Annotated in this window: 102 protein-coding genes and 1 tRNA gene (2 of these 103 cut by a window edge); 73 read left to right on the top strand and 30 right to left on the bottom strand. The window is 63.8% G+C overall.

Going from position 1 to position 113,961, the window contains the following annotated elements; genetic code table 11:
• From rnr to AC56LU_RS10815, 4 genes are all read left to right on the top strand, one after another.
• A protein-coding gene (rnr, locus tag AC56LU_RS10800) for a ribonuclease R (protein ID WP_497175595.1) crosses the window boundary here: on the top strand, positions 1-544 show its 3' end. 2,060 nt of this gene lie to the left of the window's left edge; 544 of the gene's 2,604 nt are visible here — the last part of the coding sequence; the start codon falls outside the window, past its left edge; its stop codon occupies positions 542-544.
• Positions 545-547: 3 nt separating this feature from the next.
• Positions 548-1,291 carry a 23S rRNA (guanosine(2251)-2'-O)-methyltransferase RlmB gene (rlmB, locus tag AC56LU_RS10805; RefSeq protein ID WP_497175596.1) on the top strand — a complete coding sequence of 248 codons (744 nt, stop codon included), beginning with the start codon at positions 548-550 and terminating at the stop codon, positions 1,289-1,291.
• 140 nt (positions 1,292-1,431) lie between these two features.
• A complete protein-coding gene (cysE, locus tag AC56LU_RS10810) occupies positions 1,432-2,169 on the top strand; it encodes a serine O-acetyltransferase (RefSeq protein WP_497175597.1) in 738 nt (245 codons plus the stop codon).
• Between the two features lie 8 nt (positions 2,170-2,177).
• Positions 2,178-2,855, top strand: a complete 678-nt coding sequence (locus AC56LU_RS10815; RefSeq protein ID WP_497175598.1) for a YceH family protein — start codon at positions 2,178-2,180, stop codon at positions 2,853-2,855.
• Here the strand turns inward: AC56LU_RS10815 and AC56LU_RS10820 are convergent.
• The 4 genes from AC56LU_RS10820 to AC56LU_RS10835 are packed head-to-tail and all read right to left on the bottom strand — an operon-like array spanning position 2,815 to position 5,888.
• On the bottom strand, positions 2,815-3,663 hold the full coding sequence (locus tag AC56LU_RS10820) for a hypothetical protein (protein WP_497175599.1): 849 nt from the start codon (positions 3,661-3,663) through the stop codon (positions 2,815-2,817). The genes AC56LU_RS10815 and AC56LU_RS10820 overlap by 41 nt on opposite strands.
• A 4-nt stretch (positions 3,664-3,667) precedes the next feature.
• Positions 3,668-4,633 (bottom strand): hypothetical protein, encoded by a 966-nt coding sequence (locus AC56LU_RS10825; RefSeq protein ID WP_497175600.1) that lies wholly within the window; start codon positions 4,631-4,633, stop codon positions 3,668-3,670.
• The gene (locus AC56LU_RS10830; RefSeq protein WP_497175601.1) at positions 4,630-5,502 is read right to left on the bottom strand and encodes an ABC transporter ATP-binding protein; all 873 of its coding nucleotides are present in this window, start codon (positions 5,500-5,502) and stop codon (positions 4,630-4,632) included. The genes AC56LU_RS10825 and AC56LU_RS10830 overlap by 4 nt, the downstream gene beginning before the upstream one ends.
• A complete protein-coding gene (locus AC56LU_RS10835; protein WP_497175602.1) occupies positions 5,499-5,888 on the bottom strand; it encodes a GntR family transcriptional regulator in 390 nt (129 codons plus the stop codon). The genes AC56LU_RS10830 and AC56LU_RS10835 overlap by 4 nt, the downstream gene beginning before the upstream one ends.
• A 202-nt stretch (positions 5,889-6,090) precedes the next feature.
• On the opposite strand from AC56LU_RS10835, the gene AC56LU_RS10840 reads away from it, so the two are divergent.
• Entirely contained in the window at positions 6,091-6,483 is a 393-nt protein-coding gene (locus tag AC56LU_RS10840; RefSeq protein WP_497175603.1) for a type II TA system antitoxin MqsA family protein, read from the top strand.
• Positions 6,484-6,608: 125 nt separating this feature from the next.
• Here AC56LU_RS10840 and AC56LU_RS10845 read toward each other — a convergent pair whose 3' ends face one another.
• From AC56LU_RS10845 to AC56LU_RS10855, 3 genes are all read right to left on the bottom strand, one after another.
• On the bottom strand, positions 6,609-7,355 hold the full coding sequence (locus AC56LU_RS10845) for a UDP-2,3-diacylglucosamine diphosphatase (RefSeq protein ID WP_497175604.1): 747 nt from the start codon (positions 7,353-7,355) through the stop codon (positions 6,609-6,611).
• A 40-nt stretch (positions 7,356-7,395) separates the two neighbouring features.
• Complete coding sequence (locus AC56LU_RS10850; protein WP_497175605.1) at positions 7,396-7,887, bottom strand: peptidylprolyl isomerase; 492 nt, start codon at positions 7,885-7,887, stop codon at positions 7,396-7,398.
• Positions 7,888-7,949: 62 nt separating this feature from the next.
• Entirely contained in the window at positions 7,950-8,606 is a 657-nt protein-coding gene (locus AC56LU_RS10855; RefSeq protein WP_497175606.1) for a peptidylprolyl isomerase, read from the bottom strand.
• A gap of 206 nt (positions 8,607-8,812) precedes the next feature.
• Between AC56LU_RS10855 and cysS the strand changes: the two genes are divergently transcribed.
• The 8 genes from cysS (at position 8,813) to AC56LU_RS10895 (ending at position 19,149) form a co-directional block, all read left to right on the top strand.
• Positions 8,813-10,243 carry a cysteine--tRNA ligase gene (cysS, locus tag AC56LU_RS10860; protein ID WP_497175607.1) on the top strand — a complete coding sequence of 477 codons (1,431 nt, stop codon included), beginning with the start codon at positions 8,813-8,815 and terminating at the stop codon, positions 10,241-10,243.
• Complete coding sequence (locus AC56LU_RS10865; protein WP_497175608.1) at positions 10,243-10,917, top strand: DNA-3-methyladenine glycosylase family protein; 675 nt, start codon at positions 10,243-10,245, stop codon at positions 10,915-10,917. Before cysS ends, AC56LU_RS10865 begins: the two co-directional genes overlap by 1 nt.
• A 76-nt stretch (positions 10,918-10,993) precedes the next feature.
• Positions 10,994-11,971, top strand: a complete 978-nt coding sequence (locus AC56LU_RS10870; RefSeq protein WP_497175609.1) for an acetyl-CoA carboxylase carboxyltransferase subunit alpha — start codon at positions 10,994-10,996, stop codon at positions 11,969-11,971.
• Entirely contained in the window at positions 11,968-13,395 is a 1,428-nt protein-coding gene (gene tilS, locus AC56LU_RS10875; protein ID WP_497175610.1) for a tRNA lysidine(34) synthetase TilS, read from the top strand. The genes AC56LU_RS10870 and tilS overlap by 4 nt, the downstream gene beginning before the upstream one ends.
• Positions 13,396-13,535: 140 nt before the next feature.
• The gene (locus tag AC56LU_RS10880; protein WP_497175611.1) at positions 13,536-14,783 is read left to right on the top strand and encodes an aspartate kinase; all 1,248 of its coding nucleotides are present in this window, start codon (positions 13,536-13,538) and stop codon (positions 14,781-14,783) included.
• 99 nt (positions 14,784-14,882) lie between these two features.
• Positions 14,883-14,975: transfer RNA gene (locus AC56LU_RS10885), tRNA-Ser, on the top strand.
• A 150-nt stretch (positions 14,976-15,125) separates the two neighbouring features.
• Positions 15,126-16,316 (top strand): tyrosine-type recombinase/integrase, encoded by a 1,191-nt coding sequence (locus AC56LU_RS10890; RefSeq protein ID WP_497175612.1) that lies wholly within the window; start codon positions 15,126-15,128, stop codon positions 16,314-16,316.
• A 1,066-nt stretch (positions 16,317-17,382) separates the two neighbouring features.
• Positions 17,383-19,149 carry a GmrSD restriction endonuclease domain-containing protein gene (locus AC56LU_RS10895; protein ID WP_497175613.1) on the top strand — a complete coding sequence of 589 codons (1,767 nt, stop codon included), beginning with the start codon at positions 17,383-17,385 and terminating at the stop codon, positions 19,147-19,149.
• A 284-nt stretch (positions 19,150-19,433) separates the two neighbouring features.
• On the opposite strand, the gene AC56LU_RS10900 is transcribed toward AC56LU_RS10895, so the two are convergent.
• Positions 19,434-19,697 (bottom strand): helix-turn-helix transcriptional regulator, encoded by a 264-nt coding sequence (locus AC56LU_RS10900; protein WP_497175614.1) that lies wholly within the window; start codon positions 19,695-19,697, stop codon positions 19,434-19,436.
• Between the two features lie 387 nt (positions 19,698-20,084).
• Here AC56LU_RS10900 and AC56LU_RS10905 point away from each other — a divergent pair, with 387 nt between their 5' ends.
• The 12 genes from AC56LU_RS10905 to AC56LU_RS10960 all read left to right on the top strand — a co-directional run bounded on the left by AC56LU_RS10905 (position 20,085) and on the right by AC56LU_RS10960 (position 32,207).
• Complete coding sequence (locus AC56LU_RS10905; RefSeq protein ID WP_497175615.1) at positions 20,085-20,492, top strand: transcriptional regulator; 408 nt, start codon at positions 20,085-20,087, stop codon at positions 20,490-20,492.
• Positions 20,493-20,692: 200 nt separating this feature from the next.
• A complete protein-coding gene (trbB, locus tag AC56LU_RS10910; protein WP_497175744.1) occupies positions 20,693-21,655 on the top strand; it encodes a P-type conjugative transfer ATPase TrbB in 963 nt (320 codons plus the stop codon).
• Positions 21,656-21,664: 9 nt separating this feature from the next.
• Positions 21,665-22,093, top strand: coding sequence for a conjugal transfer system pilin TrbC (gene trbC / locus AC56LU_RS10915; RefSeq protein WP_497175616.1), 429 nt, complete (start codon positions 21,665-21,667; stop codon positions 22,091-22,093).
• 2 nt (positions 22,094-22,095) lie between these two features.
• A complete protein-coding gene (locus AC56LU_RS10920; protein WP_497175617.1) occupies positions 22,096-22,407 on the top strand; it encodes a conjugal transfer protein TrbD in 312 nt (103 codons plus the stop codon).
• Positions 22,404-24,992, top strand: coding sequence for a VirB4 family type IV secretion/conjugal transfer ATPase (locus tag AC56LU_RS10925; protein WP_497175618.1), 2,589 nt, complete (start codon positions 22,404-22,406; stop codon positions 24,990-24,992). The genes AC56LU_RS10920 and AC56LU_RS10925 overlap by 4 nt, the downstream gene beginning before the upstream one ends.
• Positions 24,989-25,762 (top strand): VirB8/TrbF family protein, encoded by a 774-nt coding sequence (locus tag AC56LU_RS10930; RefSeq protein ID WP_497175619.1) that lies wholly within the window; start codon positions 24,989-24,991, stop codon positions 25,760-25,762. Before AC56LU_RS10925 ends, AC56LU_RS10930 begins: the two co-directional genes overlap by 4 nt.
• 11 nt (positions 25,763-25,773) lie before the next feature.
• Entirely contained in the window at positions 25,774-26,676 is a 903-nt protein-coding gene (trbG, locus tag AC56LU_RS10935; RefSeq protein WP_497175620.1) for a P-type conjugative transfer protein TrbG, read from the top strand.
• Position 26,677: 1 nt separating this feature from the next.
• The gene (locus AC56LU_RS10940; protein ID WP_497175621.1) at positions 26,678-27,124 is read left to right on the top strand and encodes a conjugal transfer lipoprotein TrbH; all 447 of its coding nucleotides are present in this window, start codon (positions 26,678-26,680) and stop codon (positions 27,122-27,124) included.
• Positions 27,125-27,128: 4 nt separating this feature from the next.
• The gene (locus AC56LU_RS10945) at positions 27,129-28,550 is read left to right on the top strand and encodes a TrbI/VirB10 family protein (RefSeq protein ID WP_497175622.1); all 1,422 of its coding nucleotides are present in this window, start codon (positions 27,129-27,131) and stop codon (positions 28,548-28,550) included.
• Between the two features lie 17 nt (positions 28,551-28,567).
• Positions 28,568-29,353: a P-type conjugative transfer protein TrbJ gene (trbJ, locus tag AC56LU_RS10950; protein WP_497175623.1), complete on the top strand. Its 786-nt coding sequence runs from the start codon at positions 28,568-28,570 to the stop codon at positions 29,351-29,353.
• Between the two features lie 190 nt (positions 29,354-29,543).
• The gene (gene trbL, locus AC56LU_RS10955; RefSeq protein ID WP_497175624.1) at positions 29,544-31,133 is read left to right on the top strand and encodes a P-type conjugative transfer protein TrbL; all 1,590 of its coding nucleotides are present in this window, start codon (positions 29,544-29,546) and stop codon (positions 31,131-31,133) included.
• 447 nt (positions 31,134-31,580) lie between these two features.
• Positions 31,581-32,207 (top strand): hypothetical protein, encoded by a 627-nt coding sequence (locus tag AC56LU_RS10960; protein ID WP_497175625.1) that lies wholly within the window; start codon positions 31,581-31,583, stop codon positions 32,205-32,207.
• A 54-nt stretch (positions 32,208-32,261) separates the two neighbouring features.
• Here AC56LU_RS10960 and AC56LU_RS10965 read toward each other — a convergent pair whose 3' ends face one another.
• From AC56LU_RS10965 to traJ, 7 genes are all read right to left on the bottom strand, one after another.
• Entirely contained in the window at positions 32,262-33,401 is a 1,140-nt protein-coding gene (locus AC56LU_RS10965; protein WP_497175626.1) for a Fic family protein, read from the bottom strand.
• Positions 33,402-33,650: 249 nt separating this feature from the next.
• Positions 33,651-37,583 (bottom strand): zincin-like metallopeptidase domain-containing protein, encoded by a 3,933-nt coding sequence (locus AC56LU_RS10970; protein ID WP_497175627.1) that lies wholly within the window; start codon positions 37,581-37,583, stop codon positions 33,651-33,653.
• 29 nt (positions 37,584-37,612) lie between these two features.
• A complete protein-coding gene (locus AC56LU_RS10975) occupies positions 37,613-37,993 on the bottom strand; it encodes a hypothetical protein (RefSeq protein ID WP_497175628.1) in 381 nt (126 codons plus the stop codon).
• 62 nt (positions 37,994-38,055) lie between these two features.
• The gene (gene traF, locus AC56LU_RS10980; protein ID WP_497175629.1) at positions 38,056-38,619 is read right to left on the bottom strand and encodes a conjugative transfer signal peptidase TraF; all 564 of its coding nucleotides are present in this window, start codon (positions 38,617-38,619) and stop codon (positions 38,056-38,058) included.
• A complete protein-coding gene (locus AC56LU_RS10985) occupies positions 38,616-40,601 on the bottom strand; it encodes a type IV secretory system conjugative DNA transfer family protein (RefSeq protein WP_497175630.1) in 1,986 nt (661 codons plus the stop codon). Before AC56LU_RS10985 ends, traF begins: the two co-directional genes overlap by 4 nt.
• Complete coding sequence (traI, locus tag AC56LU_RS10990) at positions 40,598-42,559, bottom strand: TraI/MobA(P) family conjugative relaxase (RefSeq protein ID WP_497175631.1); 1,962 nt, start codon at positions 42,557-42,559, stop codon at positions 40,598-40,600. The genes AC56LU_RS10985 and traI overlap by 4 nt, the downstream gene beginning before the upstream one ends.
• A 30-nt stretch (positions 42,560-42,589) precedes the next feature.
• Positions 42,590-42,958, bottom strand: a complete 369-nt coding sequence (gene traJ, locus AC56LU_RS10995) for a conjugal transfer transcriptional regulator TraJ (protein ID WP_497175632.1) — start codon at positions 42,956-42,958, stop codon at positions 42,590-42,592.
• Between the two features lie 324 nt (positions 42,959-43,282).
• Here traJ and AC56LU_RS11000 point away from each other — a divergent pair, with 324 nt between their 5' ends.
• From AC56LU_RS11000 to traM, 3 genes are read left to right on the top strand one after another with little or no spacing between them, the layout of a single operon-like run.
• On the top strand, positions 43,283-43,699 hold the full coding sequence (locus AC56LU_RS11000; RefSeq protein WP_497175633.1) for a TraK family protein: 417 nt from the start codon (positions 43,283-43,285) through the stop codon (positions 43,697-43,699).
• A complete protein-coding gene (locus AC56LU_RS11005) occupies positions 43,699-44,424 on the top strand; it encodes a nucleotide-binding protein (RefSeq protein WP_497175634.1) in 726 nt (241 codons plus the stop codon). Before AC56LU_RS11000 ends, AC56LU_RS11005 begins: the two co-directional genes overlap by 1 nt.
• Before the next feature lie 11 nt (positions 44,425-44,435).
• Entirely contained in the window at positions 44,436-44,885 is a 450-nt protein-coding gene (traM, locus tag AC56LU_RS11010; protein WP_497175635.1) for a conjugal transfer transcriptional regulator TraM, read from the top strand.
• Between the two features lie 75 nt (positions 44,886-44,960).
• Here the strand turns inward: traM and AC56LU_RS11015 are convergent, their stop codons facing one another.
• Entirely contained in the window at positions 44,961-45,308 is a 348-nt protein-coding gene (locus AC56LU_RS11015) for a KfrB domain-containing protein (RefSeq protein ID WP_497175636.1), read from the bottom strand.
• A 423-nt stretch (positions 45,309-45,731) separates the two neighbouring features.
• Positions 45,732-46,655, bottom strand: coding sequence for a ParB/RepB/Spo0J family partition protein (locus tag AC56LU_RS11020; RefSeq protein WP_497175637.1), 924 nt, complete (start codon positions 46,653-46,655; stop codon positions 45,732-45,734).
• Between the two features lie 734 nt (positions 46,656-47,389).
• Here AC56LU_RS11020 and AC56LU_RS11025 point away from each other — a divergent pair.
• Both AC56LU_RS11025 and AC56LU_RS11030 read left to right on the top strand, forming a co-directional pair.
• A protein-coding gene (locus AC56LU_RS11025; RefSeq protein ID WP_497175638.1) for an IS3 family transposase occupies positions 47,390-48,648 on the top strand; the annotation gives its coding sequence in 2 pieces (ribosomal slippage) (positions 47,390-47,729 and positions 47,729-48,648; 1,260 coding nt in all).
• Between the two features lie 373 nt (positions 48,649-49,021).
• On the top strand, positions 49,022-51,220 hold the full coding sequence (locus tag AC56LU_RS11030; protein WP_497175639.1) for a hybrid sensor histidine kinase/response regulator: 2,199 nt from the start codon (positions 49,022-49,024) through the stop codon (positions 51,218-51,220).
• Between the two features lie 27 nt (positions 51,221-51,247).
• Here AC56LU_RS11030 and AC56LU_RS11035 read toward each other — a convergent pair whose 3' ends face one another.
• Complete coding sequence (locus AC56LU_RS11035) at positions 51,248-51,631, bottom strand: VOC family protein (RefSeq protein ID WP_497175640.1); 384 nt, start codon at positions 51,629-51,631, stop codon at positions 51,248-51,250.
• Between the two features lie 38 nt (positions 51,632-51,669).
• Positions 51,670-53,301 (bottom strand): ATP-dependent acyl-CoA ligase, encoded by a 1,632-nt coding sequence (locus tag AC56LU_RS11040; RefSeq protein WP_497175641.1) that lies wholly within the window; start codon positions 53,299-53,301, stop codon positions 51,670-51,672.
• A 189-nt stretch (positions 53,302-53,490) separates the two neighbouring features.
• Here AC56LU_RS11040 and AC56LU_RS11045 point away from each other — a divergent pair, with 189 nt between their 5' ends.
• The gene (locus AC56LU_RS11045; protein WP_497175642.1) at positions 53,491-54,339 is read left to right on the top strand and encodes a TetR/AcrR family transcriptional regulator; all 849 of its coding nucleotides are present in this window, start codon (positions 53,491-53,493) and stop codon (positions 54,337-54,339) included.
• Positions 54,340-54,438: 99 nt separating this feature from the next.
• Positions 54,439-56,019: a phytoene desaturase family protein gene (locus AC56LU_RS11050; protein WP_497175643.1), complete on the top strand. Its 1,581-nt coding sequence runs from the start codon at positions 54,439-54,441 to the stop codon at positions 56,017-56,019.
• Here the strand turns inward: AC56LU_RS11050 and AC56LU_RS11055 are convergent.
• Complete coding sequence (locus AC56LU_RS11055; protein WP_497175644.1) at positions 55,997-56,707, bottom strand: TetR/AcrR family transcriptional regulator; 711 nt, start codon at positions 56,705-56,707, stop codon at positions 55,997-55,999. The genes AC56LU_RS11050 and AC56LU_RS11055 overlap by 23 nt on opposite strands.
• 184 nt (positions 56,708-56,891) lie before the next feature.
• Between AC56LU_RS11055 and AC56LU_RS11060 the strand changes: the two genes are divergently transcribed.
• From AC56LU_RS11060 to AC56LU_RS11135, 16 genes are all read left to right on the top strand, one after another.
• Entirely contained in the window at positions 56,892-58,166 is a 1,275-nt protein-coding gene (locus tag AC56LU_RS11060) for a cytochrome P450 (protein WP_497175645.1), read from the top strand.
• Between the two features lie 4 nt (positions 58,167-58,170).
• Positions 58,171-59,241, top strand: a complete 1,071-nt coding sequence (locus AC56LU_RS11065) for a hypothetical protein (RefSeq protein WP_497175646.1) — start codon at positions 58,171-58,173, stop codon at positions 59,239-59,241.
• Positions 59,238-59,594, top strand: a complete 357-nt coding sequence (locus AC56LU_RS11070; protein ID WP_497175647.1) for a nuclear transport factor 2 family protein — start codon at positions 59,238-59,240, stop codon at positions 59,592-59,594. The genes AC56LU_RS11065 and AC56LU_RS11070 overlap by 4 nt, the downstream gene beginning before the upstream one ends.
• A gap of 165 nt (positions 59,595-59,759) precedes the next feature.
• Positions 59,760-60,275 (top strand): carboxymuconolactone decarboxylase family protein, encoded by a 516-nt coding sequence (locus AC56LU_RS11075; RefSeq protein ID WP_497175648.1) that lies wholly within the window; start codon positions 59,760-59,762, stop codon positions 60,273-60,275.
• Positions 60,275-62,539 (top strand): CoA transferase, encoded by a 2,265-nt coding sequence (locus AC56LU_RS11080; protein ID WP_497175649.1) that lies wholly within the window; start codon positions 60,275-60,277, stop codon positions 62,537-62,539. Before AC56LU_RS11075 ends, AC56LU_RS11080 begins: the two co-directional genes overlap by 1 nt.
• The gene (locus tag AC56LU_RS11085) at positions 62,536-63,273 is read left to right on the top strand and encodes an SDR family NAD(P)-dependent oxidoreductase (RefSeq protein WP_497175650.1); all 738 of its coding nucleotides are present in this window, start codon (positions 62,536-62,538) and stop codon (positions 63,271-63,273) included. The genes AC56LU_RS11080 and AC56LU_RS11085 overlap by 4 nt, the downstream gene beginning before the upstream one ends.
• 21 nt (positions 63,274-63,294) lie before the next feature.
• The gene (locus tag AC56LU_RS11090) at positions 63,295-64,569 is read left to right on the top strand and encodes an acyl-CoA dehydrogenase family protein (protein WP_497175651.1); all 1,275 of its coding nucleotides are present in this window, start codon (positions 63,295-63,297) and stop codon (positions 64,567-64,569) included.
• Positions 64,566-65,627 carry a phosphotransferase family protein gene (locus AC56LU_RS11095; protein WP_497175652.1) on the top strand — a complete coding sequence of 354 codons (1,062 nt, stop codon included), beginning with the start codon at positions 64,566-64,568 and terminating at the stop codon, positions 65,625-65,627. The genes AC56LU_RS11090 and AC56LU_RS11095 overlap by 4 nt, the downstream gene beginning before the upstream one ends.
• Positions 65,620-66,798 carry an MFS transporter gene (locus AC56LU_RS11100; protein WP_497175653.1) on the top strand — a complete coding sequence of 393 codons (1,179 nt, stop codon included), beginning with the start codon at positions 65,620-65,622 and terminating at the stop codon, positions 66,796-66,798. Before AC56LU_RS11095 ends, AC56LU_RS11100 begins: the two co-directional genes overlap by 8 nt.
• Before the next feature lie 36 nt (positions 66,799-66,834).
• The gene (locus tag AC56LU_RS11105) at positions 66,835-67,605 is read left to right on the top strand and encodes an SDR family NAD(P)-dependent oxidoreductase (protein WP_497175654.1); all 771 of its coding nucleotides are present in this window, start codon (positions 66,835-66,837) and stop codon (positions 67,603-67,605) included.
• A gap of 112 nt (positions 67,606-67,717) precedes the next feature.
• Positions 67,718-68,992: a cytochrome P450 gene (locus tag AC56LU_RS11110; protein WP_497175655.1), complete on the top strand. Its 1,275-nt coding sequence runs from the start codon at positions 67,718-67,720 to the stop codon at positions 68,990-68,992.
• A 122-nt stretch (positions 68,993-69,114) separates the two neighbouring features.
• Positions 69,115-70,422: an amidohydrolase family protein gene (locus AC56LU_RS11115; RefSeq protein ID WP_497175656.1), complete on the top strand. Its 1,308-nt coding sequence runs from the start codon at positions 69,115-69,117 to the stop codon at positions 70,420-70,422.
• Positions 70,423-70,558: 136 nt separating this feature from the next.
• Complete coding sequence (locus tag AC56LU_RS11120; RefSeq protein WP_497175657.1) at positions 70,559-71,704, top strand: acyl-CoA dehydrogenase family protein; 1,146 nt, start codon at positions 70,559-70,561, stop codon at positions 71,702-71,704.
• A gap of 2 nt (positions 71,705-71,706) precedes the next feature.
• The gene (locus AC56LU_RS11125) at positions 71,707-72,762 is read left to right on the top strand and encodes an acyl-CoA dehydrogenase family protein (RefSeq protein ID WP_497175658.1); all 1,056 of its coding nucleotides are present in this window, start codon (positions 71,707-71,709) and stop codon (positions 72,760-72,762) included.
• Entirely contained in the window at positions 72,759-73,559 is an 801-nt protein-coding gene (locus AC56LU_RS11130; protein ID WP_497175659.1) for a crotonase/enoyl-CoA hydratase family protein, read from the top strand. Before AC56LU_RS11125 ends, AC56LU_RS11130 begins: the two co-directional genes overlap by 4 nt.
• A 31-nt stretch (positions 73,560-73,590) precedes the next feature.
• On the top strand, positions 73,591-74,715 hold the full coding sequence (locus tag AC56LU_RS11135; protein ID WP_497175660.1) for an acyl-CoA dehydrogenase family protein: 1,125 nt from the start codon (positions 73,591-73,593) through the stop codon (positions 74,713-74,715).
• 10 nt (positions 74,716-74,725) lie between these two features.
• Here AC56LU_RS11135 and AC56LU_RS11140 read toward each other — a convergent pair whose 3' ends face one another.
• On the bottom strand, positions 74,726-75,637 hold the full coding sequence (locus AC56LU_RS11140; protein WP_497175661.1) for a LysR family transcriptional regulator: 912 nt from the start codon (positions 75,635-75,637) through the stop codon (positions 74,726-74,728).
• Between the two features lie 96 nt (positions 75,638-75,733).
• On the opposite strand from AC56LU_RS11140, the gene AC56LU_RS11145 reads away from it, so the two are divergent.
• The 4 genes from AC56LU_RS11145 to AC56LU_RS11160 are packed head-to-tail and all read left to right on the top strand — an operon-like array spanning position 75,734 to position 81,815.
• A complete protein-coding gene (locus AC56LU_RS11145; protein WP_497175662.1) occupies positions 75,734-79,285 on the top strand; it encodes an indolepyruvate ferredoxin oxidoreductase family protein in 3,552 nt (1,183 codons plus the stop codon).
• 11 nt (positions 79,286-79,296) lie between these two features.
• Positions 79,297-80,046 (top strand): electron transfer flavoprotein subunit beta/FixA family protein, encoded by a 750-nt coding sequence (locus tag AC56LU_RS11150; RefSeq protein WP_497175663.1) that lies wholly within the window; start codon positions 79,297-79,299, stop codon positions 80,044-80,046.
• Positions 80,047-80,065: 19 nt separating this feature from the next.
• A complete protein-coding gene (locus tag AC56LU_RS11155) occupies positions 80,066-81,007 on the top strand; it encodes an electron transfer flavoprotein subunit alpha/FixB family protein (protein ID WP_497175664.1) in 942 nt (313 codons plus the stop codon).
• A gap of 4 nt (positions 81,008-81,011) precedes the next feature.
• Positions 81,012-81,815, top strand: a complete 804-nt coding sequence (locus AC56LU_RS11160) for a Crp/Fnr family transcriptional regulator (RefSeq protein ID WP_497175665.1) — start codon at positions 81,012-81,014, stop codon at positions 81,813-81,815.
• Between the two features lie 9 nt (positions 81,816-81,824).
• Here AC56LU_RS11160 and AC56LU_RS11165 read toward each other — a convergent pair whose 3' ends face one another.
• From AC56LU_RS11165 to AC56LU_RS11180, 4 genes are all read right to left on the bottom strand, one after another.
• Positions 81,825-82,745, bottom strand: a complete 921-nt coding sequence (locus AC56LU_RS11165) for a VOC family protein (RefSeq protein ID WP_497175666.1) — start codon at positions 82,743-82,745, stop codon at positions 81,825-81,827.
• 38 nt (positions 82,746-82,783) lie between these two features.
• Positions 82,784-83,542, bottom strand: a complete 759-nt coding sequence (locus tag AC56LU_RS11170; protein WP_497175667.1) for an SDR family NAD(P)-dependent oxidoreductase — start codon at positions 83,540-83,542, stop codon at positions 82,784-82,786.
• A gap of 83 nt (positions 83,543-83,625) precedes the next feature.
• Positions 83,626-83,841 (bottom strand): ferredoxin, encoded by a 216-nt coding sequence (locus tag AC56LU_RS11175; RefSeq protein WP_497175668.1) that lies wholly within the window; start codon positions 83,839-83,841, stop codon positions 83,626-83,628.
• A gap of 92 nt (positions 83,842-83,933) precedes the next feature.
• Positions 83,934-84,722 carry an IclR family transcriptional regulator gene (locus AC56LU_RS11180; RefSeq protein WP_497175669.1) on the bottom strand — a complete coding sequence of 263 codons (789 nt, stop codon included), beginning with the start codon at positions 84,720-84,722 and terminating at the stop codon, positions 83,934-83,936.
• A gap of 211 nt (positions 84,723-84,933) precedes the next feature.
• Between AC56LU_RS11180 and katG the strand changes: the two genes are divergently transcribed.
• Positions 84,934-87,159, top strand: a complete 2,226-nt coding sequence (katG, locus tag AC56LU_RS11185; protein ID WP_497175670.1) for a catalase/peroxidase HPI — start codon at positions 84,934-84,936, stop codon at positions 87,157-87,159.
• A 12-nt stretch (positions 87,160-87,171) separates the two neighbouring features.
• Here katG and AC56LU_RS11190 read toward each other — a convergent pair whose 3' ends face one another.
• The gene (locus AC56LU_RS11190) at positions 87,172-88,362 is read right to left on the bottom strand and encodes a thiolase family protein (RefSeq protein WP_497175671.1); all 1,191 of its coding nucleotides are present in this window, start codon (positions 88,360-88,362) and stop codon (positions 87,172-87,174) included.
• The gene (locus AC56LU_RS11195) at positions 88,362-88,760 is read right to left on the bottom strand and encodes a Zn-ribbon domain-containing OB-fold protein (RefSeq protein WP_497175672.1); all 399 of its coding nucleotides are present in this window, start codon (positions 88,758-88,760) and stop codon (positions 88,362-88,364) included. Before AC56LU_RS11195 ends, AC56LU_RS11190 begins: the two co-directional genes overlap by 1 nt.
• 147 nt (positions 88,761-88,907) lie before the next feature.
• On the opposite strand from AC56LU_RS11195, the gene AC56LU_RS11200 reads away from it, so the two are divergent.
• The 4 genes from AC56LU_RS11200 (at position 88,908) to AC56LU_RS11215 (ending at position 93,309) form a co-directional block, all read left to right on the top strand.
• The gene (locus tag AC56LU_RS11200) at positions 88,908-89,606 is read left to right on the top strand and encodes an SDR family NAD(P)-dependent oxidoreductase (protein WP_497175673.1); all 699 of its coding nucleotides are present in this window, start codon (positions 88,908-88,910) and stop codon (positions 89,604-89,606) included.
• 102 nt (positions 89,607-89,708) lie between these two features.
• Entirely contained in the window at positions 89,709-90,695 is a 987-nt protein-coding gene (locus tag AC56LU_RS11205) for a fumarylacetoacetate hydrolase family protein (protein WP_497175674.1), read from the top strand.
• Positions 90,696-90,766: 71 nt separating this feature from the next.
• On the top strand, positions 90,767-92,032 hold the full coding sequence (locus AC56LU_RS11210; RefSeq protein WP_497175675.1) for an MFS transporter: 1,266 nt from the start codon (positions 90,767-90,769) through the stop codon (positions 92,030-92,032).
• 44 nt (positions 92,033-92,076) lie between these two features.
• Positions 92,077-93,309: an NAD(P)/FAD-dependent oxidoreductase gene (locus AC56LU_RS11215; RefSeq protein WP_497175676.1), complete on the top strand. Its 1,233-nt coding sequence runs from the start codon at positions 92,077-92,079 to the stop codon at positions 93,307-93,309.
• A gap of 30 nt (positions 93,310-93,339) precedes the next feature.
• On the opposite strand, the gene AC56LU_RS11220 is transcribed toward AC56LU_RS11215, so the two are convergent.
• Positions 93,340-94,083: a DUF2889 domain-containing protein gene (locus AC56LU_RS11220; protein ID WP_497175677.1), complete on the bottom strand. Its 744-nt coding sequence runs from the start codon at positions 94,081-94,083 to the stop codon at positions 93,340-93,342.
• A 100-nt stretch (positions 94,084-94,183) separates the two neighbouring features.
• On the opposite strand from AC56LU_RS11220, the gene AC56LU_RS11225 reads away from it, so the two are divergent.
• The 16 genes from AC56LU_RS11225 (at position 94,184) to AC56LU_RS11300 (ending at position 112,591) form a co-directional block, all read left to right on the top strand.
• Positions 94,184-94,984: an SDR family NAD(P)-dependent oxidoreductase gene (locus tag AC56LU_RS11225; RefSeq protein ID WP_497175678.1), complete on the top strand. Its 801-nt coding sequence runs from the start codon at positions 94,184-94,186 to the stop codon at positions 94,982-94,984.
• Between the two features lie 44 nt (positions 94,985-95,028).
• Entirely contained in the window at positions 95,029-95,673 is a 645-nt protein-coding gene (locus tag AC56LU_RS11230) for a TetR/AcrR family transcriptional regulator (RefSeq protein ID WP_497175679.1), read from the top strand.
• Between the two features lie 173 nt (positions 95,674-95,846).
• Positions 95,847-96,941 (top strand): amidohydrolase family protein, encoded by a 1,095-nt coding sequence (locus AC56LU_RS11235; protein WP_497175680.1) that lies wholly within the window; start codon positions 95,847-95,849, stop codon positions 96,939-96,941.
• Entirely contained in the window at positions 96,938-97,810 is an 873-nt protein-coding gene (locus tag AC56LU_RS11240) for a fumarylacetoacetate hydrolase family protein (RefSeq protein ID WP_497175681.1), read from the top strand. Before AC56LU_RS11235 ends, AC56LU_RS11240 begins: the two co-directional genes overlap by 4 nt.
• 10 nt (positions 97,811-97,820) lie before the next feature.
• On the top strand, positions 97,821-98,726 hold the full coding sequence (locus AC56LU_RS11245) for a 3-hydroxyacyl-CoA dehydrogenase (RefSeq protein ID WP_497175682.1): 906 nt from the start codon (positions 97,821-97,823) through the stop codon (positions 98,724-98,726).
• Entirely contained in the window at positions 98,723-99,895 is a 1,173-nt protein-coding gene (locus AC56LU_RS11250; RefSeq protein WP_497175683.1) for a thiolase family protein, read from the top strand. The genes AC56LU_RS11245 and AC56LU_RS11250 overlap by 4 nt, the downstream gene beginning before the upstream one ends.
• Positions 99,896-99,909: 14 nt before the next feature.
• Positions 99,910-100,806: an SDR family oxidoreductase gene (locus AC56LU_RS11255; RefSeq protein WP_497175684.1), complete on the top strand. Its 897-nt coding sequence runs from the start codon at positions 99,910-99,912 to the stop codon at positions 100,804-100,806.
• 175 nt (positions 100,807-100,981) lie between these two features.
• Positions 100,982-102,643 carry a DUF1302 domain-containing protein gene (locus tag AC56LU_RS11260; protein WP_497175685.1) on the top strand — a complete coding sequence of 554 codons (1,662 nt, stop codon included), beginning with the start codon at positions 100,982-100,984 and terminating at the stop codon, positions 102,641-102,643.
• A gap of 23 nt (positions 102,644-102,666) precedes the next feature.
• Positions 102,667-104,031: a DUF1329 domain-containing protein gene (locus tag AC56LU_RS11265; protein WP_497175686.1), complete on the top strand. Its 1,365-nt coding sequence runs from the start codon at positions 102,667-102,669 to the stop codon at positions 104,029-104,031.
• A 96-nt stretch (positions 104,032-104,127) separates the two neighbouring features.
• Complete coding sequence (locus tag AC56LU_RS11270) at positions 104,128-105,285, top strand: WD40/YVTN/BNR-like repeat-containing protein (RefSeq protein ID WP_497175687.1); 1,158 nt, start codon at positions 104,128-104,130, stop codon at positions 105,283-105,285.
• Between the two features lies 1 nt (position 105,286).
• Positions 105,287-107,743 (top strand): efflux RND transporter permease subunit, encoded by a 2,457-nt coding sequence (locus AC56LU_RS11275; RefSeq protein ID WP_497175688.1) that lies wholly within the window; start codon positions 105,287-105,289, stop codon positions 107,741-107,743.
• On the top strand, positions 107,736-108,701 hold the full coding sequence (locus tag AC56LU_RS11280; RefSeq protein WP_497175689.1) for a VOC family protein: 966 nt from the start codon (positions 107,736-107,738) through the stop codon (positions 108,699-108,701). Before AC56LU_RS11275 ends, AC56LU_RS11280 begins: the two co-directional genes overlap by 8 nt.
• Position 108,702: 1 nt before the next feature.
• Positions 108,703-109,524 carry an enoyl-CoA hydratase/isomerase family protein gene (locus AC56LU_RS11285; protein ID WP_497175690.1) on the top strand — a complete coding sequence of 274 codons (822 nt, stop codon included), beginning with the start codon at positions 108,703-108,705 and terminating at the stop codon, positions 109,522-109,524.
• A gap of 29 nt (positions 109,525-109,553) precedes the next feature.
• Positions 109,554-110,384, top strand: coding sequence for an SDR family NAD(P)-dependent oxidoreductase (locus AC56LU_RS11290; RefSeq protein WP_497175691.1), 831 nt, complete (start codon positions 109,554-109,556; stop codon positions 110,382-110,384).
• The gene (locus AC56LU_RS11295) at positions 110,384-111,310 is read left to right on the top strand and encodes a quinone oxidoreductase family protein (protein ID WP_497175692.1); all 927 of its coding nucleotides are present in this window, start codon (positions 110,384-110,386) and stop codon (positions 111,308-111,310) included. The genes AC56LU_RS11290 and AC56LU_RS11295 overlap by 1 nt, the downstream gene beginning before the upstream one ends.
• A 60-nt stretch (positions 111,311-111,370) precedes the next feature.
• Entirely contained in the window at positions 111,371-112,591 is a 1,221-nt protein-coding gene (locus AC56LU_RS11300) for a multidrug effflux MFS transporter (protein WP_497175693.1), read from the top strand.
• Between the two features lie 31 nt (positions 112,592-112,622).
• Here the strand turns inward: AC56LU_RS11300 and AC56LU_RS11305 are convergent, their stop codons facing one another.
• On the bottom strand, positions 112,623-113,192 hold the full coding sequence (locus tag AC56LU_RS11305; protein ID WP_071362783.1) for a 3-phenylpropionate/cinnamic acid dioxygenase subunit beta: 570 nt from the start codon (positions 113,190-113,192) through the stop codon (positions 112,623-112,625).
• Positions 113,193-113,233: 41 nt separating this feature from the next.
• Positions 113,234-113,961: the 3' portion of an aromatic ring-hydroxylating dioxygenase subunit alpha gene (locus AC56LU_RS11310; protein ID WP_497175694.1), read on the bottom strand. The gene runs 670 nt beyond the window's last position; only the last 728 of its 1,398 coding nucleotides appear in the window; its start codon lies off the right edge, out of view — the gene reads right to left on this strand; its stop codon occupies positions 113,234-113,236.

Raw genomic sequence — 113,961 nt, forward strand, 5'->3', positions numbered from 1 at the left:
CATCAGCGGCCTGGGCACCGACTACTTCCAGTACGACGAGGCGCGCCACGAACTGCGCGGCGAGCGCAGCGGCCAGGTCTACAAGCTGACCAGCAAGGTCACCGTCAAGGTGGCAAAGGTCGACCTCGAGGCGCGCAAGATCGACCTGGTGCTGGGCGAGGCCGCGCCTAGCATTCCGGCGCCGATGGAACGCGCCCGCCAGGCGGCGATCGAGGCCATGGAAGGCAAGGCGCCGAAAGGCCGCAAGGGCAAGGGCAAAGGCGCTCCTGCGCCGGTGGAAGCGTCGCGCTACGTTAGCGCCGAAGTGGAAGCCGGCGAGGTGGAAGAAGACGTGGTCTTCGTGCCGCCGCCGCGCAGCGCCCGCAAGGCCGCGGCCAAGGCTGTCGCCATGCCGGAGCCGAAAGCATCGGCCAAAACCGCGGCCAAGACCGCCAGCAAGACACCAACCAAGCGTGCGACGCAGAGCGCACCAGCAACCAAAGCGGTGGCCAAGACGTTCGACTCCAAGCCCGCCGCATCCAAAACCAGCAGGAAGAAACAGTAATACATGAAAAATAAAATGCTATTCGGGTTCCACGCGGTGACCTCGCGTCTGCGCCACGAAGCCCAATCGGTGGAAGAGATCTTTGTCGACGCCGAGCGCAATGACGCCCGCATGAAGGCCCTGATCGCCAATGCGAAAGAGGCGGGCGTGCGCGTAATGCCGGTCGAGGCCGCGCGTCTCGACAAGATCGTCGGCACCCGCCGTCACCAGGGCGTGATCGCCTTCGCCAGCCAGCTGGCGCTGGCGCGCAACCTCGACGAGCTGCTCGATGCGATTGAAGGTCCGCCGCTGCTGCTGATCCTGGACGGCATCACCGACCCGCACAACCTGGGCGCCTGCCTGCGCGTGGCCGACGGCGTCGGCGCACATGCCGTGATCGTCCCGAAAGACCGCGCGGTCGGCCTGAACGCCACCGCAGCGAAAGTCGCGAGCGGTGCGGCCGAGACCGTGCCCTACATCACGGTGACCAACCTGGCGCGCACCATGCGCGAACTGAAAGACCGGGGCATCTGGCTGATCGGCACCTCGGACGACGCCGACAAGGGCCTGTACGAAGCCGACTTCACCGGCCCGACAGCACTGGTGATGGGCTCGGAAGGCGAGGGCATGCGCCGCCTGACGCGCGAAACCTGCGACCTCCTGGTCAATATCCCGATGTTCGGTTCGGTCGAGAGCCTGAACGTATCGGTGGCCTCGGGCGTGTGCCTGTACGAGGCGCGCCGCCAGCGCATCGCGCGCGAAGGCTAACTCTGCGCTAGTAAATTGGGTTCCCGCGTAGGTGGGAACCCAATTCCGTTGCGCACCTCTAGCGCAACCATTCCCCCCCGCTCCAAGCAAACCCGGTAAACATACGCTACCATCCAAGTTGGTTTGCGATCATCCTTATCATGTTTTCGAATTTACGCGACGATATCCAGAGCATCATCCAGCGCGACCCCGCCGCCCGCAACGGCTGGGAAGTCCTGACCTGCTATCCCGGCCTGCACGCCGTGATCATGCACCGCTGGGCGCACGCCTGCTGGACGCTGGGCCTGAAATGGGTCGGCCGCTTCATCTCCTACCTCGCCCGCGTCATCACCGGCATCGAGATCCACCCAGGCGCCACCATCGGTCGCCGGGTCTTCATCGACCACGGCTTCGGCGTGGTCATCGGTGAAACCGCCGTGGTCGGCGACGACTGCACCATCTACCAGGGCGTCACCCTGGGCGGCACCACCCTGGTGGCCGGCACCAAGCGCCACCCGACCCTGGAGCGCGGCGTGATCGTCGGCGCCGGGGCCCAGGTGCTGGGCGCCTTCACGGTCGGCGAGTACGCCAAGGTCGGCTCCAACGCCGTGGTCGTCAAGCCGGTGCCCAGCGGCGCCACGGCGGTCGGCAACCCGGCCCACATCATCCGCAAGGAAGACCAGTCGCGCAGCGCCCACCTGTTCGCCGCCTATGGCGTGACCCCCAACGGCGACGACCCGCTATCGAAAGCCCTGCGCGGACTGATCGATCACGTGGCACGCCAGGACGAGCAGATCGAACGGCTCACCAACACCATGCGGGAAGCCGGCCTGTGCTGTCCGAAGGTGCTTGACGGTGATAAACTCGATTCCGAACAACTGAACCGACTGGTCGACTGAGGAAGCGCATGACGAATGAAGTGACGGATGCTGGTGCAAACCCTGCCGTGCTGGACCCGATGGAAATCCGCGTGCTCGCGGTGCTGGCCGAGAAAGAGGCGCTGACGCCCGATAACTACCCGCTGTCGGTGAACGCGATCGTCAACGGCTGCAACCAGCTGTCGAGCCGCGACCCGATCATGCAGCTGACCGACGACATGGTCCAGGAGACGCTGCAGCGCCTGATCGAGAAAAAGCTGGTGAACGCGATCTCGCAGGCCGGCGCGCGCGTGGTCAAGTACGAGCATCGCATGCGCATCAAGTGGACCCTGGAGCAGGACAAGGTGGCGGTCCTCAGCATCCTGATGCTGCGTGGCCTGCAGACCGCCGGCGAGATCCGCACCCGGACCGGGCGCCTGTTCGAATTCAAGAGCGTGCAGGACGTCGAGACCGTGCTGCAATTCCTGCTCGATAAATACCCGCCGCTGGTCGCGCGCCTGGAGCGCGCGCCGGGCACCAAGGAGGCGCGCTACGGCCACCTGCTGGGTGGCGAGCTGGCTGCCTACGAGCCGCCCGCGGCCGGCGCCGGCCTGGGTGGCGGCGGCGCCAGCCGCGTCGGCCAGCTGGAGCAGGAAGTCGCCGCCCTGCGCGGCGAACTCGAGGACCTCAAGGCGCAGTTCGAGGCGTTTCGGCAGCAGTTCCAGTAGCCGATTCGGAAGCCGGCCTTGCCGGGTCTGCCGGGTCTGCCGGGTTTGCATACATCAGTTCAATCAGGGCGTCGTCGCTCCAGGTCGAGTTCCCGATTGGTACGTGGAACGTCGTCCCTTTGACTTCCAGTTTCGCCGAGCGGTTTCCGTCGACCAGCACCGCCCCTAGAAGCGGCTGGTCGCTGCGGTAGGGGAAGTGCGCTTTCTTGCTTACCCCCTCCCAGCGGAAATCCTCCGGGTCGCCGAAGAAACCGCACCAGTCGGTCCGCAGCATGATGGTGTTGATGGTCATGACCCAGAATGTGGGGATCTCGGCCTTGGCCATCGCCACCGTCACCTTGCATTCCAGCCGCAGGTCGCCCAGGCGCCGCTGGTTGGCGGGGAGGCCGGGGGTACGGATTTCAGGATCCGTGCGGTAGACGCGGCGCTTCCGGTTCAGCTCCAGCTCGCTCTCCGCGTCCTCGGCAGCCTCGTTGCGCGGCACCACGAAACGCATGTCGGCATCGATGGCGATCGGCATGTTGAAGCCGCCGTCGCCCGCCAGGCGGACTGCGAGCGGCTGCGCCGACTCGTCCTTCCCTTGTTTCCGCAGCCGGAACTGCAGCCGTTCGACTGCCGGCGCCATCCGCCGGTGCCGGTCGAAGGCGTCCAGGCCGGCCAGGATCACCTTGTACTTGCGGACTTCCGGATTGCGCATGGCGTTGACATGCACGGGCTCGAGTTCGCGGACCGGCTTTTTTTCTTCCGCGGCAGCGGCGCTGCCGCAGAGGAGCAGGGTCCCCAGCGTGATTGCGCAGAAGGCGCGCATCGGCTCAACCCTCATCGCGCCAGCGGCGCAGACGCATCGCCGCATAGATCATCGCGGCGCCCACGGCGGCGGCGATCCAGGTGCTCGGGTGGGCCAGCGTGGAGTACGAGAGGCCGAGCAGCGTGCCCGGATCGACACCGTACTGCTGGTTAAGCACCTCGATGTCCCCATGCGACAGCCAGATCCCCGGCACCAGGCCGCCCAGGCCGCGCAGCACGACTTCGCTGACGAACCAGTCGACGTCGAACACCGTGTCCGACACATGGCCGACGATGACGTTGAACCACTTCAGCACCAGGAGCACGATCAGCGGCGTGCCGACCGCCCACAGGAAGACCTTCGAACGCGCCCAGCTCGATACCATCAGCAGCCAGCCGACGGTCGGCAGCGCCCAGACGATGTAGAGCGGCAGGAAGGCCAGCAGGTACAGCGGGCCGAGGTAGAGGTTCGGCTCGGTCAGGACCGGGGCGAACAGGTTGATGCCCTTGCCGGCGGCGCTGATCAATCCCAGCACTAGCAGCGCCAGCCCGGTCGCCACGCCGATCGCGATCGTGATCAGGGGCGCCACCACCAGCGCGGTGACGACTTTGGACAGCACGGTGTCGCGGTCCGACAGCGGCAGCGACTTCCAGAACAGGATGCTGCGGTCGCGGCGGTCGTCGTGCAGCGCGCCCAGGCAGTAGAAGAACACCACCACCGCCAGCACGATGAACAGCGGCGCCGCCAGTCCCAGGTAGCCGGAGGCCGCGGCGTAGGCCAGCTTGCCGCGCAAGGCCGGCGGGATGCCCTGGATATGCACCACACTCTGGCCATTGAACTGGATGGTGTCGTGGCCGCCGCCGGCCATGGCGAACATGAAGCCGCCGCCAACCAGCAGCAGCATCGCCGCGGCGATGGCGACCGGGGTCCAGAAGAAGGCGCCCTTGTGCTCCCAGAACTCGCGCCGGAGCAGCCATTTCATCGTTTTCATGCGTAAGTTCCTTTCATGGTTGCCACGAACAGGTCGGCAACGCTGGGATTGCGGGTCTCGCCGAGCTGGGCGAGCTGGGTGCGCGACACCGCGCCCGGGGCGGCCGCATCGAACAGCATCACCGACTTGCCGAACACGGTGCGCTTGTCGATCGGGGCTAGGGCATTGGCGGCGCTCAGCTTGTCGGCAGGGACCATGACCTCGGTATAACGCTCGCCGATCTCTTCCATCGAGGCGGCCAGCACGATCTTGCCTTCGCGGATGAACATCAGGTCGGTCAGGATGTGCTCGACTTCTTCGACCTGGTGGGTGGTGATGATGATGGTCTTTTGCTCGTCGAAGTAATCTTCCAGCAGGTTCTGGTAGAACTGCTTGCGGTACATGATGTCCAGCCCGAGCGTCGGCTCGTCCAGGACCAACAGCTTGGCGTCGATGGCCATCACCAGTGCCAGGTGCAGCTGCACGATCATGCCCTTCGACATCTCCTTGACCTTCATGGTCGGCTTGAGCTTGGTATTGGCGATGTAGCGCTCGGCCTTGGCACGGTTGAAGCGCGGATGCACGCCCGCCACGAAGTCGATCGCGTCCTGCACCCGCAGCCAGCGCGGCAGGATGGCGACGTCGGCGATGAAGCAGACGTCCTTCATCAGGTCGTCACGCTGGGTGCGCGGATCGTAGCCCAGCACCGACAGCTGGCCGTCGAAAGGAATCAGGCCGAGGGCGGCCTTGAGCGTGGTGGTCTTGCCCGAACCGTTGGGGCCGATCAGGCCGACGATGCGGCCGGCGGGGATGTCGAAATCGATGCCGTCGACGGCGGTGCGCTTGCCGTAACGCTTGGTCAGGCCGCGTGCTTCGATCACGGCCTTCATGCCGAACCTCCCGGCGCCAATCCGGCGTCGCCCGGGGCGGCGGCGCGCAGCAGCTGCTCCACGTTCAGGCCGAGGCGGCGAATGCGTTCGACCATGGCGGGCCATTCCTCGCGGATGAAGCGGTCACGCTCGCTGCTCAACAGTTTCTCGCTTGCACCTTCGGTAACGTACATGCCAATTCCCCTTCGTTTTTCCACCAGGTTCTCATCGACCAGTTCCTGGTAAGCCTTGGATACCGTGATCGGATTCAGTTGATATTCGGCCGCGATCTGGCGGACCGAGGGCAGGGCGTCGCCGGCTTTCAGAATACCGTCGAGCATCATACCCACCACCCGCTCCTTGAGCTGGCGGTAAATGGGGGTGTTGTCATTCCAGCCGACTGTCATGTCCAGTCCTCCTCGGTCGTGATAGTGCATTGTTCATGGGTCTCTCCCTCGATTATGCTAATTGGGTGATTCGTTGAAGTGGTGTTGTAGTGAAGTATAACAGCAGTTTTGTAAATGTAAACATGCATACTGAACAAAAGTGCGGGCGCGCCGTGCCGGTGCAGTTTGGTAGGATGAGGCACGAACAAGGAAGGAGGGAAGGATGCTGACATGCCCGAACTGCGGCGTCTCGCCGCTGACGCATGCGATCAGGGACATGCACTACAGCTACAAGGGGCAAAGTACGACCATCCCCGAGCTCGTTGTCGAGCACTGTGCCGGGTGCAAGGAGGTGGTGTTCGCCCAGGGCGAGCGTGATCATTATGGCGAACTGGTTGCCGCCTTCCGCAGGAAGGTGGATGCGGAGGAGCTCAAGACGATCCGGGCGATGCGCAAGGGACTGGGCCTGACTCGGCACAGGGCGGATCAACTGCTCGGGGAGGGGGATGGGGACTTCGCGCGCTACGAGGCGGGGGAGGTGCAGGCGCCAGTGGCGCTGGTGAAGTTACTTCGCTTACTCGGGAAGCATCCGGAACTGCTGGATGAGGTTCGGTAGGGGGGGGCGGGGTAATTTCGGGCAATGCCCGGAATTACAAGCGCCCACACGTTCAACCAGCTCAAGATTCGCCGCCGCGTCTGCTCACAACGGATTTGAACGCGTGTGCGGCGAAGCCGCACACCCTACGGAACTGCGTGCTGCGTCAGCGTTCCATCCGGGGCCAGCTCGATCCACCCACCTCGGCGCGGCTCGGCATCCAGCTCCCAGTCCGGCAGCACATAGCGCAACTTGCCATTCGTCTCGTGCACCGCGGGCCGGTGCGTATGCCCATGAATGATGACCGTCGCATCCGTCGCCTCGAACAGCGCTTCCACGCTGGAGGGCGCCACATCCATGATCTCGTAGGACTTGCCCGCCTGCGCCTCGCGGCTGCCTTCGCGCAGCCCGGCGATGATCGCCTTGCGCTGCGCCAGGGGCATGCCGAGGAATTGCTGCTGCCATTCGCGGTCGCGCACCTGGGCGCGGAAGGCCATGTACTTGAGGTCGGCGGTGCACTGGGCGTCGCCATGGACCAGCACGATGCGCCTGCCGGCAACCGTCAGCACATGTGGTTCTTCCAGCAGGCTCAAGCCCGCCGCTTCCGCGAAGCCCGGCCCGACCAGGAAATCGCGGTTGCCGGCCAGCCAGTACACAGCCGTACCCGCAGCGCGCACGGCACGAATGGCGGCAATCACCTGCTGGTGGAAAGGCTGGTCCAGGTCGTCGTCGCCGGCCCAGTATTCGAAGATGTCGCCGAGCAGGTAAAGCCGCTCGGCTTCCACCGCACGCTCGGCCAGGAAGCGGAAGAAGGCGTCGGCCGTGCGCGGATGCGCGGCCTGCAGGTGCAGGTCGGAGATGAACAGCGCGAACGTGCGCTGGGGGGTAGTCATTGGATCACTGGGACTTGCCGCCCCCGGCGCACTGCGGTCATCAGATGACTTCGGCCTTCTCGATCACGACCGCGTCGACCGGCACGTCCGAGTGCATGCCGCTGCGGGTGGTCTTCACGCCGTTGATCTGGTCGACGATGTCCTGGCCTTCGGTGACCTTGCCGAACACGGCGTAGCCCCAGCCGTCCTGGCCCGGATAGTTCAGGAAGGCGTTGTCCTTGGTGTTGATGAAGAACTGTGCCGATGCCGAATGCGGCGCCGAGGTACGGGCCATGGCGACGGTGTACTTGTCGTTCTTGAGGCCATTCTTGGCTTCGTTCTCGACGGTCGTCTCGGTGGCTTTCTGCTTCATGCCTGGTTCGAAACCGCCGCCCTGGATCATGAAGTCCTTGATCACGCGGTGGAAGATGGTGTTGCTGAAGTGACCCTTGTTGACGTAGTCGATAAAGTTGGCAACGGTCTTCGGCGCTTTTTCGGCGTCCAGTTCGATGGTGATGTTGCCCATGTTGGTGGTCATGCGTACGCTGGTCATGTGCTGTCCTGTTCCTTGGTTATTGTTAATGAGTTTGTGTCAAAGCGAAAATTGCACAGTCGCTATTTTACAAGCTTGTCGCCCTTGAGCACGGTCGCGGACTTCACGAAGATCGGCGTCACCGGCACGTTCTGCATGTTGCGCACGTCGTCCACCACCACGCCCTTGATCTTGTCCACGACTTCCTGGCCCTTCACGACCTTGCCGAAGACCGTGTAACCGGAGCCTTTGTAGTTCGGATAGTCGATGCCCGAGTTGTCGGCCACGTTGATGAAGAACTGGGAGGTGGCCGAATCCGGGTGGTCTTCGCGCGCCATCGATACGGTGTACGGCTGGTTCGACAGGCCGTTGTTCGATTCGTTCTTGACCGGCTTGTTGGTCTTGCGGCCCTCGAACTTCTCGTTCATGCCGCCGGTCTGGATCATGAAGCCGTCGATCACGCGGTGGAAGATCACGCCTTTGTACGTGCCCTGTTTGACATACTGCATGAAGTTGGCGACCGTCTTCGGCGCTTTCTCTTCGTCGAGCTGCAGCACGATCTCGCCCATCGAGGTTTTCAGCGACACCTGCGGCCCTTTCACCACCGGGGCGGCAGGCGTCTCGGCAGGGGCGTCGGTCTGTGCCTCTTGCGGGGCGGCCAATGCGGCGCCGGACAGGAGCAGGGCGCCGGCGCCCAGGGCGATGCCCTTGAGCAGCGAGCGGCGGAAGGCGGTGGTCATTGTCTTGGCTCTCCTCTGATGGACACCGCGCAAAACGGTGTCAAGTGTTTTCCCGAAAAATAAAGCTGAACCGTATGCGGCCAGCCGGGATTTAACCAATGCTATACTTTGCGCAGAACGTCCCATTCTATCAAAGAAGAATAACACTCGAGGGACCAGACGATCTCGCCCTGCGCCGATCCTCTTCCCCTCACCAGACCACACCCATGAGCCAACTGAAGATTTACAACACGCTCGCGCGTGACAAGCAGGTATTTGTCCCGATGGAAGCCGGCAAGGTCGGCATGTATGTGTGCGGCATGACCGTGTACGATTACTGCCACATCGGGCATGCGCGGATGATGATGGCCTTCGACGTGATCTACCGCTGGCTCATGACCTCGGGCTACGAGGTCAAGTACGTCCGCAACATCACCGATATCGACGACAAGATCATCAAGCGCGCGGTCGAGAATGGCGAAACCATCGGCCAGCTGGTCGAACGCAACGTGAAGTACATGGACGAAGACATCGGCGCCCTCAACATGCTTCCGCCGACCGTCGTTCCGCGCGCCACCGGGTACGTGCCGCAGATGCTGTCGATCATCGAGCAGCTCGAAGCCAAGGGACTGGCCTACAAGAGCGATGACGGCGACGTCAACTACGCGGTGCGCGGCTTCGACGGCTACGGCAAGCTGTCCGGCAAGTCGCTCGACGACCTGCGCGCCGGCGAGCGCGTCGACGTCAACAGCGGCAAGCGCGACCCGCTCGATTTCGTGTTGTGGAAGGCCGCCAAGGAATCCGAACCTGCCGAGGCCAAATGGGACTCGAAGTGGGGCAAGGGCCGGCCGGGCTGGCACATCGAGTGCTCCGCCATGTCCTGCGCCACCCTGGGCGAGCATTTCGACATCCATGGCGGCGGCGCCGACCTGCAGTTCCCGCACCACGAGAACGAGATCGCCCAGTCCGAAGGCGCTTTTGGGGGCGACATGGTCAATTACTGGATCCACAACGGCTTCGTGCGCGTCGACAATGAGAAGATGTCCAAGTCGCTGGGCAACTTCTTCACCATCCGCGACGTCCTCAAACAGTACGACGCCGAAGTCATCCGCTTCTTCATCCTGCGCGCCCACTACCGCAGCCCGCTCAACTATTCCGATGCGCACATCGACGACGCCAAGGGCGCGCTGACCCGCCTGTACACGGCGCTGTCGACGGTCGACATCGGTGCCGACACCCCAAGCGTGAACTGGGACGAGGAACACGCGCTGCGCTTCCGCGAAGCGATGGACGACGACTTCAACACGCCGCTCGCCGTGGCCGAGCTGTTCGACCTGGCAGGTGAGGTCAACCGCAGCAAGTCGCTGGAAAGCGCGCGCCAGCTCAAGGCCCTGGCCGGCGTGCTGGGCCTGCTCGAGCGCGCGCCACGCGATTTCCTCCAAGGGCGTACCGTTGAGGGCGCCGCGCATTTTGCCGGCAGCTCCAGTGCATCGGCTGATGCCAGTGTCTTGAACGTCGACGAACAGATCGCCAAACGCGCCGCCGCCAAGAAGGCCCGCAATTTTGCCGATGCGGACGCGATCCGCGCCGAACTGACTGCCGCCGGGATTATCCTGGAAGACAAGCCGGACGGAACGACGACCTGGCGCCGCGCATAATGGCGGCCGACAAGGACAAGCCCGGCGTTGACGCCGGGCCGCAGGCCGAATTGACGGGCGAGCCAAAGCTTCCCGCCTACTGGGCGGAAGCGAAGGCCGCGCTGATGGCGCGCGACCGCATCATGGCCAAGCTCATCCCGCAGTTCGGCGACCTGCACCTGCGCGGCCATCCCGACCCCTTCACCACGCTGGCGCGCTCGATCGTGGGCCAGCAGGTCACGCCGAAGGCGGCCGACGCCGCCTGGGGCAAGCTGCTGGCGATCTGCCCCAAGCTCTTGCCCTCCCAGGTGATCAAGGCCGGCGCCGTCGAGCTGGCCGGCTGTGGTTTGTCCAAGCGCAAGACCGAATACATCCTCGACCTGGCCGACAGTTTCAAGGCCAAGCGCGTCCATGCCGACCTGTGGTCGCAGATGGACGACGAGGCCGTCATCGCCGAACTGGTCCAGATCCGCGGCATCAGCCGCTGGACAGCGGAGATGTTTTTGATATTTAATCTGCTCCGGCCGAATGTGCTGCCCCTCGACGACCCCGGCCTGATCCAGGGAATCAGTCAGAATTATTTCTCTGGCGAACCTGTTTCGCGCAGCGATGCGCGCGAGGTCGCCGCCAACTGGGAGCCGTGGCGCACGGTGGCAACCTGGTATTTGTGGCGCAGCCTCGACCCCCAGCCCTGACTTTATCCGGCCCGGGTACGGTAAAATAGCGCCCAAACGGGGCCTGAGCAGGGCCATGAAAAAATCCGGAGGTACAATGACTAAAACAACTTTCCTCAATTTCGAGCAGCCGATCGCCGAGCTCGACTCCAAGATTGAAGAGCTGCGCTTCGTGCAGGACGACTCCGCCGTCGACATCTCCGAAGAGATCGACCGCCTCGCCAAGAAGAGCCAGCAGCTCACCAAGGACATCTACGCCAAGCTGACCCCATGGCAGGTGTCGCAGATCGCCCGTCATCCGCAACGTCCATACACGATGGACTACGTGAACGCGATCTTCACCGATTTCCACGAACTGCACGGCGACCGTACCTTCGCCGACGACCAGTCGATCATGGGCGGGCTGGCCCGCTTCAACGGCCAGGCCTGCATGGTCATCGGCCACCAGAAGGGCCGCGACACCAAGGAACGCGCGATGCGCAACTTCGGTATGCCGCGTCCCGAAGGCTACCGCAAGGCCATGCGCCTGATGAAGCTGGCCGAGAAGTTCGGCCTGCCGATCTTCACCTTCGTCGACACCCCGGGCGCTTTCCCGGGCATCGACGCCGAAGAGCGCGGCCAGTCGGAAGCGATCGGCCACAACCTGTACGTCATGGCCGAGCTCAAGGTGCCGCTGATCGCCACCATTATCGGTGAAGGCGGTTCCGGCGGCGCGCTGGCGATCGCCGTGGGCGATGCAGTGCTGATGCTGCAATACTCCACGTATTCCGTCATCTCGCCGGAAGGCTGCGCCTCGATCCTGTGGAAGACTTCGGAGCGCGCGGCCGATGCCGCCGACGCACTGGGCCTGACCGCGCACCGCCTGAAGGCCATCGGCCTGATCGACAAGATCGTCAACGAGCCGCTGGGCGGCGCGCACCGCGATCCAAAACAGATGGCGCAGCTGCTCAAGCGCGCGCTGGCCGACACCCTGCGCCAATTCCAGGGCATGAAGACCAAGGACCTGCTCGACGCCCGTCACGCGAAGCTGATGGCATACGGCAAGTTCAAGGAAACGTTGCCGCGCGAAGAGTGAGTTCCAATCAAGCCGGATCCATTCCGGTCATTTTCGCGCAGGCCATGAACGGCCTGCGCGACACGGTTTCCCCCACCTCCATAGCAATTGCCTGCAGCGGCGGCCTCGATTCGATGGCGCTGCTGCGGCTTGCGCACGCCTGGGCAAGCGGGCAGGGCGCGCAGGGAGTCAAACTGCATGCATTTCACGTCCATCACGGCCTGAGCCCGCATGCAGACGCCTGGCTGGCGCACTGCGAACGCAGCTGCGCGGCGCTCGGCATCGCTTTCGACTACCGCCGTGTCGAGGTCGTGAAAGGCAAGGACGGCCTCGAGTCGGCGGCGCGCAAGCTGCGCTACCGCGCGCTGGGCGAAATGTGCGTGCAGCACGGCGTGCCGCTGCTGCTCACCGCCCACCATCTCGACGACCAGGCCGAAACGGTCCTCTTGCAACTGCTGCGCGGTTCCGGCCCGGCCGGGCTGTCGGGCATGGACGCCGCCAACCGCGCGCCCGGCCTGCTGGGCGATCCGCAATTGCTGATGGCGCGTCCGCTGCTGCCGCTGTCGCGCGCCCAGCTGGAAAGCTATGCGCGCGCCGAGGGCCTGGACTGGGTCGAGGACGAATCAAACAGCGATCCGCGTTATGCGCGCAATGCACTGCGCCATGCCGTGATGCCGGCGCTGGCAGCGAATTTTCCCGGTTACCAGGCGCGGCTCGCGCGCGGCGCCGCCCACGTACAGGCGGCCCAGCGCATCCTCGACGAGGTGGCGGAGCAGGACCTGGCTGCCTGTCTCGACGGCGACGTGATCGACCTGGCGCGCCTGCAGGGGTTCAGCCGCGACCGCATCGATAACCTGCTGCGCCACCTGTTCGCGACGCGCGGCCTGGCGATGCCATCGACCGCCTGGCTGGGCGAGATGGTGTCGCAGCTGCTCTCGGCACGCGAGGACGCGCAATTGAAGGTGACGCATCCGGCCTGTCACATCCGCCGCCACCGCGGCAAGCTGCACATCACCCCCAAGCTACCGGACCTCGCCGGCATGCGCGATCCCGACGACGAAGGCGTGCTGGTCAAGGAAGGCCAACGCTTCGCCTGGCGTGGCGAAGCCGCGCTGGCCTTCCCGGCGTATGGCGGCGTGCTCCATTTCGATGTGGCGGCCCAGGGTTTTGACGCGGCCTGGCTGCGCAGCCAGCCCCTCGCCATCGACTTCCGCAAGGGTGGCGAGCGCCTCAAACTTGCCGCCAATCGCCCGACCCGCGGCCTGAAAGCCCATTACCAGGCGCTCGGCGTGCCGGCCTGGGAGCGCGAACGCGCCCCGGTCGTCTGGGCCGGCGCCGATCTGCTGTTCGCGGCCGGCATCGGCATGGATTGCCGTCACCTGAGCGATGGGGAGGGCGAGCGCATCGCCTTGCGCTGGGCGGCCGATCGTATCCCGCCCGGGTAAAGAGTTTCTATACGAAAAAGGTATTACTTTATTTTCTTTTCGTATAGCTTTTTGCCCCGCCAGTCTTGTGATAGTGCGCTGCAGCATGCTAGAGTAAAGATCTCCTTTTGATCTTTTCAACAAGCTGGAACCCTCCTGATATGGCTTTAATTGTCCACAAATATGGCGGGACGTCGATGGGCTCGACGGACCGTATCAAGAATGTCGCGGCCCGTGTGGCCAAGTGGCATGATGCCGGCCACCAGATCGTGGTGGTCCCTTCGGCAATGTCCGGCGAGACCAACCGCCTGATCGGACTGGCCAAGGAAATCATGTCGCAGCCGGACCCGCGCGAACTGGACATGATTGCCTCGACCGGCGAGCAGGTCTCGGTCGGTTTGCTGGCGATGGCGCTGCTGGCCATCGGCAAGGATGCGGTCTCGTACACCGGCTGGCAGGCGGGCATCCGCACCGACTCCTCGTTCACCAAGGCGCGCATCCAGTCGATCGACGACACCCGCGTGCGCGGCGACCTGGAAGCCGGCAAGATCGTGATCATCACGGGCTTCCAGGGCATGGACGAAGATGGCAACATCTCGACCCTGGGCCGCGGCGGTTCGGACACCTCGGCGGTGGCGATCGCCGCCGCGCTGAAGGCGGACGAATGCCTGATCTACACCGACGTGGACGGCGTGTACACGACCGACCCGCGCGTGGTCGACGAGGCGCGCCGCCTGAACAAGATCACCTTCGAGGAAATGCTCGAACTGGCGTCGCTGGGCTCGAAAGTGCTGCAGACGCGTTCGGTCGAATTCGCAGGAAACTACCAGGTCCCGACGCGCGTATTGTCGTCGCTGACCGATCCCCTGATGCCGCTGGAGCAGGAAGCGAACTCCGGCACCCTGATTTCGTTTGAGGAAGAAAGCAATATGGAACAAGCCGTCATCTCCGGTATCGCCTTCAATCGCGATGAAGCCAAGATCACCGTCCTGGGCGTGCCGGACAAGCCGGGCGTCGCCTTCCACATCCTCGGCCCGATCGCCGAGGCGAACATCGAAGTGGACATGATCATCCAGAACCAGTCGGTGGACGGCAAGACCGACTTCACCTTCACCGTCTCGCGCAACGAGTACGCCAAGGCGATGGCCGTGCTGGAAACCCAGCGCGAGTCCCTGGGCGCCGCCAAGATCCTGGGCGACGCCAAGGTGTCGAAGGTCTCGGCGGTGGGCGTGGGCATGCGCAGCCACGTCGGCGTGGCCTCGGAAATGTTCCGCACCCTGTCGGAAGAGGGCATCAATATCCTGATGATCTCGACCTCGGAGATCAAGATTTCGGTGCTGATCGACGAGAAATACATGGAGCTGGCCGTGCGCGCCTTGCACAAGGCTTTTAACCTCGAGCAAGCTTAACAATTTTCATTTTTTTGGGCGTGCGTTCTTGACGCAACGAGCACCAGCCCTTAAGATGCCTGCACTCAGCGCTGACTAGCAACACAGTCAGCCCTGATTGGAGACGTGGCCGAGTGGCCGAAGGCACATCCCTGCTAAGGATGCATATGGCTTATACCCGTATCGTGGGTTCGAATCCCACCGTCTCCGCCAAGATGTAGAAAAGAAGCCCTCGGAAGAGGGCTTTTTTTCGTCCGTTCTCATAGGAGAAATCGGGAAAAACATCGTCCAGTGAGCTCCGCCGCAATCCGGCTGAATCCAGATCAAGCGCGGGGGTAAGCGCGGGGGTAAGATTGAGCCATCATGGCGCTCAACCTGAACAAGCTGACCGCTCTAGCGGTGTCCAAAACAGGCAAGCCGGGCTACTACGGTGATGGCGGCGGCTTGTGGTTGCAGGTTGCCAAGTCCGGGTCCAAGAGTTGGATTTTCCGCTTTAAAGTGGCCGGCAAGCAGCGGGAGATGGGTCTTGGAGGCGTGCAGACGGTAGACCTGGCCAAGGCACGTGTACTGGCCAGGGAATGCCGGACGCTGCTTCTAGATGGCAAGGATCCGATCGAGGTCCGCAAGACCGTACGGCTCGCGGATGCGTTGCAGCGGGCCCGGGCGATGAGCTTCGATCAATGTGCCGCGGCCTATATCGATGCCCACAGCAGCAGTTGGAAGAACGCCAAGCACGCCGATCAATGGCGGAACACCCTCGCGACCTATGCTTCACCCATCATCGGCGCGCTACCAGTGGCGGACGTTGATACAGATCTGATCGTCAAGGTGCTTAATCCCATCTGGGGAACCAGGACGGAAACCGCGACGCGCGTGCGCGGACGGATTGAGAGCATTCTCGATTGGGCGACCGTCAGCAAATTCCGACAGGGCGATAACCCGGCCCGCTGGCGTGGCCACCTGGAGAACCTGCTTGCCAATCCCAACAAGATTGCACCTGTCAGGAACCATCCGGCATTGCCGTGGCGTGAGGTGCCTGCATTCATGGCGCTGCTGGCGCAAAGCAAGGGAGTTGCCGCGCGTGCCGCAGAATTTGCGATCCTGACCGCAGCGCGTTCAGGGGAGGTGCGTGGCGCTTCATGGGACGAGATGGACTTAGCTTCAAAACTGTGGACTATTCCCGCAGCGCGCATGAAAGCAGGGAAGGAGCATAGGGTTCCTCTGTCTACCGCGGCCGTGTCCCTCCTAGCCACAATACAGCCCCGAGAAGGCTTGATCTTCCCCGGTCGATCTGACAGTTTGGCGCTGTCAGACATGAGCCTGACAGCGGTGCTGCGCCGCATGGGCCGCAGTGATATCACGATCCATGGATTCCGGTCCTCTTTTCGCGACTGGTGCGCGGAGGCGGTTGGGAATTCGTTTCCCCGCGAAGTCTGCGAGCACGCGCTGGCGCACAGCTTGCCAGACAGGGTGGAGGCAGCCTACCGGCGCGGTGACCTGTTGGAAAAGCGTATTATGCTTATGGAGGCTTGGGCAGGTTACTGCCGCCCCTAGCTCCATTTCACGGTTCCGCGGACTTGACCAAGTCTTCTACTTGCGTTCCAGCTACAAGATCATGCGCTGCGCTGTTCGGAGCATTCTATATCGGCCCAAGTTGCATAAACGCGCAAAGTAGCTGGCACGTCGGGGATACTTTGACTTCTTAAAACGCGCGCCACGGAGTTTTCGCGATGCGGGGAGTAAAAGGAAGCCCATAAAACTCACGTATCCCTCGTTTTTACACAGCCTGAGCCCGAAGCGGACTTGGGCATTGGCGATGGCATAGCAAAGACTGTCGGGAGAATGATTAAAATTTACGGTGAAATGGCTGAGGGCAGCAGCTCTAAGTCTTGGTGAATTGTCAAGAATGGCAATTTTGCTGTCACCGATAGCGATGAAAAAGTTTGCGTTATTCGTAATGCAGATGGCGTCGGAAATGACGCGCATGGGCGCAGGCTACGATCACCTTCACGTATGTACTTCTGCGACAGCTAAGATTCAAGATAGTCCCCACCAAAATTTAGTGGGGGCTACTTTGCGACCGGCGCCGTTCAGTGTCTAGGCGGTGCTGATTTGACGCTTATTTCGCTCAAGCCACCTATAGAGAACAAGACAAGGCGATCAATCTTCTTAGTTCTAGCGGCTCGATCGCTTTTAGCGGCATCCTGTCAAGCTAAACTCCTGAATTGTCGAGTGTGAACGCGTGGACACGCAGTTAGTGTTTCTCTTCTCCATCGTTACTGCCACTCGGCTTCTTGAACGGTAAAGGTTTTCGGCGTGGTGTAACGTTTGGCAGTGAAAGGAAAAGAGATACAGCCGCGCCGGGTCGGTTCCGGCACTTCGTGCCACTCCGCTACTGTTAGGCCTGATATTCTGCTATGCTGAGCTTAAGAGCCCTCGTGGCCCAGAGCGATAGGATGCCTTCCTAAGTGAACCCTATGCCTCATGCGACTACTTGCCGTCGCCAACTGGGCTGTGTCGCCATGACGAATTTTCGCCTGCGCTGTCCAGATGAGCTGAAACGGCGTGCAAGTGAAGGCAGTAAGTCGCCGAACTAAAAATCTTAAATATTGAGAAAAAAATGAGCATTGCTCCTCGAGGTATGAGTATTCAAGAGGCATATCGTCTGTATCGCGAAGATAAGCTAGTAGTTAACAGAAAATATCAGCGAAAACTGGTGTGGACTCTCGAAGAAAAGCAAAAGCTCGTGGATAGCATATTGAATGACTATCCAATTCCGTTGGTTTTACTCGCAGAGGTGCAATCGTCTCACGGGGTGTTTTACGAAATCATTGACGGAATGCAGCGTTTAAACGCCATCGTTGCTTTTATTGAAAACGAGTTTAGCGTTGAAGATAAATTCTTTGACGTTGATCAATTTGCGCGTGCAAGGCAAACAGCAGAGGCCGGGAAATTCAGCCGAATCGACTCCGACAGTTACCTGAACGCGGAATTATGTGCTAATTATTTAGATTATCAGTTGGCTGTAACTACATTCCCTACAGTTAGCGAGGCACAAGTTACTGAAGTTTTTGGGCGTATTAACTCGGGTGGGCAGCAGCTGAGTTGGCAAGATAGACGTCAAGCAGGGAAAATTAACGAATTCTCGTCGCTGATTAGGCGGCTCGCGTCCGAAATTCGCGGCGATGCGTCTAGGGAGCTTCTTCCCCTTAGTGAGATGCCGGATATTAGTATTGACACGGCACGCCGTGGCCTCGGATATACGTTGAAAGCTGAAGAGATTTTTTGGTGCAAACAAGGGATACTCTGGACTAAGCAATTGCGGGAAAGCGAAGATGAGGAGATCCTTGCTGATATTTGTGCGTCGTTACTGCAGGGTAGCCCTATAGCGAGAAGTAGGGAATTTCTTGACGCCATCTATGACGAGAGCTCACCCGAGCATTTGGATATCGAGCTTAAACTTACAGCGTATGGTTCCGAAAGATTGTACGAAGAGGTTAAAGTTACGTTATCAGTTCTCAGGGAAACCGTGGAAACGTACAGTAACGCAGTGAATGCCCTACGTACAGCCATTAATCCTGGGTCAAGCAATCCAATAAAGGCTTCCTTTTTTGCTCTGTTTATGGCCTTCCATGACCTGATCATTGTAGAAGAAAAGACCCCTTGCGAGGCTGACAAGATATTGCAGTCTATAGGCGGTCTGCAGAAGGCCATGATCAGCACTGCCAAGTATTCCAAGACGGAAGACCGGTTAAAAAATATTGATAAGACCAAAGGGCTAATACAGCGGTATTTTGTTAAAAAGGATCCTCCGATGCTGAGGCATGGCGCCGGTTTGGCACTTGACTTCGAAAACGCCATGCGTCGTTCAAAAATAGAGACAGGGCGCTACGAGTGTAAGCAGGGTTTAGTTAATTTAAGTATGGATCGAAAAGCAGACAAAGAGTTCGAATTCGCTTTACTTCAAACAATTTGTGCAATTGCGAATGTTGGTCCGGATAGCAATGGGTTTCTCTTCCTGGGTGTTGCTGATAAGGAGTCAGATGCCAAACGGGTTAAAATGCTCGATGGAGTTGACGCGATAAAAGTCGGAAATCGATTCGTTGTAGGCATAGATCGTGAGTTGTCGATCCTTTCAATTTCATTAGAAACCTATGTGAAGCGTTTGAGTGCAATGATTGCTCAATCGGACCTTTCAGAAGTCCTTAGGCACCAAGTCTCGTCGCAAATCGACACTGTAACGTACAAGGGGCTATCTGTTATACGACTACGAATTCCGCCTCAAAAGGAAGTTTCATTTTTGGGGGAGAAAGCCTATATTCGAGACGATTCTTCAACTGTTGAGGCTAGCGGAAAGAAATTGCTGGCCGTTAGCGCATTATTCTAGTACTGCTAGCTTTTTTGCATAAGAAGCTAATTTCCGCTGCGGGTCTGATTCAGACCATATGTGATCTGAAGCGGCTGCCTCTGCGGTCTTGTTTTTCTATGGCGAGCGCGCGCACATGGCGTAAAAGGTGCTCTTGGCTGTAGTGATTGAGCCGTGAGGATGAGACACGCCTTGATTCCATTAAGCGCACTTGCCAATGCCCCTCGTATAGTGGCTTGTCGACAGCGAGCGTATGTGAAATGCACCATTACCGCTTGTTCGTGCCCGAGAGAGTGACCGGGCCCTCAGCGCACCCAGCGTGACACCCGCGCTCGTTCCGGTGTCCTGGTGGCCCTGACACAGCCCTCTGCCCATTGCAAAATTTCGCTTTTGATCCAAGCTGATGACCGGCCGTGCAGCTTGATGGGCGCAGGAAAATCTCCCTTCTTAATTGCCTCGTAGACACTGCTCCGGGACTTTCCACAAATTGCTAGTACTTCCTTCAGCCGGATCAAGCGTAGCTCGACATGCTCGTTCGAATTTCCCAACGGTGATTTGTCTTTGTTCATGATTACTCCCACTGAATGTTCAAAATCGATTGCACCTGCCCCCCGCAGATGCTACTCCCTGGCGCTGTACTGAGAGGAGCGATAAGAGGGAACCGCCTCGCCCGCTTTCGATATTTCGAATTCAACTAGAGTATCGTCGCCGCGGCTTCGGCTTAGAAGCACAACTCGTCCGTTATTTCGAATGGATCAAACGACAAGCTGCCAGGGAGAATGCAGGGAGAAAAGTTTATTCGTTAGGTCAGAAAGGGATAAGACCGCAATAGCAATTTCGCAGTACACTGGGACGAACAAACCACACGTGTGTAGGTTCGGACGCAATTGAATCTCCGTTTGGCGAGAAAGTGCAGCAGACTTTAGCCGCTAAATTCTCACTTGCAGGAAGGCCAAATGTACAACCTCATCCTCCTGACAAACATACTGCGGATCCTCGACGACATCGGGATGACGAAGAGCGAGCTGGCTAAGAAAGCAGGTATGTCAGTATCCTTCCTCTCTGATCTAACCCACGACCAGGCCAATCCTTCGCTGCGCATCATGGAAGCGATCGCGCAAGCCCTCGACACGCCGTTGCCAGCGCTGCTTGAGACAACCGACCTCGACAGGCAAACGCTGGAGGAGCTCGCCGGTGGCAAGGCGAAGCTGAGTCTGCCGGAAGGGTACGCCCGCGTCGCCGCAATCCTCACTGAGTATCAAGCATTCACGGTCAAACAATGGGATCAGGAGAATCGCAAACGTCTTGATGCTGCCAAGGCGAGACGGAAGACCGCCCTAGGTAAGAAGGCATCGATTGCCTAAGCGCTTCCGGTTTTCAAAGCGAAGTAATTTAACCAATGCACAGCAATTAGTTTCCGTACGTCATTAACGCTTGGAAATCCGCTTGAGGTCGCTTAAAGAAACACTCCAATCTGTAGCAGTCAGCCCATCGTTTGTTCCAAATCGTTTCGATATATCCTCGGCCACGTAATATCGCTCGGCATCTACCAGAGCGAGTAATGATGACCGAGCTTAATGACACCGTTGCAACCCTAAGGACACGGGCCAAGGAAAGGCTCATGCGCGACATGGGCGCGGACCTGCTGTCCGCTCTCGCTGACCCTCGCACTGTCGAAATCATGCTCAACGCCGACGGTTGCCTGTGGCTAGAGCGGCTAGGGGAGGGGATGCGCCGGATCGGGAACATGCGCTCGGCGAACGCCGAAGCCGTCATCAAGACCGTCGCCGCGGCGCTAAACCAAGTCATCAACAAGGCACACCCGCTGATCGAAGGCGAGCTGCCGCTCGACGGATCGCGCTTCGCTGGCCAGCTTCCACCGATCGTGTCAGCGCCTACCTTCGCGATTCGCAAACGTGCCATCGCTGTCTTCACGCTCGACCAATATGTCGACGCTGGGATCATGACGGCCGACCACTGCGAAGCCCTTAAAGGCGCTGTTCGTGAGCACCGCAACATCCTGGTTACTGGAGGCACCGGCTCCGGCAAGACCACGCTCGTCAACGCGATCATCAACGAGATGGTTCGCGCCAATCCCGATGAGCGGGTGTGCATCATTGAGGACACCGGCGAGATCCAGTGCAGCGCTTCGAACTGCATTCAATACCACACGGCGCTCGACGTGCCGATGACGATCCTTCTCAAGGTCATCCTGCGTATGCGCCCAGACCGGATCCTGGTCGGTGAGGTGCGTGGGGCGGAGGCGCTTGATCTTCTCGACGCCTGGAACACAGGGCACGAAGGCGGCGCCGCCACGCTTCATGCCAACAGTGCTCTCGCCGGTCTTACACGCCTGAAGTCGCTTATTTCCCGCAATGAAGCAGCACCGTCCGATATCGAACCCCTGATCGGCGAGGCCGTCCACCTCGTCGTGCATATCACCCGTACTCCGGATGGCCGCCGCGTGCAAGAGATCTACAAGATCTCCGGATACGCGGACGGCCGATATCTCTCAACCATCCTCTAGGAGAGTCAAATGGAACCGAACCGTCTTAACCCGCAAAGCCCGGAAGCCCGCGCAGTCCTACCTTATCTGCCTCTGGCGGCATTGCTCATCTACCTGTTGCTGCTACCCGGGCTCGCTTTCGCGTCAGAGGGAACGGGCGGCTCTCTTCCCTATGAGTCGTGGCTTACGAATCTCCGCAACAGCGTTACCGGACCGGTGGCATTTGCCCTGGCGCTGGTTGGTATTGTCGTGTCTGGAGGCACCCTAATCCTGGGCGGTGACCTGAACGGCTTTTTCCGCACGCTGTTCTTTGTTGTCCTGGTGATGGCCCTGCTGGTCGGCGCACAGAACATGATGAGCAGCTTCTTCGGCCGTGGCGCCGAGATCGCAGCCCTTAGCGATGCCGCACTCACCTACGGGAATGTGATGGCAGCCGCAACAACTCACAGCGTGGGCTAGCCGTGGCCTTGCGCACGATTCCAATACGGCGCGCCGGCAATCGACAGAACCTGTTCATGGGAGGCGATCGTGAGCTGGTGATGATGGCCGGCCTGCTGGCCTTCGCGCTGATCTTCCAGGCGCAGGAACTTCGGGCGACGGTATTCGGCCTGCTGCTGTGGTTCGGTGCGCTGTTTGCATGCCGGCGCATGGCCAAGGCCGACCCACGGCTGCGCTTCGTCTACATGCGGCATCGCCGGTACGCGCCGTACTATCCGGCGCGCAGCACGCCCTTTCGGATAAACACCAGAGGCCAGGGGAGGCAATACAAATGAACGGTTTGTTCGCAATTGCGTTGGCTATTGCCGGCGTCGCGATGCTGCTGCTGCTGTACCAGCGAATCCGCGCCGCGAATGACGCGTTGCACTTGAAACGGCAGCGCGCAACCGGCGCTGGCTTCGCTGACCTGCTCAATTACGCTGCCATGGTCGACGATGGTGTGGTCGTCTGCAAGAACGGGGCCTTCATGGCCGCCTGGCTGTACCAAGGCGACGACAACGCAACCAATACCGACGAGCAGCGCAACATGACGTCGGTGCGACTCAACCAAGCGCTATCAAGCCTGGGCAATGGCTGGATGATGCACGTCGACGCGGTGCGCCGGCCGGCGCCCGAGTATCCGGACCCAAAGCTGTCACACTTCCCTGATCCGGTATCAGCTGCCATTGACGAGGAAAGGCGGCGCCTGTTCCAGGGAATCGGCACGATGTATGAGGGTTACTTTATCCTGAGCCTCACCTATTTCCCGCCTTTGCTCGCCGAGCGCAAGTTCGTCGAGCTGATGTTCGACGACGAGCTTGTTGCGCCCAACCATCACGCGCGCTCCCAAGGCCTGATCGACCACTTCAAGCGCGAGTGCATCAACATCGAGTCGCGCCTGTCTGCCGCGCTCCGGCTGACGCGCCTGCGTGGCCAGAAGATCGTGCAGGAGGATGGTTCGAAGGTCACGCACGATGACCTGCTTCGCTGGCTTCAGTTCTGTGCGACCGGCCGCAACCACCCGGTAATCCTTCCCAGTAATCCGATGTACCTGGATTGCCTGATCGGCGGGCAGGAGCTGTGGAGCGGCGTGGTGCCCCGCGTTGGCCGCAAGTTCATTCAGGTGGTGGCGATTGACGGCTTCCCACTCGAGTCCTCTCCTGGGATCCTGACTGCCCTTGCCGAGCAGTCGTGCGAGTACCGCTGGTCGGCTCGCTTCATCTTCCTGGAGTCGCACGAGGCGGTAGCGCACCTCGAGAAGTATCGCAAGAAATGGAGACAGAAGGTCCGCGGCTTCTTCGACCAGGTCTTTAACACCAACAGCGGCACGATCGACCAGGATGCGCTCTCCATGGTTGCTGACGCCGAGGCGGCGATCGCTGAAGTCAACTCAGGCCTTGTGGCGCAGGGTTACTACACAAGTGTCGTCGTGCTGCTCGCTGAGGACCGCGATGCGCTTGAGCGGTCCGCGCGCATGATCGAGAAGGCGATCAACCGGCTCGGTTTCGGCGCCCGCATCGAAACCATCAATACGCTCGACGCATTCCTCGGCAGCCTTCCTGGGCACGGCGTCGAAAACGTGCGCCGGCCGCTGATCAATACCCTCAACCTGGCCGATCTGCTTCCCACCAGCACAATCTGGACTGGCCTGGCTTATGCGCCGTGCCCAATGTATCCGCCGCACGCGCCCGCGCTGATGCAGTGCGTGACGCAGGGTTCAACGCCGTTCCGGCTCAACCTGCATGTGCGCGACCTTGGTCACACCTTGATGATCGGGCCGACGCGCTCCGGCAAATCCACCCACCTGGCGCTGATCGCGCAGCAGTTGCTGCGCTATGCCGGAATGTCGATCTACGCTTTTGACAAGGGTATGTCGCTGTATCCGACCACAAAGGCTGTGCGCGGCCAACATTTCGAGGTCGCAGCTGACGACCGCCTCAGCTTCTGCCCGCTGCGGTTCCTCGACACGAGAGGCGACCGCGCCTGGGCAATGAACTGGATCGACACCATTCTCGCGCTCAACTGCGTCCACACCACGCCGGCGCAGCGCAACGAGATCGGCAACGCCATCATGAACATGCACGACAGCGAGGCGCGCACGCTGTCCGAACTCTCGCTGACGATCCAGGACGAGGCCATCCGCGAGGCGCTGAAACAGTACACGGTCGACGGCATGATGGGCCACCTGCTCGATGCCGAGGAGGACGGTCTCGAGCTGTCGCGCTTCACGACCTTTGAAATCGAAGAACTGATGAACCTTGGCGAGAAGTACGCGCTGCCGGTGCTGCTGTACCTGTTCCGCCGGGTCGAGCGTAGCCTGCACGGCCAGCCCGCTGCGATCCTGATCGATGAAGCATGGCTGATGCTTGGCCACCCCGTCTTCAGGGACAAGATCCGGGAATGGCTCAAGGCCTTCGCCAAGAAGAACTGCCTGGTGCTGCTGTCGACGCAGAGCCTGACCGATGCCGCCGGCAGCGGCATCCTCGACGTGATCGTGGAATCCACCGCCACCAAGATCTTCCTTCCCAACCTGAACGCACGAGACGAGGACAGCGCCGCGCTATACCACCGCATGGGCCTGAACGACCGCCAGATTGACATCCTGGCCGGCGCAATCCCCAAGCGACAGTACTACTGCGTCACCGAGTCGGGCCGGCGCCTATACGACACCGCCCTCGGTCCACTGGCGCTGGCCTTCGTCGGGGCGATCGACAAGGAATCGATCGCTTCAATCAAGCGGCTGGAAGCCAGGCATGGCGATGACTGGGTCCACATGTGGCTCGCCACGAGGGGTCTACGTCTGGCTGATTATCTGCCCGCAGCGGACGCAATGAGCCCGGCCGCGACCGAGGTGCGCGACATTATCGAGGTGACGAAATGAACATCAACATCGCTGCCATGCTACAGGGCCTGATCCGGCAAAAGCCAGCGGCAGGGCCACGCAATGCGGACTGTTTGCTCGATGGCGGGCGCCGTCGGGGGGAAAGTGAGAGCCCTTACCTGGCTGCGCGCCGCACCTGGAATGACCACGTCGGCGCCGTGGTTGCCAGTCGCCAGATGGCCATACTGGGCGGTGTACTCTGCCTGCTGATCGCGCTGGCGGCGGTCGGTGGCATGACTTATATCGGAAGCCAATCCCGCTTCGTCCCGATGGTGGTCCAGGTCGACAAGCTAGGACAGCACGCGGCCGCCATGACCGCCGATCGCGCCCAGCCTGCCGACCCGCGTGTGGTGCGATCGAGCGTGGCAGCCTGGATCGCCGATGCGCGCATGGTCACGCCCGACGTCGCACTGCAGCGCAAGGCCGTGTTGGAGGTGTACGCCATGCTGGCGCCCAATGATGCGGCCACGGCGAAGATGAACGAGTGGCTGAACGGCACCGAGACCAGTTCGCCGTTCAGGCGCGCCGCCAACGAGACTGTGAGCATCGAGGTCGAGACGGTGCTTCAGCAGACCGGCGAAACCTGGCAGGTTGACTGGATCGAGACCACGCGCGACCGTCAGGGCGCACTCAAGGCGGCGCCACAGCGCTGGCGCGCGCTGGTGTCGGTGTACACAGTCGAGGCCACATCCGAAACCACGGAAGAGCAGATGCGCGATAACCCACTTGGCATCCACGTGCGCGACTTCACCTGGTCAAAACAATTTTGAGAGGACATGCGATGAAAACGCAATTCATAGCGGCTCTATGCGCTCTGCCTCTTGCCGCCCTGGCTGACGAAACAGGTTCGGCAAACCCGAAGAAGAGGGTGGCCAATGCATATTTCTCGAAGGAGAACGCGAAGCTGACGAGCAAGGAGAAAGCCGTGCTTGACGTGGCGCAGCAGTCGCAAACGAATGGCGCCGGGATCAAGCCGGTGGTCCGTCCCGACGGCATGGTGCGTTTTATCTACGGTGCCCAGCCGATTACTGTCGTGTGCGCGGTCCTGCAGGTATGCGACATCGAGCTGCAGGCTGGCGAGCAGGTCAATAACCTGAACGTCGGCGACTCCCGCTTCATGGTGGAACCGGCGATCAGCGGCAGCGGCCCGTCGGAAGTCCTGCACCTAGTGATCAAGCCGCTCGACGTCGGATTGAATACATCGCTGATCGTCACCACCAACCGGCGCACCTACCACATCCGGCTGCGCTCGCATCGCACCGACTTTATGCCGCGTGTAGGTTTCAGCTACCCAGGAGACGTGATGGCCAAATGGGACGCGACCCGGGTGAGTGAGGCGAAGCTGAAGGAAGAGCGGACAATCCCGGGCACGCTCGAAGACATGCGCGACCTGCAATTCGACTACGAGGTCAAGGGCTCGGCCGCGTGGAAACCGGTCCGCGTCTACAACGACGGCGTCAAGACCGTGATCCAGATGCCGGCCAAGATGAACCAAACGGAAGCGCCGGCCCTGCTAGTGGTGCGAAAGGAAGGTGGCTGGCTTACTGGCGACGACGAGACCGTCATCGTTAACTATCGCGTGCACGGAGATCGCTACATCGTGGACAGCGTCTTCCAGAAGGCGATCCTGATTGCCGGCGCCGGCAAAACACAGGAGCGCATTACGATTACGAAGGATAGATGACATGCGCAAGCTCACTCTCGCGATATTGCTGGCGTCCCTGGCCGGCTGCGCGGCCGGCCCCGCACCCGCCAGCTATGGCAACTTCGCCGCAGCTAAGCCAGCCATTGACAAGAAAGTGGCGGATGACGCGGTCAAGCAGTTGGCAATCCTGTACCCACCTGCCGTCACCCGCTTCGACCTGCAGCATACAGTCGCCGATCCCTTTGGGACCTCGCTCGTCGCCACGTTACGCTCGCAGGGCTACGCATTGCTGGAACAGAAGCCTGCGTCCAAGTCCAGCGCGGACCCCAAGAGCAATGGTCGCACGCTGTCCTATGTGTTCGACCAGCCGGCTGGCACCGACCTGTACCGCATTACCTTGACCATCGACACCCAGAGCTTGTCGCGGGTGTACCTGGCCAAAGACGGCGGTTTGGCGCCGGCCGGTCACTGGGTACGAAAGGAGTAGGAGCATGAGCAGCGAGCCGGAGCACGACATGTCGCCTAACGCCTCGCCCGGGCAGTTGTCGAAGGGAGCCGGGGTACGGCGCGTGAACAACGTGCCGCTGTACCTCTTGGGCAGCGCCATGGCCATTTTCCTCGTCATCATGGCCTCGGTCGCTGCCAGCCGCGGCCAGCCGCCAGGCAAGTCACACGCGCCAACACCCCAGAAGGTAGGCAATTCCACCTCGCTCGCCAACGCGATTGTAGGCGACCAGAAGGATGGCATCATCGTGGCGGCAGCTGCGCCCCCCGCAACCCCTGCGCCGCCCGAATCGGCAGGAGGGCAAGTGGAAGTGCCAAGGACTGCTAGTTCGAGGATTCCAGACCTGACGCCTGAACCACCCACCTCAACCCAACATCAGCAGGCCCATGAGCAGCAGATGGCGCACGGTGGAATGCGCAGCCCTGTCGACGATGAGGCCGCACGTATCCGGAATATGAAGTTGCAGCAGCTCGACGAGGCAGTGAGGGCACGTTCAGGTCTGCAGTTTGCCGTTTCACGTGGTCGCACCTCGAGCCCAGCATCGAACGTATTTGCAGACACCGCAGCAGCCAGCCGCGATGAGATCGCGGCCAAGTTGGCAGCTGTGCGCCAGCAGATCGAGGCGGCGACGGCCGACGACCAAGGAGAGGCTTACAAGAGCAAGCTGCAACTGCTGCGCGTAAGCCAGGCCGCCGGGGATGCTGGTGGTGCGGGCGCACCGCAACTAGAACAGCCGGGCGCCGTGCGTAATGACGTGACCAGGTTTGGGGCAGGGCAGGGTGACCGCTGGCGACTCGATGCGCAGCCGGAGGGCCCTCGTACACCCTACGAACTGCGAGCAGGCTTCGTGATGCCAGCGATCCTGATCTCTGGCATCAACTCCGAGCTGCCCGGCCAGATCATGGCGCAGATCAGCCAGGACGTGTACGACACGCCGCGCGGCAAATGGAAACTCATTCCGCAAGGCTCGCGCTTGGTCGGCGCCTACTCCAGCGACGTCGCCTATGGTCAGGCACGCGTGCTGGTCGCATGGCAGCGCATCGTGTTCCCGGACGGGAAGGCGTTGGACATCGGGGCCATGCCGGGCGCCGATAGCGCCGGGTATGCCGGTTTCAACGACCGCGTGAACAACCACTACTGGAAAACCTTTTCGGCGGCCTTCCTGATGTCTGCGGTGACAGCGGGGATTGCGACCAGCCAGCCAGAGAATAGCGGATATGGCCGCCCGAGCTTCGGCAGTGCGATGAGCGAGGCGGTCGGGCAGCAGCTGGGCCAGGTAACGGCGCAACTGGTCGCCAAGAACCTGAACATCGCCCCGACGCTAGAGATCCGCCCTGGTTACCGTTTCAATGTCATCGTCACTAAGGACATGACCTTCAATAAGCCGTATCAACCCTTCGATTACTGACACCACGGAGGAAGTCGATGAACACCCAGCGCAGACCAGTTTCAGCAGCCAAAGTTGTTTCTACCCTGGCGTTCGCTACCGGAATCGGGTGGATCACACCGGCCTCCGCACAGTGGGCGGTGATCGACGCTGCGAACGTGACTCAGACCACGGTCACGGCAAAGGAAAGCGTCGCCCAGACCTTGAAGCAGATCCAGCAGTATCAGACACAGCTGCAGCAATACGAGAACATGCTGCGCAACACAGCTGCGCCGGTTACGAACATATGGGATCAGGCGCAGGCCACGATGAGCGAGCTGCGCAACTCGATCGACACGCTGCGCTATTACAAAAACACTCTAGGCAGCGTCGATACCTACCTGGGCAAGTTCAAGGACATGAACACCTACCAGGCATCGCGCTGCTTCTCCTACAACGGCTGCAGCCAGGCCGAGTGGGACGCAATGCAGGCTTCCCAGCGCCTGGGCTCCGAGGCCCAGAAGAAAGCAAATGACGCCCTGTTCCGAGGGCTTGACCGCCAGCAGGACGCCATGGTTGCGGATGCGCGCCAGCTCGAACGGCTACAGACATCGGCCCAAGGCGCGCAAGGGCAGGTACAGGCGATTGGCTATGCAAACCAGCTGGCTAGCCATCAGGCAAATCAGCTGCTGCAGATTCGTGCACTTCTTATCGCGCAGCAAAATGCGATTGCGACACGCGACCAAGTTTTAGCTGACCGAGAAGCGAAACAAATGGCGGCTCACAAGGCGTCAACAGACAACGGCGCGTTCAACGGAATTTCGCGCACGCTCAAGAAATGGTGAGCGCGATGACGAAAATTTATCTTGTCGGGACGATCGTGATGTCTCTCCTTGCTGGGTGCTCCAAGTCAGGCGCCAGCTCGACAGATTGTTCGAAATTTTCCGCTGCACGGCAACGGACACAATGTCCGGCTCACCAGGATGCGACGAAGGATACGCCGCTAACGGGGGCGCAGCGTACCCCACCGAAGAAATGGTGAAGTTCATGAAGTCGCTCAGTCTACAGGGCGCCGTTCTGGCGCTCTTGTTACTGCTTTATGGGTCACATGCTGCTGCAGCGGTAGACCCGAACGAGGGCGTCCTAGACGTCGTTATCACGGCTTTCAGTTCTCGAGCATTGGCTTGGCAATCCGTTGTCATGAATGCGGCCTCATGGTTATTCTGGACGCTGGGTACGATCAGCTTTGCATGGACAATCGGGATGCTTGCATTGCGCAAAGCCGATGTGCAGGAGTTCTTCGCGGAGTTTGTAAAGTTCAGCCTGTTCTTTGGATTCTTCTATTGGCTGCTCAAGAACGGACCGTCTTTCGCGGACTCGATCATTCGGTCGCTGAGGCAAATTGGCGATGAGGCCGCAGGCACATCAGGGTTGTCGCCATCCAGCATAGTTGACGTTGGTTTTCGTATTTGGACGCAGGCTGTGGACAACCTGTCCATCTGGGACCCGGTTGATAGTTTCATTGGTATCGTGCTGAGCCTTGGGGTTCTGGTGTTACTTGCTCTTACCGGGATCAACATGCTTCTGCTGCTGATTTCAGCGTGGATTCTGATGTATGCGGGGATCTTTTTTCTCGGTTTCGGGGGCTCACGCTGGACCTCGGACATCGCCGTCAACTATTTCAAAGCGGTGTCGGGTGTGGCTATTCAGCTTTTCGGGATGATCCTGGTAATAGGGATCGGTCTCGACATGCTGAACAGCTTCTTCGCGCAGATGGCTAAGGGGACTCTGAACTTCAAAGAGCTTGGCGTGATGCTGACGTTCTGTTTGACCCTGCTGGCTTTGTCTTCGAAGATTCCTTCCATGCTGGCTGGCGTACTCACTGGGTCCGGGATCGGTAGTACTGGCAACATGACGGCTGGGGGCGTACTGGGGGCGGCGTTGGGAGCTGGAGCCATCGCGAGCGCAGCAGTCGCGACAGCTGGGGCTGCAATGGTTGCAGGCGCAGCGAACGTCGCAGGCGGAGCGCAGGCACTGATGACGGCCATTTCAAATTCGAGAGCAGCCGAAGGCGCTGGTGCAAGTTCACTAGGCGCCGCACTCAGCGGACAAGGTGAGAACATTGATGCAGGAAGCGGAAGTCGACTCGCCTCCGCAATGGGCAATAGTACTGGTCAAGCTGCCTCGTCTTATGCCGGGAGTACACTGGCGAGCAACCGCGGTAACGCAGCCGGTGCCGGGCTAAACGGTGCTGTGGGGACGAGTTCTGACGTTCTGTCCAAGACGCAAGCGGGGCAAGGTGACGGAGGTTCCCCGGGCGAGGTCAAACGTGGTTCTACCCTAAAGGCCGCTGGTGCGGCTGCAGCCAAGACTGGCCGCGTTTTGGCCGGAACTGCGGGCAATCTTGCGTTAGGCTCGATTGATGTAGCCAAGTTTAAACTCGGTGAGATGAAGGAAGGTGCGCTGGACCGCATAGGTGACACAGCCGGCGGCAAAATCGCTGCAGCTATCAAGGCCCGTGGGGACACAATAAAGGGCCGCAGTTTTGGCGATGATAGTTTGTCGGGGGAACCTACACCTGCCGATCGAGACTCGGAAGTAGCGGCATTCCGGGAACGTTCGTAGGTGGCAAATCATTCTCACTTCCGATTTTCGTCTGGCCGATATTTCCCAAGCCGTCTGGACCGGCGTGTTTCGGAAACGAGACATGAAACGTCGAACTACTGCAACTCCCACTGTTGCTCAGGATGGAGTCGAGTAAGAGCAGCGATTACTTTGCTAGCGTGTTCAAACCCCTGTTGATTTCTCTATCTTTTAAACTGGGCCCATTTCCTGATTCTTGGACGTTGGCGAAAGCTCGCATTTCAGGCGGCGGGAGATGCAGGTCCTCAATCAACTTCAAGCGCTTCATCTCTAACGCCTGCGACATTGTCAATATTAATTTGACCGCAGAAATAGGCAACTACCTAATGTATTAAATGGCTTCCATCGTCCATCGGAATCGTGTAGCTTAGTAAATATTCTCTGACGTATTATATTTCTTGGTTGCATCATTTCTTGCAAAGGATAAAAATGAAAGCCTTCATCTGCCTTGCCGTTTTTCTCATTTTAACAGGGTGCAAGTCTGGTCCCGTCGGTACTCCTGGCGGCGCAACGGTAACCAACGTAAGCGACGTCGTGAAAAATGACTTAGCCGCCTGTGGTATGGGGATAAGTTCAAGTACAGACGTCGTCGCTAAGGCTGCAATCGAAATTGAAAAAAAGGGGGGCTTGGTAGAATTTGGATTGAAGGATGAGCTAAAGACTGAATTCTCTAAGAAGTTTGGACAGGCAGACGCAGTGAAAGCTATGGACCAATTCACGACTTGCATGGATAAGCGAAGCATGGAGCGGCGCGACGACAAGAAGCAAGCATCGTTGATTGCGTGTAAGGCAGCTTGGACGTGCGACTTCAACCAGGCATCAGCGTTTTGCACGTGTAATAAAGTTATGCGCGCGGAACAGGTGAAAAAAGGACTGAGTGAATTCCAGACTGGGAAGCTCATCGCCGAGAACTGTTCGTCCAACTTCAAGCAATGCTGGCCCTCAGGCAATATGGCCAAGGAACGGGCGGATTGCGAGACTGTTTTGTCGGATTCAAAAATATCACTCCCTGTAAAGAAAGGTGACACTTGCACTTTCGAATGGGCCTCTCTTTAAGAATAGTTTGCTGGGTTGGAGGCTGCGATTGGCCGACGCCTGCGTTAAAGTCGGTTATGGCAGAGGATTCGTTCTTTCCCTCACCAGGTCATAACTGGTACTGCGCCCACCAGAGCTGGACCGCTGCAGGATCCCCCGCACAACTAATTCGTTGATGTCCCGCAGCGCAGTATCGGCCGAGCATTTCGTCAGCGCTGCCCACTTGCTACTGGTGAGCTTACCTTCGAAACCATTTAGCAGGCGGTTGAGCACCTTAACCTGTCGCTCATTCAGCGCGACCCCCGACATGCGCTGCCAGAATCGGGCCTTGTCCAGCACCACGTCCAGTGCTTCATTGGCCAAACGCACAGCTTCACCAAGCATTTGCAAGAACCACTGAAGCCACTCTGTCACATCCAGGCCGCCCTTTTCCGTACGCTCCAGGATGTCGTAATAGGCTTTGCGCTCACGCTGTATCTGCGCTGACAGGCTGTAGAAACGCTGTGGACTGCCGTCAGCCCGTGCCAGCAAGAGGTCACCGATCGCACGCGCGATACGGCCGTTTCCATCGTCAAATGGGTGCAGGGTGACAAACCACAAATGCCCCAGGCCGGCGCGGATTAGCGCTGGCTCTGCCTGAATGGTGCCATTGATCCACTCAAGGAAGCGTGCTATCTCTGCCGGCAAACGATCAGCTGGAGGTGCCTCGTAATGTACCTGCTGTCGGCCAATCGGGCCTAAAACCACTAGCATCGGACACTGTGCATCATCACGCCAAGTGCCGATGGCGATTCTGGTCAGACCGGAATAGCCAGTCGGGAAAAGAGCGGCGTGCCAGCCGAACAGGCGTTCCTGCGTTAATGGCAACGCGTTGTTGACTGTCGCATCGAGCACCATCTCGACGACGCCCTCCACATGCCGGTCGATTGGCGCCAATGAACCAATCTCAACCCCGAGTCGGCGCGCAATGGATGAGCGTACCGAGGCGACATTCAGATGTTCGCCTTCTATTTGACTGGTCTTGATGACGTCATCGGTCAAGGCTGCAAGATTGGCTTCGTCCCGCAGACGAAGGCCAATATCGGCGAGCCGGCCCAGTAGAAGCCCCTGTGCCTGGCTGACTTGTGCAAGGAGGGACGCCAGTGACGCGAGGTCGTAGTGCCAAGTTAGCCCGTCCGGGTCCTGCCAGATATAGTCGTAATCTCCGTATTTCATGCGGTGATTGTATCGAGCAATCACCGCACGGGCAATTAAAAACTATCCAGCAATTGCGGAGATTAGCCCTGACTTTCTCCGCGGTCCCGACTGTATAGCTTGCCTTTGAAACGTATGGCAGCCTATGTAGACACAGAATCGCTGCCGCTGTTAGCGATCCCAGCAAAAGAGCAAGAGGGCAATCGGTGCCATTGGACCAGACCATTCTGGCTGGCCCGACCGCCGATACAGGCGGTCGGGAACGGTAAATCAAGCGATCGACGTTGCCTTGCGCCGGCGCTGCGGCTTCTGTTCCGGGGATGCCTCCAGAACGAGCGTGCGTTCCTTCTGCTGCACCACGTCCTGCTGGGCGATCTTTTTTTGAACGGCGGCCGCGTCATGGACCGCTGGTCGTACCTGACGGTCGATGCCGTCCTGCCCGAGCACGCTGCGCCTTGCCAGATCATTGAAGTCGGTGAACAGCTTCATTCGTTCTAGCGCGGCTAGCTGGTCCTCACTCAACGCGGCATCGGTGCGCTGGTGTTCACGAAACAGTTTGGGCGTGACCGCATCGAGTCCTGCGGGATATGCGTTCTCGCCTGGCGCGAAGATCGGCAGCAGCGCCACCCCGCCAACCAGCTTCGCCGCCGCCTCGCCCTTGGCACGACCCACATTGACGCCATGGGTCAATTCGAGGTGGCGGTCATCGTCGCAGGCAATGACGACAGGCTTGTCCGGGTATTTCCGGTGCAATGCCTGTGCCACCGGCGCGAGATTGCCGGAGTCGAACGTCGATACGGTCGCGTGCCCCAGCGTCTGGCGCAGCGTAGCGGCGGTTGCGTAACCCTCGGCGATTACGAGTACAGGGGCTTTCGCAAGATCATCCAGTCCCTGCCCGACGACGTGGAAACATCCGTCCTTCCTGCTATCCTTGGCGAAGCGCTTGGTGCCATCCTCCCGGACGTATTGCATCGTCCATTGCTTGCCGTCCGTGTCGATCGCCGGCAGATAGGTCTTCTTGCCGCCTTTGTCTGTGTACGTTCCTGGTTGCGGCTCAAGCCCCTTCACCGTCATGTACGGTGTTGGATGCAAGACCGGCACCAGCTTGACTATCTGTGCCGCCACCCGCTGCGCGGCCTGCTCCTGGCGGCGCACCAGTTCCCCTTCGCGCTGTTGCAGCTTCGCAGCCGCCTCGGTTGCCAGCCGCGCCTTATCCTTCTCGTCCAGCACGTAGCCTTTTGCCTTCCAGTTCTCTTCGCGGCCAGTCTTGTTGTTCTTGGCATAGCCGGCCGGATGCCCGTCCAGATGCCCTACATAAAACCCTGATCCAGAATTCACACTGTATTTTTCGCCCTCGACACTGATCCGGTGCGACTTTCCGTCCATGATCGGATGCTCGCCGCTGATCACGCAGCCGAGCGACGTCAGGAATGCGGAAAACTCCTCGCGCGGCGTCATTGCCGGATCCTGCTGCGCACCCAGGCCCTCCGATCGCCACCTCTGAAGCGCGTTCATGTCTGCCTGCGGCCCGGCATACCATGTCCCTGCTGCCTTGTCCCATAGCGCGCCCGCGGCCTGCGCCTCGGCGCGCTCGCTGTACGGCACGGCTAAGTAGACGCGGGTGTCTTCCGTTGTCGCGTTGGTGGCTGAGTGTGACTCAGCCTTGGCGTCGATCTGCCTGCTCGACTCCAGCCACTTGGTGAACGGGGCCGGGTCTACGCCGCTGGGTACGTACCACGATTGCTGCTGCCGGTCCCATTTGGCGCCGAGTGCTTTAGCCTCACCCTTTTCCTTGAACGGCACCGCAATGAATGTGCGCTCCGCGTTTGTCGTGTTCTGGCCGGCCAGACCCTGGTCCCGGCGTTCGGCCTGCTCGATTCGCCGCTGCAGATCGGCATCGCGTAAGGTCATGTTGGTCTCGGCGATCTTGCGAGTTTCCCTTGCTGCCGCGATGTCTTCGTCGGTGCTGTGCGGGTCGTGGCGCACACGCGCTTCATGGATGCGTGCAAACTTGGCCGCCTTCTCATCCGCGCTCAGTGTCGAATGGGCATCGATCCGCGCGAGGCGTTCCGCCAGGCGCTCGGCCTCTTGCTCCGTGGGACGGTTTGCCACGCATAGGTAGCTGCCATCGGTGCGCCCTACATACACGCCCCATGTTTCGGGTGCGCGACCGCAGGCCTCCGCCAGGACGACTAACGGTTGGCCATTGTGTTCCTCGGTGATGGTTCCTTCTACGCGTGCTGTGCCTGTCCAGCCTCCCGGTAGCGTGAATCCCAGCGCCGCTTCAGCCTCGCGGTCGAAGGCGGTCGCCTCCGGGGCGATCTCACGCCCGAAGGCCTGCCTGGTAACCAGGGCAAGTCGGGTTTCCGACACGTGTGCGTCGAGCTGACGCACTGTCACCGCCCGGTGCGCGTCGCTGATTTTCTCGTGCAGAGCCTCGACATCCTGAGGCAACATGTGCCTGTCCCAAAAGGTGTTGGTAGGCGCGAGTGGTTCCATCGCGGTCAGCGCCTGCTGGACCCGATTGAGCTGCGCAAGCGTTGCCTTGTCGAGCGCGCGTTCCAGCGTTCCTTGTACGAGGTGGCTCAGCGCCCATGACTCCGCACGGTGCTGGCGGTCAGCGTCGTGACTGTCCTCAGCGTTCTTCGATGCGTCGCGCTCGATCGCGGCGCCACGCTCCATTGCATTGTCGAAGCCGCCCATTGCAAGACGAGTGTCTACCGTTTCCTGTTCGGACCGCACCTCCCGATCGTCTTCTGCCATTTTCGTCTCCTGATTCCTAAAGCCGAGCAAGCGTTGGGCTTCCGCTGTGAACACTTGTGCGAGTCGCGCACGCTTCAAGTACGCGATGTCGGCCCCAGTGTGTCCGGGTTCGAGGCCAAACAGGACCGATAGCCGGTCCTCGGCCGTCTCACGCAGCTTGTTCGGGTCGCTGCCGGTGACGCTGCCGATTGACGTGAGCCCGTGTCCGCGCATCGCTGCGTCAAGGCTCTCACCTTGATGGCCTCTGAAATAGGCTGCGGAAGTGCTGGACTCGTCCACGGTCTTGCGGACGTCGACAGCGAGCGCCTGCACGCGCGCGGCCTCGTCCTGTGCGTCGGAATACGTGTCGGCAGCCAGTGCGGTGAATGAGCGTTCGCCGCCATCGTTACCGATGTACCAGAATGTTCCCTGGTTCTTGACGACGCCCTGCCAATCCGCAGGTACTGACGCTCCGGAGTGCCAGTCGCGAAGGCTCCCGTCCGGATCGACAAACGCCTGCGGGTGTGCAGCCTCGGCCGGCAGCGATACCTGTTCGGGGAACAGCTCCCGCACCTGCTTTTGTTCGAGCCCGAGCACGTACTCGCACATCTTCTCGGCATCGGCAGCGGCGCGGAAGATTTCAAGCGGATCGTCGCGCAACGCCTTGATCCAGCTGCCAACATACGCCGCATGGCGCTGCGGATCGTGGCCGATTCCGATCTCGTTCCCTAGGATCAGGCTGGTGATCTCAGCACGCAGCTCTTCGCGGGCGTAGCCTTCGCTACCGAACGGATGCGCCAGGTCGCGGTCGAGACGCGTGCCATGACCGGTCCAGTGCCCCAGTTCGTGCAGCGAAACAGCGTAGTAAGCGGAGGGATCCGGGAACTGGTGCTTGTCAGGCAGGTGAATGCTGTCAGTCAGTGGCCGGTAATAGGCCGCATCCCGCTCACCGTGGTGGATCGCTGCGCCAGACGCCTGCAGGATCCGCTCGGCCCGGTCCATGGGGTCCCAAGCATGCTCCTTGCGCGCTGCGAGCAAAGGCATGCCGTCGATCTGCTCCGCATTGAACACAGTAGAAAGGAACAAGCGGGGCCGTTCGAGCTTGATCGTCTGCTTTACTGACTCGCCACGTCCGTCCAGGACCGGCTTACCGTCGACTTCAAGTGGGCGCTCCTCGCTGAATTTCCAATACTGGATCGTGGTGCCTTTCTCGCCGCCGCGCACCTGGGCGTCCATACCCTGTGCCTGCTTGTATGTCAGCCAGCGCGGATCACTGCGTCCCTCACTCATCAGTTGCAGCGCATTGATTCCCCGGTAGCGCTTGCCGCTGACGGGGTTCAGCGGCAGGTCGGCGCCGGGCTCCCATGGTTTCTGCCAAGGTGCAGTGCTTTGCTCCAGCTGGTCGATCAGCTTCTCGGCAACAATCACGTGGAAAAGCTTTTTTTGTTCGGTCGTATCCATGTCTGTTCGCTCCTCATGGTCCATTGCGTTCAGCGGAGTTGCGCTTTTGGCTCCGACATGGCTGCCAAGGACCGCGGCAATGCCGGGCTGGTTTCGCGTGCCTCGTCCTCACCCAGCGCGTCCTCGAGGAAGGCGCCAGCAGCTTCGGCCTCGTGAGGGCTGAACTCGGGCTCGAAACCGGCCACCTCCGCGTCGCGCAGTTTTGTGGCAGCGAGCGCTGAGCGCTCCGGCTCATCGTCGAACAGCAGGTGTTCACTGGTATGGCCGTTCGCGCAGGCCTCTGCGGTGGCAATGAGTGCCTCAATCGTCGGGTCAATCATGATGTCGCTCCTTATGATCGTGATTCTGAAAACGTCGGGCAGCGCGCGGCCAGCACCGGGCATGATCAGCCAGGCGGTGTCATTCAACAAGGGGAGCGCTGCAGCTAGGTGGTTAGCTCAGGAGTGATAATGTGCAGGTCTGATGGGTCCTCCTACCAGGTAAGGACCGGAACGATGGCGGTCTTGATTTGCGCGCGGCCGACGGGGCCGAAGTAGCGACCATCGAACGAAGTGCTGCTCACATCCGACATCAGCAGAAGTTCGGAAGCGCCAAGTACGTAGCGGTCGGCCTGGAAACGCGGCATGGGACGGCCGGCACCGTCGGCCGGCAATGGTGCACTGTGCGGCAGCAGCAGGCCGTTCACGCGCACCCCATCGGTGTCTACCGTCACCGAATCACCCCCGGCCGCGAGGATGCGCTTCATCAGGTAGCCGTAGCCGCCAGGGCAGAAGCCCCCAGCCAGATAACCACGCCGGCGTGCCTCTTCGATCACGCCAACTGTGGGAGGACAGAGCAGCACATACTCGCCTTTCTGCACCGGCCGGTCGCTGGTCCAGTACAGACCTAGAGCGATGCTCTTGCTGGTGTTGACCCGCGCACCCGCCAGGCCAAGCACCCCGACAAGGACCAGTATGGAAGCGAAGGCGGCAAGGGTTCGCACTAGGTACCGGCGGGCGGCCGCGGGCAGGGTCGGTCGTTCCGCGGTGACGTTCATACTAAAATCCGCGGGACATCCACAGCGACTGCCGCAGGCCGCAATTGGTCGCTGCATTTTGGTTCTGGAATGGCGGCGCGCGCGCTGAATATCGCGTCCTGGAAGAACAGCGGCTGCCTGCCATAAATCGCGGGGAAGCCACTGACAGACACGATCATGTCACCCGCTTCCACGATCAGATCGCCTTCCTTGCGTGGACCAGGCATGCGCAGGCATTCGTCAGGCGTCAGCAGGGGCCGCTGCGTCTCCTGGTAGGTTCGCGATACCTGACCGAGCAGGGCGCTGGTGCGCCGTCCGCTGGTGGTGATCTGTTCCTTGACGACGGTGGTGATGCCAGTAAGCTTCGACAGGTGCTCTGCGGTTTCCAGCCGGTTCGGCGGGTAGGCGTTCTGCACGTGGCAATTGGACGTAATGGTCTCGTCCGGACCATACCCGGTTTCACGGCTGCGCAGTTGCGTCAGGTCCTGGCAGATGAGATAAAACTTGATCCCATAGGTGGCGACGAACGCGAGCGATTCCTGCAGGATCTCGAGCTTGCCGAGACTGGGAAACTCGTCGATCATGCCCAGCAGCCGATGCTTGTACTTGCGCTTCGCGCGCACTTGCGAGTGCAAGGCTCGGGCCAGTCCGATCCTGACCAGCACGCGGCGCCAGGAAGGCACATCCAGTACGGACCGTTCGTATTCCATCTTGTTGGCGAGCAGCCGCACGATCAGGTTTAGCACAATTCTGACCAGAGGGCGCAGGCGTGTCTTGTCGTCTGGCTGAGTGACGATGTACAGGCTGACCGGGCTATCGTGATTCGTCAGGTCCCTCGCAATCGAAAACGTCGACCGGCTGGTGTTGCCCGCGATGACCGGATCGCGCCACAGGGCGAGATAGGATTTCGCGGTCGACAGTACAGAGCCAGCTTCTTCCTCAGGGCGATCCATCATGTCGCGCGCCGCGGCGCCGACAACGGGATGGGTTTTTTCATCGGTATGCTGGTAGGTCGCCATCTCCATCCACAGCTCCGCGACACCACGGTCAGGGTCGGCGAGCAGGAAGTCCACGTAAGCGAGGTTGGCGGGTGTGCCTTCGTTTCTGTTCTTGTACAGCGCGTGCAGGATCACCCCGACCAGCAAAGCCTGGCTGGTGTTCTGCCAGTGCGTCTCCAGTCCTCGCCCGTCAGGATCGACGATCAAGGTTGCAAGGTTCTGGACGTCGCCGACTTCATACGCGGTCCCGAAGCGGATCTCGTCCATCGGGTTGATATGGACGTCGCAATCCGGATTGGCCGGTTCGAAGCGCAATACCTTGTTCCCGGCATGCGCTTGGCGCCATCCCGCTGTCATGGCCCAAAGCTCACCTTTTAGATCGGTGATGACGGCGCTACCGGGCCAGGACAACAGGGTGGGCACCACCAGCCCGACGCCCTTACCCGAGCGGGTGGGGGCGCAGGTCAGCACGTGTTCGGGGCCGTCATGCCGCAGGTAGTGCAGTTTGCCTCCCTTATCCTGCCATACCCCTACATAGACGCCATTGGCGTGGGCAGGCTGGCGGCCGCGCAGTACCTCATACCACCTGCGTGCCGGTGGCAGCAATCCCGCCGCTTGGATATCTTTCTTCTCGGCCCAGCGCGCCGAACCGTGCAGGTAGTCGTTCGGCCTGGCGGTATTCGCCGCAATCATTTTGCAGACGAGTACGCCGATCAGCCCGACACTGGCAACGGTGACGCCAAGTCCGCCGGCGCGCATGAAGGCGTCCGGATAGGTCGGGTACCACTTGAAGGCCCAGTGCACAATTGCCCACGGCGCGTAGAGGTCGTGGCCAAGCTGAGCCCCGAGCACTGCCTGATAGCGCATGTCGCTGGCGAAGAACTGGGTTGCCGCCTGCAGGCCGGCGCCCAGGGATAGCACGGCCAGCGCTGGAAGAATCTTGCCGCTGCGCGCCCCGCGCTCGCGTACCTGAGGGCCGACTGCATTATTGAACCCGGCTTTCATCTGCTGCGTCCTTTCACCTTGATGACACCCCGGGCGCTTATCGTTACCCGCACACCGAGCGGCAGGCGCTTCAAGCGCTGCGCTGCTCCGTCGTCGACTTCGAGCACCATGACCCGCTCGCCCCGCTTGAGTAATGCCAGTGCCTGATCGTCGATCCAGCGAATGCCGGCATACGAGGCTGTGCCGGCGTCGAAAGAAGTATATCGAGCGTGCTTCGGTATATCGAAGCCATTGACTCTCTTTTGTTCTCGCTCAGCGATGTACCTGTCGCCCGCTGTGTTGGTCCCTTGGTCGCCAATGCGTATCCGGTTGTCGTGCCGATTCACTCCGGTGGGGGAGGCGCCATTCGCCTTACGCTGGTCTTCGCGACCACAGTCTTGTGCCGTGGGCGTAGCGCTGGCTTTTTGCCCTGTCTCGGGCGCATGGAGCAGCTGTAACCGGCGCTGTTCCAACGCTGTGTCGACAAACGTAACGCACATGCATGTGGTGACCGCGGCCACGAGAATCTGCTCCTTGAACGCGTCCGAACCATTGATGGCGATGCGATCTCCATAGCGCGCGACAGCCATCCGCAGCGCGGACTGCATCGCGATTTGGTTAGCACCAAGCGAAACGTTGAGCCTGTCGCCATCATCCCGAATCGCGGCTCCAGCAACGTGGTAAATGATCGTTCCTTTCCTCGTCACGCTGTCGTGGCCACTGGGCCGGGTCGGCTTAGATGGCAGGGCGTCTCCAGTGACGGTATCGCTCAACAGGCTGTTTCCCTTGCGCCGACTTCGCAATGCTGCCAGCGCGTCGAGGTCACCCAATCCTGCCTCGCGCCGCAACCAGTCCGCCCACTGGCAGCGCTGATGCTGTTGATCGATAGCCTGGCGCTCACGCCGGTACAGCACCTTGATCGCGGCGACCTCCTCGCTGCGCGTCCGGGCGAGGGCGCTATACATCAGTTTCTTCGCGGGGCTTGGCATTGAGGTCAGCCCGAGCGCCGCACGCTTAAGGTCGATGCTGCGCCTGATCGCGTCGAGTCGCCGCTTCTTTCGTGCGCGTGCCTGCTCCCGTTCGCGCACGCGGCGTTCCGCCGCATTTGCCTGCACCGCCCGATAGCGCGCATACAGTTCAGTGGTGTCCACGCTCGATGCAAGCGGCTTCTTCTCGTACCCGCGTGCCCGCCCGGCCCTCTCCTGCTGCACTGGCGCGGCCTGGAACGGCCCGAGACGGCCCTCCAGCTGCGGCTTTGAAAATTCGCGGCCCACCGAACTGGCCTTGACTGTGGTTCCGTCGCCGGCGGTGATGACCAGGCCGTTGGCATGCCGGTGCATGCGCAGCCCGCTTTCAAGCAGCAGGGCATGCATCTCGTCCCACGATTGCGCGCCCCGCATCCGCTCCTTGCACTCGCGCTTGACCCAGCCAAGCAGGCTTTCGATACCCGTATGGCGTTCCATGTCTGCAGCGCGGCTTTCCGACGCGTGTTGACCCGGCGTGTGGTTGTCCTTCTGCAGACCGTACTCGTCCTCGAGCTTGTCGCACAGTCGCGCCAGGGTCCGGTAGGCCTGGAATGGTTCGTGGATCGTGTAGCGCGTGGGGTGAATCTTGTTAATGGCGAGGTGGAGATGCAGGTTGTCGGTGTCATCGTGCACGACGCTGACCCGCTGATGCCCGGCGAACCCGAGCGCGTCGCACAGGCGCGCTTCGATTGCGGCAAGGGCAGCCGGGTCAATGTGCTCGCCAGGTCGGAAACTGATGATCAGGTGGTAGGTCTTGTCGGTCGTCGACCTGGTGTTCATCGCCTGGGTGTTAAGGATCTCCAGTGCGGCGACATCGGCCGAGTCGTTCATGCAGTTGGCGATGCGGACCGCGCCGGTGCGCACGGCTTTACCTTGCGAATCCGTCAGATACCTTACCAGCCTGACGAAGCTGCTCTTGGTCGCCGCGTTCATCGCGATGTGCTTGGCAATCATGACAGCGCGCATCCACTTTAGCCGCTAAAGCTAGTCGCGACCGGCGCGCGGGACCAGCACCTCGCGCACGACCGCCAGCACTTCGCCCTGCGTTGCCTCGATTTTCGACAGCAGCGCGCGTATCGTTGTGTCTCCGAAGGTGGCGGTCCGTTCGTCATTGGTCAGCCACAGCTTAAGCAAGCCGCCGAGACGCCCCAGGTCCGCGTTGATGCGCAGGAGTTCCTCTACGCGTCGGCCATCCAGGACGCCACGCACCTGGTACCCCAGGCCGACGTTCAGCAAGTAAGTCGAGAGAGTCTTGCAGGCCGCCCGCGCGTTGGCCTGCAGCTGCGCGCGTTCGTCCGGCAGGCAGTACACCTTGACCACCGGCGAATTCTTGCGCGTGCATTTCCCACTCATTGTCCACCTCCGATTTACCGGCGGCAGCCGGCTGGCCTCGCAGAGCGGGATTCCCGTTGAGCACGAAGTGCGAATAAGGGGGAGTGAAGAAGGAACACCCGCTACGCGGGTGGGCCTACTTCACCTATCCTGCCCGACTCTGCGAGTCGATTACGCCAAGGCAGGATACTGATCGGGTTTTCGGTCAAGCCTCGACTGGATCAATGAAACACACCGTTTATATCGAAACGTAGAGCGGCTCTCCTATACTGGTTTCGAGCCGGCCAGCAGGCGGCACGACCATGATTTCTGCCAAGAGCTACCACGTCGAGACGGACCAGCGCGATGTCCAAGTCCTATACCAGGCAACTGACCGAGTGGGTTGGACAGAGGGGCCACTCGGCCAGGCGTGACAGGAATTACGTTGCCTTCATGGCCGTGAAGAACGACGTGAGTGAGGCTCTGGAGGAGGGGTGGCCGGTGAGAACCATCTGGGCGCACATGGTCGAGCAAAAGCGTATCGGGTGTGGCTACGACACGTTTCGGGCATATGTGAAGCGTCACCTGCGAATCAGTGGCGAAGCAACCGTCGCGAGCAAGGCCAGTCCGATTTCCTCCAGATCGCGGACTCTCGAAGCTCAAGCACCGGGCCAGCCGAAACAAGCGACCAGTCCAGCCAGGCCAGACGAGGCATCGCACGCACCAGAGCCGATCTCTGGATTTACGTTCAACGCAGCACCTAACCGCGAGGACTTAATATAATGGCCAAAGCACATTTCATCCTGCAGGGAAGGGGTGGTGTTGGTAAGACATTGGTTGCTGTGATGCTTGCGCAAGCCCTTGCCAGCGTGGGCCGCGAGCCCACCAGTATCGACACCGACCCGGTCAACGCCACGTTCGCCGGTTACGGCGCGCTGAACGTGCAACGCCTCGAGATCATGGAGGATGATGAGATCAATCCGCGCAGTTTCGACCGCCTGGTCGAGATGATCGACGCGGCCAGGGGTGACGTCGTCATCGACAATGGAGCCAGTTCGTTCGTCCCGCTTTCGCACTTCCTGATCAGTAACAGGGTGCCGTCGCTTCTAACGGAAATGGGCCACCAGCTGGTCGTGCATATCGTGATCGCAGGGGCGCAGTCGTTACTTGATACGATCCATGGCTTCGCCCAGCTGGCGAAGCAGTTTCCTCATGATGCGGCCTTTGTCGTCTGGCTCAACCCCTACTACGGCCCGATCGAACACGAAGGCAAGGGCTTCGAGCAGATGAAAGCATACGTCGCCAATAAGGATCGAGTGTCGGCCATCGTTAGGTTGCCCGTCCTGAAGAAGGAAACCTACGGCCGCGACCTTGCTGAGATGCTGCAGGCCCGCCTCACGTTCGACGAGGCGCTGGCGCTCGGTACCCTGACGATCATGACCCGGCAGCGCCTGAAAATTATCCGTGATCAGGTGTTTGGACAAATTGCCAGCGCGGCCGTGATCTAGAGGAGAAGCACATGAGCGACCGGCAGGACGAGCAGATCGAGGCGCTGATCCGAGAGATCGCCCAGAAGCATGGCGTCGTCGTCGGACGGGACGATCCGATCCTCGTCCTGCAGACGATCAACAACCGGCTGATGCGGGACAGCGCGAACTCTCAGCAGGCCCAGCTCGAGAAGTTGAAGCAAGAGCTGGAAGCGCTCTCCCAGCGTTGGAGTCTGGACGCCAAGGAAAAGTCGGAGCGCATACTCAATGCGTCGCTCACAGCGGCGAAGCAGACGATGGGCCAGCTAATGGAGGAGGGGGCCAAGACTACAGCGCGGCTGCTTGCCGACGATACTGAGGCATTGCTCGCCAGGCTGAGACAACCGGTCCGTGATGCGCACCGGCTCGCCATTTCCAACATCATCGCCTCGTGCATTACGTTGCTTGCCGCAGCTATCGCGTTGTGGGTCTCGTTGCGCTAACCGTGTGGTCTATATATGAGAGACTGGATGAGAAGAAGCGATTTTGTCGTTCTCCAATACGTCCTCCTCAGACCGTCAGGAAATCCTATGCTTGAGGCGGCGGCTCGATGTCGGCTGCGTCGCCTTTGCCACGTTTTCCACGTAACTGATGCTGGCATTGCTTCCAGCGCCGGGCGCTTCGTCGAAATCAGTAAGGGGGTACCTGACGTATGACTTTCCGACCTGTTGATAGATGCCGTTCCGGTCCGCGTACAGGATGATGCCTTCGTACGCCTTGGTTTTGTCAGCATCGACAGCCAGGTAGATGTTATAGATGCCTGGCTTGATGTCGGCCGCCTTCTCTACCTTTTCCGTTGCCCAATGGCCGTCCCGCTCGGTTTGAACAAGTCGCTGCCCATTCATTACTAGAAGCCGCTGCTTCACTGGACACTCTCCGTTGAGTTGGGCTCGAGCACACTACACCATGAATCACCTGCCAGGAGGCGGCTCTATATTCTAACTGATCCGTTTCGAGCACGCGCCTGGGCCGGGATTTCACCGAGCGCGTTCTGCTGATGAGTCAGTGCAATAGCCACGGTGACAGTCAGTCAAGCACGAGCCGTGTACGCCCATTGAAGCGCCGTTCGCATGAAGGCGGGTTGCGCAAGTACTTGCGAGCGAGTTCCAATAGGTCGTTGAATTGAAAGTGTCGTCCAACGCTGCCGGGCCGCCCGCACTTCGACCCCTCAAAGCTTCTGAGTTGGGCTGGCCACCGGGGGGATTGCTTTGTGCAGGCGGCCGTCTACCGAAGAGTCCGCCGCTAAGCTAGAATACTTCGATGACGAAGCAATCCGTCGATCCGTCGTCTTATGCGCCGAGGATCGCCACGAGCCGTACACCGGCCAAATCGATATCGGCTTCCTGTCCATCGTCTTCGTATTTCAACCAGGCCCGACCGGTGGATCGTGGGCGTCTGGTTAGCAGCAAATGTGCAAGCCGTCCCTCATGTTCGACCTGGAGCGTAGCCTTGTTTGCACGCCGCGAATCTTGCGGCTGCTCCGTTGCCGCTTCTAGCGTGTCGCCCTGTCTGCTTGCCGAGGCGCTGTCATTGAACTGTCCGACCCCATCAGCGTTCGCGGCTCCGGCGCGCCGCTTTTCGGTCAGAAATTCTCGCAGACGCCTGATCTCGCCGCGCGTCATCTCCTGGTTGGGGTTGTTTAACCACTGGGCCACCTCGGCCGCGTTGGCCTTGAACGCGGACACAAGCTCGTTCAGGACCGTCACATCTGTCACGCGGCCGCTGCGGAAAACGGTGGCGACGGGTTCAGGAAGGTCGAGCAAGGTCACGTGCTGCGAAACGAAGGATGGCGATTTACCGATTCGCGTGGCGATCTCTTTCTTTTTTCTGCCCTTGGCAAGTTCACGCCCGATGTAGTCCGCGATCTCACGCGGCGTCATGTTCTCGCGCTGTAAGTTCTCGATGACCTGATCGGCGTCGTCGTAATCGTTGTCGATGAAGGCCGGCAGGGCGCTCAGTCCCTTGACCTTTCCTGCGCGATATCGTCGGTGACCATGATTGATGATGTAGCGACCGGGAAAATCCGGGTTGATGCGTAGGGAGAGGGGAGTCTTCGGGCCTTTCGGTCCGTAGCTGGCGGCGAGTTCGGCAATGCTATCCGGTCGGAAGCCGGGATTGTTCCTGCTACGTGGTTGTGCCGGGTCCTCGTCAATGAGCTCTATGCCGATCATCAAGGGGCCGCCGCTACTCTCGGTTAGTACTGGCTTGTCCAAGTCGGATCTAGCCAGGCCGAGTGGACGTGCGGAACCCCTTGTCAATCCTTCGTTGGCCTTCATCGCTTAATCACCCTATAGATGGCACTGCGTTCGAAATGCAGCACGCGTCTTGTTAGATCAGCTTTGCTAGAAGCTGGCGAGCGTTAGAATCGGGTTAGCATGATGCCATAACTCAAAGACTCGACGACAAAGTCGAGTTGCATGTCACCTCATACTCACATGACGCGCAAGACCATATGGCTGTAGCCTGACTGCGGAGGCGACAAGGCGTGACCGCCTACTCGGGTACACAGAGTAGGCGAAAGCAACACAACGGCGTTGCATATATTGACTCTATTTGAGTTACGTTTAGCCGCTAAGGATCTACTGTTGAGTGCGCATTAATTGACGAGAAGTGCGGTTGACACGCACTGGGCCAGCATGACGGGGGACGACCAGCCCGGTCAAATTTCTTGGATGATAATTCGTGTTATCACTTTAGCTCCGTGCAAGGGTTCGATTTGCGTCGCATCAGTCTCGATAAAAATTGATCAACAGGCCAACATTCCGGAGGCATCTGACATTATGGGAATCATGTCTGATCGCACAAATTGACGTACGCAGAGTGGTCACGTAACGCCTGCGAAGCCGTCTGGACGGGTCCGAGTCCCGTCCTCGCCTATGAGATAGCCCCTTGATTCACCAGACACAGTCTATGTTGTATCCTTACCGATAGGAATAAGACTGTGAATATGACTAGTAATAAGCAAACCATCGAAGTCGTGACGGTGTCCGAAGAGCGACGCCGGCGCTGGTCAGTGCAGGAAAAGGCTGCGCTGGTTAAGGAAACGTACGAGCCGGGGATGAGCGTATCGCTGGTGGCCCGCAAGCATGGCATCAGTGCCAGCCAGCTGTTTAACTGGCGCAAGCTCGAGCGAGAAGGCGCCCTCGTCGCAGTGCATTCAGGTGAATCTGTGGTGCCGGCGAGTGAGCTGGCAGCGGCACGCGCCCAGATCGCGCAACTGCAGCGCATGCTGGGCAAGAAAACGATGGAGGCGGAGATCCTGCGCGAAGCGGTCGAGCTAGCTCGCGAAAAAAAGTGGATTGCGCGCTCACCCTTATTGGACAAGGACGGGCAGTAAAGCCTGTCTGCGTTGTCCTCGGTGTAGCGCGCTCGCACGTGATTGACCTTCTTGCCCGACCTGCGGACTGGGTCGACAAGCGCACCGTCGTCAAGCTTGATCCGGTCGCTGACGCAATGATCGCCGACGCGGTACGCGCCGAGATTACGGCGCTGCCGACTTACGGCTATCGCCGCGCCGGCGCCCTGGTAAACCGCACGCGCAGCCTGATGGGCCTGCGCCCCGTGAACCACAAGCGCATGTACCGTGTGATGAAGGAGCAGGGTTTGCTGCTGCCCAAATCGCCTAGGCGTAGTGATAGCGGCCGCGCTCACGATGGCAAAGTGATGGTGGAGGAATCGAACCAGCGCTGGTGCTCGGATGGCTTCGAGATTGCCTGCGACAACGGCGAGGTCGTGACTGGCGTTTTCATGAAGGACTGCTGCGACCGCGAGATCATCGCTTGGCGTGCCTGGATCGGCCGAGGGCTGCCTGGCGAACCGGTGCGCGACATGATGATTGAGGCGGTGGAGACGCGTTTCGGCAGCACGGACGAGCGGGCAATTACCGTCGAATTCTTGAGTGATAACGGCGGCGCTTTCCGGGCCATCGAAACGCACGCCCTGGCGCATGAACTGGGCATCAAGCCGGTGCACACGCCGGTGAACAGCCCGCAGTCGAACGGCATGGCAGAGAGCTTTGTGAACACCTTTAAGCGCGATTACGTCGGCTGCATGGACCGCAGCAGCGGCACTTCTGTGCTGGCCCAACTGCCCGACGCCTTCAGGCACTTCAACGAGGTGCATCCGCATTCTGCGCTCGGCTACAAATCGCCGCGCATGTTTAGGAAAGAGCGACGCCGTCAGGCTCTGGAAACTGACGCTACATAGGCATCAGGCTGTGTCCGGGAAAAGCGGGGCAAGATCAGCCTAGTTCGTCAAGCACGTGTCCTTTCAGGGGCCATTTGCTTGGCATGGTGACCGGCAACTCATCGCGACCAGCCGTTCTCACTACTGCGAGGAATCGAAGTGGGCGATAACTTAGGTACAATGTGCAGTCGTCCACAGCGTTCGCTCTTTTCCAAGGCCCAGCCCCCCAATGCCTACACAAGCATCGACAAGCCCGCCACGAGCAAGTGGTGCGAAGCTCGCTCCACGGGTTCATGGAAAGGGCATGCGTAGACTGGTAGCGGAGCATGATTGGGCATCGACGCCACTCGGCCCACCTAGACAGTGGCCTGCCAGTTTACGAGCGCTTCTCACGATGATGCTGGATTCCACCGAGCCCATGGTCATATGGTGGGGTGAGGATTGCCTACAGATTTACAACGATGCTTACGCGCCGCGTGTCGATGGCGGCGAAGGCCCAATAGCACTCGGTCAGCCTGCTTCGAATAACTGGAAGTACGGCTGGGCGTCGATCAGTCCATTGATGAAGCTTGTCTTGGACGGCGGTCCTTCGACTGTATATTCGAATTTTTTATACAGTATCGAACGCGATGGCTGGATCGAAGATACATACTGGACATATTCGTTTACGCCTGTTCGGGACGACGCAGCTATGGTTCGCGGCGTCCTGCTCCTGTCCGAGGAAACTACTGAGCGTAATCTCAGCACGCGGCGCCAGCAGACATTGGACTTCTTGCGCCAGCAATTGGCGGACGCACATACAGTGGATGAGCTGAACGCCGCAGTCGAACAGGTGGCGGCGTTCAACCCGCACGACATCCACAATGCGAGACTGATGCCGCTCGACGCAGCGGCTGAAGAAGCCATGGCGGCACCGCTTACAGCGCGCATCACGGCGCATGATGTCGGGGTCTCGGTCGATCTCGCCGTGTGGTTCGCCTTGTCACCAAGGGTTGCGCGCAATGAGGCGTACCGCCTTTTTCTCGAACAGTTCACGGTTCTGGTAGCAAGTGCGCGCCATCGCGTAGATAGCGAAGCATTGCGCCGGCTCGTGGAAGCCGAGCGCGACCGCCTGCTGCTGGATGCGCCGGTTGGTGCGGCCGTCATGATCGGAGAAGAACTCGTCTATCACCTGGTCAATTCGATGTACGCGATGGTGAGCGGCCGGCGGGCTGATCAGATGGTTGGCAAGCCGTTTCTGGAAGTGTTTCCGGAATTGGAGGGCTCGCCCGTCCATGTTAAGTTCAACGAGGTTTACCGGGCAGGGCAGCCCTTCGTATCGCAGCCGACCCTGGTACAGATCCACCGCAACGGTGGCGCGCTCGACGACCGATTCTTCACCTACAACCTCTCGCCCTTGCGAACACTTTCAGGCGAGGTGTACGGTCTTATGGTGATCGCAGTGGACATCACCGTCCAGGTCGAGTCGCGTACCCAAGTCGAAAAACTGAACGTCGAATTGCAGGCGGCCGCCCGCGCAAAGGACGAGTTCCTCGCGCTGCTCGGCCACGAATTGCGCAATCCGCTCGCGCCGATTGTCACCGCCCTAGACCTGATGCAGATTCGTAAAGGCGACACCGAGCGTGAACAGGTCGTCATTCGCCGTCAGGTGACCCATCTGACACGTCTGGTCGACGATCTGCTCGATGTCTCGCGCATCACACGGGGCAAGGTCGAATTGCGGAAAGAAATCGTCGATGTCCGCGACGTGTTGACGGGCGCTGTCGATATGGTGATGCCGCTCATCGCGCAGAAGCAGCAGCGCCTACATGTCGATATCGTCTCGCTGCAATGGTACGGTGATCCGGCACGCCTTGCACAAATTGTCTCCAATCTACTCACGAATGCAGCTCGCTACAGCCCTTCGGCAGCGGAAATATTCCTGCGAGCCGGCATCGAGAACGGAGAGCTCAAGATCGAGGTCGCCGACAACGGCTCGGGGCTCTCCGCAGACCTGTTGCCGCACATATTCGAGCCTTTTGTCCAGGGAGAGAGAAAGCTGCATGGTTCTGTCGGTGGGCTTGGGATCGGTCTGGCACTGGTCAAAAACTTGTCGGAGCTACATGAAGGACATGTGGTGGCGCAGAGCGAAGGGTTAGGGAAAGGGAGTACGTTCACGGTACGCTTACCGATTGCGTCGGCTCCAGGAACGGCTCAGGATGCGCTGCCCCTTCTAGGCATGCGTCATTCTGGAAGATCCCGGCGGATTCTGGTCGTGGACGACAATATCGACGCCGCCGACACCTTGAGCGAAGGGCTCGGCGCCTGCGGCCACGAGGTTAAAACCGCCCATACCGCAGAGGCTGCACTGCAAATCTTCATCCAGGAGCCGCTGGACCTTGCCGTTCTTGACATCGGACTGCCCGGGATCAGCGGGCATGAACTCGCTCGTTTAATGCGGGAGACCGGACACAATCCTGACGCACGCTTTGTCGCGTTGAGCGGCTTCGGGCAGGAGGGTGACAAGGAGCGCAGCGCCGCGGCGGGCTTTGTAGCCCATCTCGTGAAACCCATCGGTTTCGAAGCAATCGACAAATTGTTGGCCGGCTCATAACCGCCCGCCTCAGTGCTTGCTGAGCGCCTAGCCGGGCTGGCGGCACGAAGCGGCGATCTTATTTCCGTCGAGGTCGCGGATATAGGCCGCATAGGCGTTTGGCGCAAAGGGGCGTGGGCCCGGAGCGCCTTCGTCGCTGGCGCCGAGCGCGAGCGCGCGACGGTGGAACTCGTCGATAGCGGCACGGCTGGGTGCGGCAAGGCCGATGGTCAGGCCGTTGCTTGCCGTCGCCGGCTCCCCGTTGCGCGGATAACCCACCATGAACTGGGGCGCAGCAAGCCCCCAGCCGACGATCCGGCCATCTACCTTCAGCAGGCGCGTGAATCCCAGCGGCGCCAGCACCTGGTCATAGAAGTTCGTGGCACGCTCCAGGTCCTGCGTCCCGAGCGTGAAGTGAGTGAGTATGCTCATTTTCGTTCCTGTTAAGCGGTGTGATCGATGCTGCCTGACTAGCGCTTACTGACCTTGATGTCGGTCCGCTCGAGATCCCAGGTGGCTTCGGTGCAGCCTTCGTCGCGCAACTGATATTTCAGAACCCGGCCTTGTGGGTTCTTCGGCATGAATGCCCGGAATTCGATATAGCGGGGCAGGGCGTAATACGGCACCGCATCGACCGCCCAGTGGAACAGTGCTTCCGGACTGAGGCTGCAGCCCGGCTTCAGGATCGCTGTTACCTTGACGTCGTCTTCTCCTTTGTCCGATGGGACCGCATGCACGGCGACTTCCTCGATCTCGGGATGGGCGGCGAATGCCGACTCCATCTCGAAGCTCGAAATGTTTTCGCCGCGCCGGCGCAGGTAATCCTTCTTGCGGTCGACGAAGTAGAAGAAGCCGTCTTCGTCGAACTTGCCGATGTCTCCAGAGTGGAACCACATGTTGCGCATCACCTTCATGGTGTCGGCAGGACGTCCCCAATAGCCCATGAACATGATGTCGGGCCGCAGCGGCCGCACCACGATCTCGCCGGGCGTATTCGCCGGCAGCTCACGGTCGAGGTCGTCCACGATGCGCACGTCGAAGTCGGGGATTCGCTTGCCGGATGAGCCAGGTGCGGCGTATTCGCCACCTGCGAGCGAGGTGATGACACTCGCCTCGGTCAGGCCATAACCGTTGCCGCCGACCTGGCGCGCGCCGAAGCGTTCGCGCCAGATACGCTTGGTTTCCTCGGTAAACGGATTCCCGCGCACGGTATGGATCTGGCCCACGCAGCGCCGCATCGCCTCGCTGTCCGGCGCCTGCGCCAGCAAACCACCCATGCCGCCGAGGATGGACGCGATGGTCGCGCCGCTTCGCTCCACTTCCGGCCAGAAGTTCGACACTGAGAAGCGCGGGACGATCGCCACGCGGGCGCCGACCATGATATTCGCCAGCACGCCCACGCACATCGCATTCATGTGGAACAGCGGCAGGGGTGTGATCGTCACGTCCTTGTCGGTCGCGGGCCCTGCGCGCAACTGGAGCCGTGCCAGGTTGCACATGTAGTTATAGCTGAGCATACATCCCTTGGACGGACCAGTTGTCCCCGAGGTATAGACGATGCATGCCAGGTCGGATGGGGCGGGCTTGACGGCGATTGGGTCGTCGCAGGTGCCGCGGTATTCGTCGAGCGAATCGATGCGCACTGGGCAGGTCGGGCGGGCGGCGAGCGCTCCGCGATACAGGACCAGGGTGACGTCCGGCAGGCCGTCCGCCACCTGGGCGATGCGTTCCACGTAATCGGCCTCGCAGATGACGATGTGGGCGCGCGCATCGGCGATCTGATGGCGCAGGAACTCGCCGCGCAGTGCCGTGTTGACCGGCACGCTGACCGCGCACAGCTTGTTGGCGGCAATCCATCCGGTGACGGCGTCGATATTATTGTCGAGCATGGTCAGGATGGTGTCGCCCGCCTTCAGGCCGAGTCCCGCCAGCGAATGGGCCAGGCGTGTCGACAATTGATCAAACTCGCCGTAGGTGGTCAGGTCCCCACCGAAGTCGAAGAGTACGCGCTCCGGATGGGCTGCTACAGCCCGGTCGAGTGCGGCGATGACGGTGTCCTGCTGCCCGAGCGACCAGGTCTCGGGATTGCCCATTCCAGCCATGTTGTCTCCTTTATTGGAACCCCGGCGGATGGCCGGCGGGGATCCCTTGCGTTCGTTTGTTTGATGAATATAAACAGAATCGCGAAAAGTGTCAAAGAAATGCAATGGAGCTGCGCACGCCGCTACTAATGAAGTTGACCTTACGTTACAATCCGGGTTCGAAAAAAATGCATGTTGCGGAGTGAATCGATGACGACTGCCGTCAAACCCAAAAAGACGACTGCTCCCAAGGCAGGCCGCCAGCGCGCTGCGAGCGCCAGCGCCGTGGCCACGGCAATCGTCCGCTCGAAGGCGGCACCTGCGAAACCTGGACCGGGCAAGGTTAAGGCAGTAAAGAGCGCTGTGCCGGTGACGGCATCCGATGCAAAATCCGTTCGCGTACGCGCCAAGCCACTATCTGCGCCGGCCGAGAAGGCGAAGAAGCCGCCGGCAGTACGTACCGGCGCCGTGCCGGTCAAACTGAACAAGCGCTCCGGCGACACGATCGCCAAGATCCTCGCCACGACCGAAGAAATCATCCTGCAATCCGGCGCCGAACGCATCTCCATCCTCGACGTCTGCCAGGAAAGCGGCATCTCGCGCGGCACCTTCTACCGTTACTTCTCGTCGCAGGACGACCTGCTCGATGCATTCTCGCGCCACAAGCGCGACCAGTTCCATGCCCATCTGATCGAAGCCGTGTGCCCCTACGAGGATCCGGACGAGCGTTTCCAGGCCGTGCTGAACTTCGTCGACGACTACCTGGAGCGAAGCCGCGCCCGGCGCCTGCTGCTGGTCGCGCCGGAATATGCGACCCGCTGGTTCCAACGCATCTTCCACGATTCGGTGCACCGCTTCCAGGACGTCCTGTCGGTGACATTCGACGCCTGGGAAGCGCGGCGCGGTATCACGCTCGACCGCGAACTGATCTGCGAGCTGATCGTGCGCTTCATCCTGAGCGACGTGCTGGTGCCTTCCGGCGCGGACCGCCGCAACCTGATGCGGCGGATCGAGCGCTTCGTCATCATGCTGCTGTCTGGGCGCGTCGCGCGCCGTTGAACAAGCCCGGCTTTTACCCGAGGTAAAACCGTTCTTCGGACCTTGCGTCCGGCCATGTGCTTCAATCCTGCGACATCAAAACGATATCCGGGAGACAGCATGGTAGCGACAAACGAATACGACGTGGTAATCGTCGGAGGGGGACATAACGGGCTGGCAGCCGCGTGCTATCTCGCTGAGGCAGGGAACAAAGTGGTCGTCGTCGAAGCCCGCGAGAAGGTAGGGGGCATGGCATCCAGCGGCTACCTGATTCCCGAGGCCCCCCAGCATCTCATCCACCCATGCGCGCTCGACCTGATGTCGCTGCGCGTGCACCCGATGATGCCGCAGGAGCTGCAGCTCGAGCGACATGGCTTTCGCCAGGTGGAGATGAGTCCAGGCTACGTTTATCTCCACCCCGATGGCAGCTCCCTGGTGTTCGGCCGCAGCGCGGAGGAGACCGCGGCCGAGATCCGGCGCTTCTCCGCACGCGACGCCGACGAGTTCCTTGGCTTGATGAAGCTGGTAAACGCTTTCATCGACGTGGCGATCCCGATGATGCGGGTCGACCCGGCCCAGCGCAACGTCGGCGCCAAATGGCAGGCGTTTCGGGCGATGTTCAAGAACCGCGCGCTGAAGCCGGAATTGATGGCGCTGATCGGCAGCCCTGCCTATACCTCGATCATGGAGCGCTTCGAGCACCCGGTGACGCAATCCGCGCTGTGCTGCCTGCTGGGCGCGGCCGGTCCAATCGCTAGCGAGGCTACCGGCATCTATTTCGCCCTGCTTGGTTTCATCCACCGCTTCGGCCTGGGACGGGCGGCGGGCGGGATGCAGACGCTGTCGAACGCCCTTGCAGCCCGCCTGCGCGAGCTCGGTGGAGAAATCATGCTCGACGCCCCGGTTGCCGAAATCCTGGCACAGGATGGCGTGGCGAAGGGCGTACGACTGCAAAGCGGTGCAGTCATCGGGGCGCGCGCCGTGATCGCCTCGATCCACCCAAAGATGGCGCTGGAAATGGTGACGCCCGGGGCGCTCGACCGCCGCACCCTGACCCGTGTCGCGCTGGCACCGGCAAATGGCCATGGCGCATCGCCATTGAAAGTCGATGTCGCGCTCTCGGGGCAGGTCGGCTACAGCCGCCATGAAGCGATGCGCCCGGACGGGCTCAGCCTGCGCAAGAGCGTGCTCCTGATCGGCACCGCTGACGCCGTGCTGGACAACTTCCGCGCCGCCGCACGCGGCGAGGTGTCGCCGCTGCCCTACATGTGGATCACTGCGCCGAGCGCCGTCGATCCGGGCCAGGCGCCGCCGGGGCAGGACGTGGCCTACCTCTACCCCGTGGCGATGCCGGTAGAGCCGCGGGAGGGATGGGACGCGATTCGTGCAGCGGTCGGGCAGCAAGTGATCGACCATGCGAGCCAATATATGGACGGCCTCAAGGTGTACGAGATCGGGCGCCGGATCGAAGCTGCCCCGGACCTGGCCGAACGTCTCAGGGTGCACCGGGGCTGCGTGGTCCACATTGACACCAGCCCGGCGCGCAGCGCCCTGATGCGCCCGGCCGCAGGGCTGGGGGGGGGTACCCTGCCGGTGGCCGGCCTGTTCCTGGGCGGCGCCGGCGTCCATCCAGGAGGCGGCATCAACGGGCTTCCGGGGCGGATCGCCGCGCGCCGCGTTAGCCGCTTCCTGGGGCGCTGAGCGGGGCCGCGGCGCGCCCCAGCGAATGCTGGCTGCTGCGTTCGTACTCGAGCGCCGACAGGACGAACTCCACCGAGAAACTGCGCCATGCATCGGCATCCGGCGCCCTGGCCACGTCGACGTCGCATAGTGTCGACACCGTATAGCGGTTGACCCACGCACCGGTCGTTGCCAGCGCAGCCAGTGCCAACGCCATGCCGGGATCCACGTCGGCGCGAAAGTCGCCGCTGGCGATACCGCGCTCGATCGTATCCTTCATCTTGTCCCGCAGGCGCGGGGCAAGCTCCATGAAACTGTTGCGCGGCGTGGCACGGCTCTCATGAAAGCGAACGCCTTCCTGTGCCAGGCTGCCGAGTATCCCGTCATGGTAAGGCTGGATCATCTGCCGGAGCAGCGCCCTGAGCGCTTCTCGCGGAGGCAGGTCGGCCAGCTCGAGGCTCACCAGTTCGCTCATCGCCTCCGCGGAAGACTCGTCCAGGACACAAGCGAACAGCTCTTCCTTGCTGCGGAAATAGTGGTAGACCAGTTGCTTGGTCACGCCAGCCGCATGGGCGATGTCGTCGACCCGGGCATCGGCCAGCCCTTTGCTGACGAATTCGCGGCGGGCTGCCTCCGCGATGCGCCTGAGCGTCTCACGCTTGTTCGGTAAGGCCTTCGGCGGCGTACAACTTGTTGGCTGCTCGCTCATGGTGTGGGAAAGGTGATGGGAATGCCGCGATCTTAACTCAGGGTGCTTTACTCGTAGTCAAACAAATTTGCTCATGCCAATGCCTATAGCAGCGCACATCGCGGCTACTATATGAACACGATTATAAAATATGTTCAGGTCTTCCGGCAATTCGCCCGAAGGCCGCTGAACCAGGGAGACCACCATGACTACAGCTGTTGACGACCAAGCACTGGAACGCGCCTATTCCTCCGTCTCCGAGACGTACAAGGGAACTGGCGACCTGCATGCCGCCTGCCGCGAGGCCCGGGCGAAATCGCCGATCTTCGTGGGAGACTTCATCCGGCAGTTCGGCATACCGACCAACGCGGGCCTGCAGCAAGGAACGCGTCCTACCTTTGCCCTGTTCCGCCACCAGGATGTCATGACGGTACTGCGCGACGGGAACAACTATACCAGCGGCTTTATTGCCGAGGGTCTCGGTGCTTTCTTCGACGGTCTCATCGTGCTGGCGATGGATGGCGAACAGCATCGTAACGTGCGCGCGCTCCTGCAGCCCGCCTTCATGCCGCAAACAGTCAACAAATGGCGGGACCCGATCGATGCGGTGATTCGCAATGACTTCCTCAAGGAGATGATCCCCTTGAAGAAGGCCGATCTAATGGAATTCGGCCTGGGCGTGCCGATCCGCGTGATGTATGCGCTCCTGGGCTTCCCGACCGATAACAAGGAGCAGTACCGCCAATATGCGGCCTGGGCCCTGGCGATGGTCGGCGGGAACCAGGTCGATCCGGAGCGCTTCGAGGAAGCTCGGCGCAGCGCCGGCGTCGCCGTAGCGCGCTTGTATGAGGTGATCCACGAGGTGGTGGTGCAGCGGCGTGCACAGGGAAGCCAGGGCGACGACGTCATCGGCAACCTGCTGCGCGCCGAGCACGACGGGCGCATGCTCGACGATCATGAAGTGACGACTTTTGTTCGCTCCCTGCTGCCGGCGTCCGGCGAGACCACGACCCGCACGTTCAGCTCGGTGATGACGCTTCTGCTGACTACGCCCGGCCTGATCGACCGCGTGCGCGCCGACCGCTCGCTGGTGCCCAAGCTGATCGATGAAACGGTGCGCTATGAGCCGGTCGCGACCTTCAAGATGCGCGAGACGGCAAACGAGGTTCAGTTCCACGGGGTGACCATCCCGAAAGGCTCGTTCATCCAGTGCATGGTGGTGTCGGCCAATCGTGACGAGGAAGTGTTCGAGCATCCCGACGTGTTCGATATCGACCGCCGCGTCAAACCCTCGTTCGGATTCGGCTTCGGGCCGCACATGTGCATCGGACAGTTTGTCGCCAAGCTCGAGCTCAACTGTGCGGTCAATGCCTTACTCGACCTGCTCCCCAACCTCCGCCTCGATCCGGCGTATCCGGTACCGGTGATCGAGGGCGCCCAGCTGCGTGGGGCGTCACACATCCACGTGCTATGGGACTGAGCCCATGAAGACCTTCAAAACGATTCCACAGCGGGCCGACTTCGACTACCAGTGCCTGGTCGCTCCCCAGCAGGTCACGGGCGAGGGCCTGGCCGACCTGCGCGACCATTTCGGCCTGAAGCTGACCAAGCACATGCCTTTCGGCTGCGTCCGCGACCGCGACGGCGAGATCTATTCATTCGTGCGGGCCCTGAATGCGCCCGGCAGCAGTCCGAACCCGACCAAGTTCATCTACCAGTCGACCAGGATCGGCGACGGCAAGCATATCCGCATCGACAAGGAAAAGAGCGGCGGCCAGGCACTTACTATGTTCCCGCAGCGCTGGCTGGACAATGGGGTAGCCGGCTGGTCGAGCCTGGAGGGCGAACCAGGCAATCCGTGGCGCCTGACCGCTTCCGGAGCGCAATTCAGCTGGAAGGAGGAGGGCCTGTTCGATCTTGCCGGAAAGCTGCTTGGGAATGGCATGCAGTGGTATCTGCCTGGCCGCGACTGGGGCACCTTCTACGTGTCGCAGCTGTACGATGTTGCAGGCACCTGCGAGGGCCGGCCGGTGAAGGGCATCATCACCCTCGACCAGGCCTGGATGGCCGAAGGTGGGTCGATCCACTTCCAGAAAGACCTGGTGGTCAACAACAGGATGCACGTGATCTGGTGGACGTTTGCTACCGTCTATACCGACGGCAGCTGGGACAGCGGTTCGTTCATGGTCGGGCACGGGAACCTGGGCTATGCCATCTTCCAGAACCACAAAGGGGAGATCCGCTGTACCACCGACATCGAAGGGCAGGTCGTCCATAAACCGGATTCGTATTTCGTGGACAGCGCGCATATCGTTTTGGACGGCACCGAGCGCTGGGAGTTCGTGCCTGATCCGAAGGGCGAAATGGTCGATTTCGTGGGCGGCTTCCCGATCACGGCCCAGCAGGAGGGACGCTGGCGCAGCGTCGGCGACACGCGCGAACCCGACCGCTCCCTGGGCTGGGGCGAAACCGACCGGCGCAACGGCAGTGCCCGCGACGTACCCGGCGCCGACCTGCCGGCCGGCGCCCCATCAAGCACAGGAGAATCCGCATGATCCTCGAAGCAGACGCCATCCGCCATTTCATCCATACCCAGATCGCCTGCTGGAACGCCGGCGACAAGGTGGGCTTTCTGTCGGCCTATCGCGAAGCCGCACCAGGTGGACTGACGATCGAATACGTAGGAGCGACCGCTTCCGACGGCTGGCCGGTTCTGGAAGCAATGTGGGACAAGCAGAACGCCGCGATCACGGTCGAAGAAGTCCTCGTGATCGTCAACGGCAAAGAGGCGGCCTGCCACAACAGGAACCTGGTAAAGGGAACGGAACGCGCCATCGAGACCATCGAGCTGTACCGCTTCGACGAGACGGGGCGCCTGAGCGTGCGCTATTTCATCGCCAAGCCCTGAGCGGCCACGCGGAAGTCGACAATTTCGGAAAACACGTATATATTTGAACAGAAAACAAAATTCTGTTCATAAAAATCTACCGCAACAGATCGCTCGAGCGACGGTGGGCCAGGAGACGTGGATGACCGGATTTCTGCATTGTGGCGGCGGCCGCTGGGGGCGGCGATGACACGGCTGCCCACCATTCCCCTTGCCGACTTTCCACCCGCGCTCGCCGCAGCAGTCGAGCGCGGGCGCGCTTCCCGGATGGTCAGCTCGACTGTCCCGGTGCAGGTCTGGGCCCACCGCCCGGAGCTCGCCGAAGCCTGGCTCGCCACGCTCGAGGCAATCCATTCGCGCGGCCTGTTGCCGGGACGTTTGCGCGAACTGGTGCGGCTGAAAATCGCTTCCATCACGACGTGCAAGGCCTGCCAGTTGGCCCGCAAGGATGATGCGGTAAGCGAGGAGGACATCGCCTGCCTGGCATCCGGCGACGCGCGCTTCAGCCCGGCGGAACAGGCAGCCTTGCGCTATGCGGAGCTGTTCGCCGCCGATTACATGGCCATCGACGATGCCGTGTTCGATACGCTCAAGCGCCATTTCAGCATCCCCGACATCGTCGAACTGAACATGTTCTGCGCGCTGATGCTGGCGGGCGGGCGCATGACCTACGTGCAGCAGGCCTACGAGAAGGACGCGTGATGGACAAGCCGATCCTCCACCAGATCCGCGTGATCGAAATCGCCAGCGGCATCGCGGGGCCGGCTGCAGGCCTGCAACTGTCCGAGGCCGGCGCGGAGGTGATCCGTATCGAAACGCCGGCGATGACGGACGATGCCGAGTCGGTCCTGTTCGCGGTACTTAACCGGGGCAAGCAACGGCTCGCGCTCGACCTGGGTACGCCTCCCGGCAAGGAGGCGCTGGCGCGACTGCTCATCGGCGCTGACGTGCTGCTGCACGACTTCACCCCCGAACAGGCGGCGGCGCATGGACTGGACGATGCGTCGCTGGCAGCCGTGAATCCGCGGCTGGTGGTGTCAGCGATTGGTGGCTGGCCACGCAAGCACCCGATGGCCGAGGCGCCGGCGCGCGAAACCCTGGTGCTGGCACGGCTTGGACTACTGGACGAGCAGCCCGGCCACCGCGCCGGCCCCGTGTTCGTGCGCATGCCTTTCGCCGGCTGGCTCGCGGCCTGGTTCAGCGCCATTGGCGTGATGGCCCGCCTGGTCGCGCGCCGGCGCGATGGCCGCGGCGGCGCCGCGCATACCAGCCTGGCGCAGGCGGCGCTCGCGCCGATGAGCATGCACTGGTCGCGGGCGGAACGCCCGACGCCGGTGTTTGCCAAGGGACTGTCCAAGGACACCCCGATCCCGCTGCACCGCTGCGCCGACGGCGCATGGGTGCACGTGCATTACTCGCCTGACAAGGCGCCCTGGATGGCGGAAGCGCTTGCCGCCATGGGGCCGGAGGCCGTGGCGGCGGAGAACGCCAAGTACCCGCCCAGCCACGTGGCGCCCAACTTCGGCGCCAACAAGGCCATCATGGCCACCCGGCCTGCTGGCGTCTGGGTGCGCCACTTCTGGGAGCACGATGTCGCGGCCCAGGTAGCAGCACCCTTCGGCGCGATCTACGCCAGTGCCCAGGCGCGCGCAAACGGCTACGTGGTCGAGATCGAAGACCGTGCGCGGGGCCGGGTGCGGCAGCCGGGGCCTTCCTATCTGACCCAGCCGCCACCCAGGGTGCGCGGGCCGCTGGCCGGCCTCGAAGCGGCGACGCCTTCCTGGGCCTCGACTGTGCCCGCGCCGGCGAGGGCCCAGCCGGTCGACAAGCCACTGCCGCCGCTGGCCGGCATGAAGGTGCTCGACCTCGGCGCCTACCTGGCCGGTCCCTTTGCGACGATGCTGCTGGCCGACCTCGGTGCGGAAGTCATCAAGGTCGAACCGCCGGCGGGAGACGCCATGCGCCGGCTGGAGCGGATCTTCGCCGGCACCCAGCGCGGCAAGCTGGGGGTCGCGCTCAAGCTCGGCGAAGCGGGGGCACAGGAAGCGCTCGAAAAACTGGTGCGCTGGGCGGACGTCGTGCACCACAACATCCGCCTGCCCGCGGCGCGCAAGCTCGGCATCGACCATGCGGCGCTCAGCCGGATCAATCCGGCGCTGGTGTACTGCCACATCAGTTCGTATGGACCGGAGGGCGAGCAAAAGGACTGGCCCGGCTTCGACCAGCTGATGCAGGCCGCCTGCGGCTGGGAGCGCGAATGCGGCGGCGAGGGCAACCCGCCCATGTGGCTGCGCTTCGGCGTGGGCGATTATCTGGCCGCGCTGTCTTCCGTGTTTGCCGTGCTGCTGGCGCATTACCGCCGGCTCGAGACCGGGGAGGGGCAGATGGTGGCGTCGTCCCTGCTCGGCGCCGCCCTGCTGACGGTGGCCGAGGCCGTCATGCTGCCCGAAGGCACGATCACCCCGGTCGCGCAGCTCGACGCGGCCCAGACCGGGCTGTCGCCGGACCACCGACTGTACCGCTGCAGCGACGGCTGGCTCGCGCTGGCAGCATTCGATGCGCACGAACAGGATGCCCTGGCACGGCTGGCCGGCAAGACGGTCGGGGAGCGCGAAGCATGGTTCGCCGCACAGCCGCGCGAGCACGCGTTGGCGGCACTGCGCGGCGCCGCGGTACCGGCCGAGCCGGTGCTGGAGTCGCAGGGCGCGGACTTCCTCGACGACCCGGCCTGCGCCGCGGCCGGCCTGCATGCGCGCTACCGCCACGCGGTCTATGGAGAACTCGAACAGGTCGGCGCCTTTTGGGACTTCGGCGACCTGCCGTTGAAACTGGACCGTGCGCCGCCGGCGCTGGGCGAACACAGCGCCCAGGTCTGGGAGGGGCTCGGGCTCGGCACGGCGCAGGTCGCTGCGCTGGAGCGCCAGGGGCTGACCGTGCTGATGGACCCATCTACAGGAATTCCATGAACGAACTCGATTTTACCGGGAAGACCGTGCTCGTCGTCGGTGGCTCCAGCGGCATCGGCAACGGCATTGCCCAGGCCTTCCGCACGCGCGGGGCCGAGGTGCACGTATGGGGTACGCGGCCGCACGCCGCGGATTACGCCGGCGAGCCCGGCTCGGACCTCGAAGGCCTGCATTACGCCCGGGTCGACGTTGGCGACGCGGACACCATCGCCACGGTGGCGCTGCCCTTCGACCGTCTCGACGTGCTGGTATGCGCCCAGGGCATCGTGCGCTACCGGCGCGAGGAATTCAAGCTGCCCGCGTTCCGCGAGGTCGTCAACGTGAACCTGGTCAGCCTGATGGCCTGCGGCGACCGCTTTCACGAAATGCTCGCAGGCGCGGGCGGCTCGATGATCATCGTCAGCTCGGCGGCCGCCTTCCATTCCACGGTCGGAACGCCAGCCTACAACGCCTCGAAGACCGGCGCCTTCGGCCTGACCCGCACGCTCGGCGAAGCCTGGGCCCGCGACGGCATCCGGGTCAACGGCATCGCACCGGGACTGGTCGCGACCAAGCTGACCCGGGTGACCACCGACCACCCGGATCGGCTCGAAGCCTCGATCAGGAAGATACCGCTGGGCCGCCTCGGCACGCCGGCCGACATGGCCGGTGCGGCGCTGTTCCTTGCGTCGCCGCTGGCGGCCTACGTGCTGGGCCAGACGTTGCTGGTCGACGGCGGCCTGTTGCTTGCATGAGACTGAACACGGGAGACTGAGATGGCATGGGATTTCGAAACCGACGCGGCATTCCAGGTGGAGCTGGACTGGATGGCGCAATTCGTGCGCGAGGAGGTGGCGCCGCTCGAGCACGTGCTGGGCAGCCCGTGGAATATCCACGATCCGCGCTTCGACCTGCTGGTGCGCCCGCTGCAGCGGCGGGTGCGCGAGCGCAGCCTGTGGGCATGCCATCTCGGGCCGGAACTTGGCGGCGCTGGTTACGGGCAGGTCAAGCTGGGCCTGATGAACGAGATCCTGGGGCGCGCGCTGTTCGCGCCGATCGTCTTCGGTGCTCACGCGCCCGATTCGGGCAATTGCGAAATCCTGGCGGCCTACGGCACGGCGGAGCAAAAGGCGCGCTTCCTGGCGCCGCTGCTGGCCAACGAGGTCGTCTCCTGCTTCGCCATGACCGAGCCGCAGGGCGGCGCCGATCCCAAGGTATTCACCTCGCGCGCGGTGAAGGAGGGTGACGGCTGGGTCATCACCGGACAAAAATGGTTCGCATCGAACGCACGCTACGCGGCCTTCTTCATCGTCATGGCCGTCACCGATCCGGATGCGCCTGTCTACCAAGGCATGAGCATGTTCGTCGTGCCGGCCGATACGCCGGGAATCGAGATCATCCGCAATGTCGGGGTCGCGGACGACCCGGAAGCCACCCACGCCTACCTGAATTTCGCCGGGGTGCGGGTCGGGCCTGAGTGCATGCTGGGCGAACCGGGGGCCGCGTTCGCCATCGCGCAGGTGCGCCTGGGCGGCGGGCGCGTGCACCACGCGATGCGGGTGATCGGCCAGGCCCAGGGCGCGCTCGACGCCCTGTGCGAGCGCGCCCTGTCGCGCAGCACGCAGGGCTCGCTGCTGTCGGACAAGCAGATGGTGCAGGAGAAGATCGCGGACGCCTGGATCCAGCTGGAGCAGTTCCGGCTGTTGGTGATGCGCACCGCCTGGCGCATCGACAAGTATCACGACTACCAGAAAGTACGCAAGGACATCGCCGCCGTGAAGGCGACCATGCCCCGGGTCCTGCACGACATCGCCTCGAGTGCGCTGCAGGTGCATGGCTCGATCGGCGTCTCGACCGAGATGCCCTTCGTCGGCCTGATCGTGCGTGCCTACCAGATGGGCCTGGCCGATGGGCCGACCGAGGTGCACAAGGTGACCGTCGCGCGCCAGCTGTTGCGTGACTACGAAGCCTGCGACGACCTGTTCCCCGATTACCATCGCCCGACCGCCGCCGCCGCTGCCGCGGAAAAATTCCGGCCGGTGCTGGGATGAGCGGCGCGTCCCACGAGAGCAGGCCCGACCTGGATGCGCTGGCGCGCTGGATGGATGCGCAGGGCATCGGGGCAGGGCAGCTGCGGCGCGTTACCGCGCTGACCGGCGGGACGCAGAACGTGCTGCTGCGCTTCGAGCGCGGCACCGGACAGGCTTACGTGCTGCGCTGCCCGCGCCAGGGCGCGCCGGTCGAGGTCCAGCGCGGCTTCCTGCGCGAGGCGCGCCTGCTGCAGGCGCTGGCCGGCAGCGCGGTCCCGCATCCGTCCCTGGTGGCGTCCTGCGCCGACGCCGCCGTGCTGGGTGTGCCGTTCTACCTGATGGCCCCCGTGGACGGTTTCACGGCCACCCCGAATCCGCTGCGCGGGCGCTACGCCGAACGTGCCGCGTGGCGCCGGGAGATGGGTCTGTCGATGGTGGACGGCTTGCTGCGACTCGGCGAGATCGACCCCTGCCGGGTCGGCCTGGATGATTTCGGCAAGCCCGACGGCTTCCTCGAGCGCCAGGTTCCGCGCTGGTTGCGTCACCTGGATGCGGGCCGGCAGTACGCCGGATGGCCGGGGCCGGAATCGCTACCCGGCGTGGCGGAGGTGGCGCAGTGGCTGGGCGAACGGGTGCCCACGCACTTCAGCCCCGGCCTGCTGCACGGGGACTTTCACCTCGGTAACGTGATGTTCAGGAACGACCGCCCGGTGCTCGCCGCGATCATCGACTGGGAGCTGGCGACGGTGGGCGACCCGCTGCTCGACCTCGGGTGGCTGGTGGCGACTTGGCCCGATGCCGCGGGACGCGGCGCCGGGACGATCCGCATCACGCCGGCGCAGGGACTGGCATCGAGCGCCGAACTGGTGGAGCGCTACCGGGCGGGCAGCCGGCGCGACCTGTCGGCGATCGACTGGTACGTCGCGCTGGCGCGCTTCAAGCTGGGGATCATGCTCGAAGCCAGCCATGCGCGCTCCTGCGCCGGCCTGGCGGACCGTGGCACCGGGGCGCGGCATCACGCTTCGGCGGTACGGCTGCTTGGGCAAGCGCTGTCGTCGATCGAGGGGACCCATGCCTAGCGGTCCGGTTCCCGCAGCGTCCACGAAAGCTGCGCTGGCGGCCATGATCGCGTGCCAGGTCGGCCTGCACGCCTGCGTCCAAGGGATACGGCTGGCCGCGCCGCTGGGCGTGCTGGCGCTGGGCCGGTCGGCCTGGTCGGTAGGGCTGGTGATGACGATGTTCGCCGTCTTCCCCGCCTTGCTGGCCTTGCCCGCCGGGCGTTTGGCCGACCGGCGCGGCTACCACCTTCCGGTACGCATCGCGGCCTGCTGCGCCCTGGCAGGGACGCTGCTGGCTGCCGCATCGCAAAGCCTGTTCACGCTGTGCGCGGCCGCGGCCCTCAGCGGCGCGGGCTCGGGGTTCGGGATGATCGCGATCCAGCGCAGCGCCAGCCGGCTTGCGGGCAGCGATGCCGGACGCCTGCGCGTCTTCAGCTGGATCGCGCTGGCGCCCGCGATCGCTGGCCTGGTCGGACCCGTGCTGGCCGGCGTGCTGATCGACAAGGCGGGATTTCCAGCAGCCTTCCTAGCGCTGGCGCTGTTTCCGGCGGCGACCTTGCTGGCAGCGCAGGCGGTGCCGGCCGAAGCGCCGGCCGCGCTTGCCGCGCCGAAGAAGCACCAGGCTTCCGCCTGGGACCTGCTGCGCCATGCACCGTTTCGCCGCCTGCTGCTGGTCAGCTGGCTGGTCTCGCTCTGCTGGGACGTCCACGGTTTCGCCTTGCCGCTGCTCGGCGTCGAGCGTGGCCTGAGCGCTTCGGCGCTGGGCGCCGTGCTCGCCGCCTACGCGGCGGCCTCGATGCTGGTTCGGCTGCTGATGCCGCTGCTTGCCGGGCGCCTGGCGAGCGGCACCCTGCTGGCCGGCGCGATGCTGCTCGCCTGCGCGGTATTCGGCGCGTATCCGCTGCTGCACAGCGCCTGGGCCATGGCCGCCTGCGCGGCCGTGCTCGGTGTCGCTCTGGGGGTGGTGCAGCCGGCGATCCTCGCGTCGCTGCACGACGTCGCACCGCCCGGACGCCATGGCGAAGCGCTGGCGCTGCGCTCCATGGCGATCCACACCTCGATGGCGGCGATGCCGCTGCTGTTCGGCGCCGTCGGTACGGCCGCCGGCGCCACCGTCCTGTTCTGGCTGATGTCCGCGGCGCTCGGGATGGGCGGCTTCCAGGCGCGGCGCATCCGGCCATCCGCAAGCTGAATCGATCGATGGACGCACCTACCTGAAGGAGAAAGCATGGAACTGAATGGCAGAAGGCTGATCGTTACCGGCGAGGCCGGCGGGATCGGCGCCAGCGTGTTGCGCGGCCTGGTAGCGGCGGGCGCGCGGGTGGCCGCGATGGACGTCAACGACGCGGCCGGCAGCGAGGAGGCGGCGCGCGCGGACGCGATGGGCCCCGGCGCGGCACGCTACTTCCGCTGCGACGTGCGGCGGCGCGCCGAGGTCGACGCCGCCTTCGACGCCGCAGCCGCATGGCTCGGCGGGCTCGATGGACTCATCAATATCGCCGGGATCGAGCGCGCGGCGCCGGCCGAGTCGATCGGCGACGCCGACTGGGACCTGATGTTCGACGTGAATGCGCGCGGCACGCTCAACACCAACCAGGCGGCATTCCCTTACCTGAGCGCGCAAGGTGGGCGGATCCTGAATTTCGGTTCGGCGGCCGGCGTGATGGGCTTGCCCGGCTGTGCGCATTACTCCGCCGCCAAGGCGGCTGTGCTGGGCTGGACCCGTACCGTGGCCAAGGAATGGGGCAAGTACGGCATCAGCGTGAACGCGGCCGCGCCGGGCATGTGGACGCCGATGTACGAAGCGCACCGGGCGCGCATGGACGCGCAGGCGCTGGCCGCCCACGACAGCATGATGGCCGGCCTGATTCCACTGGGCGGCAAACTGGGCGACCCGGACCGTGACATGACGCCCTTCGTCGTCTTCATGATGAGCGAAGGCGCGCGCTTCATCACTGGCCAGACGCTCGCCGTGGACGGCGGGCTGATGATTCCTTGAGGTGAGCGCACATGGCGTGAATCGCTTGGCAATTCTCCAGAAATAGAGCACTATCTTCAAAAGTGTTCAATAAACGCCGGTCCAAGGCCGGCGACAACTGGAGGATGACAACATGAGCAGTGTGAAGGAAGTGAGTCTCGAGAGCGCCTACACGGGCGTGGCCGACAATTACCGCGGCGAGAACGTCGACCTGCATGCGATCTACCGCGACATGCGCAGGAACTCGCCGATCATCGCCGAGAACTTCATGGGCAGGCTCGGCGTGCCGAACATCGCCGGGCTTGACCCGAACCGGCCGACCTTTACGGTGTTCAAGTACAAGGAAACCATGGCGGTGCTGCGCGATGCCGCCAACTACACCAGCGGCTTCATCGCCGAAGGCCTGGGCGCCTTCTTCGACGGCCTGATCCTCACTGGCATGGATGGCGAGGCGCACAAGAAGGCACGGGCACTGCTGCAGCCGATCTTCATGCCCGAGGTGGTCAACAGCTGGCGCGATTCGAAGATGGACCCGATCGTGCGCAATGAATTCCTGCTTGGACTGGTCCCGCAAAAGAAGGCCGACCTGATGGAGTTCGGCCTGTATTTCCCTATCCGCCTGATCTACGCCCTGATCGGCTTCCCCGGCAACGACCCGGATAAGATCAAGCAGTATGCGGCATGGGCGCTGGCGATCCTGGCCGGCCCGCAGGTCGACGCCGAGAAGGCCGCGCTGGCACGCCAGGCGGCCATGAATGCGGCCAAATCGCTCTATGACGCGACCCACGAGGCGGTGGTCGAAGTGCGCCGCAACGGCGCCCGGGGCGATGACCTGATCAGCCGCCTGATCCGCGCCGAAAGCGATGGCCGCAAATTCGACGACCACGAAGTGACCACCTTCGTGCGTTCGCTGCTGCCGGCCGCTGCCGAGACCACGACCCGGACCTTCGGCACCCTCATGACCCTGCTGCTCCAGCGCCCTGAACTGCTCGAGCGCGTGCGCAGCGACCGCAGCCTAGTGCCCAAGGCGATCGACGAGGCGATCCGTTTCGAGCCGGTGGCGACCTTCAAGGTGCGCCAGGCCGCGCAAGACCTGGAACTGGCCGGCATGGCCATCCCCAAGGGGGCCATGGTGCAGTGCATCGTCAGTTCCGCCAACCGCGACGAGGACGCCTTCGAGAACAGCGAGGAGTTCGATATCGACCGCAAGCCCAAGCCATCCTTCGGCTTCGGATTCGGCCCCCACATGTGCATCGGCCAGTTCATCGCCAAGACCGAGCTGCAGGTGGCGGTGAACGCCATCCTCGACCTGATGCCGAATTTGCGCCTGGATCCGGACATGCGGCCGCCGCAGATCACCGGCGCCCAGCTGCGTGGACCGAAGCACGTGCACGTGGTATGGGATTGAGGTTTTGGATCATTTAATGAACAGATTTGAAAAAAGTGTTTAATAAATCTGGGTTTCTGTTCTAGAATGAAGTCAGAGAAAACCAAACGCTGGTTAAGCGAACACCTTCCTCGGAGACAACGATGAAATATGAAGACCTGATCCTCGTTAGCGTGGATGACCACGTGATCGAACCCCGCGGCGCTTTCGACCGCCACATGCCTGCCAAATTCAAGGGCCGCCAGCCGAAAGTCGAAACCGTCAAAGGGCGCGACGTCTGGGTGTTCGAAGACAAGGCGACCGGCTACATGGGGCTGAACTCGGTAGTCGGCCGCCCGAAGGAGGAATATGGCATGGAGCCGCTTTCCTACGAGCAAATGCGCCGCGGTACCTGGGACATCAAGGCGCGCGTCGATGACATGAACGCCAACGGCGTGCTCGGCTCGCTGTGCTTCCCGACCTTCCCAGGTTTTGCCGGCCAGCGCTTCCAGGTAATGAACGACCGCGAGGTCAGCCTCGCCGCCATCCAGGCCTACAACGACTGGCACCTGCACGACTGGTGCAACGCGGCGCCGGGCCGCTTCATTCCGCTGATGATGGTGCCCTGGTGGGACATGCAGGCCGCCGCCGCCGAGGTCAAGCGCCTCGCGGACCAGGGAGTGCATGCGCTGACCCTGTCCGACAACCCGACCGTGCACGGCTATCCGTCGATCCACAACGCCCACTGGGATCCGCTGTGGAAAGCCTGTGCCGACAACGACGTCGTCATCTGCTGCCACATCGGCACCGGCGTCAAGGCGGCGCACGCCTCGGACGAGTCGCCGATCGACGCCTGGATCACCTCGATGCCGATCTCGATTTCCAACTCCGCGGCCGACTGGATCTGGGCCCCGATGTGGAAGAAGTATCCGAAGCTGCGCATGGCCCTGTCCGAAGGCGGCATCGGCTGGATTCCCTACCTGCTCGAGCGCGCCGACTTCACCCACAGCCATCACCACGAGTGGACCAATTCGAACTTCGGCAGCAAGAAGCCGAGCGACATCTTCAACGAACACATCATCACCTGCTTCATCGAAGATGCGTTCGGCCTGAAGAACCTCGACTCGATCAATGTCGACAAGGTCACCTGGGAATGCGACTACCCGCACTCCGACTGCACCTGGCCGAATTCGGCGAACGTGTTCTGGAGCCAGGCGCAGCACCTGTCGGACGAGGTCATCAACAAGATCACCCACCTGAACGCGATGCGCGAGTTCTCCTATGATCCTTTCGCCATCCTCGGACGCGAGAACTGTACCGTCGGCGCACTGAAGGCGCAGGCCACCCACGTCAGCATCGAGCCGGCCCTGGGGCTGGGCGGCGCGGCGCCGGAGCGCGATCCCCAGCGTCCGGTGACTTCGGGCGACATCAACAAGATGTTCGCCGCCGCCGACGCGCAGACCGCGCTCTGAGCGTCTGCCGGGGAGGGAAGCGCCTCCCCTGAGTCCTGTCCACGTCGCAAGCAGGCGTCTCCGCGCGGCCCCGAGGCCGTGCCGGATGCGTGCGGCCGCGCGGTTCAGGCGGATCGACTCCTTCGCATGACCGACCATGTCCATCGACCAGTTCAAGTTCAGTCCCATCCCGCCGGAGGCCGAAGCCATTCGCGCCGAGGTACGCCGCTTCCTTGCGGAGGCCCTGGCAGATTATCCGCCCACCCGGCGTGCCGAGTCCTGGATGGGCTTCGACGCCGGCTTCAGCCGCCGCCTCGGTGAGCGCGGCTGGATCGGCATGGCGCTGCCGAAGCGTTATGGCGGCGCCGACGCCAGTCCCTTTGCCCGCTATGTCGTGATCGAGGAACTGCTGGCGGCCGGCGCCCCGGTCTCCGCCCACTGGTTCGCCGACCGCCAGAGCGGTCCGCAGATCCTGCATTACGGCACCGATGCGCAGAAGGATTTCCACCTGCCTGCGATCTGCCGCGGCGAGCGTTTTTTTTGCATCGGCATGAGCGAGCCGAATTCCGGTTCCGACCTGGCCTCGATCCGCACCAGTGCGCGCCGGGAAGGCGACAAGTGGGTGGTCAACGGCCAGAAGGTCTGGACCACGAATGCCCACCGCTCGCACTACATGATCGCACTGGTCAGGACCGATCCGGAGAGCAAACGCAACGAGGGGCTGTCGCAGTTCATCATCGACCTGACCCTGCCGGGCATAACGATCCGTCCGATCAAGGACCTGACCGGCGCGACCCATTTCAACGAAGTGTTCTTCGACGGGCTGATGCTGGACGCGGATGCCCTGATCGGGACCGAGGGGCAGGGCTGGTCGCAGGTAACGGCCGAGCTGGCGTTCGAGCGCAGCGGTCCGGAGCGTTTCCTCAGTTCGATCACCCTGCTCGAGACCCTGGTCGCCGAGGTCGGCAGGCAGCCGGACGCGCTGCAGGCGAAGGAGATCGGCCGCCTGGCGGCGCGCCTTTTCACCCTGCGCCAGATGTCGCTGGCGGTGACGGCGCAGCTGGCCGCCGGTCATAACCCCGCCTGGGAAGCCTCGGTGGTCAAGGACCTGGGCACCAGCTTTGAGCAGGAAATACCGGAACTCGCCCAGCTGTTGCTGGACGTGGCGCCGGCCACGCGCGGCTCGACCGAGCACGCGCGGGTGCTGGCCTACCTGACCCAGGAGGCCCCTTCATTTTCACTGCGCGGCGGTACGCGCGAAATTCTCCGTGGGATCATCGCGCGCGGAATGGGAATGCGTTAATCATGAGACAACTGTTCGATTCTACGGTCGAGCGCCTGTTCGCCGACCTCGCCAGCCCCGCAGCGGTGCTGGCATGCGAAGACGGGGCCTGGCCGCACACGATGTGGGCGGCCGTGGAGGAGTCCGGCTTTCCGCTGGCCCTGGCGCCAGAATCCCTGGGCGGCGCCGGAGCCGGCTGGGCCGACGTGTGCGGTGTGGTCCGGCTGGCCGGGCGCCATAACCTGCCGCTGCCGCTGCCAGAGGCCATGTTGGCCAACTGGCTGCTCGGCGCGGCCGGGCTGGCGCCGGCACCGGGCGCGGTCAGCGTCGCCGCTTCCGGCTCGCTGCGCCTGCAGGGCGGGGTCGTGAGCGGCGAGGCAGCCGAGGTTCCCTGGGGCGGGGCGGTGCCCTTCGTGGTTGCCGTGACGGGCGGGGGCGAGCCTTCGGTCGTTCTGCTGCCGACCGAAGCGGCGCAGCGCCGCGACAGCGCGAATACGGCTTCGGAGCCCCGTGCCACGCTGCTGTTCCAGGACGTGGCGCCGGTCGCGCAGGCGCCATTGCCCTCGGGGTGGCCTTCCGACGTGCTGCTGCTGGGCGGGGCGATGATGCGCGCGGCCCAGATTGCGGGTGCGCTGGAAGCCGTGCTGGAGATGGCGACCGGCTACGCCGCCGAGCGGGTCCAGTTCGGCAAGCCGATCGGCAGCTTCCAGGCCATCCAGCACCAGGCCGCGCTGCTCGCCGAGCACGCGGCGGCGACCGTCATGGCGGCTGAAGCGGCCTTCGCGGCGGCCGAGTCGCGCATCGTGCGCCTGCCGGCGATCGCCGCCAAGATCTGCGCTTCCGAGGCAGCCGGCATCGGCGCCAGCGTGGCGCACGCGGTACACGGCGCGATCGGCTTCACCCACGAACATGCGCTGCACCTGAGCACCCGGCGCCTGTGGTCCTGGCGCAGCGAGTTCGGATCCGCGACCGCGTGGTCCCAGCGGTTGGGCAGGGCGGTATGCGCCGCCGGCCCGGCAGGATTCTGGCCCGGCATTACCGACGGCCATTACGACACCTTGATGGAGCAGCGCGCATGAAAGCTTTTCTGGCACTGGAGCGCGATGACGCCATCCTGACCATCCGCATGGACAGTCCCGAGACCCGCAATGCCTTGAGCGCGCCGTCGCAGATGCAGGAATTCGTCGACATGTGCGCGATGGTGCGGGCCGACCGGGGCATCAAGGTGGTGGTCCTGACCGGCAACGGCCCGGCTTTCTGCGCCGGCGGCAACGTCAAGGATATGGCCGAGCGCGGCGGCATCTTCGCCGGCTCGCCCTACGAGGTGAGCGAAAGCTACCGCAACGGCATCCAGCGTATTCCGCTGTGCCTGTACACGCTGGACGTGCCGGTGATCGCCGCGATGAATGGGCCTGCCATCGGCGCCGGCCTGGACCTGGCCTGCATGTGCGATGTGCGCATTGCCGCCGACACCGCGAAATTCGCGGAAAGCTTCGTCAAGCTGGGCATCGTACCGGGAGACGGCGGGGCCTGGCTGCTGCCGCGCATCGTCGGCATGCCCAAGGCGAGCCTGATGGCGCTGACCGGCGACACCATCGATGCCGCGACCGCGCTGGCCTGGGGGCTGGTGACGGAAGTCGTGCCCGCCGCCGAGCTGGAAGCCAGCGCGCTTGCCATCGCCCGGCGCATGGCGGCCAACCCCTCGCACGGGTTGCGCCTGACCAAGCGGCTGCTGCGCGAAGGACAGCACATGCGCCTCGACTCCCTGCTGGAGATGTCTGCCGCCTACCAGGCGCTGGCCCACCACACCGAGGACCATGCGGAGGCGGTATCCGCCTTCCTCGGCAAACGCGAACCGCATTACCAGGGCCGCTAGGCCCGCGTTCTACAGAATCAGGAGAAGCAGCATGCGCAGTGTTTTTCGGGAAGACCATCACATGTTCCGCGAGATGGCCCGGCGGTTCATCGAGAACGAGATCGTGCCCCACCTGGCGGAGTGGGAACATGCCGGCATCGTCCCCAAGTCGGTGTGGCGCAAGGCGGGGGAAGTGGGCCTGCTGTGCTCCACCGTGCCCGAGGAGTATGGCGGCGCCGGCGGCGATTTCGGCCACTCGGCCGTGATGATCGAGGAGCTGGCGCGGGTGAACGCCACCGCAATCGGCTTCACCACGCATTCCGAGATCGTCGCGCCCTACATCGTCGCCTACGGCAGCGAGGAACAGAAGCGCCGCTGGCTGCCCAAGATGGTCAGCGGGGAAACCATCGGCGTCATCGCGATGAGCGAGCCGGGCATCGGTTCCGACCTGCGATCGATGCGTACCAGCGCGCGGCGCGACGGCGACGACTACGTCATCAACGGCCAGAAGACCTTCATCACCAACGGCGGCAATGCCGACCTGATGGTCACCGCCACCAAGCTCGATCCGGGCGCCAAGGAACTCACCCTGATCTGCGTCGAGGCCGAGCGTCCGGGATTCTCGAAAGGCAAGCTGCTCGAGAAGATCGGCCTGAAGGGGCAGGACACCTCCGAACTGTTCTTCGACGAGGTGCGGGTGCCGGCCGCGAACCGCCTGGGCGAGGAAAACAAGGGTTTCGGCTACCTGACCCACCAGCTGGCCTGGGAGCGCACCATCATCGGCCTGCGCGCCGCCGCATCGATCGATGCGCTGCTCGAGGACACGCTGGCCTACGTCCGTGAACGCAAGGTGTTCGGCAAGACCGTGTTCGATTTCCAGAACACCAAATTCAAGCTGGCCGAGTGCAAGGCACAGGCGACGATGCTGCGCGTATTCGTCGACGATTGCCTGGCCAAGGCCATGCGCGGCGAACTGTCGGCGGAAGTGGGCGCGATGTGCAAGCTGATGGGTTCGGAAATGCAGGGCAGGGTGCTGGACGAGCTGCTCCAGCTGCATGGCGGCTATGGATTCATGAGCGAATACAAGATCAGCCGCGCCTGGGTCGATGCGCGCGTCGCCCGGATCTATGGCGGCACCTCGGAGATCATGAAAGAGATCATCGCACGCTCGCTCTAGGGGCGGCGGTTCAGGCCGTACCGGCCTGTATCAGGAACTGGCGGAATGCCTCCGCGGGTGCGTCTAGCGGCCGCTCGCGGTGCCAGATCAAGCCCACTTCCATATCCGGCACCAGGTCAAGGATCGGCCGCGCTTCGATCCGCTTTCCCTCCAGCGACCAGTGGCGATAGACCATGTCCGACAGGATGCTCACCCCGAAACCGTGTGCAATCAGGCCGCGCAAGGCTTCCATCGAGCCGGTGCGGAAGGCGATGTCCGGCGCCAGCCCGCGCGCTCCCCAGTAGCGCCGGGTCGACTCTTCGCTCTCGTCCACCGTTACCTGGATATAGGGAAAGGCCGCGATGTCCTCCAGGGACGCGCTGTCCTTGCCGAGCAGCGGATGGTCCGCCGCCGTCCACAGCTGGCGGCGCGAGCGCATCAGCACGTGGTGGCCGAAGCGCTGGCGCTCTGGGACATTCGAGAGGATGACGACGCCCAGGTCGAGCTGGCCCCCGTCGATATCGGCCTCGATCTCCTCGCGGTGCATGTCGTGCAGGTCGAAGCGAACCTCGGGATGCTGCTTGCGAAAGCGCGCCATCAGCGGCGGCAGGAAGTAGCCGAGCAGGGTGTACGAGGCCCCGACGCGCAGCCTGCCTTCCAGCTCGGCGTTCGGAAGGCGCGGCTCGCGCAGGCAGTCGTCGAGCGAATCGAGGATCTCGCGGGTACGGTGGTAGAAGCGCTGTCCGTCCGACGTCAGCGCGACCCCGTGCGGCTTGCGCTCGAACAGGCGCATGCCGAGCGCTTCCTCGAGCAGCAGCACGGCATTGGTGATGGCCGATTGCGACACGTGGGTGCGCGCGGCCGCCATCGAGAAGCGGCCGGTCTCGGCGGCCGCCGCGAAGTAGCGCAGCTGGCGCAGGCTGACGTTGTCTTTAGCTGACATTAATTTTTTTGATAGCAGGACTCACGATTCCTGATTTTACGATAGTTGAACACTTTTGTATTATCTGTTCATTGAAATTCCTGACCAAGGCCTGCCATGAATTCGCCCCTTAGCCCTGCCGCCAGCGACGCCCTGCGCGCCGTGACCCTTGACGACAAGTACACCGTCGACAAGGGTCAGATTTTCCTGAGCGGGGTCCAGATGCTGGCGCGCCTGCCGATGCTGCAGAAGGCGCGCGATTTGCGTGCCGGGCTGAACACAGCCGGCTACGTGTCGGGCTACCGCGGCTCGCCCCTCGGCGGCCTCGACCTGGCGCTATGGAAGGCGAAGAAACACCTGGAACAACACGACGTGATCTTCCAGCCCGGCCTGAACGAAGACCTCGCGGCGACGGCGGTGTGGGGCACCCAGCAGGTCAACCTGTACGAAAGCGCCACCCGCGACGGCGTGTTCGGCATGTGGTACGGGAAGGGGCCGGGCGTCGACCGCTCGGCCGACGTCCTCAAGCACGCAAACTCGGCAGGTACCTCGCCAAAGGGCGGGGTGCTGATGCTGGTCGGCGACGACCATGCGGCCAAGTCCTCAACCGTGGCGCACCAGTCCGAACACCTGCTGGTCGCCTGCGGCATTCCGGTGCTGTACCCGTCCAGCGTGCAGGAGTTCCACGACTATGGCCTGCATGGCTGGGCGATGAGCCGCCATGCGGGCTTATGGGTGGCGATGAAGTGCGTCACCGATGTGGTCGAGTCGTCCGCCTCGGTGGAGATCGACACCGAAGGACTGCAGATCGTGCTGCCGCCGGCGCCCGCGCTGGAAGGCGGCCTGGGCATCCGCTGGCCGGACGCGCCGCTCGAGCAGGAAGCGCGGCTGGTCGACCACAAGTGGTATGCGGCGCTCGACTACATCCGCGCCAACCGCTTGAACCGCGTGGTGGTCGATGCACCGGGAGCGCGCTTCGGCATCGTCGCGGCCGGCAAGGCCTATCTCGACCTGCGCCAGGCGCTGGTCGACCTCGGCATCGACGACGAAGCCTGCGCGCGGATCGGCATCCGTATCCTGAAGGTGGGCTGCGTTTGGCCCCTGCACGCGGACGACGTGCAGGAATTCGCGTCCGGACTGCGCGAGATCCTGGTGGTGGAAGAAAAGCGCCAGGTGCTGGAGTATGCGATCAAGGAGCAGCTGTACAACTGGCCGCACACCGAACGTCCGAATATCTACGGCAAGTTCGACGAGCGCGCCGGCGCCGGCGGGGAATGGTCGGCGCCGCGCGGCCAGTGGCTGCTGCCTGCCCGCTACGAACTGTCGCCGGCCCTGATCGCCAAGGCGATCGCGCGCCGCCTCGCCCAGGCCGAGCTGCCCGCCGACCTGCGCGCCGCCATCGATGCGCGCATCGCCATCATCGAGGCCAAGGAGCGCGAGGCGGCCCGCCCGCGGGTGACGGCCGAGCGCAAGCCATGGTTCTGTTCCGGCTGCCCGCACAATACCTCGACCCGGGTACCGGAAGGCTCGCGCGCCCTGGCAGGCATCGGCTGCCATTACATGGCGTTATGGATGGACCGCCGCACCGAGACCGTCAGCCAGATGGGGGGCGAGGGCGTCAGCTGGCTCGGGCAGATGCATTTCACCAGCGACCGCCACGTGTTCGTGAACCTGGGCGACGGCACCTACTTCCATTCCGGCCTGTTGGCGGTGCGCGCGGCGATCGCAGCCAAGGCCACGGTCACCTACAAGATCCTGTACAACGATGCCGTCGCGATGACCGGCGGCCAGCCGGTGGACGGGACCCTGACGGTGGCCCAGATCGCCCAGCAGCTTACCGGCGAGGGTGCGGTGCGGGTGCTGGTGGTGAGCGACGAGCCGGATAAATATGCGGACCGCAGCGGAATGCCGGCCGGCGTGACGGTCCACCACCGCGACGAACTCGATGCGCTGCAGCTGGAACTGCGTGACACAGCCGGCGTGTCGGTGCTCATCTACGAACAGACCTGCGCCACCGAGAAGCGGCGGCGCCGCAAGCGCGGCGAGGCCAGCGATCCGCCGCGCCGCGCCTTCATCAATGCGGCCGTGTGCGAGGGCTGCGGCGACTGCTCGGTAGCGTCGAACTGCCTGTCGGTCGAGCCGCTGGAGACCCCGCTGGGCACCAAGCGCAAGATCAACCAGAGTTCCTGCAATAAGGATTTCTCCTGCGTGAACGGGTTCTGCCCGAGCTTCGTGACGGCGGAAGGGGCGCAGCTGCGCCGTCCCGCCGCCGCTGCCGACGCCTTCCAGGCCGCCGAGCTTCCCGAGCCGGCTCTGCCGGCCCTGGACGGGGTCTGCGGCATCGTGGTCCCCGGCGTCGGCGGCACCGGCGTGGTCACGATCGGTTCCCTGCTCGGCATGGCGGCGCACCTGGAAGGCAAGGGCGTCAAGGTCCTCGACATCACAGGGCTGGCCCAGAAGGGCGGTGCCGTGCTCAGCCATATCCAGATCGCCGCGCATACTGGACTGATCCATGCCACGCGCGTGCCGACCGGCGACGCGGCGGTGCTGATCGGCTGCGACGGCATCGTCGCCGCCTCGCTCGACGCGCTGTCACGGGTCCGGCGCGGCCGCACCCGTGCCGTAGTGAACAGCGCGGCAGTGCCATCCGCGGCCTTCCTGTCGAACCCCGACTGGACCTTCCCCGGCGCCAGCGCCGAAGCGGACCTGCGTGCCAGCATCGGCGATGCCTGCGAGTTCGTCGATGCCAATGCACTCGCTACCCGCCTGTTTGGCGACACGATCTTCGCCAACCCGCTGCTGCTCGGCTACGCGTGGCAGAAGGGCTGGATTCCGCTCGGGCGGCAGGCGCTGCTGCGCGCCATCGAACTCAACGGGGTTGCGGTCGAGAAGAACCAGCGCGCATTCGAAATGGGACGTCTCGCGGCCCACGATGCTTCCGCATTAGCGGATCAGTACGCCGCGAAGGATGCCGGCGCGGTCGTGCTGGCCATGCCCCTGACGCTGGAGCGCCTGGTCGCGGAGCGTGCCCAGCTCTTGCGCAGCTATGGGGGCGAGGCCTATGCGCAGCGCTACCGGGCGGCAGTGGCGCGCCTGCGCGCCGTCGAGGCGGCGCATCCGGGGCAACGCCGCCAGCCGCTGACCGAAGCGGTAGCGCGCAATCTTGCCAAGCTGATGGCCTACAAGGACGAGTACGAAGTGGCACGCTTGCACAGTGCGCCGGAATTCCTGACTTCCCTGCGGGCGCAGTTCGAAGGCGAGCCGGGCAAGGATTACACGCTGAACTTCCATCTGGCGCCGCCGTTGCTGGCGCCGCGCGGCCCGGACGGCAGGCCGGCCAAGCGCCGCTTCGGCCCGTGGATGATGCCGGTGTTCCAGCTGCTGGCGCGCCTGCGCTGGCTGCGCGGAACGCCATTCGACCTCTTCGGCATGAGCGCCGAACGGCGCCGCGAGCGCCGGCTAGTCGACGATTATCTTGCGCTGGTTACGCTGTTCTGCGAGACCCTCACGGATGAGCGGATGGAGACGGCGCTTGAACTGGCCCGGCTTCCGGAAAAGATTCGCGGCTACGGCCACGTGAAGGAAAAGGCCATGGACGTGGCCGACGAAAGGCGCGCGCAACTGATGGCGCAGTATGGCGCACCCGAACCCCAACGACAAAAAGCCTGAAGGAGATCTGCATGAAAATACTTGTACCCGTCAAACGCGTGGTCGACTACAACGTCAAGGTCCGCGTCAAATCCGACGGCAGCGGCGTGGATATCGCCAACGTCAAAATGTCGATGAATCCGTTCGACGAGATTGCGCTGGAAGAAGCCGTGCGCCTGAAGGAAGCCGGCAAGATCCTTGAGGTGGTGGCGGTGTCGGTAGGTAGCGCCCAGTGCCAGGAAACCCTGCGTACCGGTATGGCGATCGGCGCCGACCGCGGCATCCTGGTCGAGACCAATGTCGAGACCGAGCCGCTGGCCGTGGCCAAGATCATGAAGGCGCTGGCCGACAAGGAGCAGCCGCAGCTGATCATCCTGGGCAAGCAGGCGATCGACGACGACTCGAACCAGACCGGCCAGATGCTGGCTGCGCTGCTGGGCTGGCCGCAAGCCACCTTCGCATCGAAAGTGGTGCTGGAAGACGGCAAAGTGACCGTGACCCGCGAGGTGGACGGCGGCCTGGAAACCGTGCAGCTCACGCTGCCGGCCATCATCACCACCGACCTGCGCCTGAACGAGCCGCGCTACGTGACCCTGCCGAACATCATGAAGGCCAAGAAGAAGCCGCTGGAAACCGTCAAGCCGGAGGACCTGGGCGTCGACGTGGCCCCGCGCCTGAAGACCTTGAAAGTGGTCGAGCCGGCCAAGCGCTCGGCCGGCATCAAGGTGCCGGACGTTGCCACCCTGGTGCAGAAGCTGCGCCTTGAGGCCAAAGTCATCTAACTATACTGAGGAAAAGAACATGGTCGCACTCGTTATCGCTGAACACGACAATGGCTCCCTCAAGGGCGCTACCCATCACACCGTGACCGCTGCCGCCCAGTGCGGCGCTGCTGGTGCAAATGAAGTCCACATCCTGGTCGCCGGATCCGGCTGCGGCGCAGCCGCCGAAGCCGCCGCGCAGATCGCCGGTGTAGCGAAGGTGCTGGTCGCCGACGCGCCTCATTTCGCCGACGGCCTGGCCGAGAACGTCGCCGAGCAGATCCTGGCGATCGCCGGCAGCTACTCGCACATCCTGGCTCCTGCCACCGCCTACGGCAAGAACATCCTGCCGCGCGTGGCCGCCAAGCTGGACGTGGCCCAGATCTCGGAAATCACCAAGGTCGAATCGCCGGACACCTTCGAGCGTCCGATCTACGCCGGCAACGCCATCGCCACCGTCCAGTCGGGCGACAGCGTGAAGGTCATCACCGTGCGCGGCACCGCGTTCGACTCCGCCGCCACCGGTGGTTCGGCCGCCGTCGAGCAGATCGCAGCAAGCGGCGACGTCGGCAAGTCGGCCTTCGTGGGGCGCGAGCTGGCCGTCTCAAGCCGTCCGGAACTGACTGCCGCCAAGATCATCGTGTCGGGCGGCCGCGGCATCGGCTCGGCCGAGAACTTCAAGCTGCTCGAGCCGCTGGCCGACAAGCTGGGCGCCGCCATGGGCGCCTCGCGCGCCGCGGTGGACGCGGGCTTCGTGCCGAACGACTGGCAGGTCGGCCAGACCGGCAAGATCGTCGCCCCGACCCTGTACATCGCGGTCGGCATCTCGGGCGCGATCCAGCACCTGGCCGGCATGAAGGACTCGAAGACCATCGTCGCCATCAACAAGGATCCGGAAGCGCCGATTTTCTCGGTGGCCGACTACGGCCTGGTGGGCGACCTGTTCGACGTCGTGCCGCAGCTTGTCATGGAAATTGGATGAACTAGTGGCCGATGGGCGCGGCGCGCTCATCGGCAATCTGCCAAAATACGACATGAGCGCAAGCACCGCATCGCCCCTTCCGATTCCTCCTGGAGACCAGGCTTCTAGCGCGCCCCAGGAGCGCCAGATACAGATCCACCTACGTAAAATCCCGCTTCTTGCCGGCCTGTCGGACGAGGAGATTGCGCTGGTCAAGCAGGAAATCCGTATCCGCCAGTACGGCAAGCGCGAGGTCGTGCTGCAAAAAGGCGGGCATGGGGATGGCCTGCTGTTCCTGCTCTCGGGTCAGCTGCAGGTGGTGAACGTGACCGAGGACGGGCGGGCGATCGGCCTGCGCCTACTGGCGCCAGGCGATTTCTTCGGTGAGATCGCGTTGATCAACAAATCCACGCGGACCGCATCGATCGTCGCGATGTCCGACGTGCTGGTCGGCTTCCTCCCGGCGGCCACCGCACTGCATTTGTTCTCGCATTCGCCCTCGGTGGCGATGGGGATGCTCCGGTACCTGGCCGAAAAAATCGAGCGTGACTCGGAATTTCGTTCCCTGCTGAGTATCAACAACACCGCGAGGCGCGTCTATACCTACCTGGTGCTGATGCAGAAGAACAAAGTTTCCAAGGCGGACGGACCGGCGGTGCTTGAAAACCTGCCGACCCATCAGGACATCGCCAACATGATCAACACCAGCCGCGAGACGGTGACGCGGGCGCTGGCCGCGCTGGCGCAGCAGGGGATCGTGCAGAAGGATGCAAACCGGCTGATCATCATCAAGCCGGATGCATTGCAGAAGCTCGTCAAGGGCTCCTGATGCGCGCGCTCAGCGCCCGAATATTTCTTCCGGCGTCCGCACGCTCGTGCCGAGGATCGGCCCGACGAGTTCATGTCCCCAGGTCGACAGCTTCTCCGGATTCAGCTCATAGCCGTCGTCGTGCCATGGCTCCAGCTCGGCGATGCATTCGATCGCGAAGCCGGACGGGGTGAAGTGGTAGAACGACATATGCGGGTCCTGCACGTGCTGGCCGAGCGTCATCATCATCTGCAGGCCCTTCTTGCGCACCAGGTCGTAGGTTTCGCCGACGTCGCGCACCGAATTGACCGTGATGCCGACGTGCTGGACCCCGGCCTTGCCTGGCCCGAACCCGTAGGCGATATCGTGGCTGGTATGGCTGTTGAGCTTGGCGCGGAAGAAGCCGGTCTTGCCCTTGCCGGCCCCGGCGCCGTAGTAGCGCATGCCCATGATCGCAGTGAGGAAATGCTCGAGTTCCGGCGTGTATTCAGGGGTGATGACGACCACGTGGCCGACGCCCCGCTGGCCGCAGGCGAAACCGCCGTGGGGGCGGCCCGGCTGGAACGAACGAGGCATCCATTTCTGGGCGTAGAATAGCTCGTGCTGGTAACCGACCGGATCGCGGAAACGTACCAGTTCCTTCACGCCGCGGCGCTCGCGCAGTGCTTCATCAGCCACCGTCACTTCGATGCCGTGCTCGCGGAAGCGCTCGACGGCGGCCTGGAATTCCAGCTTGCCCCGGGCTTCCCAGCCGATGTAGGCGAGGCGGTCGATTTTGCCCGGATGGAAAGCGATCCGATGGCGCCGGTCGTCCATCCGGAAATACAGCGAATCGGTGTCGCCTTCGGGCGACGCGCCGATCTGGAAACCCATCACTTGCGGGCCGTACTCGCGCCACGCATCCAGGTTCGCGGTTTCGAAACCGAGGTAGCCGATGCCGATGATGTCCATGTGTCTTCCTCCTGTTGTTGTGTGATCGGTACGCCGGGCTAGATGGCGAGCAGGCCGCCGTCCACCACCAGGTCGGAGCCGGTCATGAAGCGGGCTTCGTCGGATGCCACGTAGAGGGCAAGCGACACGACTTCTTCGGGCTCGCCCGGGCGGTCCTGCAGGACGCCGTCGAGGATGATCCTGCGCGTGACCGGATTGTCGACGAAGGCGGCGGTGCCTGGCGTCCGGACGAATCCCGGGCTGATGCTGACCGCGCGGATGCCGAGCGGCGCGCCTTCGACCGCCAACTGCCGGGTGAACGAGACCACGGCGCCCTTGGCGGCGCTGTGCGCGCTGATCCCGGCCGCTTTCGAGCCACCCCAGGCGGCGGTCGAGGCAATGTTGATCACCACGCCGCCGCGCACCGACAGGTGGCGCCATGCGTACTTGGTGGTGAAGAAGATGAGATCGAGTTCGTTACGGATGGTGAAGTGCCAGTCCTCGATCGACATCTCCCCGACACCGCCGAACTTCGCTGCCGAGGCATTGTTGTACAGGATGTCGATGTGGCCGAGTTCCTCGGCCGCCGATTCGACCCAGCGCCGCGCCTGTTCGTGGTCGCCGAGATCCACCGGCGCCTCGCCATGCAGGGTATGGCCCTCGGCGGCCATCAGGCGCGCGGTCTCTTCGTGAGCTGCGCGGTCGACGTCGCAGCCGACCACCGTAGCCCCTTCGCGAGCGAACACGAGGGCCGCGACGCGCCCTTGGCCGCCACCGGTACCCGTGATCAGGGCAACTTTTCCAGCTAATCTATTCATGATTATTCCCGCAGGAAAGCGGGCCACTCGCGCAGGCGCCGCATGTCGAGCATACGCCTGGCGTGGGCCGCCAGGGTTGGAACTCAGGCAGGCGCCAGAACCACGATGGCTTCGGCCGGACAGGCGGCTGCGCCTTCGCGCGCCGCTTCCAGCAGTTCGTCCGGTACCAGCTCGCTGTCGACATAGGCGATGCCGCCTTCGTCGAGCTTGTAGATTTCAGGGCAGAGGGCGGCGCAGAGGCCATAGCCGCAGCACTTGCTGCGCTCGATGATGACGCGGTGAAGCTGAAGATCGCTCATGATTCGTCTCTTTAATAATTATCCGACCGCTGGGGTCTGTGAGACGATTATGCACACAAATCGAAAATCTGTCACGTTTTGTGTGAATTGGTTCAGAACAGGATATTGCCGGCCTTCGAAGCGAGCTTGCGCAGCAGCTCGCCGAGTTTTTCTACCCCCTCGCGCTCGTGCTGTCCGCGGAAGGTGACGGCCGAGACGGCGTAGGCGATGGCGCCGTTGCGGTCGTTTACTGGCGCCGCCACCGCCAGGATGCCGGCAGAGAAATAGCCGTCGTCGACAGACCAGCCATGCTCGCGTGCATCGGCCACCTGTTGCCGGTAATCCTCGAAGGCGAGCGGGCGCGCCCAGCGCACCTTGTCGAAGGCGGCGCGCAGCTGTGCGTCGTCCAGTCCGAGCTGGGCGGCGAACAGGCGTCCGCTGGCGCCCATCAGCACCGGCAGGCGCTGGCCGATCGCCATGTCGATGCGCAGGTCTCCGGGACTGGTCTCGGCGCTGACCAGCACGATGCGGTCATTGCCCATGCGGCGCCACAGGGTGACCGTCACGTGGTGGGCCGCGGCGAATTCCTGCATCAGAGGCCGCACCACGTCCAGCCGTTGGCCCTGGGTGACGAGGTGCTCGACCAGCTTGGCCAGGCCGAGGCCGGTCGTATAGGTCTTGGACAGCGGATCGAAGTCGAGCATCTCTTCTGCGACCAGGGTGCGCAGGGTATTGAAGCAGGTGCTGGGGTTGATCTCGAGTTCGCGCGCGATGTCGGCCGCCCGCTCCGGGGAGCCTGAGGTGGTCAGAAAGCGCAGGATGCGGATCGCGTTAACGACCGGCTTGACCGTCACGCCGGTGGAAGTGTCCAGACGGTCGTCCTTGCTGTTGTCGCTGCTCATTCGCGCTCCGGTCGAGGGCGTCCGGTATCCCGGTGCGCCCGAATATAAAATACCATTCTAAAGTCAGAATGATTCGGCGGCAAGAAATTGGCTATCGTACCGATGCAGAATGTTCATTGGATAAGCCGCGTCATGCGTCTTATGCTTGCGTCAACACGTGTGGCCGCGAGATGCGCGGCCACCTTCCAATTCACGACAGGGAGACGACAGCATGGATGACCAGGACATGGACTTGAAGAGTGCCGAGACGGAGTACAAGTGCCCGATGGGGCATGACAGGAAGCCGAGGCAGACGCGCACTAATGCCCACTGGTGGCCGGACCAGCTGAACCTGGGCGTCCTGCACCAGCATGCCAGGCTGGGCGATCCGATGCTGGAAGACTTCGACTACCGGCAGGAATTCTTGACGCTCGACCTGGACGCCGTCGTCGCCGACCTGCACGCCCTGATGACGGACTCGCAGGACTGGTGGCCGGCGGATTACGGCCACTATGGGCCGTTCTTCATCCGCATGGCCTGGCACTCGGCGGGCACCTACCGCATCTTCGACGGCCGCGGCGGCGCCCGCTCGGGCGAGCAACGCTTCGCGCCGCTCAACAGCTGGCCCGACAACGGCAACCTCGACAAGGCGCGGCGGCTGCTCTGGCCCATCAAGCAGAAGTATGGCAAGCAGCTGTCCTGGGCCGACCTGATGATCCTGGCGGGTAACGTCGCGCTCGAATCCATGGGCTTCAAGACCTTCGGCTTCGGCGGCGGCCGCGAGGACATCTGGGAGCCGTTGCCGATCGACTGGGGTCCCGAATCGACCTGGCTCGGCGACGAGCGCTACAGCGGTGAGCGCGAGCTGGCCAAGCCGCTGGCCGCGGTCCAGATGGGCCTGATCTATGTGAACCCGGAAGGTCCGAACGGCGAGCCCGACCCGGCACGCTCGGCCCGCGACATCCGCGACACCTTCGGGCGCATGGCCATGGACGACGTCGAGACCGTAGCGCTGGTCGCCGGCGGCCACACCTTCGGCAAATGCCACGGCGCTGGGCCCGCCCACCACCTGAGCGCCGATCCCGAAGGCGCCAACATCGAGGAACTGGGCCTGGGCTGGAAAAGTGCCTACGAGAGCGGTATCGGCGCGCACGCCATCACCAGTGGCCTGGAAGGCGCGTGGACCGCGACTCCTACGCAGTGGGACATGAGCTACCTGGAGACCCTGTTCGGCTTCGAATGGGAGCTCACCAAGAGTCCCGCCGGCGCGCACCAGTGGAAGCCGCAAGGCGATGCCGGCCGCAACGTACCTGACGCCCACCTCCCGGGCAAGGTCCACCAGCCGATGATGACGACGGCCGACCTGGCGCTGCGCGCCGACCCGGCCTACGAGAAGATCGCGCGCCACTTCCTCGCCAACCCGCAGGAGTTCGCCGACGCCTTCGCCCGCGCCTGGTTCAAGCTGACGCACCGCGACATGGGACCAAAGCTGCGCTACCTGGGCCCGCTGGTGCCGCAGGAAGACCTGATCTGGCAGGACCCGATCCCGCAGGCCGACCATCCGCTCGTGGACGACGCCGACATCGCTGTATTGAAGGGCAGGCTGCTGGACGCCGGCCTGACGGTCCAGCAGCTGGTGAAGACCGCGTGGGCCTCGGCATCCACCTTCCGCGGCAGCGACCTGCGCGGCGGAGCGAACGGCGCCCGCATCCGCCTGGCGCCGCAGAAGGACTGGGAAGCGAACGACCCGGCCGAGCTGGCGCAGGTACTGGGCCGTCTGGAAGCGATCCAGCAGGAGTTCAATGCTTCGGCCGGCAATGGCAAGCGGGTATCGCTGGCCGACCTGGTCGTGCTGGGCGGCTGCGCCGCGGTGGAAGCGGCTGCGAAACAGGCTGGGCACGATATCCGCGTCCCGTTCCGTCCCGGCCGCATGGATGCGTCGCCGGAGCAGACCGACGTCAATTCCTTCGAGGTGCTGGAGCCGGCGGTGGATGGCTTCCGCAACTACATCAAGGCGGGAGGCGAAGGCAACGTGGCCAACGCCATGCTCGACAAGGCCAACCTGCTGATGCTGACCGCGCCGGAGATGACCGCCCTGGTCGGTGGCATGCGCGCGCTGGGCGCCACCAGCGGCGGCGTACAGCACGGCGTGTTCACTACCCGGCCCGGTACGCTCACGCCCGACTTCTTCACCAACCTGCTCGACATGCGCACCGCCTGGAAGCGCGTGGAAGGCAGCCAGCACCTGTTCGAGGGCAGCGACCGCGCGAGCGGGGCGCGGCGCTGGACCGCGACCCTGGCCGACCTGATCTTCGGCAGCAATGCGCAGCTGCGCGCGCTATCCGAGGTCTATGCGGCCCGCGACGGCGAGGTGCATTTCGTGCAGGACTTCGTCAAGGCGTGGACCAAGGTCATGGAGCTCGACCGCTTTGACCTGAGGCGGCGCAGCGCCGCCTGAGGCCTGGCCCGGTCAATCCTTTACCAGCAGCAGGCTGCCGGCAAGCGGCCCGCCGCCGGACGCCACCACCGAGGCGCGGTGGGGCGCCACCTGGCGCGCGCCGGCGCGGCCCCAGAGCTGGGTGCAGGCTTCGTGGACGTAGCCGAGTCCATGCGTGCGGCCGCCCGACAGCTGGCCGCCGTTGGTATTGATGGGCATCTCGCCGCCGAGCGCGATGCGCTGCCCGCCCTCGACGAAGGGGCCGCTTTCGCCGCGCGGACACAGGCGCAGGGCTTCCAGCCACATCATGGTCAGGATCGAGAAGCCGTCGTAGAGCTGGGCCGTGCCGACGTCGGCGGGGGTGAGATCGGTGCGCGCCCACATCATGTCGGCCGCGTCGCGCGTGGCCATCGCGGTCAGGTCGATCTGGTCCCAGGACCATGGCTGGTGCAGGGCGGCGCCGATCGCCTCGATGCGGACCGGCGGGTTGGGTCCGTGCGCCGCCGCATCGGCGCGTGACAGGATGATGGCGGTGGAGGCGTCGCAATGCACGTCGCAGTCGAGCATGCGCAGCGGGGTCGAGATCATGCGCGAAGCCATGTACTCGTCCATCGACAGCGGGGTGCGGAACACCGCCTTCGGATTGAGTACGGCATTGGCGCGGCAGGTGAGGGCGATCTGTGCCAGCTGTTCCGGGGTGGTGCCGTAGTCGTGGAAGTGGCGCTGGGCGTACATGGCCATCAGGTTAGCCCCGGAGAGCACGTTGAAGGGCGTGTACCACTGCCAGAAAAAGCTGTTGTCGCGGCCGACCGTCTTGTTGGTGAGCGCGCTGGCGCCCTTGTCGGTCTGGCGCCGGGTTGCTTCGGTGATGGTGCGAAACACCAGCACATGGCGGCACAGCCCGGCCGCGATCGCCATCGCGCCGTTGATCACGCCGGCCAGTGGCCCCGGCCCTTCGTAGCCGCCCCCGTACCAGTTGACCTTCAGGCCAAGGGTGCCGATGAGCGCATTGGGGCCGACCGGGGAAAAGGCATCGCCGTTATTGTTGTCGCCGGGCCAGCACGACACCCCGTCGATGTCGTCGCGGCTCAATCCTGCATCCGCGATCGCTTCCAGGCAGGCGTCGAGGGTGAGCCGCATCGCGGACTTGCCGGACGGGCGCCCGACTTCGGACTGGCCGATACCGCTGATCGCCACGTCTTTCTCATAGATCCGGTCAAACATTATGCCGCCTTTTCGAAGAGGGGAAGCCAGACATCCTCGACCTGTTCGAAGCACACGCGTACCGGCATGCCGATGTGCACCTCGGCGGGTGGGGTGCCGACGATGTTGGTGACGAAGCGTAATCCCTGCTGGTCCGCCAGCTCGACGATGGCCACCACGTACGGGTCTTTCAGGTCGGCGCGCCAGGCTTGATGGTTGACCGTAAAGGTAAGCACTGTCCCCCGGCCCGACACCGCCCTGGGCCCCACCTCCGAACTCAGGCAGTAGGGACAGATCGGTGCCGGAGGATGGAAGAAGCGCGCGCAGGCGTCGCAGTGGTGCATGCGCAACTCCTGCTGGGCGCCACCTTGCCAGAAGGCGCTGTTGTCGGGAGTAAGCGCGGGGAGTTTTCTTGTCATGTGCTGGACTTTCAGGTCAATGCGCGGCCGCTATCGATGAGACGATTCTACAACTATGTAGACAGAATTGGAAAATCTGTTTAAAGTTTTCAGCAAGTTCCTGCAATCGCTGCCTGTTGCCACCTGACCCGACCGGAAAGACCAGCCATGCCCGCACCTCTCGACACCCGCATCATCGTCATCACCGGCGGCTTCGGCACGCTCGGCCGCGCCGTGGCGCAGCGTCTCCTTGCCGACGGCGCTCGGGTCGCGCTGCTCGACCGCGCACCGGCTCCCTCGAGCGGCCTGCCCGCCGCCGCACTCGCGCTCGGCGGCGTTGAACTGGCCGACGAACAGGCCTGCCAGGCCGCCTACGGCCAGGTGCGCGAAGCCCTGGGCGGAATCGACGGCGTCGTCAATGTCGCGGGCGGCTTCACCTGGGAGACGCTGGAAGGCGGGGCGCTCGCCTCGTGGGACCGCATGTATGACACCAACCTGCGCACCGCGGTGGCGAGTTGCCGCGCCGCGCTGCCGCACCTCCTGGCGCGCGGCGCCGGCCGCATCGTCAATGTCGGTGCTGCGGCGGCGCACAAGGCCGGCATGGGCATGGGCGCCTACGCCGCCTCCAAGGCCGGGGTGGCGCGCCTGACCGAGGCGCTGTCCGAGGAACTGAAGGACCGGGGCATCACCGTCAATGCGGTGCTGCCGAGCATTATCGATACACCGGCGAACCGCGCCGATATGCCGGATGCCGATGCCAGCCGCTGGGTGGCCCCGAGCCAGCTGGCGGCGGTGGTCGCCTTCCTGCTGTCCGCCGACGCCGCGGCCCTGACCGGCGCCTGCATCCCGGTGAACGGCCGGGTGTGAGCCTGGCGCTCAGTGCAACGAACTGGCCCGGAGAAGGGCCCCGACTCACCACAAGGAGGGCCAGGCCGCCACAGGCGGTACTGGCCCCGACGGAGACAAGCAATGAGACTCGTTACCTATCGTGACGAACGTGGCGCGATGCGTCCAGGGGCGCTGATCGAGTCGGACAGTGCTATCGTCGACCTGTGCATCGCAGCCAGGAGCACCGGTCTCGGTGCCTGGCCGGCGTTCGGCAGCATCCTGGCCCTGGTCGAGGCGGGACCGGAAGCGATGGAGGAGGCGCGCCGCATGGTGGCGCTTGCGCCAAGCGCTGCGGTGATCGAGCGCGCGTCCGTGAAACTGTGCGCCCCGATCCAGCCGCCGCCCCAGATGCGCGACTGTTCCTGTTTCGAACTGCACCTGAAGCAGAGCTTTGCCGCAGCCCGCCGCGCGCGCGTCGCCCACCTCCCGAATCCGGAAGAAGCGCTGGCCCAGATGAGCACCCGTGCCGACGAGCGGGTGATCGCCACCTTCAACCGCCAGCCCATCTATTACAAGTGCAACCGCTTCGCCGTCATCGGGCCTGATGAGGACGTGATCTGGCCGGCCTACAGCAAGGCGATGGACTTCGAACTCGAATTCGCCTGCTATATCGGGCGCAAGGCCAAGGACGTCCGGCGCGACAAGGCGCGCGACTACATCGTCGGCTACACGATCTTCAACGACATGAGCGCCCGCGATACGCAGGCGGTCGAAATGGGCGGCATGCTCGGCCCGGCCAAGAGCAAGGATTTTGATACCGGCAACGTGATGGGGCCTTGCCTGGTCACCGCCGACGAGCTGCCCGACCCGTATGACCTGAACATGGTCGCGCGCGTCAACGGTGAAGAGTGGGGCCGGGGTTCCACGCGCGACATGCGCTGGCAGTTCGAGGACCTGATCGTCCATATCTCTCGCTCCGAGACCCTGTATCCCGGCGAAGTGCTGGGCTCGGGCACGGTCGGCAACGGCTGCGGCCTCGAACAGCTGCGCTACCTGAAGCCGGACGACGTGATCGAGCTCGAGGTCGAGGGCATCGGCATCCTGCGCACGAGAATCAGGCGGCCCTGAAAGGCAGATTACACCGGCGTTACCGGCCGCAGAGCCCGGGAGCCGATTCCACGACCTAATAGGAGACAACCATGGTCGCAACAAAGAACGGCGCGGCGATCGACTTCGCCGAGTTCAAGCAATCCTGGCGGGTACTGCTGCTGGCCATCACCGGCATCATGATCAGCATTAATGCCGCCCTGCTGTACGGCTTCGGGGTGCTGGTGATTCCGCTGCAGGCCGAATTCGGCTGGGAGCGCCCGGCACTGCAGGCGGCGATCAGCTTCCTATTCGGCGGCGCGGTGGTCGGCCTGCAGCTGGTCGGCTGGCTCAACCTGCGCTTCGGGATCAAGCGCGTCACGGTCGTATCGCTACTGACGATGGCCCTCGGCTACCTGGCCACGACCCAGATCAGCGGTTCGGTGTGGACCCTGTACGCGGCATTCTTTTTGCTGCCGATCGTGGGCATGGGTGCGCTGGCGGTGACCTGGACCCAGCTGCTCAACCTCTGGTTCCTGCGCAACCGCGGCCTCGCGCTGGCGCTGGGCCTGTCCGGTACCGGCATCACGGCCGCGGTGACGCCGCCGCTGTTTGCCTGGGGTGTCGCGAACTGGGGCTGGCAGGCGCCCTTCGTCATCCTTGCGCTGGTCAACGTCGTGATCGGCATTCCGCTCACGCTGGCCTGGTTCCGGTTGCCGGAAGTGGGCGCTGCCGCAAAGCCAGGGGCCGCCGCGCCGGCGCCCATGACGGGCATGGCTTTCCGCGAGGCCCTGGCCTCGCCCAAGTACTGGGTCTGCAACCTGGCCTTGTGCCTGGTCGTCTCGGCCGTGATGGGTGTCGTCACCAGCACGGTGCCGATGCTGCGCGACCGCGGGCTGGATGCATCCGCGGCCGCCCAGGTATTCGCCTGGTTCGGCATCGCGCTGGTGCTGGGCCGTCTGGTTGTCGGCTACCTGCTCGACCGCCTGTGGCCGCCCGGCGTGGCCGCCGTCAGCCTGGCGCTGCCGGCGATCGGCACCATGATCTTTTTGTCCGGGAATAACGATATCGCCATGCTCAGCCTTGCGGCGGCGCTCGCGGGCCTCGGCGCCGGCGCCGAATTCGATATCGCCGCCTTCCTGATGGCGCGCTACTTCGGCCTGAAGGACTATGGGCGCATCTTCGGCCTGCATCAGGGGCTGATCACGGTGGCATCGGCCGGCGCGCCGCTGGCCTACGCCGCCATGTTCAGCGCCACCGGCGGCTATGCGGCCATGCTCACCTATTGCACGGCCAGTACGCTTGCGGGCGCCGCCATGCTGCTGATGCTGGGACGCGGGCCTCGGGCGGCGGTGCAGCCGCAGGCAGCTAGCGCCTGAGCCGTGGGTGTCTCCAGCTTTTTACGTCACAAGGAACAGACATCATGTCGCTTCAATCGGTAGTGATTGCCGGCGCCGGGCATGCCGGCGTACAGGTAGCGCTGTCCCTGCGCCAAGAAGGTTTCGCGGGGCGCATCGCGCTCGTCAACGACGAACCCTGGCTGCCCTATCAGCGCCCGCCGCTGTCGAAGGCTTTCTTGCTCGGTAAGATCAGTGCGACGGCGATGCAGTTCCGTCCCGAGGAATTCTATGCCGAGCAGGGGATCGAGCTGCTGGCCGACCGCGGCGCTGCGATCGACCGCCAGAACCGGCGCCTGGTGCTGGCCTCCGGCGCGGCGCTCGACTACGACCACCTGGTGCTGGCCACCGGCGCCCATAACCGGCCGCTGACGGTACTCGGAGCCGACCTGTCCGGCGTGTTCGGGATCAAGACGCGGGCCGACGCCGACGCGGTGGCGCCGCTGCTCAAGACGGCGCGGCGGGTGGTCGTTATCGGCGCCGGCTTCATCGGCCTGGAGTTCGCCGCGGTGGCGGCGGCCGAAGGGGCCGCGGTCGAGGTACTGGAACTGGGCGAGCGGCCGATGGCGCGCGCCATCTCGCCGCAGATGTCCGAAGTGTTCCGCGCCGCCCACGAGGGCTGGGGCGTGCACTTCAACTTCCGCAGCGCGGTGTCGGAGATCGAGGGCGACAACGGCAGGGCCGTGGCCGTGATCACGGCCGACGGACGGCGTTTGCCGGCCGATCTGGTGGTGTATGGCATCGGCGTGGTGCCGAACGTCTCGCTCGCACTGGAAGCGGGACTGAACATCGACAACGGCATCAAAGTGAGCGCCGGCCTGCTGACTTCCGACCCGAACATCTCCGCGCTCGGGGATGTCGCAGCCTTTCCCTGCCTGCAGAACGGTTCGCAGCTGACCCGGCTGGAGTCGGTGCAGAACGCCTGCGACCAGGGCAAGCTGATCGCGGCGCGGCTGGTGGGCAAGCCTGCTCCCTACACCGCCTTGCCCTGGTTCTGGACCGACCAGGGCAGCCTGAAGCTCCAGATCGCCGGCCTCGCGCTATGCGCCGACAACCATGTGGTCCTAGGCGATCCAGCCGCCGGCCAGGTGTCGGTCCTGTGCTTCCGTGGCGAGCAGCTGCTGGCGGTGGAGTCGTGCTGCCGCGCCGGCGATCACATGGCGGCGCGCAAGATCCTGTCGCGGCCGCCCGCGCTTACCCCGGCGGTGGCGGCCGCCCCCGGCTTCGAGCTGAAAGAGTGGGAAGCGGCCAACCGTTGAGCATGAAGTACCGGGGCAGGACGGCCTGTCTCAGGCGCTGAAATCGGCCAGCCAGGCCTGGTCGTCGACGCAAAGCGCCTCGGCACGGGCGCTGAAGTCCCAGGTCGAACCGACCATGCGGATGGCCTGTGGTGCGCGCTGTGGCTGTTGGGCATAGCAGCGGCCGGTCAAGTGGGCATGCGGCTCCTTGTCGATGTCCTTCAGCCGGCCCAGGGAAATCAGCGCGCAGCGGCGCAGTACCAGCGCTGCTTCCGCTTCCTCGGCAGGGAGCTTTCCCAGTGCCCAGCGTGCCATGCCCTGGCGCATGTCGACGCCGGTGTAGGGATCCGGCCCGAGGATGCTGCTGTTCTCGACCGACCAATCGAGCAGCAACTGGCCATCGCGCTCGAGAAAGGCGTGTGTACGGCCATCGATGTGGCGGGGGATCTCGATGTCGTAGCGCCGGGCGCGATCGCCACGCGCGGCCGCGGCAACGGCCAGGCCGGCGAGGTCGAACATGTGGGTGCACTGCTGGGTCGCGTCGGTGTAGAGGTTGACCGAATGCGCGATGTCGTCCAGGCGCATACCGGCCAGGCGCTGGAGTTCTGGCGCCGCGCCGGGGCAGGCGCTGAAGGGATGGCGGGGCGCCTCCCCGCGCACGGCTGTGACTTGCCGGCCGCGGTGGTCGACCACGACGCGAAAGTGGTGGAAGTCGTCCTCCAGTACTGCGCGTACCTGTCCGCCCTGGCTGTCGTGCCGGCCCGCCAGTTCGATTCGCCTGCGAAAACGCTGCATGTGGTTTTCCTGGTATGTGTTATTGGTGTGAATGTGTACAATAACAGAAAATCTGTATAAGAACCTGTGTGGGCATGGGTTCGATAACGAGGAGACCAGCGTGGGATTGTTGAACGATAAAGTGGCCTTGATTACCGGTGCCGGCGGCGGCATCGGGCGCGGCGTGGCGCGCCGCTTCGCGCGCGAAGGCGCGGCGGTGGTGATTGCCGAGATCGACCGCGACAGCGGCGCCCAGGTGGCGCGCGAGGTCGAGGAGCTGGGCGGACGGGCGCTGTTCGTGCCCACCGACGTGCTGCGCAAGGAATCGGTGCTGGCCGCCGTCGACGCGGCGGTGGAGCGTTTCGGCGGGTTCGACATCCTGGTCAACAACGCCTTCGTGCCGACCCCGAACGTCCTCCTCGAGGACAAGACCGACGAGATGCTCGACCAGACCCTGACCTCGACCATCAAGGCAGCCTGGTGGGCCATGCGCGCGGCGCTGCCGCACATGCGCGCGCGCGGCGGCGGCAAGATCGTCAACTTCTATTCGATCGACGTTGAGCTGGGGGCCTGGCTGCATGCCGACTACAACACTGGCAAGGCCGGCATCGTCGGCCTGACCCGCAGCGCGGCGGCTGAGTGGGGGCGCTTCAACATCACCGTCAATGCGATCGCGCCGACCGCGATGGGCGCCACCTTCCACAAACTGGCGGCCGAGAATCCGGGATTCGCCGAACGGGCGGCCGCCATGCGCCCTCTCGGGCGCTGCGGCGACCCGGAAGACGACATCGGACCGGTGGTCGTGTTCCTGTCGAGCGAGATGTCGCGCTACGTGACCGGGGAATCCTTCCACGTGGACGGCGGCCTGCACCTGCCCGGCTATAACTCGAGACCGGCCAACGTGCCGGTGCGGGAAGCCTAGAAACATGCGCCGCTCAGGCGGCGCCTCACAGGACAGCCTTCATCATGCAAGCACTCAGGCGCGCCAGCGCCAAGGCCGGCGCCAGCGCCGACGGCAAGCGTAACCGCCGCGCCGAAACCACCATCGCCTCCATCCTTGCGGCGACCGAGGAGATGGTGCTGCGCGAAGGCTCGGACCGCATCTCGATACTCGATGTTTGCGCACTGGCCGGTGTCTCGCGCGGTACCTTCTACCGCTATTTCGCCTCGCAGGAAGAGCTGCTCGACGCCTTCGCGCGCCACAAACGGTCCTCGTTCCAGCAGGCCATGGCCGATGCGGTGACACCGTATGCGGAGCCGACCGCGCGCTTCCATGCGCTGGTGCGCTACCTCGACGACTATGCGGCGCATGGCCAGGCACGCCTGCTGCTGCGCGCCGCACCCGAGTACACGCTGCGCCTGTTCGGCCGTTTGTTCAACGAATCGCTGGTGCGCATCGACGACCTGATGCGCATCGTGTTCGATTCATGGGACCGGCGCCTGGGCATTCGCACCGACCGCGAACTGATCTGCGAGCTGCTGATCCGCTGCGTGCTGAGCGAGCTGGTGGTGCCCAACGAGCGTCCTGAGGACGGGGTGCAGCGCATCGTCGCCTTCCTTTATTCGATCGTCGAGTGCGAGTCGCGCGACAGCGCGCAAAATAAAAGTTAAACACATTTGCCATTTCTGTCTATCTTTGGCAATATAGGTCCTGATGCAAAAGCACCGACCGAGTGCCGCGGGATGGAGACATGTGTTGCTTCTGGGTTGGCCGCGCCGTGGCCGGCCGATGTGTCCGGCCAATGCGCCTGCTGTCGGGATCACCAATTACAGGGAGACACCACATGCTCATCGACCTTCACGCCCACGCCCCCCATCCCGATTACTACAACCAGCACCCGCACTGGGGTCCCTTCTTCGAACAGCGTCCTGATGGCGACATCAAGCTGCGCGTCGGCCACTGGATCCTGTCGCTCGGCTCGCCCGAGCGCCGTGCGGCGCTGCAGAAGGCCCGCGCCGAAGGCAAGACGCTCGACATCAACCAGTACCTGGCCCGCTGGGCCGATCCGAAGACCCGCCTGGCTGGCATGGACGCCGCAGGGCAGAGCGCCCAGGTGGTGTCTGTGCCCTCGCACTGCTACATGTACTGGGCGGAGGCCGAATTCGGCGTGCCCTTCGCACAAAAGGTCAACGACGTGCTGGCGGAATACTGCTCGGCCGCGCCGAACCGCCTGATGGCATGGGCGCATGCGCCGCTCAACGTGCCGGTCGAGGCAGCCAAGGAAATCCGCCGCGCCTGCACCACGCTCGGCGCCAAGGGCCTGGTCGCTGGCGGCGCCAATTTCGGCGGCCTGGAATTCGACTCGCCGGAAATGGATCCGGTCTGGGAAGCCCTGTGCGACCTCGATCTGCCAATGTTCGTGCACGGCTACAACCAGTCGGTGACCTGGGGCGAACACGCCAACACCGACCGCTACGAGACCACCGCCATCGTCGGCATGAACTACGATGAGACGAAGTGCTTCTGGAACATGATTAATGGCGGCGTGTTCGACCGATTCCCGAAGCTCAAGGTGTACATCACCCACGGCGGCGGCTTCGTGCCCTACCAGCTGGGCCGCCTGGCGCAGACCAATCCCAACCTGGACGTCGCGCACAACAAGAAGCCGGTGCTCGACTACCTGAAGAACTTCTATTTCGACGTGGAGCTGCACGAACTGCCGATGCGCCAGGCGATGATCGAGATCATCGGCGCCGACCGCGTGCTGTACGGCTCGAACTTCGGCGGCAGCGACGCCGTCCGCCACGACCTGACCGACGGCCTGCGCATTTCCGACGAAGACCTGCAGAAGATCCGCTGGAAGAACGCCTGCGAGCTGTTGCACATCGACCCGGCCACGCTGGTCGAGCCGGTCAAGCCAGCGGCGCTGGCGGCATGAAGATCGCACGCTGCACCGACGGCGGTGCGCCGTTCTGGGCGCTGGTCGACAGCGAGGCGGGGCTGGTCCGCCCGATCGCCGGCGCATTCGCCGACTGGGGCCCGGCACTGACGCGTGCGATCGCCGCCGGACGCGCCGCGGCGGGCGAGGATGCGCTGCCGATCGATGGTCCGGCACGGTCGCTGGCGGGCGTGCGCCTGCTGGCGCCGGTCGAACCGGTCAATCGTGTGGTGGTGGCAGGCGCCAACTATGCCAAGCACCTTGCGGCCGACTTCGGGCTCAAGACGCCGCCGCAACCCATCGCCTTCCTGAAAGCCTATGGCGCCCTGATCGGCGCCAATGACCCGATCCGCTATCCGCCGCTGACGAAGGAGCTCGACCATGAGGTAGAGCTGGTCGTGGTGGTCGGCGACGCCGCGATCGACGACAGCGATCCGCTCGCCGCCGTGCTGGGCTATGCGGTCGGCAACGACGTGTCGGCGCGCGACCTGCAGCGCAGCGGCCCCGCCGGCATCGGCATGGACCTGTTCGCGGCCAAGAGTCAGGACCGCAGCACCGGGGTCGGTCCGTGGATCGTCACGCGCGACGAGTTCGGGCCCGGCAGCCCGCAGCTGCGCCTGACGCTCAAGGTCAACGGCCAGGTGCGCCAGGATGCCAGCACGTCGGAGATGACTTGGGACGTGGCGCAGCTGCTGCGCTTCGTCCAGGCGCGTTCGAGCTTCGCGGCCGGCGACATCATGTTCACCGGTTCGCCCGCAGGCGTGGGGCAGGGCACGGGGCTCTACCTGCAGCCCGGCGACGTGGTGGAAGCGAGCGTCGAGGGCATCGGCACCATCTGCAACCTCGTCGGGCCCCGGCCCGGCGCATGAGGAGACAAACATGATCGACAAGAACCAATCCGTGGTGGTGGTCGGCGCCGGCCTGATGGGCACCGGCATCGCCCACGCGTTCGCCAGCAGCGGCTTCCCGACCCGGCTGGTCGACAGCAATGGCCAGGCGCTGGAAAAGGCGCTCCAGAATATCCATGCGATCCTTGACGGAGGCGTCAAGCTCGGCAAGCTGGCGGCGGACGTCGCCGAGGCGGCCAAGGCGCGCCTGACGATCCACACCTCCCTGGGCGAGGGCGCGCCTGGCGCGAGCCTGCTGGTGGAGACCGTGTCCGAGAACCTGGCGGTGAAAAAGGCGGTGCTGGCCGAGGCGGTGCCGCTGCTGCGCGAGGATGCGCTGCTGGCGACGAATACCTCGGCGCTGTCGGTGACCGAGATCGCGGCCTCGGTGCCGCATCCGGAGCGCGTGATCGGCATGCACTTCTTTAACCCGGTCCACAAGATGAAGCTGGTCGAGCTGGTGCTCGGCATCGCCACCGACGCGGCCACCGTCGCGCTGACGCGCGAATGGGTCGAGGCCATCGGCAAGACCTCGATCCTGGTCAACGAGTCGCCGGGACTGACCACCAGCCGCATGTCGGCAATGCTCGGCAACGAGGCGATGTGGATGCTGCAGGAGGGCACCGCCAGTGCCGAGGACATCGACACCGCGCTGCGGATGGGCTTCAATCACCCGATGGGCCCTCTGGAACTGGGCGACCTGACCGGGTGGGATACCCGCCTGTCGGTGCTGCGTTACCTGCACTCGACGCTGGGCGAGAAGTTCCGTCCGTGCCCGCTGATCATCAAGATGGTCGCCGCGGGACGCCATGGCCGCAAGACCGGCCATGGGGTCTACCAGTACGACGCCGCCGGACAGCGCGTGCCGGGTTCTGGCCTGAAGGCGAGCAGTCTATGAACGACATCTATATCGTCGAAGCGATCCGTACGCCGGTCGGCAGGTACAAGGGCAGCCTGGCCGGCGTACGCGCCGATCACCTGGGCGCCCACCTGCTGAGCGAGCTGGTCGCGCGCGCCGGGATCGACGCCGCCGAGGTGGACGACGTCATCTTCGGTTGCGTTACCCAGGTGGGAGAGCAGTCGGCCAACATCGCCCGCACCTCGGTGCTGGGCGCTGGCTGGCCGGCCGCGATCCCGGGCCTGACGATCGACCGCAAGTGCGGTTCGGGCGAAGTGGCCGTGCACATGGCCGCGGGCCTGATCGCCGCCGGCGCCGCTGACGTGGTGGTCGCGGGCGGCGCCGAGAACATGAGCCGGGTGCGTATGGGCGGCAACCGCGAGATCTACGGCGAGGCCTTCGGCGCATTGGCGTCCGCCAAATTCGAACTGACCAGCCAGGGCGAGGCGGCGGAGCGGGTGGCCGACAAGTGGCAGCTGGGCCGGGAGCAGCTCGACGCCTATGCCGTCGAGAGTCACCGCCGCGCTGCCGCGGCGGCCGCCGCAGGCTGGTTCGAACGTGAGATCGTGGCGGTGCCGGTGGCGGCCCTGAAGGATGCCGGCTATGCAGAGCCGGCGCCGGACAGCTTCGGCGCGGACGAGACCATCCGCCCGGGCAGCAATGTGGAAAAGCTGGCCACCCTCAAGACCAGCTTCCGCGACGACGGCAAGCTCACGGCCGGCAATTCGTCCCAGATCTCGGACGGCGCGGCAGTGCTGCTGCTGATGTCCGGCGCCGCCGTGGACCGCCTGCGCGTGAAACCGCGCGCGCGCATCCGCGCCTTCACCACGGTCGGCTCGGATCCGACCCTGATGCTGACCGGCCCGGTGGCCGCCACCCGCAAGGTGCTGGAACAGGCCGGCCTGGGCGTGGAGGACATTGATCTGTTCGAGGTGAACGAAGCTTTCGCCCCGGTCCCGCTGATGTGGGCGCAGGAGCTGGGCGTGGCGCACGACAAACTCAATGTCAACGGCGGTGCGATCGCGCTCGGCCATCCGCTGGGCGCCAGCGGTGCCCGCATCATGACCTCGCTGCTGCACGAACTCGAACGGCGCGGCGCCCGCTACGGCCTGCAGGCGATCTGCTGCGCCGGCGGCATGGGAACGGCCACCCTGATCGAGCGCCTCTGAACAAGGAGACAGCAATGCATATCGACCTGAGCGGCAAGCGGGTGATCGTGACCGGCGCCTCGCGCGGCATCGGCCTGGCCATCGCGCGCAGCTTCGCGGCGGAGGGGGCGCGGGTCGCGGTTTGCGCCCGCAGCCTGGACGCGATCGAGGCGGCCGGACGCGAACTGGCGGCCGGGGCGCAGGCCGTCATCGCGCGCGCGGTGGACGTCACCGACACCGCCGCCGTCAAGGCCTTCGTCGAGGAGGTCGCCGCGACCTGGGGCGGCGTCGACGTCCTGGTCAACAATGCGGGGCAGGGACGCGGGGGCAACCTCGACACGCTCACGCCGGAGCAGATCCTCGAGCACGCGAACATCCTGCAGATGGGCCACTTCCGCTTCGTGCAGGCGGTGGTGCCGCACATGCGGCGCCAGCGCTGGGGGCGGATCATCGAGATCAACGCACTGGCCGGCGCCATCCCGACGCCGGACGGCATCCCCTCGGTGATCAACCGCGCGGCCTGCCTGGCGCTGTCGAAGTCGCTCGGCATGTCGCTCGCCAGGGACAACATCCTCGTTAACTCGCTCAACATGGGCTGGATCGATACCGGCCAGTGGGACCGCCACTACGGCGAGGTCGGCCCCGGCGTCACCCGCGAGGAATTCAATGCCATGGCGCTGAAGGTCGTGCCGCTGGGACGCTTCGGTAAACCAGAGGACGTGGCCGGGATGGCGCTGTTCCTGGCAAGCGAACACGCCTCCTTCATCAGCGCCGCCTCGATCGACATCTCGGGCGGCCTGCAGGGGCAGATCGCTTATTACCCGACACTGAAACGCGAATTTGCCGAGATGGCGAAGGCGCGCGGAGAGCACCCTGCGGAGGTGCCAAGAGATCTGGAGGATTCTCAATACAGAATCTTCATCGAACAGTAGAATAACGCGAATATTCGCGCTACAATCAAATCGCATCACGAGTCTCGTTTCCGTTGGGCCGAAGACAGTCGAGCAGCACGGTTCACTGGAATGACAATCTGGCAGTGCTGAACGATTCAAAAAAAGCGTTTCAAACGCTAAAACAGGAGACAGGTCCATGTACCAAGCAAGCGCTATGCATCCACTCGCCCGTCATGCGGTGCGGTCTGTCGCGGCGGCCGCCGCACTCGCCTGCGCCATCCCGGCTACGGCTACCGAAATCATCCTCGCCAATCCCGATATCAAGATGCGCCTGGACGCCACCGTCCGCTATACCGGGGGCTTCCGCATGGAAGGGCAGGACAGCCGCCTGCTGCGCAACTACATCTACGACGAGGGCGACTCGAAGTTCGACAAGCACGACATGGTGACCAACCGCCTCGACGTGCTGACCGAATTCGACGTCAGCTGGCGCAACAAGATCGGCGCCCGCGTGTCGGCCGCCGGCTGGTACGACGAAGCCTATGACGACCACGAGGTGCGCTCGCCCGCCGGTTTCCTGACCGCCTACCGCAACGGCAGGTACAACAACGAGGTGAAGCGCTACGTGAACGGCCCGTCCGGCGAGATCCTCGACGCCTTCGTTTGGGCCAACGTCGACCTGGGCAAGGTGCCGCTGAATATCAAGGTGGGCCGCCAGACCAATGTCTGGGGCGAAGGCCTGCTGCTCGGCGCGCACGCCATCTCTTACGCCCAGTCGCCGGTGGACGGCGTCAAGGCCGCGATCAACCCCGGCGTCGAGACCAAGGAAGTGTTCCTGCCGATCGGCCAGGTGTCGCTGAGCGCCCAGGTCACCGACAGTCTGACCCTGGTCGGACAGTACTACTACGAGTGGAAGCCGACCCGCATCCCGCACGCCGGCACCTACCTGATGGGCGCAGATACCGCACCCTCGTCCGACAACCTGGTGTTTCCGATCCCGGGTGTGGCGGCCCAGCTGATCGACGCGCGCAAACCGGGCGACCACGGCAACTGGGGTGTCGGCGCGCGCCTGAACGTCGAGGCCATCGAATCGAACTTCGGCGCCTACTACCGCCGCTTCGACGACTACTCGCCGGAGCTGGGCGTCCAGCTGCTCGACTTCCGCGGCCCGCTGCCGACGCGCGCCCGTTTCGTCTATCCGGACAAGATCGACCAGTACAGCCTGAGCTTCAGCCGCGTGATCAAGTCCGTGGCGGTCGGCGCCGAGCTGTCCTATCGCAAGAACGGCGCCCTGAACACGCCATCCTCCATCGTCACGCCGACCGGCGCCCGCGGTGACACGTGGCACGCCGTCGTGAACGGCATCTACATGCTGCCGGCCACCCCGCTGTGGGCGACCGGCACACTGGTGGCCGAACTGGCCTACAACCGGCTCGACGAAGTTACCACCAATCCGGCCCTGTACCGCTCGGTCGGGGCGGCGACCTGCGTCGATTCGCGCACCGGCGTGGCGCGCTCCGGCAACAAGGACGACGGCTGCTCGACGAAAGATGCGTGGCTGATGGCCTTGCGCTTCACACCGCAGTATCTGAATGTGCTACCTTCGTGGGACCTGTCCCTGCCGATGAGCGCCACCTACGGACTGTCGGGCAACGCTCCGTCCTCGGGTGGCGGTACCGAAGGTGAACTGCGCTGGTCGATCGGCGCCACCGCAACCTACGCATCGAAGTATGAATTCTCGCTCCTGTATGCCGACCGCAAGCTCCCCGTCCGGGAGCTGAACGGAAGGATCACCGGGGGCGCGGCCCACAGCAATTCGTCGGTCGGCGTCATCGACCGCGGCTGGCTGTCCTTTACCTTCAAGACGGCCTTCTAAGCGCCGCAAACAGGAGACTCGACATGAACATCAAGCGACTCATCATCGGCTCGTTGGCAGGAATGGCGGCGCTGGCACCCTGCGCGCACGCGCAGGTCACGGCGGAAGAGGCCAAGCAGCTCGGCAATACGCTGACCCCGCTGGGCGCCGTCAAGGCAGCCAACAAGGAAGGCACCATCCCGGCCTACACCGGCGGCCTGCAGAACGCGCCGGCCGGCTTCAAGGCGGGCAGCGGCGTCTGGGCCGACCCGTTCAAGGACGAGGCGCCAATCCTGCGCATCGACGCCAAGAACTACCAGCAGCACGCCGACAAGCTGTCGGACGGCCAGAAGGAGCTGTTCAAGAAGCATCCGGGCTTCTACATGGACGTGTACCCAACCCACCGCACCGCGGCGGTGCCCGAGCGCGTGCTGGCCAAGACCGTGCGCAACGCGACCACCTGCAAGACCGCCAAGGGCGGCCTGGCGGTGGACCAGGCCTGCCGCGGCGGCATCCCGTTCCCGATTGCGAAGACCGGCAACGAGATGATGTGGAATCAGCAGCTGCGCTACAAGGCGGATACCACCACGCGCTCGTCGCGCTCCTGGGTGGTCGACGCCAGCGGCAAGGCCGTCATGACCTCGCAGCAGCAGACGTTCGAGGAAACCCCGTACTACCACGAAGATCTTGACGGCCGCGACGACCAGATGTACTGGCGCACCTACTCGGTCACCGGCGCGCCGATCCGCAAGGCGGGCGAGGTGACCGGCCTGATGGACTTCCTCGACCCGACCCAAAAGCCGCGCCGCGCATGGAGCTATGCGCCGGGCCAGCGCCGCATCAAGCTGGCGCCCGAGTTCTCCTACGATACGCCGGTGGCCAGCATGGGCGGCGTGACGCTGTTCGACGAGCTGTTCGTGTTCTCCGGACAGATGGACCGCTTCGACTTCAAGCTGATCGGCAAGAAGGAGATGTACGTGCCGTACAACGCCTACAAGCTATACTTCGGCTGCGGCGTCGAGGAGCAGTTCAAGGAGAAGTACCCGAATCCGGCCTGCTGGCGCTGGGAGCTGCACCGCACGTGGGTGGTCGAAGCGACCCTGAAGCAGGGCTTCCGCCATGCCTATGCGAAGCGCACCTATTACATCGACGAAGACAGCTATGGCGCGATGTTGTACGACGCCTATGACCGCAGCGGCCAGCTGTACCGCTCGATCTTCAACTCGATGATCCAGCTGTACGACGTCGACGCACCCTATACCGTGAAGAACGTCATCTTCGACTTCAACAAGGGGATGTATGCGCTGGTCAACGACGGCCTGGTCGGCGGCTACGGGGTGGTGACCAAGCCGCGCTCGAACCGCGACCTGAACCCGGAGACCATCGTGGCGAAGGAAACCGCGCGCTGACATAGCGCCCGTTTCCCGCAAGTGCCGCCCGCCGTCTGCCGGCTGCAGCGGCGGCGCGGCGGCCGTTCAGTTGCATGCACGACCACGGAGTCTCCGGTGATCATCTTCCATTTATTTTCCTACGGCCCGGGGCACCACGCCCTGGCGCCGCGCCGCGCATCGACCGCGATCCGCTCGGCGATCCTCTTCGCTGCCGTCCTGGGGGCCGCGCTTCCGGCAGGCGCCGAAGTCCTCGACAAGCCCGCCGTGCGCTCGGCGGCCGCATTCAAGCGTCCCATGACCGGGGTCGCGGTCCAGGGCAACAAAGCAGTCTCGGTGGGTGTCCACGGCACCATCCTGGTGTCGCGCGACGCCGGCAAGACCTGGAAGCAGGCCGAGGTGCCGGTTTCCTCGGACCTGACCAATGTGCGTTTCAGCGGGCCGAACACGGCCTGGGCGACCGGCCACGACGGCGTAGTCCTGCGCAGCAGCGACGGCGGCCAGACCTGGACCCGCGCTCTCGACGGCCGCAGCCTGCTGGCCTTGCTGGACAAGCACTACCGCGCCCGCGTTGCCGCCGGCGTGGCCGATGCCGCCGCCATCGTCGACGAAGTCGCGCGTGCGGCGGCGCTGTCGGCGACCCCCGGCGTGCTGCCGTATCCCTTCCTCGACATCCGCATCGGCGCCGACGGCACCGGTTTCGTGGCCGGCGCTTTCGGGCTGCTGCTGCGCACCGGTGACGGTGGCACGACCTGGGAGCCGTGGCTGGAAAAAGCCGGCAACGACCGCCGCATGCACCTGTATGCCCTCGAGCAGACCGCCGATGGCAACATCTACCTGGCTGGTGAACAGGGCCTGCTGCGCAGGCTCGACGGCGCCGCGGGCCGCTTCGTCGAAGTCGCAACACCCTATGCAGGAACCTGGTTCGGCCTGGCGTCGAACGAAGCCGGACTGGTCGCCTTCGGCCTGCGCGGGAACGCCTACCTCAGCACCGACGGCGGGACGGCCTGGAAACAGCTGGCGCTCGGTACCCAGGCGACCGTGGTGGGCGCCTTCGCCTGCGCCCCCGGCGAACTGGCCTTCGTGACCCAGGCCGGCCAGGTCCTGGTCCATCGCGGTGGCGCCAGCACCGATGCGCGGGTCGCGCGCAATGGCGAAGTATTCGGCGCCGCGCCGGCCGGAGCGGGCCAGGTCGCCCTGGCCGGCACCGGTGGCGCCCGGGTGGCGCGGGTGCCGGGCTGCGGCGCAGATGCCGCAAGAATAGGGAAGAACTGACATGGCCGCCCACAGCGAACAGCCGCGCATGCCCGTGATCCGGGACCTGCAATCCTTCGACCGCAAGTCGGGCAACCTGCTCGAGCGGGTCATCTTCAACCACCGCATCCTGGTGCTGCTGGCGTGCCTGCTGGCGACCCTGTTCCTCGGCTACTCGGCAACCCGGATCAAGGTCAACGCCAACTTCGAGCGCATGATCCCGCTCGGCAGCCCGTACATCCAGAACTACCTGGCCTACAAGGACCAGTTGCCCGGCCTCGGCAACACGGTACGCATCGTGGTCGAGAACAAGACCGGCGACATCTACGATCCAGCCTTCCTCGAGGTCATGCGCAAGGTGAACGACGACCTGTACATGATCCCGGGCGTCGACCGCTCGTGGATGAAATCGATCTGGATGCCGATCGTGCGCTGGCGCGAGGTGACCGAGGACGGCATCACCGGCGGCGCGGTGATGCCGGCCCAATTCGACGGCAGCCCGGCCGAACTGGCGAAGCTGCGCGAGAACGTGACCAAGGCCGGCATCGTCGGCCGCCTCGTGGCGCTCGACATGAAGTCGAGCATGATCGTCGCGCCAATGCTCGACACCGATCCCAAGACCGGGGAGCCGCTCGACTACGGCGTCTTCTCGCAGCAGCTGGAACAGAAGATCCGCAGCTACGAAAGCGACAAGGTCGGGATCCACATCGTCGGCTTCGCCAAGATCGTCGGCGACCTGATCGAAGGCCTGAAATCGGTGATGCTGTTCTTCGCCGTCTCGGTGGCGATCGCCACGGTGTTCGTCTACCTGTACACGCGCTGCGTGCGCAGTACCGTGCTGCTGGTGAGCGCGGCGGTCCTCGGGGTGGTGTGGCTGCTGGGACTGATGCAGCTGCTTGGCTACGAGCTCGATCCCTACTCGATCCTGGTGCCTTTCCTGATCTTCGCCATCGGGCTGTCGCACGGCGCCCAGAAGATGAACGGGATCATCCAGGACATCGGGCGCGGCACCCACCGCTACGTCGCGGCGCGCTATACCTTCCGGCGCCTGTTCGTCGCCGGCATCACTGCGCTGCTGGCGAATATCGTCGGCTTCGCGGTGCTGATCATCATCGACATCCCGGTGATCCGTGACCTGGCCATCACCACCAGCATGGGCGTCTCGGTGCTGGTGTTCACCAAGCTGTTCCTGATCCCGGTGGCGCTGTCCTACATCGGCATCAGCCCGCAGGCCGCCAAGCGCGCGCTCGAGGAAGATCAGGAAATGGCCCAAGGCCGTTCGCTGTTGGGACGGGTCTGGGCACACCTCGACCGCCTGACCGAACGGCGCTGGGCCATCACGATGATCGGCGCCGCGTTTGCCGTCACGGCCGTGTCGGCGGTGGTGATGCAGGACCTGCGCATCGGCGATCTCGACGCCGGCGCGCCTGAACTGCGCCCGGATTCGCGCTACAACCGCGACAACGCCTACATCACCCAGCACTACGGCCTGTCGAGCGACCAGTTCGTCGTCATCATGAAAACCGCCGACGAAGGCTGCCGCCTGGTGCCGGCGCTGAACCGGATGGATGGGCTGGCCCAGTTGCTGCGCGCGGACCCGGCGGTGCAGACCACCACCTCGCTGGCCGAGACGGTGCGCTTCACCACGGCCGCCATGACCGAGGGCAGTGGCAAGTGGCTGACCATCAGCCGCAACCAGTCGATCACCGACGGCGCCATGTCGGCCGCCGCCATCGCCACGCCCGACATCACCAACCAGAGCTGCTCGGTGTCGCCGCTGGTGGCCTACCTGGCCGACCACAAGGCCGACACCGTGGCCCGCATCCTCAGGACCGCGGAAGGCTATGCGCAGCTCAACAACACCGCGCCCGGCGCCAAGGAACCGGTGCAATTCCTGCTGGCCGCCGGCAGTGCTGGCATCGAGGCCGCCACCAACATCGAGGTCAGCAAGAGCATCATCACGATGTACCTGGCGGTGTACGGCTCGACCGCGCTGCTGTGCCTGATTACCTTCCGCAGCGTGCGCGCCACCATCGTCGCGCTGATACCGCTGGTGATCACCACCATCCTGTGCAAGGCGCTGATGGTCTGGCTGGGGATCGGGCTGAAGGTCGCTACCTTGCCGGTCATCGCGGTCGGCGTCGGGGTCGGGGTCGACTACGCGCTCTACCTGCTGTCGGTGCAGGTGGCCTGCCAGCGCCGCGGCGACAGCCTGCGAGCGGCCTACCGCCGCTCGCTCGACTTTACCGGCAAGGTGGTGGCGCTGGTCGGCCTGACCATGGCCGCCGGTGTCGTCACCTGGGCCTGGTCGCCCATCAAATTCCAGGCCGACATGGGCATCCTGCTGACCTTTATGTTCCTCTGGAACATGCTGGGCGCCCTGATGCTGACGCCGGCCCTGTCCTATTACCTGCTCAATCCGAAAAGCGCACGTGACGATGCGCGCGTGACCCCAACACTGGAGAAGAACTATGTTTGACCTGCTGCTGTCAGCCGACATGATGTTGCCCGACCCGGACGGCATGACCGAACTGCTGGTGAAGAAGCTCGGCGTGCACAGCCACCCGAACTGGCGCCAGGCTTTCGACAACCATCCGTACATCGCGCACTTCCTGCGCGTGCACAAGTCGCTGGCCGTGTCGCCGACCCGCCTCGAGCCGCAATGGCACCTGGACTACGAGAACCCGGGCGACCCGATGTTCCACGAATTCCTCGAAAGCCTCAAGGACTACCAGGGACGCCACCGTCCGATGCTGACCCACTCGGTGGTACTGGCGCTGCAGGGACCCAAGTTCGACGCCTTCGTCGACAAGCTGATGCGCCGCGGCCTGGCCTTCCGCATGGCGCAGCGCACCCCCGAGATGCCTTTCGACCGCCTGTGGCTCGGCGCCACCCCGGAGCGGCCGCGCTATTCGCCGGAGGTGGACGGCGGCCTGTGCATCGAAGTCATGCCGACCGAACCGCTGCAGATGCCGCCGGAGACCTTCGCCACTCCGCCGGCCCAGCCGCGCGAGCCGCGTGAGGGCGACATGGTACGCGTCAGCGCCCGTGCCTTCCTGGTGCGCGACCTGGACCACACGCTGCGCTGCTGCTCGAAGAACCTCGACTGGGAGCCGCAGGGCGGGGTCGAGCAGCTGGGCCGCGAAGGCCAGCGTCGCGCCGTCATGCCGTTCACGGTGGCCAACAGCGCCGCGCTGCACGTGATCCAGCCGACCGCCTGGGATACCCCGGCCGCGCATTACCTGAACAACTGGGGCCCTGGCCTGTACTACATCCGCATCGCCGTGAACGGCCTGGCGGCCAAGGCGGACGACCTGCGTGAACGCGGCACCAAGTTCAGCCTGGTCCATGAATCGGAATCGGCCGGCGGCAGGCCGCTGATCCGGATCGAACCCTCCGAGCTGCGCGGGCAAGTCATCGAGTTCGAGGAAGCCTGACATGGAATTCCATGACCCGAAGGACACGGCGGTCACCGCGGTCAACGCCGCCGTTACCATCGAGCGCGAGGGTGCGCTGGCCTGGGTGGTGCTGACCCGTTCCGCCCAGATCAATGCGATCAACGACGATATCCGCCAGGGCGTACCCTACGCGCTGCGCGAGCTCGACGCCGACCCGGCCGTGCGCGTCATTGCCATCCGCGGCGATGGAACGCGCGGCTTCTGTGCCGGCGCTGACATCAAGGAAAAGCGCGCTCCCGAGACCGCCGTCGAGGTGCGGCGCCGCATGCAGGGGGCGCGCTGGATCGAGGCGATCGACACCGTGCAGAAGCCGGTCATTGCGGCCGTGCATGGCTACTGCATGGGTGGCGGGATGGAACTGGCGCTGGCATGCGACATCCGCTTCGCGGCGCCCGACGCGGTCTTCAGCCTGCCGGAGACGGCGCTGGGCCTGATTCCGGGAGGCGGCGGCACCCAGCGGCTGGCGCGCGTAGTCGGCCCGGGCCGCGCGATGGACCTGCTGCTTACCGGCGAGCGACTCGATGCCCGGGCCGCCAGGGATATCGGACTGGTCACGCGCATCGCGAGCGAATCCGCCGCGCTGGTCGAGGAAGTGCGCGCCTTTGCGCTGCGCATCGCGGCGCGGGCGCCGGCGGCCACGCTATCGGTCAAGCGCGCCGCACGCAGCGCGCTGGACCTCGAACTGCGCCAGGGCCTTGACCTCGAGCTGGACCTGTTCGCGATGCTCAAGCCGAGCGACGATGCACGGGAAGCGGCGCTGGCGTTCAGCGAGAAACGGCCGCCCCAATTCACCGGCCGCTGAAGCGCGGCATACCTGATGGAGACAGCAAGATGAATAACAAGAAATTGGAAGGCAGGGTCGCCATCCTGACCGGCGCCGGCAACGGACTGGGCGCCGAGGCGGCGCGCGTGCTGGCCGGGCACGGGGCCCAGGTGGCGATCATGGACATCGACGGCGAAGCCGCACGCCGCGTGGCGGCGGAGATCGAAGGGCAGGGCGGACAGGCGCTCGCGCTGCAGTGCGACGTGTCCCTCGAAGCAGAGGTGCGCAACGCGGTCGAAACGGTCGTCGGCCGTTTCGGGCGCGTCGACATCCTGCACAACAATGCCGCCGTGCTGAGCGTCGAGCAGCGCCAGCGCGACCGTGACGTGATTAACATGGACGTCGAGGCCTGGGACCGTGCGATGGCGGTCAACCTGCGCGGCGCCATGCTGTGCAGTAAATACGCGATCCGCGAGATGCTCAAGAACGGCCGCGGTTCGGTCATCTTCGTCACCTCGGGCCTGGGCGTGCAGGGCGACCTGTCGCTGTCCGCCTATGCGGCCTCGAAAGCCGCCCTGATCATGCTGAGCCGCTCGGTGGCGGCGCAGTACGGCAAGCAGGGCATCCGCTCGAACGCGCTGCAGATTGGTCTGGCCCCTGCCGAGAATGCGCACAGCAGCATGCCGGCGCCCCTGCTCGACATCCTGCGCGACAACCACCTGACCCCCGAGCTGGGGACGCCGCGCCAGATCGCCGACGTGGTCGCCTTCCTGGCATCCGACGAATCCGCCTTCGTCACCGGCACCACGATGGTGGCCGACGGCGGCTTCGGCAGCCATACCCCATCGCTGGTGGCGATGAAGGCCTTGTTCGCGCAGACCGGCGCGAAGGGGATGTGATGAAGGCCGCCATCATCCACGAACGCGGCGCCTCGCCCGTCATCGGCGAATTCCCGGAGCCGGGCCCGAAGGACGGCGCGGTGCTGATCGAGGTCGACACGGCCGGCCTGGGCGGCTGGGACGTGCTGGGCGCCTACCGCCTGGGCGTGCAGTACCCCTGCGTCATCCGCGGCGAGGGCGTCGGGCGGGCGCCGGACGGGCGCCGGGTCTACTTCGGCGAACGCTCGGTCCTGCCCTACGGCGCCTGGGCCGAGCGCACCCTGGTGCCGGCCGAGGAGGTGTGGGACGTGCCGGACGAGGTCGACGACCGCACCGCCATCACCATGGGCATCGCCGCCACGGGCGCCCTGGTGCCGCTCGAACAGGCCAGGATCCAGCCGGGCGAACAGGTACTGGTGCTGGGCGCGACCGGCACGCTCGGCCAGATCGCCCTGCAGCTGGCGCGCTATCTCGGCGCCGGCCGGGTGGTGGCGGCCGCACGCTCGGCCGAGGCGCTGGCCAGATTGAAGGAGCGCGGCATCGCCGACGAGGTCGTGGTGCTGGGCGGCGCGGACGACGCGGCGGCGCTCAAGGCCGCCGGCGGCGAGGGCTTCGACGTGGTGCTCGACCTGGTCTGCGGCCAGCCCATGATCAACTCGCTCAAGGCCACGCGCTGGGGTGCGCGCATCATGACGATCGGCACCGGCGCCGGGCGCCAGGTGAACCTCGACATCGCCGACCTGCTGTTCCGGACCCTGTCGTGCATCGGTACCGGCCAGCGTCCGCCGGCCGACCGCCGCGCGATCTGGGAGCGGCTGCTGCGCATCGCGCGCGAGCAGAACATCCAGGTCGACTACGCCGACTTCGACTTCGACGACGCGGGCCAGGCTTGGGCGGCGCAGGTCAGCGGGCCGCATGCGAAGATCACGGCGCGCGTGCGCGGCTGACCGATGCAATCGCCAGTGCGGACATCCGATCGTCCTCTGCTATCCGGCATGAAGGCCTGAGTGCGGGCCGCGTCCACGGCATCTGCCCCGGGCACGTTCGGGATCACCCTGATCCTGGCCGGGCTGGCGATGCTGGGGCCGTTCTCGATCAATACCTACCTGCCGTCCTTTCGCGAGATGGCCGTCGTACTGCGGACCGACGCGGTCGCGCTGCAGCAGACCATTTCGATCTACTTCTTCGCATTTGCCTTCATGTCGCTCTGGCATGGGGCCATCTCGGATTCCTTCGGCAGGCGCAGGGTTGTGTTGTGGGGGCTGGTGGTCTACGCGCTGTCCTCGCTGGGCTGCGTCTTCGCCACCGCCGTAGAGCAGCTATGGCCGCTGCGCGCGCTGCAGGGATTCTCGGCCGGCGCCGGGATCGTGATCGGGCGCGCTGTAGTGCGCGACCTACACGATGGTCCGCTGGCACGGCGCATGATGTCGCAGGTGGTAATGATCTTCGGGCTTGCCCCGGCGATCGCGCCGCTGGTCGGCGGCGCGCTGCAGATCGCCTTCGGCTGGCGCTCGGTGTTCCTGTTCCTGGCGCTGCTGGCTGCCAGCCTGTTGGTGGCGGTGGCGCTGCGCCTTCCGGAGACGCTGCCGCCACAGGCGCGCAGGCCGTTCGACGTGGCGGACCTCGGGCGCGGTTATCTCGCCCTGATGCGCGACCGCGGTTTCATGGCCTGGACATTGGCATACACGCTGATGTTCGGCGCTTTCTTCATTTATGTCCTGTCGGCGCCGGTGTTCGTGATGACCCATCTCGGCCTCGGCGAGGGCGACTTCATCTGGCTGTTCGGGCCGGCGACGGCCGGGCTGGTGCTCGGCTCGGCATTGGCGGGACGGCTGGCGGTACGCTGGTCCTTCAAGCGCACACTGGCGGCCGCGTTCGCCCTGATGGCGGCGGCAAACTGCTACAACCTGGCGGTGGCGTGGGTGGCGCCTGGAGGCGCAGGATGGTATGTCGCCTACCTGTTCGTCTTCAACCTCGGAATGTCGCTGGCGATCCCGGCCATGACCATCCGCGGCCTGGACTGTGTCCCGGAGCGCCGCGGCATGGGCTCGTCGGTCCAGATTTTCGTGCAGACCGGCTTCAATGCCGTCCTCGCGGCCCTGCTCGCGCCCATGATGTGGGGTTCGCCCATGTCGCTGGCCTGTGGCGCCGCGGGCTTGTGGCTGTGTGCCGGCGCGGGCGTGCTTGCCGCCCTGCGCTTTTCAAAGAAAACCCCGCCCGGCGCCTGAGGGCGGCGGGCGGGCTCGGAAGTACGGCCGCTTAGAGGAAGATGCCGAGATTCGGCGTTCCCAGCACTGCCTGATCGATAATGATCTCGCGGCGCGCCAGAAGGTAGCCTTCGTCGGTCTTGCGGATCACATCGTGGCGTTCGCACGGGATCAGGTCGAACTTGTCGTTGTCGAAGCGGTTGCGGGTCAGCAGCAGGTAGCTGTGGACCTTGAACTCGTTCTCCTTGTCGGTGCGGTAGACGCGAATGTTCGACACCATGTGCTTGGTGCGCGAGGGCGGATCCTCGCCCCAGGCGCTGCGCGTGTCCATCACCCGCATCACGCGCAGCATGATCGATCGGTAGTCGTCGAACATGTGCTGCACGGTGCGCACGACCGACTTGTCCTGGTCGCGCGTGGCGCGGGTATGACGCAGCGGTACCGTGTATTCGATGTCCTTGGCGACCATGGCGATCCAGTCGCGCAGGCGCAGCGTATCGAAGTATTCAGCTTCGTCGTACATGAACTCGACGATGTCGTTGTACACCTGGCTGCCGATGGCGACCCGGTTGGCGCGCACCGAAGGCGGCAGCGGCGTCGGTTCGAGCGGATTCTTTTCCATGTGAGTCTCCTGATGGTCTTGTGTGGTGTCGGGCTGATTGCTCATTCGGCGGTCATCAGCTCGTGCCAGTACTTCCACCATGCCCACTGGGTGTCGTCTTTCGTGAAGCCGTCACCCACATGCCCGGGGCCAGGCCAGCCTTCCGGGGCGCCCTTGTCGAATTTCGCCTGGTACTTCAGGGTGAGGGTCTTGCTGACCGCGCCCTTGGCCACTTCGGTCTGGTGCGGCCAGGTATCCGAGTCTTCCATCTCCACCATACCCGAAGTGCCGAGCATCTGGACCGACTGGCGCAGCATGCGCGCCTTGAGTTCCGGCGGCGTGTCCTTCTCGGCGAAGATCCAGTTCATGAACTCGAGCTTGTCCGGTCCCTTGGGGATGTAGGCGTGCAGCGCGCAGGCGCCGACGATGGTGCCGTCCGGCTGCGGCAGGTAGATGAACTCGAACAGGCCATTTGGGAAGAAGCCGCCGACCTGCGGCGGACGCCAGGACATCAGCTTGAGCTGGCCGTCGTCGAAGCGTTCCAGTAGTTCGGAAACCATCTCGGAGGTAATGCCCGGCGGGGGCAGGGCCTTCAGGCGCTCGACTGGCGACAGCTCGGCCGGATCCTTGCCGGTCAGGCGCACGATCTTGCGGTCCAGGTCGATGCAGCGCATGGCGTGGCCATGGTCGGTCCAGACCTCGCTGCCGTACATCTCGGGCGACAGGTCGGCGCCCTTGCCCTCGGCGTCCGGCTTCTTCGCATAAGGGCCGACCTCGGCGAGCCAGCGGT

This window comes from Telluria sp. PB2R4 (assembly GCF_059685695.1).

What these genes read in the sequence shown, in the direction of transcription:
- rlmB (WP_497175596.1), top strand. Translation starts at nt 548, where the DNA reads ATGAAAAATAAAATGCTATTCGGGTTCCACGCGGTGACCTCGCGTCTG.
- cysE (WP_497175597.1), top strand. Translation starts at nt 1,432, where the DNA reads ATGTTTTCGAATTTACGCGACGATATCCAGAGCATCATCCAGCGCGAC.
- AC56LU_RS10815 (WP_497175598.1), top strand. Translation starts at nt 2,178, where the DNA reads ATGACGAATGAAGTGACGGATGCTGGTGCAAACCCTGCCGTGCTGGAC.
- AC56LU_RS10820 (WP_497175599.1), bottom strand. Translation starts at nt 3,663, where the DNA reads ATGCGCGCCTTCTGCGCAATCACGCTGGGGACCCTGCTCCTCTGCGGC.
- AC56LU_RS10825 (WP_497175600.1), bottom strand. Translation starts at nt 4,633, where the DNA reads ATGAAAACGATGAAATGGCTGCTCCGGCGCGAGTTCTGGGAGCACAAG.
- AC56LU_RS10830 (WP_497175601.1), bottom strand. Translation starts at nt 5,502, where the DNA reads ATGAAGGCCGTGATCGAAGCACGCGGCCTGACCAAGCGTTACGGCAAG.
- AC56LU_RS10835 (WP_497175602.1), bottom strand. Translation starts at nt 5,888, where the DNA reads ATGACAGTCGGCTGGAATGACAACACCCCCATTTACCGCCAGCTCAAG.
- AC56LU_RS10840 (WP_497175603.1), top strand. Translation starts at nt 6,091, where the DNA reads ATGCTGACATGCCCGAACTGCGGCGTCTCGCCGCTGACGCATGCGATC.
- AC56LU_RS10845 (WP_497175604.1), bottom strand. Translation starts at nt 7,355, where the DNA reads ATGACTACCCCCCAGCGCACGTTCGCGCTGTTCATCTCCGACCTGCAC.
- AC56LU_RS10850 (WP_497175605.1), bottom strand. Translation starts at nt 7,887, where the DNA reads ATGACCAGCGTACGCATGACCACCAACATGGGCAACATCACCATCGAA.
- AC56LU_RS10855 (WP_497175606.1), bottom strand. Translation starts at nt 8,606, where the DNA reads ATGACCACCGCCTTCCGCCGCTCGCTGCTCAAGGGCATCGCCCTGGGC.
- cysS (WP_497175607.1), top strand. Translation starts at nt 8,813, where the DNA reads ATGAGCCAACTGAAGATTTACAACACGCTCGCGCGTGACAAGCAGGTA.
- AC56LU_RS10865 (WP_497175608.1), top strand. Translation starts at nt 10,243, where the DNA reads ATGGCGGCCGACAAGGACAAGCCCGGCGTTGACGCCGGGCCGCAGGCC.
- AC56LU_RS10870 (WP_497175609.1), top strand. Translation starts at nt 10,994, where the DNA reads ATGACTAAAACAACTTTCCTCAATTTCGAGCAGCCGATCGCCGAGCTC.
- AC56LU_RS10880 (WP_497175611.1), top strand. Translation starts at nt 13,536, where the DNA reads ATGGCTTTAATTGTCCACAAATATGGCGGGACGTCGATGGGCTCGACG.
- AC56LU_RS10890 (WP_497175612.1), top strand. Translation starts at nt 15,126, where the DNA reads ATGGCGCTCAACCTGAACAAGCTGACCGCTCTAGCGGTGTCCAAAACA.
- AC56LU_RS10895 (WP_497175613.1), top strand. Translation starts at nt 17,383, where the DNA reads ATGAGCATTGCTCCTCGAGGTATGAGTATTCAAGAGGCATATCGTCTG.
- AC56LU_RS10900 (WP_497175614.1), bottom strand. Translation starts at nt 19,697, where the DNA reads ATGAACAAAGACAAATCACCGTTGGGAAATTCGAACGAGCATGTCGAG.
- AC56LU_RS10905 (WP_497175615.1), top strand. Translation starts at nt 20,085, where the DNA reads ATGTACAACCTCATCCTCCTGACAAACATACTGCGGATCCTCGACGAC.
- trbB (WP_497175744.1), top strand. Translation starts at nt 20,693, where the DNA reads ATGACCGAGCTTAATGACACCGTTGCAACCCTAAGGACACGGGCCAAG.
- trbC (WP_497175616.1), top strand. Translation starts at nt 21,665, where the DNA reads ATGGAACCGAACCGTCTTAACCCGCAAAGCCCGGAAGCCCGCGCAGTC.
- AC56LU_RS10925 (WP_497175618.1), top strand. Translation starts at nt 22,404, where the DNA reads ATGAACGGTTTGTTCGCAATTGCGTTGGCTATTGCCGGCGTCGCGATG.
- AC56LU_RS10930 (WP_497175619.1), top strand. Translation starts at nt 24,989, where the DNA reads ATGAACATCAACATCGCTGCCATGCTACAGGGCCTGATCCGGCAAAAG.
- trbG (WP_497175620.1), top strand. Translation starts at nt 25,774, where the DNA reads ATGAAAACGCAATTCATAGCGGCTCTATGCGCTCTGCCTCTTGCCGCC.
- AC56LU_RS10940 (WP_497175621.1), top strand. Translation starts at nt 26,678, where the DNA reads ATGCGCAAGCTCACTCTCGCGATATTGCTGGCGTCCCTGGCCGGCTGC.
- AC56LU_RS10945 (WP_497175622.1), top strand. Translation starts at nt 27,129, where the DNA reads ATGAGCAGCGAGCCGGAGCACGACATGTCGCCTAACGCCTCGCCCGGG.
- trbJ (WP_497175623.1), top strand. Translation starts at nt 28,568, where the DNA reads ATGAACACCCAGCGCAGACCAGTTTCAGCAGCCAAAGTTGTTTCTACC.
- trbL (WP_497175624.1), top strand. Translation starts at nt 29,544, where the DNA reads ATGGTGAAGTTCATGAAGTCGCTCAGTCTACAGGGCGCCGTTCTGGCG.
- AC56LU_RS10960 (WP_497175625.1), top strand. Translation starts at nt 31,581, where the DNA reads ATGAAAGCCTTCATCTGCCTTGCCGTTTTTCTCATTTTAACAGGGTGC.
- AC56LU_RS10965 (WP_497175626.1), bottom strand. Translation starts at nt 33,401, where the DNA reads ATGAAATACGGAGATTACGACTATATCTGGCAGGACCCGGACGGGCTA.
- AC56LU_RS10970 (WP_497175627.1), bottom strand. Translation starts at nt 37,583, where the DNA reads ATGGATACGACCGAACAAAAAAAGCTTTTCCACGTGATTGTTGCCGAG.
- traF (WP_497175629.1), bottom strand. Translation starts at nt 38,619, where the DNA reads ATGAACGTCACCGCGGAACGACCGACCCTGCCCGCGGCCGCCCGCCGG.
- AC56LU_RS10985 (WP_497175630.1), bottom strand. Translation starts at nt 40,601, where the DNA reads ATGAAAGCCGGGTTCAATAATGCAGTCGGCCCTCAGGTACGCGAGCGC.
- traI (WP_497175631.1), bottom strand. Translation starts at nt 42,559, where the DNA reads ATGATTGCCAAGCACATCGCGATGAACGCGGCGACCAAGAGCAGCTTC.
- traJ (WP_497175632.1), bottom strand. Translation starts at nt 42,958, where the DNA reads ATGAGTGGGAAATGCACGCGCAAGAATTCGCCGGTGGTCAAGGTGTAC.
- AC56LU_RS11000 (WP_497175633.1), top strand. Translation starts at nt 43,283, where the DNA reads ATGTCCAAGTCCTATACCAGGCAACTGACCGAGTGGGTTGGACAGAGG.
- AC56LU_RS11005 (WP_497175634.1), top strand. Translation starts at nt 43,699, where the DNA reads ATGGCCAAAGCACATTTCATCCTGCAGGGAAGGGGTGGTGTTGGTAAG.
- traM (WP_497175635.1), top strand. Translation starts at nt 44,436, where the DNA reads ATGAGCGACCGGCAGGACGAGCAGATCGAGGCGCTGATCCGAGAGATC.
- AC56LU_RS11030 (WP_497175639.1), top strand. Translation starts at nt 49,022, where the DNA reads ATGATGCTGGATTCCACCGAGCCCATGGTCATATGGTGGGGTGAGGAT.
- AC56LU_RS11035 (WP_497175640.1), bottom strand. Translation starts at nt 51,631, where the DNA reads ATGAGCATACTCACTCACTTCACGCTCGGGACGCAGGACCTGGAGCGT.
- AC56LU_RS11040 (WP_497175641.1), bottom strand. Translation starts at nt 53,301, where the DNA reads ATGGCTGGAATGGGCAATCCCGAGACCTGGTCGCTCGGGCAGCAGGAC.
- AC56LU_RS11045 (WP_497175642.1), top strand. Translation starts at nt 53,491, where the DNA reads ATGACGACTGCCGTCAAACCCAAAAAGACGACTGCTCCCAAGGCAGGC.
- AC56LU_RS11050 (WP_497175643.1), top strand. Translation starts at nt 54,439, where the DNA reads ATGGTAGCGACAAACGAATACGACGTGGTAATCGTCGGAGGGGGACAT.
- AC56LU_RS11055 (WP_497175644.1), bottom strand. Translation starts at nt 56,707, where the DNA reads ATGAGCGAGCAGCCAACAAGTTGTACGCCGCCGAAGGCCTTACCGAAC.
- AC56LU_RS11060 (WP_497175645.1), top strand. Translation starts at nt 56,892, where the DNA reads ATGACTACAGCTGTTGACGACCAAGCACTGGAACGCGCCTATTCCTCC.
- AC56LU_RS11065 (WP_497175646.1), top strand. Translation starts at nt 58,171, where the DNA reads ATGAAGACCTTCAAAACGATTCCACAGCGGGCCGACTTCGACTACCAG.
- AC56LU_RS11070 (WP_497175647.1), top strand. Translation starts at nt 59,238, where the DNA reads ATGATCCTCGAAGCAGACGCCATCCGCCATTTCATCCATACCCAGATC.
- AC56LU_RS11075 (WP_497175648.1), top strand. Translation starts at nt 59,760, where the DNA reads ATGACACGGCTGCCCACCATTCCCCTTGCCGACTTTCCACCCGCGCTC.
- AC56LU_RS11080 (WP_497175649.1), top strand. Translation starts at nt 60,275, where the DNA reads ATGGACAAGCCGATCCTCCACCAGATCCGCGTGATCGAAATCGCCAGC.
- AC56LU_RS11085 (WP_497175650.1), top strand. Translation starts at nt 62,536, where the DNA reads ATGAACGAACTCGATTTTACCGGGAAGACCGTGCTCGTCGTCGGTGGC.
- AC56LU_RS11090 (WP_497175651.1), top strand. Translation starts at nt 63,295, where the DNA reads ATGGCATGGGATTTCGAAACCGACGCGGCATTCCAGGTGGAGCTGGAC.
- AC56LU_RS11095 (WP_497175652.1), top strand. Translation starts at nt 64,566, where the DNA reads ATGAGCGGCGCGTCCCACGAGAGCAGGCCCGACCTGGATGCGCTGGCG.
- AC56LU_RS11100 (WP_497175653.1), top strand. Translation starts at nt 65,620, where the DNA reads ATGCCTAGCGGTCCGGTTCCCGCAGCGTCCACGAAAGCTGCGCTGGCG.
- AC56LU_RS11105 (WP_497175654.1), top strand. Translation starts at nt 66,835, where the DNA reads ATGGAACTGAATGGCAGAAGGCTGATCGTTACCGGCGAGGCCGGCGGG.
- AC56LU_RS11110 (WP_497175655.1), top strand. Translation starts at nt 67,718, where the DNA reads ATGAGCAGTGTGAAGGAAGTGAGTCTCGAGAGCGCCTACACGGGCGTG.
- AC56LU_RS11115 (WP_497175656.1), top strand. Translation starts at nt 69,115, where the DNA reads ATGAAATATGAAGACCTGATCCTCGTTAGCGTGGATGACCACGTGATC.
- AC56LU_RS11120 (WP_497175657.1), top strand. Translation starts at nt 70,559, where the DNA reads ATGTCCATCGACCAGTTCAAGTTCAGTCCCATCCCGCCGGAGGCCGAA.
- AC56LU_RS11125 (WP_497175658.1), top strand. Translation starts at nt 71,707, where the DNA reads ATGAGACAACTGTTCGATTCTACGGTCGAGCGCCTGTTCGCCGACCTC.
- AC56LU_RS11130 (WP_497175659.1), top strand. Translation starts at nt 72,759, where the DNA reads ATGAAAGCTTTTCTGGCACTGGAGCGCGATGACGCCATCCTGACCATC.
- AC56LU_RS11135 (WP_497175660.1), top strand. Translation starts at nt 73,591, where the DNA reads ATGCGCAGTGTTTTTCGGGAAGACCATCACATGTTCCGCGAGATGGCC.
- AC56LU_RS11140 (WP_497175661.1), bottom strand. Translation starts at nt 75,637, where the DNA reads ATGTCAGCTAAAGACAACGTCAGCCTGCGCCAGCTGCGCTACTTCGCG.
- AC56LU_RS11145 (WP_497175662.1), top strand. Translation starts at nt 75,734, where the DNA reads ATGAATTCGCCCCTTAGCCCTGCCGCCAGCGACGCCCTGCGCGCCGTG.
- AC56LU_RS11150 (WP_497175663.1), top strand. Translation starts at nt 79,297, where the DNA reads ATGAAAATACTTGTACCCGTCAAACGCGTGGTCGACTACAACGTCAAG.
- AC56LU_RS11155 (WP_497175664.1), top strand. Translation starts at nt 80,066, where the DNA reads ATGGTCGCACTCGTTATCGCTGAACACGACAATGGCTCCCTCAAGGGC.
- AC56LU_RS11165 (WP_497175666.1), bottom strand. Translation starts at nt 82,745, where the DNA reads ATGGACATCATCGGCATCGGCTACCTCGGTTTCGAAACCGCGAACCTG.
- AC56LU_RS11170 (WP_497175667.1), bottom strand. Translation starts at nt 83,542, where the DNA reads ATGAATAGATTAGCTGGAAAAGTTGCCCTGATCACGGGTACCGGTGGC.
- AC56LU_RS11175 (WP_497175668.1), bottom strand. Translation starts at nt 83,841, where the DNA reads ATGAGCGATCTTCAGCTTCACCGCGTCATCATCGAGCGCAGCAAGTGC.
- AC56LU_RS11180 (WP_497175669.1), bottom strand. Translation starts at nt 84,722, where the DNA reads ATGAGCAGCGACAACAGCAAGGACGACCGTCTGGACACTTCCACCGGC.
- katG (WP_497175670.1), top strand. Translation starts at nt 84,934, where the DNA reads ATGGATGACCAGGACATGGACTTGAAGAGTGCCGAGACGGAGTACAAG.
- AC56LU_RS11190 (WP_497175671.1), bottom strand. Translation starts at nt 88,362, where the DNA reads ATGTTTGACCGGATCTATGAGAAAGACGTGGCGATCAGCGGTATCGGC.
- AC56LU_RS11195 (WP_497175672.1), bottom strand. Translation starts at nt 88,760, where the DNA reads ATGACAAGAAAACTCCCCGCGCTTACTCCCGACAACAGCGCCTTCTGG.
- AC56LU_RS11200 (WP_497175673.1), top strand. Translation starts at nt 88,908, where the DNA reads ATGCCCGCACCTCTCGACACCCGCATCATCGTCATCACCGGCGGCTTC.
- AC56LU_RS11205 (WP_497175674.1), top strand. Translation starts at nt 89,709, where the DNA reads ATGAGACTCGTTACCTATCGTGACGAACGTGGCGCGATGCGTCCAGGG.
- AC56LU_RS11210 (WP_497175675.1), top strand. Translation starts at nt 90,767, where the DNA reads ATGGTCGCAACAAAGAACGGCGCGGCGATCGACTTCGCCGAGTTCAAG.
- AC56LU_RS11215 (WP_497175676.1), top strand. Translation starts at nt 92,077, where the DNA reads ATGTCGCTTCAATCGGTAGTGATTGCCGGCGCCGGGCATGCCGGCGTA.
- AC56LU_RS11220 (WP_497175677.1), bottom strand. Translation starts at nt 94,083, where the DNA reads ATGCAGCGTTTTCGCAGGCGAATCGAACTGGCGGGCCGGCACGACAGC.
- AC56LU_RS11230 (WP_497175679.1), top strand. Translation starts at nt 95,029, where the DNA reads ATGCAAGCACTCAGGCGCGCCAGCGCCAAGGCCGGCGCCAGCGCCGAC.
- AC56LU_RS11235 (WP_497175680.1), top strand. Translation starts at nt 95,847, where the DNA reads ATGCTCATCGACCTTCACGCCCACGCCCCCCATCCCGATTACTACAAC.
- AC56LU_RS11240 (WP_497175681.1), top strand. Translation starts at nt 96,938, where the DNA reads ATGAAGATCGCACGCTGCACCGACGGCGGTGCGCCGTTCTGGGCGCTG.
- AC56LU_RS11245 (WP_497175682.1), top strand. Translation starts at nt 97,821, where the DNA reads ATGATCGACAAGAACCAATCCGTGGTGGTGGTCGGCGCCGGCCTGATG.
- AC56LU_RS11250 (WP_497175683.1), top strand. Translation starts at nt 98,723, where the DNA reads ATGAACGACATCTATATCGTCGAAGCGATCCGTACGCCGGTCGGCAGG.
- AC56LU_RS11255 (WP_497175684.1), top strand. Translation starts at nt 99,910, where the DNA reads ATGCATATCGACCTGAGCGGCAAGCGGGTGATCGTGACCGGCGCCTCG.
- AC56LU_RS11260 (WP_497175685.1), top strand. Translation starts at nt 100,982, where the DNA reads ATGCATCCACTCGCCCGTCATGCGGTGCGGTCTGTCGCGGCGGCCGCC.
- AC56LU_RS11265 (WP_497175686.1), top strand. Translation starts at nt 102,667, where the DNA reads ATGAACATCAAGCGACTCATCATCGGCTCGTTGGCAGGAATGGCGGCG.
- AC56LU_RS11275 (WP_497175688.1), top strand. Translation starts at nt 105,287, where the DNA reads ATGGCCGCCCACAGCGAACAGCCGCGCATGCCCGTGATCCGGGACCTG.
- AC56LU_RS11280 (WP_497175689.1), top strand. Translation starts at nt 107,736, where the DNA reads ATGTTTGACCTGCTGCTGTCAGCCGACATGATGTTGCCCGACCCGGAC.
- AC56LU_RS11285 (WP_497175690.1), top strand. Translation starts at nt 108,703, where the DNA reads ATGGAATTCCATGACCCGAAGGACACGGCGGTCACCGCGGTCAACGCC.
- AC56LU_RS11290 (WP_497175691.1), top strand. Translation starts at nt 109,554, where the DNA reads ATGAATAACAAGAAATTGGAAGGCAGGGTCGCCATCCTGACCGGCGCC.
- AC56LU_RS11295 (WP_497175692.1), top strand. Translation starts at nt 110,384, where the DNA reads ATGAAGGCCGCCATCATCCACGAACGCGGCGCCTCGCCCGTCATCGGC.
- AC56LU_RS11305 (WP_071362783.1), bottom strand. Translation starts at nt 113,192, where the DNA reads ATGGAAAAGAATCCGCTCGAACCGACGCCGCTGCCGCCTTCGGTGCGC.